This window comes from Vibrio sp. 10N.239.312.C11, from assembly GCF_041466065.1.
GTDB lineage: Bacteria > Pseudomonadota > Gammaproteobacteria > Enterobacterales > Vibrionaceae > Vibrio > Vibrio tasmaniensis_A.
The window spans coordinates 1-90,125 of the sequence record NZ_JBFSRZ010000015.1 but is presented as its reverse complement, the minus strand read 5'-3'; the positions used below and the strand labels follow the sequence as shown (position 1 = coordinate 90,125).

90 protein-coding genes, 1 pseudogene and 1 riboswitch are annotated in these 90,125 nt (G+C 45.1%); of the genes and pseudogenes, 44 read left to right on the top strand and 47 right to left on the bottom strand.

Annotation, left to right across the window (positions count from 1 at the left end; all coding sequences use genetic code 11):
• Positions 1-155: 155 nt before the first annotated feature.
• From hemG to AB6D07_RS09175, 3 genes are read right to left on the bottom strand one after another with little or no spacing between them, the layout of a single operon-like run.
• A complete protein-coding gene (gene hemG / locus AB6D07_RS09185; protein WP_017103118.1) occupies positions 156-683 on the bottom strand; it encodes a menaquinone-dependent protoporphyrinogen IX dehydrogenase in 528 nt (175 codons plus the stop codon).
• A gap of 9 nt (positions 684-692) precedes the next feature.
• On the bottom strand, positions 693-2,150 hold the full coding sequence (locus tag AB6D07_RS09180) for a TrkH family potassium uptake protein (protein ID WP_009848169.1): 1,458 nt from the start codon (positions 2,148-2,150) through the stop codon (positions 693-695).
• A 34-nt stretch (positions 2,151-2,184) separates the two neighbouring features.
• Positions 2,185-2,808 (bottom strand): YigZ family protein, encoded by a 624-nt coding sequence (locus tag AB6D07_RS09175; RefSeq protein ID WP_017103119.1) that lies wholly within the window; start codon positions 2,806-2,808, stop codon positions 2,185-2,187.
• 227 nt (positions 2,809-3,035) lie between these two features.
• Between AB6D07_RS09175 and fadB the strand changes: the two genes are divergently transcribed.
• The 3 genes from fadB to AB6D07_RS09160 all read left to right on the top strand — a co-directional run bounded on the left by fadB (position 3,036) and on the right by AB6D07_RS09160 (position 7,621).
• Positions 3,036-5,207, top strand: coding sequence for a fatty acid oxidation complex subunit alpha FadB (fadB, locus tag AB6D07_RS09170; RefSeq protein WP_009848167.1), 2,172 nt, complete (start codon positions 3,036-3,038; stop codon positions 5,205-5,207).
• Positions 5,208-5,233: 26 nt separating this feature from the next.
• Positions 5,234-6,397, top strand: coding sequence for an acetyl-CoA C-acyltransferase FadA (gene fadA / locus AB6D07_RS09165; RefSeq protein WP_017055496.1), 1,164 nt, complete (start codon positions 5,234-5,236; stop codon positions 6,395-6,397).
• Positions 6,398-6,640: 243 nt separating this feature from the next.
• On the top strand, positions 6,641-7,621 hold the full coding sequence (locus AB6D07_RS09160; RefSeq protein WP_017103120.1) for an MDR family oxidoreductase: 981 nt from the start codon (positions 6,641-6,643) through the stop codon (positions 7,619-7,621).
• 103 nt (positions 7,622-7,724) lie between these two features.
• On the opposite strand, the gene AB6D07_RS09155 is transcribed toward AB6D07_RS09160, so the two are convergent.
• A complete protein-coding gene (locus tag AB6D07_RS09155; RefSeq protein ID WP_017103121.1) occupies positions 7,725-8,666 on the bottom strand; it encodes a LysR family transcriptional regulator in 942 nt (313 codons plus the stop codon).
• Positions 8,667-8,822: 156 nt separating this feature from the next.
• Positions 8,823-9,008: a hypothetical protein gene (locus AB6D07_RS09150; protein ID WP_004736674.1), complete on the bottom strand. Its 186-nt coding sequence runs from the start codon at positions 9,006-9,008 to the stop codon at positions 8,823-8,825.
• Between the two features lie 149 nt (positions 9,009-9,157).
• Between AB6D07_RS09150 and tusA the strand changes: the two genes are divergently transcribed.
• Positions 9,158-9,409 (top strand): sulfurtransferase TusA, encoded by a 252-nt coding sequence (gene tusA / locus AB6D07_RS09145; protein ID WP_004736675.1) that lies wholly within the window; start codon positions 9,158-9,160, stop codon positions 9,407-9,409.
• An 83-nt stretch (positions 9,410-9,492) separates the two neighbouring features.
• Here tusA and AB6D07_RS09140 read toward each other — a convergent pair whose 3' ends face one another.
• Positions 9,493-9,747 (bottom strand): hypothetical protein, encoded by a 255-nt coding sequence (locus tag AB6D07_RS09140; RefSeq protein ID WP_004736676.1) that lies wholly within the window; start codon positions 9,745-9,747, stop codon positions 9,493-9,495.
• Positions 9,748-9,898: 151 nt separating this feature from the next.
• Positions 9,899-10,453, bottom strand: coding sequence for a TMEM165/GDT1 family protein (locus tag AB6D07_RS09135; RefSeq protein ID WP_009848160.1), 555 nt, complete (start codon positions 10,451-10,453; stop codon positions 9,899-9,901).
• A 34-nt stretch (positions 10,454-10,487) separates the two neighbouring features.
• Positions 10,488-10,663: riboswitch (yybP-ykoY riboswitch) on the bottom strand.
• A 210-nt stretch (positions 10,664-10,873) separates the two neighbouring features.
• Here AB6D07_RS09135 and glyQ point away from each other — a divergent pair.
• From glyQ to AB6D07_RS09115, 4 genes and pseudogenes are all read left to right on the top strand, one after another.
• Positions 10,874-11,788: a glycine--tRNA ligase subunit alpha gene (gene glyQ, locus AB6D07_RS09130; RefSeq protein ID WP_009848159.1), complete on the top strand. Its 915-nt coding sequence runs from the start codon at positions 10,874-10,876 to the stop codon at positions 11,786-11,788.
• Positions 11,789-11,790: 2 nt separating this feature from the next.
• Positions 11,791-13,857, top strand: a complete 2,067-nt coding sequence (gene glyS, locus AB6D07_RS09125) for a glycine--tRNA ligase subunit beta (protein ID WP_017103122.1) — start codon at positions 11,791-11,793, stop codon at positions 13,855-13,857.
• A gap of 110 nt (positions 13,858-13,967) precedes the next feature.
• Positions 13,968-14,614: pseudogene (locus AB6D07_RS09120) on the top strand (response regulator).
• A gap of 1 nt (position 14,615) precedes the next feature.
• A complete protein-coding gene (locus AB6D07_RS09115; protein ID WP_017103123.1) occupies positions 14,616-15,998 on the top strand; it encodes a sensor histidine kinase in 1,383 nt (460 codons plus the stop codon).
• Positions 15,999-16,013: 15 nt separating this feature from the next.
• Here AB6D07_RS09115 and AB6D07_RS09110 read toward each other — a convergent pair whose 3' ends face one another.
• From AB6D07_RS09110 to AB6D07_RS09045, 14 genes are read right to left on the bottom strand one after another with little or no spacing between them, the layout of a single operon-like run.
• Positions 16,014-16,673, bottom strand: a complete 660-nt coding sequence (locus tag AB6D07_RS09110) for an OmpA family protein (RefSeq protein ID WP_372091954.1) — start codon at positions 16,671-16,673, stop codon at positions 16,014-16,016.
• Positions 16,674-16,722: 49 nt separating this feature from the next.
• Positions 16,723-18,030 carry a TadE/TadG family type IV pilus assembly protein gene (locus AB6D07_RS09105; RefSeq protein WP_017096594.1) on the bottom strand — a complete coding sequence of 436 codons (1,308 nt, stop codon included), beginning with the start codon at positions 18,028-18,030 and terminating at the stop codon, positions 16,723-16,725.
• Positions 18,011-18,625, bottom strand: a complete 615-nt coding sequence (tadF, locus tag AB6D07_RS09100) for a tight adherence pilus pseudopilin TadF (RefSeq protein WP_372140713.1) — start codon at positions 18,623-18,625, stop codon at positions 18,011-18,013. The genes AB6D07_RS09105 and tadF overlap by 20 nt, the downstream gene beginning before the upstream one ends.
• Positions 18,600-19,085, bottom strand: a complete 486-nt coding sequence (locus tag AB6D07_RS09095) for a TadE/TadG family type IV pilus assembly protein (protein WP_009848152.1) — start codon at positions 19,083-19,085, stop codon at positions 18,600-18,602. Before AB6D07_RS09095 ends, tadF begins: the two co-directional genes overlap by 26 nt.
• Positions 19,075-19,857, bottom strand: a complete 783-nt coding sequence (locus AB6D07_RS09090) for a lipopolysaccharide assembly protein LapB (protein ID WP_009848151.1) — start codon at positions 19,855-19,857, stop codon at positions 19,075-19,077. Before AB6D07_RS09090 ends, AB6D07_RS09095 begins: the two co-directional genes overlap by 11 nt.
• A complete protein-coding gene (locus tag AB6D07_RS09085; RefSeq protein ID WP_012602950.1) occupies positions 19,850-20,755 on the bottom strand; it encodes a type II secretion system F family protein in 906 nt (301 codons plus the stop codon). Before AB6D07_RS09085 ends, AB6D07_RS09090 begins: the two co-directional genes overlap by 8 nt.
• The gene (locus AB6D07_RS09080; RefSeq protein WP_009848149.1) at positions 20,755-21,675 is read right to left on the bottom strand and encodes a type II secretion system F family protein; all 921 of its coding nucleotides are present in this window, start codon (positions 21,673-21,675) and stop codon (positions 20,755-20,757) included. The genes AB6D07_RS09085 and AB6D07_RS09080 overlap by 1 nt, the downstream gene beginning before the upstream one ends.
• A gap of 9 nt (positions 21,676-21,684) precedes the next feature.
• On the bottom strand, positions 21,685-22,968 hold the full coding sequence (locus AB6D07_RS09075) for a CpaF family protein (RefSeq protein WP_372091955.1): 1,284 nt from the start codon (positions 22,966-22,968) through the stop codon (positions 21,685-21,687).
• Between the two features lie 9 nt (positions 22,969-22,977).
• The gene (locus AB6D07_RS09070) at positions 22,978-24,201 is read right to left on the bottom strand and encodes a P-loop NTPase (protein ID WP_009848147.1); all 1,224 of its coding nucleotides are present in this window, start codon (positions 24,199-24,201) and stop codon (positions 22,978-22,980) included.
• A 24-nt stretch (positions 24,202-24,225) separates the two neighbouring features.
• Positions 24,226-24,744 (bottom strand): hypothetical protein, encoded by a 519-nt coding sequence (locus AB6D07_RS09065; protein ID WP_009848146.1) that lies wholly within the window; start codon positions 24,742-24,744, stop codon positions 24,226-24,228.
• Positions 24,741-26,060 carry a type II and III secretion system protein family protein gene (locus AB6D07_RS09060; protein ID WP_009848145.1) on the bottom strand — a complete coding sequence of 440 codons (1,320 nt, stop codon included), beginning with the start codon at positions 26,058-26,060 and terminating at the stop codon, positions 24,741-24,743. Before AB6D07_RS09060 ends, AB6D07_RS09065 begins: the two co-directional genes overlap by 4 nt.
• 10 nt (positions 26,061-26,070) lie before the next feature.
• Entirely contained in the window at positions 26,071-26,859 is a 789-nt protein-coding gene (locus AB6D07_RS09055; RefSeq protein WP_017103126.1) for an RcpC/CpaB family pilus assembly protein, read from the bottom strand.
• 7 nt (positions 26,860-26,866) lie between these two features.
• Entirely contained in the window at positions 26,867-27,304 is a 438-nt protein-coding gene (locus AB6D07_RS09050; RefSeq protein ID WP_017103127.1) for a prepilin peptidase, read from the bottom strand.
• 3 nt (positions 27,305-27,307) lie between these two features.
• Positions 27,308-27,526, bottom strand: a complete 219-nt coding sequence (locus AB6D07_RS09045; RefSeq protein ID WP_009848142.1) for a Flp family type IVb pilin — start codon at positions 27,524-27,526, stop codon at positions 27,308-27,310.
• Between the two features lie 331 nt (positions 27,527-27,857).
• Between AB6D07_RS09045 and AB6D07_RS09040 the strand changes: the two genes are divergently transcribed.
• A complete protein-coding gene (locus tag AB6D07_RS09040) occupies positions 27,858-29,108 on the top strand; it encodes a valine--pyruvate transaminase (RefSeq protein WP_017103128.1) in 1,251 nt (416 codons plus the stop codon).
• A 119-nt stretch (positions 29,109-29,227) separates the two neighbouring features.
• On the opposite strand, the gene AB6D07_RS09035 is transcribed toward AB6D07_RS09040, so the two are convergent.
• From AB6D07_RS09035 to dnaA, 5 genes are all read right to left on the bottom strand, one after another.
• Positions 29,228-29,662, bottom strand: coding sequence for an Hsp20 family protein (locus AB6D07_RS09035; RefSeq protein ID WP_009848140.1), 435 nt, complete (start codon positions 29,660-29,662; stop codon positions 29,228-29,230).
• Between the two features lie 504 nt (positions 29,663-30,166).
• On the bottom strand, positions 30,167-32,584 hold the full coding sequence (gene gyrB, locus AB6D07_RS09030) for a DNA topoisomerase (ATP-hydrolyzing) subunit B (RefSeq protein ID WP_009848139.1): 2,418 nt from the start codon (positions 32,582-32,584) through the stop codon (positions 30,167-30,169).
• Between the two features lie 17 nt (positions 32,585-32,601).
• A complete protein-coding gene (gene recF, locus AB6D07_RS09025) occupies positions 32,602-33,681 on the bottom strand; it encodes a DNA replication/repair protein RecF (protein ID WP_017103129.1) in 1,080 nt (359 codons plus the stop codon).
• Between the two features lie 74 nt (positions 33,682-33,755).
• Positions 33,756-34,856 carry a DNA polymerase III subunit beta gene (gene dnaN, locus AB6D07_RS09020; protein WP_009848137.1) on the bottom strand — a complete coding sequence of 367 codons (1,101 nt, stop codon included), beginning with the start codon at positions 34,854-34,856 and terminating at the stop codon, positions 33,756-33,758.
• A gap of 81 nt (positions 34,857-34,937) precedes the next feature.
• A complete protein-coding gene (dnaA, locus tag AB6D07_RS09015; RefSeq protein WP_009848136.1) occupies positions 34,938-36,359 on the bottom strand; it encodes a chromosomal replication initiator protein DnaA in 1,422 nt (473 codons plus the stop codon).
• A gap of 309 nt (positions 36,360-36,668) precedes the next feature.
• Between dnaA and AB6D07_RS09010 the strand changes: the two genes are divergently transcribed.
• The 23 genes from AB6D07_RS09010 to glmU all read left to right on the top strand — a co-directional run bounded on the left by AB6D07_RS09010 (position 36,669) and on the right by glmU (position 56,858).
• Positions 36,669-37,418 carry an amino acid ABC transporter substrate-binding protein gene (locus tag AB6D07_RS09010; protein ID WP_026012349.1) on the top strand — a complete coding sequence of 250 codons (750 nt, stop codon included), beginning with the start codon at positions 36,669-36,671 and terminating at the stop codon, positions 37,416-37,418.
• Positions 37,419-37,547: 129 nt separating this feature from the next.
• A complete protein-coding gene (locus tag AB6D07_RS09005) occupies positions 37,548-38,219 on the top strand; it encodes an amino acid ABC transporter permease (RefSeq protein ID WP_004735796.1) in 672 nt (223 codons plus the stop codon).
• The gene (locus AB6D07_RS09000) at positions 38,216-38,953 is read left to right on the top strand and encodes an amino acid ABC transporter ATP-binding protein (RefSeq protein WP_004735798.1); all 738 of its coding nucleotides are present in this window, start codon (positions 38,216-38,218) and stop codon (positions 38,951-38,953) included. Before AB6D07_RS09005 ends, AB6D07_RS09000 begins: the two co-directional genes overlap by 4 nt.
• Positions 38,954-39,159: 206 nt before the next feature.
• Complete coding sequence (gene rpmH, locus AB6D07_RS08995; RefSeq protein WP_004735800.1) at positions 39,160-39,294, top strand: 50S ribosomal protein L34; 135 nt, start codon at positions 39,160-39,162, stop codon at positions 39,292-39,294.
• Between the two features lie 45 nt (positions 39,295-39,339).
• On the top strand, positions 39,340-39,663 hold the full coding sequence (gene rnpA / locus AB6D07_RS08990; protein WP_017055478.1) for a ribonuclease P protein component: 324 nt from the start codon (positions 39,340-39,342) through the stop codon (positions 39,661-39,663).
• Entirely contained in the window at positions 39,630-39,887 is a 258-nt protein-coding gene (gene yidD, locus AB6D07_RS08985; RefSeq protein ID WP_004735802.1) for a membrane protein insertion efficiency factor YidD, read from the top strand. Before rnpA ends, yidD begins: the two co-directional genes overlap by 34 nt.
• 2 nt (positions 39,888-39,889) lie before the next feature.
• On the top strand, positions 39,890-41,512 hold the full coding sequence (yidC, locus tag AB6D07_RS08980; protein WP_004735803.1) for a membrane protein insertase YidC: 1,623 nt from the start codon (positions 39,890-39,892) through the stop codon (positions 41,510-41,512).
• Between the two features lie 130 nt (positions 41,513-41,642).
• On the top strand, positions 41,643-43,004 hold the full coding sequence (gene mnmE, locus AB6D07_RS08975) for a tRNA uridine-5-carboxymethylaminomethyl(34) synthesis GTPase MnmE (protein ID WP_029222947.1): 1,362 nt from the start codon (positions 41,643-41,645) through the stop codon (positions 43,002-43,004).
• A gap of 50 nt (positions 43,005-43,054) precedes the next feature.
• Positions 43,055-43,489, top strand: a complete 435-nt coding sequence (mioC, locus tag AB6D07_RS08970) for an FMN-binding protein MioC (protein ID WP_009848129.1) — start codon at positions 43,055-43,057, stop codon at positions 43,487-43,489.
• A gap of 480 nt (positions 43,490-43,969) precedes the next feature.
• The gene (gene mnmG, locus AB6D07_RS08965; RefSeq protein ID WP_017103131.1) at positions 43,970-45,865 is read left to right on the top strand and encodes a tRNA uridine-5-carboxymethylaminomethyl(34) synthesis enzyme MnmG; all 1,896 of its coding nucleotides are present in this window, start codon (positions 43,970-43,972) and stop codon (positions 45,863-45,865) included.
• The gene (gene rsmG, locus AB6D07_RS08960; RefSeq protein ID WP_009848127.1) at positions 45,865-46,497 is read left to right on the top strand and encodes a 16S rRNA (guanine(527)-N(7))-methyltransferase RsmG; all 633 of its coding nucleotides are present in this window, start codon (positions 45,865-45,867) and stop codon (positions 46,495-46,497) included. The genes mnmG and rsmG overlap by 1 nt, the downstream gene beginning before the upstream one ends.
• 14 nt (positions 46,498-46,511) lie before the next feature.
• Positions 46,512-47,285: a ParA family protein gene (locus tag AB6D07_RS08955; RefSeq protein WP_009848126.1), complete on the top strand. Its 774-nt coding sequence runs from the start codon at positions 46,512-46,514 to the stop codon at positions 47,283-47,285.
• A 23-nt stretch (positions 47,286-47,308) separates the two neighbouring features.
• A complete protein-coding gene (locus tag AB6D07_RS08950; protein ID WP_017103132.1) occupies positions 47,309-48,190 on the top strand; it encodes a ParB/RepB/Spo0J family partition protein in 882 nt (293 codons plus the stop codon).
• A gap of 192 nt (positions 48,191-48,382) precedes the next feature.
• Positions 48,383-48,772, top strand: coding sequence for a F0F1 ATP synthase subunit I (locus AB6D07_RS08945; protein WP_008221392.1), 390 nt, complete (start codon positions 48,383-48,385; stop codon positions 48,770-48,772).
• Between the two features lie 8 nt (positions 48,773-48,780).
• Entirely contained in the window at positions 48,781-49,578 is a 798-nt protein-coding gene (gene atpB, locus AB6D07_RS08940; RefSeq protein ID WP_009848124.1) for a F0F1 ATP synthase subunit A, read from the top strand.
• Positions 49,579-49,627: 49 nt separating this feature from the next.
• The gene (gene atpE / locus AB6D07_RS08935; RefSeq protein WP_004411110.1) at positions 49,628-49,885 is read left to right on the top strand and encodes a F0F1 ATP synthase subunit C; all 258 of its coding nucleotides are present in this window, start codon (positions 49,628-49,630) and stop codon (positions 49,883-49,885) included.
• A gap of 59 nt (positions 49,886-49,944) precedes the next feature.
• Complete coding sequence (gene atpF, locus AB6D07_RS08930; protein ID WP_010433231.1) at positions 49,945-50,415, top strand: F0F1 ATP synthase subunit B; 471 nt, start codon at positions 49,945-49,947, stop codon at positions 50,413-50,415.
• Positions 50,416-50,430: 15 nt separating this feature from the next.
• Positions 50,431-50,964, top strand: a complete 534-nt coding sequence (gene atpH / locus AB6D07_RS08925; protein ID WP_009848122.1) for a F0F1 ATP synthase subunit delta — start codon at positions 50,431-50,433, stop codon at positions 50,962-50,964.
• Between the two features lie 13 nt (positions 50,965-50,977).
• Positions 50,978-52,519, top strand: coding sequence for a F0F1 ATP synthase subunit alpha (gene atpA / locus AB6D07_RS08920; protein ID WP_009848121.1), 1,542 nt, complete (start codon positions 50,978-50,980; stop codon positions 52,517-52,519).
• A gap of 48 nt (positions 52,520-52,567) precedes the next feature.
• Complete coding sequence (atpG, locus tag AB6D07_RS08915; RefSeq protein WP_009848120.1) at positions 52,568-53,434, top strand: F0F1 ATP synthase subunit gamma; 867 nt, start codon at positions 52,568-52,570, stop codon at positions 53,432-53,434.
• A gap of 34 nt (positions 53,435-53,468) precedes the next feature.
• On the top strand, positions 53,469-54,872 hold the full coding sequence (gene atpD, locus AB6D07_RS08910; protein WP_009848119.1) for a F0F1 ATP synthase subunit beta: 1,404 nt from the start codon (positions 53,469-53,471) through the stop codon (positions 54,870-54,872).
• 18 nt (positions 54,873-54,890) lie between these two features.
• Positions 54,891-55,313: a F0F1 ATP synthase subunit epsilon gene (locus AB6D07_RS08905; RefSeq protein ID WP_004735742.1), complete on the top strand. Its 423-nt coding sequence runs from the start codon at positions 54,891-54,893 to the stop codon at positions 55,311-55,313.
• Between the two features lie 183 nt (positions 55,314-55,496).
• Positions 55,497-56,858 (top strand): bifunctional UDP-N-acetylglucosamine diphosphorylase/glucosamine-1-phosphate N-acetyltransferase GlmU, encoded by a 1,362-nt coding sequence (glmU, locus tag AB6D07_RS08900; protein ID WP_029222948.1) that lies wholly within the window; start codon positions 55,497-55,499, stop codon positions 56,856-56,858.
• 123 nt (positions 56,859-56,981) lie between these two features.
• Here the strand turns inward: glmU and punC are convergent, their stop codons facing one another.
• Positions 56,982-58,193, bottom strand: coding sequence for a purine nucleoside transporter PunC (gene punC, locus AB6D07_RS08895; RefSeq protein WP_017099678.1), 1,212 nt, complete (start codon positions 58,191-58,193; stop codon positions 56,982-56,984).
• A gap of 163 nt (positions 58,194-58,356) precedes the next feature.
• Here punC and punR point away from each other — a divergent pair, with 163 nt between their 5' ends.
• Positions 58,357-59,271 carry a DNA-binding transcriptional activator PunR gene (gene punR, locus AB6D07_RS08890; protein ID WP_012605101.1) on the top strand — a complete coding sequence of 305 codons (915 nt, stop codon included), beginning with the start codon at positions 58,357-58,359 and terminating at the stop codon, positions 59,269-59,271.
• Positions 59,272-59,367: 96 nt separating this feature from the next.
• Here the strand turns inward: punR and ilvA are convergent, their stop codons facing one another.
• From ilvA to ilvG, 5 genes are read right to left on the bottom strand one after another with little or no spacing between them, the layout of a single operon-like run.
• Positions 59,368-60,912: a threonine ammonia-lyase, biosynthetic gene (ilvA, locus tag AB6D07_RS08885; RefSeq protein ID WP_017099679.1), complete on the bottom strand. Its 1,545-nt coding sequence runs from the start codon at positions 60,910-60,912 to the stop codon at positions 59,368-59,370.
• A 2-nt stretch (positions 60,913-60,914) separates the two neighbouring features.
• Complete coding sequence (ilvD, locus tag AB6D07_RS08880) at positions 60,915-62,756, bottom strand: dihydroxy-acid dehydratase (protein ID WP_009848114.1); 1,842 nt, start codon at positions 62,754-62,756, stop codon at positions 60,915-60,917.
• Between the two features lie 33 nt (positions 62,757-62,789).
• Positions 62,790-63,758: a branched-chain amino acid transaminase gene (locus AB6D07_RS08875; RefSeq protein ID WP_017103133.1), complete on the bottom strand. Its 969-nt coding sequence runs from the start codon at positions 63,756-63,758 to the stop codon at positions 62,790-62,792.
• Positions 63,759-63,770: 12 nt separating this feature from the next.
• Complete coding sequence (gene ilvM / locus AB6D07_RS08870; protein ID WP_009848112.1) at positions 63,771-64,055, bottom strand: acetolactate synthase 2 small subunit; 285 nt, start codon at positions 64,053-64,055, stop codon at positions 63,771-63,773.
• 1 nt (position 64,056) lies between these two features.
• A complete protein-coding gene (gene ilvG, locus AB6D07_RS08865) occupies positions 64,057-65,703 on the bottom strand; it encodes an acetolactate synthase 2 catalytic subunit (RefSeq protein ID WP_372140712.1) in 1,647 nt (548 codons plus the stop codon).
• A gap of 471 nt (positions 65,704-66,174) precedes the next feature.
• Here ilvG and AB6D07_RS08860 point away from each other — a divergent pair, with 471 nt between their 5' ends.
• Positions 66,175-67,698 carry a YifB family Mg chelatase-like AAA ATPase gene (locus AB6D07_RS08860; protein ID WP_017103135.1) on the top strand — a complete coding sequence of 508 codons (1,524 nt, stop codon included), beginning with the start codon at positions 66,175-66,177 and terminating at the stop codon, positions 67,696-67,698.
• 140 nt (positions 67,699-67,838) lie between these two features.
• Here the strand turns inward: AB6D07_RS08860 and AB6D07_RS08855 are convergent, their stop codons facing one another.
• The 6 genes from AB6D07_RS08855 to AB6D07_RS08830 form a co-directional block, all read right to left on the bottom strand.
• Positions 67,839-68,792 carry a DUF2860 domain-containing protein gene (locus AB6D07_RS08855; RefSeq protein ID WP_017103136.1) on the bottom strand — a complete coding sequence of 318 codons (954 nt, stop codon included), beginning with the start codon at positions 68,790-68,792 and terminating at the stop codon, positions 67,839-67,841.
• Between the two features lie 139 nt (positions 68,793-68,931).
• Complete coding sequence (locus AB6D07_RS08850; protein WP_009848108.1) at positions 68,932-69,531, bottom strand: thiol:disulfide interchange protein DsbA/DsbL; 600 nt, start codon at positions 69,529-69,531, stop codon at positions 68,932-68,934.
• Between the two features lie 53 nt (positions 69,532-69,584).
• Positions 69,585-70,571, bottom strand: a complete 987-nt coding sequence (locus tag AB6D07_RS08845; protein ID WP_009848107.1) for a serine/threonine protein kinase — start codon at positions 70,569-70,571, stop codon at positions 69,585-69,587.
• Between the two features lie 74 nt (positions 70,572-70,645).
• The gene (ccoG, locus tag AB6D07_RS08840; protein ID WP_017103138.1) at positions 70,646-72,064 is read right to left on the bottom strand and encodes a cytochrome c oxidase accessory protein CcoG; all 1,419 of its coding nucleotides are present in this window, start codon (positions 72,062-72,064) and stop codon (positions 70,646-70,648) included.
• 326 nt (positions 72,065-72,390) lie between these two features.
• Positions 72,391-72,654, bottom strand: coding sequence for a YihD family protein (locus AB6D07_RS08835; protein WP_009848104.1), 264 nt, complete (start codon positions 72,652-72,654; stop codon positions 72,391-72,393).
• Between the two features lie 131 nt (positions 72,655-72,785).
• Positions 72,786-72,953, bottom strand: coding sequence for a hypothetical protein (locus AB6D07_RS08830; protein WP_012605092.1), 168 nt, complete (start codon positions 72,951-72,953; stop codon positions 72,786-72,788).
• A gap of 283 nt (positions 72,954-73,236) precedes the next feature.
• Between AB6D07_RS08830 and AB6D07_RS08825 the strand changes: the two genes are divergently transcribed.
• Both AB6D07_RS08825 and AB6D07_RS08820 read left to right on the top strand, forming a co-directional pair.
• Entirely contained in the window at positions 73,237-74,028 is a 792-nt protein-coding gene (locus tag AB6D07_RS08825) for a sporulation protein (protein WP_029222949.1), read from the top strand.
• A gap of 173 nt (positions 74,029-74,201) precedes the next feature.
• Positions 74,202-74,855 carry a hemolysin III family protein gene (locus AB6D07_RS08820; protein WP_017103140.1) on the top strand — a complete coding sequence of 218 codons (654 nt, stop codon included), beginning with the start codon at positions 74,202-74,204 and terminating at the stop codon, positions 74,853-74,855.
• 22 nt (positions 74,856-74,877) lie between these two features.
• Here AB6D07_RS08820 and AB6D07_RS08815 read toward each other — a convergent pair whose 3' ends face one another.
• From AB6D07_RS08815 to def, 6 genes are all read right to left on the bottom strand, one after another.
• Complete coding sequence (locus AB6D07_RS08815) at positions 74,878-75,432, bottom strand: DUF3157 family protein (protein WP_017103141.1); 555 nt, start codon at positions 75,430-75,432, stop codon at positions 74,878-74,880.
• Between the two features lie 26 nt (positions 75,433-75,458).
• Positions 75,459-76,904 carry a TrkH family potassium uptake protein gene (locus tag AB6D07_RS08810; RefSeq protein ID WP_009848099.1) on the bottom strand — a complete coding sequence of 482 codons (1,446 nt, stop codon included), beginning with the start codon at positions 76,902-76,904 and terminating at the stop codon, positions 75,459-75,461.
• Positions 76,905-77,001: 97 nt separating this feature from the next.
• Positions 77,002-78,378, bottom strand: coding sequence for a Trk system potassium transporter TrkA (gene trkA / locus AB6D07_RS08805; protein ID WP_004735766.1), 1,377 nt, complete (start codon positions 78,376-78,378; stop codon positions 77,002-77,004).
• A gap of 110 nt (positions 78,379-78,488) precedes the next feature.
• Positions 78,489-79,769, bottom strand: coding sequence for a 16S rRNA (cytosine(967)-C(5))-methyltransferase RsmB (rsmB, locus tag AB6D07_RS08800; RefSeq protein ID WP_017099685.1), 1,281 nt, complete (start codon positions 79,767-79,769; stop codon positions 78,489-78,491).
• Between the two features lie 119 nt (positions 79,770-79,888).
• The gene (gene fmt, locus AB6D07_RS08795) at positions 79,889-80,854 is read right to left on the bottom strand and encodes a methionyl-tRNA formyltransferase (protein WP_017103142.1); all 966 of its coding nucleotides are present in this window, start codon (positions 80,852-80,854) and stop codon (positions 79,889-79,891) included.
• A gap of 38 nt (positions 80,855-80,892) precedes the next feature.
• Positions 80,893-81,405 carry a peptide deformylase gene (gene def, locus AB6D07_RS08790; protein WP_004735769.1) on the bottom strand — a complete coding sequence of 171 codons (513 nt, stop codon included), beginning with the start codon at positions 81,403-81,405 and terminating at the stop codon, positions 80,893-80,895.
• A gap of 140 nt (positions 81,406-81,545) precedes the next feature.
• On the opposite strand from def, the gene AB6D07_RS08785 reads away from it, so the two are divergent.
• From AB6D07_RS08785 to AB6D07_RS08770, 4 genes are read left to right on the top strand one after another with little or no spacing between them, the layout of a single operon-like run.
• The gene (locus AB6D07_RS08785; RefSeq protein ID WP_372092285.1) at positions 81,546-82,637 is read left to right on the top strand and encodes a LysM peptidoglycan-binding domain-containing protein; all 1,092 of its coding nucleotides are present in this window, start codon (positions 81,546-81,548) and stop codon (positions 82,635-82,637) included.
• A complete protein-coding gene (gene dprA, locus AB6D07_RS08780) occupies positions 82,634-83,746 on the top strand; it encodes a DNA-processing protein DprA (RefSeq protein WP_017103144.1) in 1,113 nt (370 codons plus the stop codon). Before AB6D07_RS08785 ends, dprA begins: the two co-directional genes overlap by 4 nt.
• A 3-nt stretch (positions 83,747-83,749) precedes the next feature.
• Positions 83,750-84,226 carry a DUF494 family protein gene (locus tag AB6D07_RS08775; RefSeq protein WP_009848094.1) on the top strand — a complete coding sequence of 159 codons (477 nt, stop codon included), beginning with the start codon at positions 83,750-83,752 and terminating at the stop codon, positions 84,224-84,226.
• A 12-nt stretch (positions 84,227-84,238) separates the two neighbouring features.
• On the top strand, positions 84,239-84,808 hold the full coding sequence (locus AB6D07_RS08770; RefSeq protein WP_017099689.1) for a type I DNA topoisomerase: 570 nt from the start codon (positions 84,239-84,241) through the stop codon (positions 84,806-84,808).
• Positions 84,809-84,894: 86 nt separating this feature from the next.
• Here AB6D07_RS08770 and AB6D07_RS08765 read toward each other — a convergent pair whose 3' ends face one another.
• Together AB6D07_RS08765 and purE are read right to left on the bottom strand one after the other, a co-directional pair.
• Positions 84,895-86,025 carry a 5-(carboxyamino)imidazole ribonucleotide synthase gene (locus tag AB6D07_RS08765; RefSeq protein WP_017103145.1) on the bottom strand — a complete coding sequence of 377 codons (1,131 nt, stop codon included), beginning with the start codon at positions 86,023-86,025 and terminating at the stop codon, positions 84,895-84,897.
• Positions 86,026-86,030: 5 nt separating this feature from the next.
• The gene (gene purE, locus AB6D07_RS08760; RefSeq protein ID WP_004735777.1) at positions 86,031-86,516 is read right to left on the bottom strand and encodes a 5-(carboxyamino)imidazole ribonucleotide mutase; all 486 of its coding nucleotides are present in this window, start codon (positions 86,514-86,516) and stop codon (positions 86,031-86,033) included.
• A 195-nt stretch (positions 86,517-86,711) separates the two neighbouring features.
• Between purE and AB6D07_RS08755 the strand changes: the two genes are divergently transcribed.
• The 4 genes from AB6D07_RS08755 (at position 86,712) to AB6D07_RS08740 (ending at position 89,398) form a co-directional block, all read left to right on the top strand.
• The gene (locus AB6D07_RS08755) at positions 86,712-87,269 is read left to right on the top strand and encodes an L-threonylcarbamoyladenylate synthase (RefSeq protein ID WP_029222950.1); all 558 of its coding nucleotides are present in this window, start codon (positions 86,712-86,714) and stop codon (positions 87,267-87,269) included.
• A gap of 19 nt (positions 87,270-87,288) precedes the next feature.
• Positions 87,289-88,206, top strand: coding sequence for an oxygen-dependent coproporphyrinogen oxidase (gene hemF / locus AB6D07_RS08750; protein WP_017099691.1), 918 nt, complete (start codon positions 87,289-87,291; stop codon positions 88,204-88,206).
• A gap of 74 nt (positions 88,207-88,280) precedes the next feature.
• Positions 88,281-89,111: a shikimate dehydrogenase gene (gene aroE / locus AB6D07_RS08745; RefSeq protein WP_017099692.1), complete on the top strand. Its 831-nt coding sequence runs from the start codon at positions 88,281-88,283 to the stop codon at positions 89,109-89,111.
• A 17-nt stretch (positions 89,112-89,128) separates the two neighbouring features.
• Positions 89,129-89,398, top strand: a complete 270-nt coding sequence (locus tag AB6D07_RS08740; protein WP_017099693.1) for a DUF1488 domain-containing protein — start codon at positions 89,129-89,131, stop codon at positions 89,396-89,398.
• Here AB6D07_RS08740 and AB6D07_RS08735 read toward each other — a convergent pair.
• Complete coding sequence (locus tag AB6D07_RS08735; protein ID WP_017099694.1) at positions 89,395-89,940, bottom strand: gamma carbonic anhydrase family protein; 546 nt, start codon at positions 89,938-89,940, stop codon at positions 89,395-89,397. The genes AB6D07_RS08740 and AB6D07_RS08735 overlap by 4 nt on opposite strands.
• Positions 89,941-90,125 lie beyond the last annotated feature (185 nt).

Sequence of the window (90,125 nt, the reverse complement as noted above, 5' to 3'; positions counted from 1 at the left end):
CGCTTTTGAAACCTAAGCTTCGAAGCCATCCCGTGTCAGCGAGGTGGCATTATAGAGATTTCGATCACACTGGCAAGCCCTTTTTGAAGTTTTTCTCATTTTTTTATTCGTTCGATTAAAAAGAGCACAAAACGCCTCAAAAGTAGGCTTTTCTCTTACATCTCTTGCAGTTTCTTAGAGAATAAAGAGACTTTTTTCCAGTTCGTGTACTCAACTTCCTTGGTTGTATCCGTTTCTCCACCTGTCATATTCATAATGAAGCGAATCATGGTTTTATCGAACCAGTTATAACGAGGATAATAGAGGGCTCCAGCAAACACACCGATCAAAGTGGGTTGCCACGGGGACTTAAGAAGGAACTTCTTAATATAGGCGCTACCTTCAGGAGTATCTTTGCCTTGGTCTTCTTTACGAGCCGTTAAGTTAACGCAAAAGAAAGCAACCTTATTTGATCGCAGCTGAGCAAGGTTGGCATCAATGAACTGATATAGCTTCTTATTGAGGTGCCCATAGCGAATAGATGCGCCAATCAAAACTCGGTCGTATTGAGCAAAGTCGACATTACCAATGGTGTGCAGATCTTGAAGCTCACATTCGAACTCATTCATTTCTTCTTTTATATAGTTCAAGATTTTCTTGGTCTGCCCTTCACGGCTTGAATACAAAAATAGAGCTTTTGCCACAATATGTCCTTAGCTACGCCAAAACGTAGGGGTCAATAAAATTAATAAGGTGAATATCTCTAAACGGCCAAACAGCATGGATACGATCAACACCCATTTAGCCTTGTCATTCACATCGCCGAAGTGCATTGCCACTTCACCTAAGCCTGGACCAAGGTTATTCAATGTTGCCGCTACAGCAGAGAAAGCACTCAGCTCATCCATCCCCGTAGCAATAAGAGCCAACATACAAACCACAAAAACCAATGCGTATGCAGAGAAGAAGCCCCAAACCGCATCAACGACACGTTGTGGTAGAGCCGAACCACCAACCTTGATGGTATAGACAGCACGCGGGTGGACAAGACGCTTCATTTCACGAGCACCCTGTAAAGTAAGCAGTAATATTCGAATGACTTTCATACCGCCACCCGTTGAACCTGCACACCCACCTATAAAAGAAGAGAACAGAAGCAGTACAGGTAAGAATAACGGCCATTCAGAAAAACCGGTGGTGGTGAAGCCTGCGGTTGTTGAAATTGATACTGTCTGGAACAACGCCTGATCGAAAGCATCATAATACGAATCGTAAGAGTGATGATTCAGTAGTAACAAGAAACAAACTAAGAACAGGACGACTTGAATAAAGATAAAAGCGCGGAACTCAGGATCTTTCCAGTAATACTTAGGATGCACACCACCTGAAGCAAATGCTGCAAAGTGCAGAGAATAGTTACACGCAGATATAAGAAGGAACACGACCGTAATCATATTGATAGCAGGGCTATTGAAATAACCCATACTCGCATCGTGAGTCGAGAAGCCACCAATAGCAATGGTTGAGAAACTATGGCTGATTGCATCAAAGAAACTCATGCCAGCAAGCCAAAACGCCACCGCACAAGCAATCGTTAGACTCAGATAGATGTACCAAAGCGCTTTTGCCGTTTCTGCAATACGCGGAGTCATCTTGCTATCTTTTACTGGACCCGGGATTTCAGCACGATATAGCTGCATACCACCGATACCCAGAACAGGAAGGATGGCTACCGCCAATACGATGATACCCATACCACCAAACCATTGTAGGAATTGGCGGTAAAATAGAATTGCTTTAGGTAAGTCATCGAGGCCAACAATTACGGTTGCACCTGTCGTTGTTAATGCAGAAAACGATTCGAAAAAGGCATCAGTAACGGAAACGCTCGGATTATCCGCGATCAAAAACGGCAGCGCACCAGCACTGCCGATTACCGTCCAGAACAACACCACAATGAGAAAGCCATCTCGCGCCTTCAATTCATGTTTATAGCGTCGGTTTGGAAACCAGCAAGTTGCTCCAAAAAATAATAGAACAAAGAAAGTCGTCACAAATGGCACACCCGCACCATCTCGATAGATCAGTGCGACGAGCGCAGGTGCGAGCATTGATACACTAAAAAGTGCTAATAATAATCCGACGATTCGAATAATTGAGCGAAATTGCATGAGCTATTGAACGAAGCGAAATGCTTCACACTTCCTAGTTGTCTTTGACTTTCGTTACCAGTGCCTTAGCACCGCTTTTATTGATCATGGTTTGGGTAAACGAATCTACCTGAAGGAGCTCTATTTCAATAATAAGCTCAACTTGCACACCATAATCCGCTTGGACTTCAACAGCCTGATGCTGAGCCATAATGGATTGCGCAATTGGCACAAAGCCATAGTCTAACTCTAGCCGTAATTTTGTGGTTATTTTTTTCTCGATAGTTTGAAGCAGCTTGAGAGCTTGTTGCACTCCACCACCGTAAGCCTTTACTAGGCCACCCGTTCCAAGCTTGATTCCGCCAGAATAACGAGTAACAACAGCTGTCAGTTCACCAACACCAGAACCAGACAGTTGCGCCAAGATAGGCTTACCCGCAGTACCAGATGGCTCTCCATCGTCACTAAAGCCCCATTGCATTGAGTCTTCAGGTCGCCCTGCAGCAAAGCCCCAACAATTATGTCGCGCTGATGAATGCTCTTTTTTTACCTGTTCTACGAACTGTTTAGCAGCTTCTACACTTGGAGTATGAGCAAGATGAGTAATGAAGACGCTCTTCTTGATCTCTTCTTCAAACAGAGCCGACGCTGACGGTATTAAATAGGGCAGTTCATTCATATCGTTAACTTAATTAATAAGAGCGGCGAAGTGTATCACGCGTGAATAATAAGGGTTAGAGGATCTGTGCTATCGCACAATGTTAAACAATTGTTTAAAAAATGTATTGAAATTCACCAAGCAGAGGTACAGACTAGAATAACTGGTCTTACCAGGTATTCTACAATAATAGAAAGATAACAAGATTCTCTCAAACAATCGTGGATTGTATGTCATGGAGATAGACAATGATTTACCAAGCTAACACCTTACAGGTAAAGGAATTACAAGATGGTATTGCAGAACTTAGCTTCTGTGCTCCGGCCTCTGTAAACAAACTCGACCTTGCTACTTTAGAATCACTAGATAAAGCGTTAGATGCTCTTAATGCTCACGCTGGATTACGTGGTTTAATCTTAACTTCAAACAAAGACGCGTTCATCGTAGGCGCAGACATCACTGAATTTCTTGGCCTATTTGCTAAGCCAGAAGCAGAACTTGATGAATGGTTAAGATTCGCTAATTCAATTTTCAGCAAGCTCGAAGACCTTCCTGTCCCAACTCTTTCAATGATGCGTGGCCATGCCCTTGGCGGCGGCTGTGAATGTGTACTCGCTACCGATTTCCGTATCGGTGACAAGACCACCAGCATAGGCCTACCAGAAACCAAACTTGGCATCATGCCTGGCTTTGGTGGTTGTGTGCGTCTGCCACGTGTTATCGGTGCTGACAGTGCAATGGAAATTATCACGCAAGGCAAAGCATGCCGTGCAGATGAAGCACTTAAAGTTGGCTTGTTAGATGCGATTGTTGAAACAGACCAACTATTAGAATCAGCGATTAACACTGTTTCTCTAGCAGCCAATGAAAAACTCGATTGGCAACTACGTCGTAAACAAAAAACATCAGCGCTTTCATTAAGCAAACTAGAAGCGATGATGAGCTTTACCATGGCGAAAGGCTTAGTTGCTCAAAAAGCAGGGCCTCATTACCCAGCACCTATCACCTCGGTTATCGCTATCGAAGAAGCAGCACGTAGCGATCGCGATGCAGCACTAGACATCGAGCGTAAACACTTCGTTAAGCTAGCGAAATCTGAAGAAGCGAAAGCATTGGTCGGCTTATTCCTTAATGACCAATACATCAAAGGCCTAGCGAAACAAGCTGGTAAGTCTGCAAACAAAGCGACTGAACGAGCAGCGGTACTTGGTGCTGGCATCATGGGTGGCGGTATTGCTTACCAGTCAGCGTTAAAGGGCGTGCCAGTGATGATGAAAGACATCGCACAGGCGTCTCTAGATCTTGGTATGAACGAAGCATCTAAGCTGTTGAATAAACGCTTATCACGCGGTCGCCTAGATGGATTCAAGATGGCAGGCATTCTGTCTTCTATTACCCCAAGCTTACATTACGCAGGTGTTGAACAGTCAGATGTGATTGTGGAAGCCGTTGTAGAAAACCCTAAAGTAAAAGCAGCAGTACTGAGTGAAGTGGAAGGTCTGGTGGGTGAAGACACAGTTCTTACATCAAACACCTCAACGATTCCGATCAACCTGCTAGCAAAATCTCTAAAACGCCCAGAAAACTTCTGTGGTATGCACTTCTTTAACCCAGTACACCGCATGCCTTTGGTTGAGATCATCCGTGGCGAGCATACTTCAGAAGAAACCATTAATCGCGTGGTTGCTTACGCAGCGAAGATGGGTAAATCCCCTATCGTTGTTAATGATTGCCCAGGCTTCTTCGTTAACCGTGTACTTTTCCCTTACTTTGGCGGTTTCAGCATGTTGCTACGTGACGGTGCTGACTTCACTAAGATCGATAAAGTCATGGAGCGTAAGTTCGGTTGGCCAATGGGCCCTGCTTACTTGCTAGACGTTGTAGGTTTAGACACAGCACATCATGCACAAGCAGTAATGGCGCAAGGTTTCCCAGAGCGTATGGGTAAAGAAGGTCGTGATGCAATTGACGCACTTTACGTCGCTGAAAAATACGGCCAGAAGAACGGCAGCGGTTTCTACACGTACAGCGTAGACAAACGCGGTCGTCCTAAGAAGACATTCTCTGAAGACATTCTTCCTATCCTGGCTGACGTATGCCAACAACCACAAGACTTTGATGACCAGACAATTATCCAACGTGTGATGATTCCTATGATCAACGAAGTGGTGCTTTGTTTAGAAGAAGGCATCATCGCGACACCGCAAGAAGCGGATATGGCACTGGTTTACGGTTTAGGCTTCCCTCCATTCAGAGGCGGCGTATTCCGCTACTTAGACAGTGTGGGTATTGGTAACTTCGTTGAAATGGCGAAGAGCTACCAAGACTTAGGTGCAATGTACCAAGTTCCTCAACTATTGCTTGATATGGCAGCTAAAGGCGAAAGCTTTTACGACGGCCAACAAGCAAGTTCTCTGTAACCCACATTTGGAAAAGGAATAGCAAAATGAATAATGTAGTTGTTGTTGATTGCCTTCGTACCCCAATGGGACGTTCCAAAGGTGGAGCTTTCCGTCACACTCGTGCTGAAGATCTGTCGGCACATTTGATGAAAGGCATTTTAGAGCGCAACCCAGAAGTAAACCCTGTCGAAATTGAAGACATTTACTGGGGTTGTGTACAACAAACGCTAGAGCAAGGCTTCAACGTTGCACGTAACGCTGCTTTACTTGCTGGTCTACCGATTGAGATTGGTGCGGTAACGGTGAACCGTTTATGTGGCTCATCTATGCAAGCTCTGCATGATGCAACCCGCTCTATCATGGTTGGTGATGCTGAAATCTGCCTGATCGGTGGTGTCGAACATATGGGTCACGTACCAATGAACCATGGTGTTGATTTTCACCCTGGCATGTCTAAACACGTAGCAAAAGCGGCAGGTATGATGGGCCTAACCGCTGAGATGCTAGGCAAAATGCACGGTATTAGCCGTGAAGACCAAGACGCCTTCGCAGCACGCTCACATGCTCGAGCACAAGCTGCAACAGTAGAAGGTCGTTTCAAGAACGAAATCCTACCAACCGAAGCTCACGCAGCAGACGGTTCACTGTTCACTCTGGATTACGATGAAGTTATTCGCCCAGAAACAACAGTTGAAGGTCTATCTCAGCTGCGTCCTGTATTCGATCCAGCAAACGGAACGGTAACAGCCGGTACTTCATCAGCACTGTCTGATGGTGCCTCTGCAATGCTGATCATGAGTGAAGATAAAGCCAACGCGCTTGGCCTGAAGATTCGCGCTCGCGTGAAGTCGATGGCTATCGCTGGCTGCGATCCTTCAATCATGGGTTACGGCCCGGTACCAGCAACTCAAAAAGCACTGAAACGTGCAGGCCTAACCATCGAAGATATGGGTGTGATCGAGCTAAACGAAGCGTTTGCTGCTCAATCTCTTCCATGTGCTAAAGATCTCGGTCTATTGGATGTAGTTGACGAGAAAGTTAACCTTAACGGCGGTGCGATTGCTCTTGGTCACCCACTAGGCTGTTCTGGTTCTCGTATCTCGACGACGCTAATCAACCTGATGGAAGCGCAAGACGTGAAATACGGCTTGGCGACCATGTGTATTGGTTTAGGCCAAGGTATTGCAACGGTATTTGAACGCCCATAGCGATCACTGGTTGTAATACTTGTAGGGTAATCTTTTGTGCAGCTATATTTATATAGCTGCACTTTTTATTACTTGGCATCCAACAATGCATCGATTGCGTTCAGCGAACTCAGCGAGAGAAAAACCAACACTGATATCTATGCACAAAACGCATAGATTCAATGTTGATGTTTCATTATTTTTTCTCGGATGATTCAACTAAAGTTACTTCAGTTTCCTAATATTCCTCCTACGGAGCAGATCATGTTTAAAGCACTTGTACTAAACCAAGAAGACAAAAAAACTATCGCATCAGTTTCTCAAATTGATGAGTCTCAATTACCAGAAGGTAACGTGAAAGTTGATGTGAGCTACTCTTCTTTGAACTACAAAGATGGTTTGGCGATAACAGGTAAAGGGCGCATTGTTCGCAACTTCCCTATGGTTCCTGGCATTGACCTTTCTGGCGTGGTTTCACAATCTGATGACCCGCGCTACAAAGCAGGCGACGAAGTTGTTCTAACGGGTTGGGGTGTTGGTGAAGGCCACTGGGGCGGTATGGCTGAGAAAGCGAGCCTAAATGGTGACTGGTTAGTACCAATGCCTGCAGGTCTTGACGCCAAGAAAGTCATGGCGATTGGTACAGCTGGCTTCACCGCTATGCTTTGTGTGCAAGCTATCGTAGATGCAGGCATCAAACCAGAAGACGGTGAAATCCTAGTAACGGGTGCTAGTGGCGGCGTAGGCAGCGTGTCTATTACGCTACTAAACCAACTAGGTTACAAAGTAGCAGCGGTTACTGGCCGAGCTTCAGAAAATGGCGAGCTTCTAAAATCACTAGGTGCAACACGCATTGTAGAGCGTGCTGAATTAGAAGAACCAGCGAAACCACTTGAGAAACAACTGTGGGCTGGTGCTATCGATACAGTAGGTAGCAAGGTACTTGCTAAAGTATTGGCGCAAATTGATTACAACGGCGCGGTTGCAATGTGTGGCCTAGCCGGCGGCTTTGACTTACCAACTACGGTAATGCCATTCATTCTACGTAACGTTCGTCTACAAGGTGTGGATTCAGTAATGTGCCCTCGTGAAAAACGTATTAAAGCGTGGGAACAACTGGCTGAATTACTACCTGAGTCTTTCTACGGCCAAGCGACTAAAGAAGTGTCTTTAGATGGCGCAATTCAAGCTGCGGAAGACATCACTAACGGTCAAATCACTGGTCGCGTAGTTATTAAACTGTAATTGAAAATTAAACTTCCGTAACCCAGAATAACAAAGGGCTGATAGTAATCAGCCCTTTTGCGTTTTTGTCATTTGGATCGAGTAAACTAAAGCGAGATCTCAGTTAACCCAAACCTACATCCGCAATACGCTTCTGAATCAGCTCACCACATTCTTCTTTTACTACTCTTCTTAACCATTGTTGCGAGGCAGAAGAATCGCAACGCGAGTGCCAGATCAGTGAGTAATCAAACGGCATAAATTCAAATGGTAATGGCTTAACAACCAAGTCATAACGCTCCGCCACCAAATAAGCCAAATCAGCAGGCACAGTAATCACCAACGGCATTCTATCGACAATCGCCAATGCCGCTTCAAGGTGATAAGCACGCAACACCATTTTACGAGGCTGTTGATTGACTAACGCGTTGTCTAATAAAGCCTTAACACCATCACTGATCGCAATCATCGCGTGCGGGAGTGATACATAGTCTTCAAGGCTTAAAGGCTTATCGGCTAATGGGTGATTCTTAGATAACAGGCACGACACACCGACCGGCCCCAATACCTCTTGATGAAGTGGTGCAATGCTGCCACTCGGGCGACAAATCGCCATATCGACACGTTCGGTGCTGAGCTGTTTAAACAAATGCTCATGCTGCAATGGTGCAAACTCCAAAGAGATGTTCGGCGCTTGCTCATAAATCTTCGGCAGAGCATAAGGCAAGATAGTTTGCATCGCGTAGTCAGTGGTCGCAATTAAAAAACGCTCACTGCAATAGTAAGGATCGAAATCACTCGGACTAAGCAACTGACGGAATGATTCTAAAGGCTGATCAATGCGCTGGCTGATCTCGAGAGCTTTCTTAGTGGGAATAAGGTGCTGACCTTGGCGTGTAAACAGGGGATCATTGAGTAGTTCTCTTAAGCGGCCTAATACTCGGCTGGTTGCCGACTGGCTTAGGTTAAGACGAAGCGCAGCTTGACTAACACTGCCCTCTTCAATCAATACCTTTAAGGCGACCAGTAAATTCAGGTCTCTACGATAGATGTCTTCTAATTCCACGCCACTTACCTAGCTGTATACAATTATCATTGGTCACTAAGTTGTTTATAGCATGCTTTAGATAAAAAAAATCCCGCAATTACGCGGGGAAGCCCAAGAAAATCTGGGGATAGTGTCGGAATGTTGTCGTATTGGAATTTGCTTGCTGTATTCAGGTTAGTGCTCTTGCTCCTCGGCTATGCCTTGCCAACGGCGCATCTCTACCCAAATACCAATAATCGTTGCTACTATGCCAAAAATTGGCATTAGAGAGGTCTCTGTCGATGAGCGTAGTACTAACGCACAAAAAGAAATAAAACAGAGAACTGAATAAATTGTTAATCTATCTAATCCTGTCAACATCGCCACTCCTTAGCTAGTTGCCTTTGATTTGAGTTGTTATCAACTTGTTAATTAAGTTATAGGAAATGGTTCCGTTTGCCAAGCACTTATTGCATATTTTTTCTGCAGACGTATTATTCACTCGTTAGATAGATATAGAGATACAAACCATGACATTCAAACCTGAACTGGCAACCCACACTTTAGAAGCTGAAGGCCTGCGTTGCCCAGAGCCAGTAATGATGGTCAGGAAGACAATTAGAAACATGCAGGATGGCGATGTGTTACTGGTAAAAGCTGACGATCCTTCGACAACTCGTGATATTCCGAGCTTTTGTCGATTCATGGATCACCAGTTGGTAGGCCAAGCGACAGAAACGTTGCCTTACCAGTATTTGATCAGAAAGGGATTGGAGGCGTAACGCCCCACCGACTATCAAGTATCAAAAAAGCCGCTCGTACCTTATGTTCTTCAACAGAACTCAGAGTACGAGCGGCTTTTTGTTTATTCGTTTCTAGATTTATTTTGCAGATGCTCAAGCTGATGCTGAATTTCTCGGATATCTTTTCGCATAGGAATAATATGCGCGACCCGAATCCAAGCTTCTACCGCAAGCCCGGTCATGATCATCGAACCAGCCACCATTGGTAGCCACATGTCCGTCAACACCATGCCTAGTAGTGTAAGTGCAAGACCAAAGGTAAATAGATAACTTTGGCTTTGTGGAGTAATACCCATATAACGCGTCAACATAATCATGCCCTCGTGTTCTTAACTCACAAGATTAAAATATCATGACAAGTATGACAGTTATATGTCCATTCGCTCGATAAACCCCACAATACTGTAAGAGTATGACCTACAACACATTACTCTACTGATTGAGTATAATAGGACTCAATACTACCGCTTAATAGAACGCTGCTGCGATAGCCAAACCCACGAACAACAAGGCTGTGATCTTGCGAATCAGGTCAAGTGGCATCTTATCTGCCGATAGCTTACCAATGATCACCACAGGCACATTCGCCAGCAACATACCAATGGTAGTACCGAGAATGACCCACGTTAATGCATCCGAATATTGAGCCCCTAGAATCGATGTCGCAATCTGAGTCTTATCACCGATCTCAGCAATGAAGAAAGCGATAAAACTGGCGACAAACGGCCCTCGGTTCGAGATCTGTTCATCGTCATCTAATTTATCCGGAATCAGAATCCAGCCTGCCATCGCAATGAAACTGACCACCAGCACCCACTTAAGTACCTCAGGAGATAAATAATCAGCGACCACAACACCTAGCCACGCAGCAAGGGCATGGTTGGCAATGGTGGCAAAGAAAATAGCCGCAATAATAGGTAGCGGTTTTCGATATCGGCTGGCTAATAAAAGGGATAACAACTGAGTCTTATCACCGATCTCGGCTAAGGCGACAGTTGTAATTGAAATTGCTAAAACGCTCACGACATGCTCATTTGGGATGAGGATTATTATATTTAACCAAAGACAAACCTCGCGCCCCATCCCGGTTCACGATGCTTGTCTAAGGTCTTGCTAAGCGCCACCAAGGTGGTGGTTGCCTCGAACGCCATGATGATTTTGCATCAATTATGTTGACGAACGAACTCATTCAATAGGATATGAATAAGTAAGCTACTCCCCAAAGACCGCGAGATTTTAATCACCCACGCTTTCAAACACAAGAGTCAAAGTTATCAAAATATCCACTTGTGCCGAAAAACAAACATTAAAGGCAAAAAAATCCACTAAACGACATTTTAGACCACTAATTAAACAAGATTACCCCTACTCGCTTTACCAATATCTCGGTATACTCAGAGGTTATTTTTATCATTCATTTAAAAGAATCGCGCGAACCTGACTATGCAAAAATACGATATCAAAACCTTCCAGGGAATGATCCTCGCGCTGCAGGATTACTGGGCACAAAACGGTTGTACCATTGTTCAACCACTAGATATGGAAGTAGGTGCTGGCACCTCTCACCCAATGACATGTCTACGTGCACTTGGCCCAGAGCCAATGTCTACGGCATACGTTCAACCTTCTCGTCGTCCGACTGATGGTCGTTACGGTGAAAACCCGAACCGCCTGCAGCACTACTATCAATTCCAAGTAGCTCTAAAACCTTCTCCAGATAACATCCAGGAGTTGTACTTAGGCTCGCTTGAAGTTCTTGGTGTCGACCCACTTGTTCACGATATTCGCTTCGTAGAAGACAACTGGGAAAACCCAACTTTAGGCGCATGGGGTCTTGGTTGGGAAGTATGGCTAAACGGTATGGAAGTGACTCAATTCACTTACTTCCAACAAGTTGGCGGTCTTGAGTGTAAGCCTGTAACGGGCGAGATCACTTACGGTATCGAGCGTCTAGCAATGTACATCCAAGAAGTAGACTCTGTTTACGACCTTGTATGGAACGTAGCACCAGACGGTTCTAACGTGACTTACGGTGATATCTTCCACCAAAATGAAGTTGAGCAATCAACATACAACTTCGAGCACGCAGACGTAGATTTCCTATTCACTTTCTTCGACCAGTGCGAAAAAGAGTGTAAAGAGCTACTTGAGCTTGAGAAGCCACTGCCGCTTCCAGCTTACGAGCGCATTCTGAAAGCAGGTCACGCATTCAACATCCTTGATGCGCGTAAAGCTATCTCTGTAACAGAGCGTCAACGTTACATCCTTCGTATCCGCAACCTGACTAAAGCTGTTGCAGAGGCGTACTACGCGTCACGTGAAGCGCTTGGCTTCCCAATGTGTAAGAAGGATAAATAATCATGGCGAAGAATTTTCTAATTGAACTAGGTACGGAAGAGCTTCCACCAACAGCACTTCGTTCTCTAGCAGAAGCCTTTGCTTCTAACTTTGAAGCGGGTCTTAAAACGGCTGAGCTTTCTCACGAAGGCATCAAGTGGTACGCAGCACCTCGTCGTCTAGCACTTAAAGTGACTGCACTGGCTGAAGGCCAAGCAGACAAAGTCGTTGAGAAGCGCGGTCCTGCAATTTCTGTCGCATTCGATGCGGAAGGCAACGCGACTAAAGCTGCACAAGGTTGGGCTCGTGGTAACGGTATTACTGTTGAGCAAGCTGACCGCCTGAAAACAGACAAAGGCGAGTGGCTTCTTTTCAAACAAGAAGTGGCTGGCAAACCTGTTCAAGAATTGGTGATGGACATCGCTGCGAAAGCTCTCGCTGGCCTACCAATTCCTAAAGCAATGCGCTGGGGTAACTCAGACATTCAATTTATCCGTCCAGTGAAAACACTGGCAGTACTACTAGGTGATGAGCTTGTTGAAGGCAAAATCCTAGGCGTAGCTTCTGCTCGTACTATCCGTGGCCACCGTTTCATGGGCGAACAAGAGTTCACAATCGACTCTGCTGACCAATACCCTGCGATCTTAGAAGAGCGCGGTAAAGTAATGGCAGATTACGATGCGCGTAAAGCGATCATTCTTGCTGATGCTAAAAAAGCAGCAGACGCGGTTGGCGGTATTGCAGACCTAGAAGATGACCTTGTTGAAGAAGTTACCTCTTTGGTTGAATGGCCAGTGGTGCTTACTGCTAAGTTTGAGCAAGAGTTCCTAAAAGTGCCTTCTGAAGCTTTGGTTTACACCATGAAAGGCGACCAGAAGTACTTCCCAGTGTATGACGCTGATAAAAATCTTCTGCCAAACTTCATCTTCGTTTCGAACATCGAGTCTAAAGAGCCTCGTCACGTAATCGAAGGTAACGAGAAGGTTGTACGTCCACGTCTTGCTGATGCTGAGTTCTTCTTCAACACAGACCGTAAGCGCCCGCTGATCGACCGTCTTGCTGAACTAGACCAAGCTATCTTCCAGAAGCAACTGGGCACTATCAAAGACAAAACCGATCGCATCACAGAGCTTGCTGGCTACATTGCTGAGCAAATCGATGCTGACGTTGAAAAGTCTAAGCGTGCTGGCCTACTGGCTAAGTGTGACCTAATGACATCTATGGTATTCGAGTTTACGGATACTCAAGGTGTGATGGGCATGCACTACGCGACTCACGATGGTGAAGACGAGCAAGTAGCACTAGCACTTTACGAGCAGTACATGCCTCGTTTCGCGGGTGACACACTACCAAGCACTGGTATTTCATCAGCAGTAGCAATGGCAGACAAGCTAGACACTATTGTAGGTATCTTCGGTATTGGCCAAGCACCAAAAGGTTCTGACCCATTCGCTCTACGTCGTGCATCACTAGGTGTGCTACGTATCATCGTTGAAAACGGCTACAACCTAGACCTAACCGATCTAATCGGTAAAGCGAAAGAGCTACTAGGCGACAAGCTAACTAACGACAATGTTGAAGCTGACGTTATCGACTTCATGCTAGGTCGTTTCCGCGCATGGTACCAAGATGCTGGTTTCAGCGTTGATATCATCCAAGCGGTACTAGCACGTCGTCCAACTAAGCCAGCTGACTTTGACCAACGTGTTAAAGCGGTTTCTCACTTCCGTGAACTGGAAGCAGCAGAAGCTCTAGCAGCAGCGAACAAACGTGTAGGTAACATCCTTGCGAAATTCGATGGCGAACTACCAACAGAAATCGACCTAACTCTTCTTCAAGAAGACGCAGAGAAAGCTCTGGCTGAAAACGTTGAAGTAATGACAGAAGCACTAGAACCAGCATTCGCAACAGGCAACTACCAAGAAGCCCTAAGCAAGCTTGCTGATCTACGTGAACCCGTTGATGCATTCTTCGATAACGTAATGGTTATGGCTGATGATGAAGCGCTTAAGAAGAACCGTCTAACGCTACTGAACAACCTACGTAACCTGTTCCTACAGATTGCTGATATTTCTTTACTGCAGAAGTAAAACCAATTTGGAATAAATATTAAGGGGGAAGCTTTGGCTTCTCCCTTTTTTTTATCCAAAGCTAGTGTAAGCTCTATCTGGTTGAATATTATTGTAGATAGGGATATTACATGCTGGTTGTTTTGGTTGAAGATAATGAAATATTGAATCACCACCTATCTTCTCAGCTCAGTGAGCAAGGACATACTGTCCATGCAGATAGAACAGCTTCTGCGTGTTTACAAACGATTCAAAAACAGTCCAATACAGATGTGATGATCATTGACCTTGGCCTCCCTGACTTTGATGGCATTACGCTGATCAAGCAAATACGTCGTAAAGAAATTGCAGTCCCAATATTAATCTTAACCGCACGTGGCAACTGGCAAGATAAAGTAGAAGGGCTTAACTCCGGGGCTGATGATTACCTTACCAAGCCCTTCCAATTTGAAGAGCTACACGCTCGCCTTGAGGCGCTTGTTCGTCGCAATCGCTCACCTTAGACACTCAAGCCAAACGTATCAGTTACGATGATGCTCTGATTGAACTTACAGCCTTAGAATTTCAAATATTCGAGTACTTAATTCGCCATTGCTTACAAATCGTATCTAAGCAACAAATCGCAGATTCCCTTTATGCGCAGGGTGAAAATGTTCAGCTAAACAATATTGAGGTTATCGTTTCACGCTTACGTAAAAAGTTAACGCAATACACTCAAGCTAAGCTGATCAGCACCATTCGCGGGCAAGGTTATCGCTTTGAACTAGAAGCTAAGTAGTATGAAAAGACTGTACAAAACCCAATTTAGGCGTCGAACGTTCGCCGTTGCTGCTTCCATTATGATTTCAATGGTACTCACTAGCGCCTGGTTCTACTACAACAGTCAAAAACACCAACTTTTTGAGTACTACTCGAAAAATACCCTTCGAGAATTGCCTGCTGTAATCAATGAACTGCTGTCTTCTGGGGAAATACCGCCATTGACGGAGTGGGATAGGTTCTATGCGAAAGAGTCTCCCAACACTAGCGTCACTCTATGTGATCACAACAATCAACAAGTATGGACATCAGTAAATATTGAAAGACGAGCTAAGCTGCTATCAGAGATAGGCGTCAGCCAACCTCAAGTTAGCGAGCTCTGTCGTGATCTAAATTTCCCCATAGATACTATTCGTTTGGTTGAAAGACCGAATGGCGCCGCTTTTATTGTCCACACAATTCTCTGGAAAGGTTTCCAGGAAAAGAAAGATGGCAGAGTTATCTTTACCCAAAGGGTCGAAGAGAAAATAGAACCCATACATCAGTTAAAATACACCGCGGTTGGAGTGTTAGTGGTTGCGCTTGCTTTGATCAGTGCTCTACTTTTGGTTTTTTATCGTATTAGTTTTGCGCCGTTTACTCGACTAGAGAATGAACTGAATGACATAAAGCAGGGTAAACAAAACCAATTAGCCCAGTCATACCCTGAAGATTTACATAGCGTCACCAGTGCATTGAACGAATTGCTATACCAACAAAAAGAAAATCAGGAGCGTTATAAGCGTTCTCTCAATGATCTCGCCCATAGTTTGAAGACTCGCGTGACAGTTTCTCAAGCATTGCTTGATGAAGACTCATCCAAAACAAAGAATGACCAAATCAACCAACAACTGTTAGAAATGGATAGCTTAATTCAGGCACAACTCAAAAGGGCTTCGCTAGGCGTTAAAGGTATAACGACTTCATCGACACAGATAAAACCAATCCTCGACAGCCTAGTAGGCATGTTTACGAAAATCCATGCCGACAAAAAGATCCAATTCATCACTCAGTTTGACGAGCAACTGACCGTGCCTCTTAATAAAGATGATCTTATGGAAGTGCTCGGTAACCTATTAGAAAATACTTATCGGTTCGCACAAACCTCTATCGAATTCAAAGCCACTCAAAGCGAACAGCAGATCCTGATTGAGATCTATAATGATGGGCCAGTAATAGATAGCTCGATCAGCCAAACCTTATTTCAACGCGGCGTAAGAGCCGATCAGAAGACCCATGGTACGGGGTTAGGTTTGGCGCTATGTGATGAGATACTCCATAGCTACAAAGGGACAATCTGGTTTGAGCAATCAGATAACCCATCCGTGGGTGTCGTTTTAAAAATACTACTCCCAACAAGTTAAATTTGTAAGGCAGGGTTAAGAGCGAATATCAACCCTGCGATTGTTATGGCGACCGGATTCAATCTCGTTACTCTGCACTGGGTTCGCCTCACCTTGTGAACTCACTGTCAGGTCTTCAATATTTACGCCTTGCTCTTTCAAATACCCAACAACAGCATTCGAGCGCTGCAAGCCTAAGCTTAAGTTGTAACTATCACTACCTTTTGAGTCGGTATTCCCCGTGACGATAAATTCGGGAGTTTGATGTTCAAGTTTAGCTATAAGTTTTAACAATAAATAACGAGACTTTTGATTCAGTTCATCGTCATCGAAATCAAAAGTCACGCGAGCCAACACCTCACGAGCCAACTTACCTTCTACAAATTTAGTTCGACTCAGTAAGTATTGTGCGCAATCAGCACTTTCTGATACTTGAGTTAACTTATCTTGAATCAAACTTTTAATCGCTTGATTAGCTGTGCTTGCGTTCACTTGCATGAACGGGCCTTGGTGATACATCACTTTCTTCCCCTGACCGATCGTTACCGTCTTCTCAAGTTCAGAGTCGCCCATATGGCAGTAATGATAAAGTAGTTCGTTGGTATCTGGTTTTAAAGGGGCTGCCAGTATAGAAAACGACAGAGTAAATAAATACATAATAGATATAATAGATATAATAGATATAAGCGTTTTCATTTTTGCTCTCTTAATAATATTCAGTTAATAAAAAGGATGTCACATACCTCTATTGCGCCAAGTGACCCACTTCTTCCGTAATTAATCCCAAAATTTTATTGAGAATGTCTTCCTTGTTTTCAGCCTTATAAACATTATCTCGGCCAACGCAATTACGCAGACCCACGTTTTTATTAAGTTCATAATCGAAACCAATCACAGCCATGCGCGCGTTCATTCTTTCACCATCAGGTGTCATCATTCCTTGGCTTACCCCGCCAATTACCTCTATGTCATCATGCGTATTATCTGCCGAAACTTTGCCGCCGTTGACCATATTGAGAATGTTGCTACACATACCTTTCGACACAAGCTTATTGGTTTGCCCTGCGTAGTGATTCCAATCTTCCCCATCAGACAGAATAATGATCAGCTGCTTTTGGTTCTTCGACATTGAAGTCACAATTTGCCCTGCACGAATAATGCCTTGCAGTGAAGCAGTGCCTCCCCCAGCTTTGAATTTCTTGACCTTTTTAGTGAAGGATGAAAAATCGGTGGTAAAATAGAGGTCGTAGAACCGTGCATCATCATCGCCATTAGGCACACGCGAGGCTTCTCCTTTAACGATAAATTGTTGAGCTATCGTTTTGTTAAAATTCACCGTATCGTCTTTATCGTATTCACCTTCTCTTGAAACTACCCGCTGATCGCGAACTACTAAGTTATCATTCTTATCTTTATTGATGGTTCGGCGATTAAAACCGGTAAGTGCAACCCGATGAGGGTGCTCTGGATATAGATCGTTATACGCGCCGAGTTCATCAGCCACATCTTCAATAATGTCTTTCAGATCATTTAGCTTAGAATGTCGACCACCACTCCACGAGTCATTCATAGATTCTGAAAAATCGACGATAAAAGTAATGTCTATCGGCTGGCTTTGATAGCGTCGTGCTTTCGATGATCCCGTCACATTGAAGCTATCACCAAAGCCAGAAATCACATCGTTGCCAGGAAACCAGGACTTGTGCAGTGTTTGACCCGCAACACGATATTCAAAGTAGCGTGCTTCGCCTCTTTCCGTAGCAGCAATACATTCAGGTATTTCATCACACCCTAGCTTCTTAACTTCAATATCTAGGATCGAGTCCATGTCATATAGATAATGCTGAATATAGCGCTCCGCCAATTGGTGGTCTTGCTCATCTTTTGCTGATACCGCTAGAACAGCCGCTTCTGAAGCTTCCTCTAATCGAGCTTTGGTTTGTAATGCGCGGGCACCATCAGAACCAAGCATAAACACTCCAAACAAAGCTGGGATCATAATGGCAAACAGCATAGCTGCATGGCCAGACTGCTTACGCATAGCGTGTTTCATAACCTTTCTCTTCGCTCTCCCTGCCGATCACGACAGAATCAGACATCACGTGAGTAAACTCACGCCCCAAAATACCACCAATCCAATTATCCGATTCATAACAAACCGTCACTCGGTACAGGGGCATTTCTCGACCTCGGTTAGTCACTACCGTCATGGACTCTAATGAATCAATGGTTTGCTTTATTCTGCAGGCAACAACACCGCGTTTTTCACTGATCGCGGGGTTGGGTGTACCCACTTGTTTGAAGCTCAACTCTTCCACCAACAACCCATAGTGTTCCCGTTCAAAATGACCAAAGGTACGCAGTAAGGAATGCTGAGCAATGATATCGATATCATCGACTTCTTTAGTTGTAAGCTGATAATCAGTATCATAAAGTTGGGTTCTCTCTTTAAGTACATTGACCAGTGAATAAGAGAGTCGATCGAGTTTTCCTTTCAATGAAAGCTTGATGATCACGTCACCACTGAAAGCAATCAATAAGCTGAAAAATACAGCGACCATGGCAAACTCAATACTAAAAACCCCCTGCTGCTTACTCTTCAAATTCCCATGCTTTAGGGTTCTAAATTTCAAATTTTGACCTTTCATATTCCTGCACAACAATCATCTCTCTGCTCATTAAATTCTGAGTCGTGAAGAAGTAGCTAAAGATAGGTGAAAAACGGTAGTTAATTCGATAAATGGCAAGCGCTGCGTTATCAGCATCACCACACTCTTTAAATTTTTGACTACCAGAAATACTGCATTGGTCTGTAATACTAGCTAACTCACTCAGGTTTTTAGAGTAGTGAATCGTGACTTGAAAATTGTCGCCATTAACAACCTGATTCCAGATACTGCCTTCTCGGTGCAAAACCTTATCTACCGTATCGAGATAATTTCCTGAGCCCTTTTTAGCTGTGCGAGCCACCTCTGAAACCGCCAAGTCGTTGATCGCCGAAATGTACGAGATATAGCTCATCTCAACCCACGCCATACACATCAACCAAAAAGCAAAAAAGCCCACCGCAAACTCTATGCTCGCGACACCCTTTTGCTTATATCGCATTACCCGCCTCCTCCGATAACGAAAGACCACTGACTGCCAGCGTTTGGCTCTCTAATGAATAAGGAGTGTGGTGGCGCAACGCCTGATAAATTTTTTGGATTTGGTGCTTGCTGTATCTTTCACTCAACACACTTTCGACAAACGGGTAGTGGCCCAACTTAGCCATACTCAACGTCAAGTTTGCCATCATCTGTTCGTTCATCTGACCGCGCTTATACAATGGCAATAAACGCTCCATAGCTGCTTGATAATGCTCTTGCGTAATATCGAGCACAGCCAAATTATTATTCACTGATACCGAGTCATAAAAATGCTCGCGCGCGCGTTCAAAATACCGACGAGATAGATCAAACTGATAGCTGTAACCATAAAACGTTCCCAGTAAATTCTCGGCTGCCGCATGTGTAGCATTTTCCACTAATACTTGTTTAGCACTACTGATCGCTGCTGGGTACTGACCTAATTCACCGTATGCTTTCGCTTGCATCAATAAACTGTTCACACTGGGTTGTGGTTTTTGAGTAACAGGGGCAATGTAAAACAGAGCCGACTCAGCATCGCCCATAGCTAAATATGTATTCGAGAGTTTTTCTCTCACTTCATCAGCGTCGTATTGCTGCAGCTGATTTTTATACAAACGGGTTAACTGAACGTAATTATGTGTTTTTTGATAGATAGCCTCTTTTGACTCATCTTTCTGCCAACTCGCTTGAGTTGAACTGCATGCCGCCAACATTAAAACTAACGTTAGCGCGATTATTTTCTTAAACATTAAGCATCATCCTCATTACCCCCGGAGCGGCAATTACGAATACAATTGGGATCAAGATAAACACGATCAGTGGAATCGACATCTTGGCAGCTAACTTCCCTATTTCTTCTTCCAGCTCTAGCATTTGCACTTCTCGAATATCGCCTGCCAACGTCGTTAACACGTTATAAATCGAGGATCCATGTTGAATGCTCTGCGTCAGCGTCATCACAAAACTACGAACTTCTGGTGATGGAACCTTGCGATACAACTCCTCTAAGGCATTTTCCATTCCGACCAAACGAGCCCGTTGGTTTGTCACCTCCAACAAGCTAGAAAGCTCTTTATCAAAGCTTTTCATTTCAATGGAGAGGTATTTCATTGATGCTTCGATTGTCATGCCGGTTTGGACGCAAATCGCCATTAGGTCAATCAGATACGGCATTTGTCGAGAGATTCGACGTTGACGGTTTTTAGCCATCGAGCTCAAGACTAGGTCAGGCATCACAATAACCACCATAGCCCACCCCGCAGCTATCGCGATCCATGATTCAGACGAAACCTCAAAAAACCAACACACGCCTGCAACAACCACTTGCCCGATAAACAACGCACTGTACTTCAGTGGCATAAACCATTGAGCCCACCGGATGTCACTCACGCCTGCATTAGCAAAGCGCACTGCAATATCACTTTCGGAGGTGACGAAAATAGTCGACATGGGCGTCAACCAACGATTCAGTTTTATTTCTGCCTCTTTTGACTGATCGGCCAATCGATGATGTTTCGCTAAGGCTGCGATACGGTGTTTTTTCTGAGTACACACGACTAACCAATAAAATATGAGCAACAAGCCAAATGCTACGCCGGCCCAGGCGAAAAATAGCCCAACGTTCGAGAAGTTTATTGAAGAAGCCATTACTTCACCTTTTTCATTAACGCCCAGATGATCAGCATGCCGATACTTTCACTTGTGATGAGGTAGTAAAGAATCGGTCTCCCTTCTGGGTGGTGCATTACGAACTCAAAATTTTCAGGACTAAGAAACTGCAAAATAAACAGAAAGAAGAATGGTGTTGCTCCTACAATTTTTGCGGAGATACGAGCCTCTGAAGTAAGAGCAAACTTTTTTCTTTCTACAGCTCTCGCTTCGAACATTTGTCGATTCAGACGTGACATCACCTCTTTTAATTGCCCCCCTCTTTGCATGTTAGCTCGCAAGGTAATGACAAAAAAATGAAACGACGGATACGGAAAGCGACGACAAGATTTACGAAACACATCATCAATCGGCTCTCCTAAATTGAGGCGCTCGCTCATCAGCTTAAACTCTTTACCTACCTCACCTTCAAGTTTCTTCCCTACATACCCAATGCCTCGCCCTATGCTTTCACCCGCACTAAGGGAACTTGCCAGCATGTTCAACGCATCAGGGAAGGTTTCTTCAAAGCGTTTTTTCTCTCGTTTCTGTAAATGGAGATAACCAAAAAACCAAGCGATAATGAGAGTCAAAGGCAAAATTTCAAACCAAGGTAAGCGCAGTGACATTTGATTAAGAATGCCGATCGCAAGCAGTGCTACAACAGAAAAAATGACGACCTTACCTAATGCCATTTTTCCAAGTTGGCGCTGTAAGTTATCCCAACGCACACGAAGTTTCTGTTTGAAGTTACGATCAGAAAGACTGGCAAAATTAACCGCTTGTTGCGTAAAACTCAGATCGCTTTTCAGATTACCTTTCGCTTGCTGTGATAAATACTCATCAACAGAAGGAGCTCTATTCGGCTTAAGAGCTACAATCATGAGTATTGCCCCACCCAAAATAATCAACCAATACATGTCTCACTCCTATTGATTGAGTGTCATAGACTCAATCACTTGAGTTAACTTCTGCTCTACACCAAAGAAACGGGCTTTTTCATAAAGCGCAGAACGAGCCATAACACCAGATGTCACATAACTACCTCGAATGCGACCATCAGGGCTGTGAGGTGAAGTTTGGAAAGAGAACAACTCTTCTAACACCACGTTGCTTCCCTCAATACCGACCACTTCAGTGATATTCATGATCTTTCGAGAACCATCATGCAATCGGCTGACCTGAACGACTAAATCGACCGCGCTTACAATTGAGCGGCGGATCGCTTCTAAGGGCAAATTATTGGTCGCCATCATCACCATTGATTCGACACGAGCCAAAGCATCTCGTGGTGTATTGGCGTGCAACGTAGACATTGAACCATCGTGCCCAGTATTCATGGCTTGCAGCATTTCAAATGCTTCACCACCACGGCATTCACCCACAATAATTCGGTCTGGGCGCATTCGCAGTGAATTAATCACTAAATCTCGAGCGGTAATAGCCCCCGTCCCTTCAATGCTCTCATGACGAGTTTCCATTCGAACAACATGTGACTGCTGAAGCCTTAACTCAGCGGTATCTTCAATAGTGACGGTTCGTTCACCCTCTGATATATGCTGTGATAAAGCATTAAGTAACGTTGTTTTTCCCGATCCCGTACCACCAGATACAATAATATTGAGTCGGCAACGTGCAGCTAATTGAAGTAAACCTGCCATCTCGGGAGTAAGAGACCCAAATTCAACTAATTCTTCAAAACCAATACTTTGCTTTTGAAACTTACGAATCGAGATTGACGTCCCTTCCAATGTGATAGGAGGAATGACAATATTCACACGGCTACCATCATCTAACCGGGCATCACAAGTAGGAGAAGACTCATCGACCCTGCGCCCAACACGACTAGCGATGCGCTTAGCAATATCAAGCAACTGCTTCTCATCGATAAATCGAACAGGTGCTTTCTCGACTAAGCCATGACGCTCAATATAAACCTGTTGTGGGCCATTGATCATGATGTCGGTGATCGAGTCATCATCCATCAACACCTGCAAAGGCCCGAGGCCAACTAACTCATGTACCATGCTGGTGACATATTCTGATTTTGCCAGTGATGAAATAGATAACTGATCTCGACTCACTAGCATATCAACTGCGCTAGCTAACTGAGCTTCTAACTCTAGACGCGGTAAGCTTTCAATAACACTGGCATCAAGTGCATCAAATATCTGCTTACGCAGTTGTAAATAAATGCGCTGTGCATGTTCCATATCGTCCCCTTACCGTTTTAACCACTGGAAGAATGAAAATGCTGTTTTTTCCGCAACTTTCTCTCCCATCAATAAGGCAACTAACGTTTGCAGTCCGTATTTCATTTCAGAACGTGATTCACTAAGCAGCTCACCTTGAAGTAGGTATTGATTAGCTTTGAAATCAAACACTAAATTCGCGTCTGCCTCTCGACCAAAATACTTAACTACATCCGCCTCACTAATTGACGCTGCGTTATGTGGTCGAGAGCGGTTCATTACCGTCAGTACGACAAGGTTGGGATAATGCACATCGATTTCAGAACGAATTCGATTCAGCTCTCTTAATGACGATACTGTTGCATCAAATACCAAGACTAAAGCATCTAGTTTCCCCACCGCTTGTCTAAACTCTTCATTGGTTGTCGCAGTGTGAGAATAGTCTTCCACGACAAAAGCATGACTTGAAATCATCTGCTTCTTTAAAGACTGGGTGTATTGGAATAACTCATCACGGCCAAACTCATCTGATTCCACCGCAAGAAGTGACAAATTTTTTTCAATATTTTGTACCAAGCTTGTCGCGATATCATTATCCACTCCTGTAGTAAGGGTGCCTTTTTGAACACTGCGCTTAGTAAACTTCTTAAGCCCTAACATCACGTCAATATTGCTGCCAGTGTAGGTATAGTCGACTAGCAAAGTACTCGCATTTTGATGCTTGGCCAAACGGCGAGATATCTCACACGCGACTAGTGAAGTACCGACCCCACCTTTCACGCCCATGACTGCTATTTGCTTGGCTTTACGATTTGTACTCACGCCTTGTTGTGCTGCGTGGTTACGGGAAACGTTGTGATAAAAATCGATCGTTTCCGCTTCACCCGCTGGCCAAAACAAGTAATAGAAACCCAACTGTCTTAAGGCTCGAATGATGGATATGGTATCTTCACTGCCAATAATGATCACTGACACATGAGGAGGTAAGGTATGAGTCAATAACTGAGCATCAGCGACAATATCTTGGCTTTGATTTAATTCAACAAATACCACTTCAACATCTGGGTATTGCTCTAATCTAGTCACATTTGTGTCTTGGCTGGCGAACGAGCTAGGCTCATTCAACCCTTCAAATCTGAACGATTTTTGGATGAAGTCGCGGCATATCTCGGTTTGGAAAAGCATCGCACAACGATTCTGTTTCTCCGATTTTTTAGGTTCCGCACTGTTTAGTTTATTCACTAAATCAAACATCTGAAATTCTCTAACAGTTAGTAATTAGATTGCTTTGTGCGGGTTGACCATTGACTGCCAACGGCTCGTGTCCACATTGCACCCTAAGCTTCCATTCCCATACTCGCCGACCCGTTCCTGGTGGCAAATTTCTAGTTTGGTCTTATATGTTGTGACTGAAAGACTTAAGTCAAAGCGACTCTCTAGTGGTAACGGATCTGATGCGTTTGAGTTATGCTCATTTGGGCTATAACCTATTTGACTGTATTCAATCTGACTCGACATCACACCAGCTTGGATTAACTGGCTCACAACCTCTTTATAAAGCGCCTGATTCCCGCTCCCTTTGGTGCGTATTTTCCATTGCGCCACCTTTACATTTTTAGGGTAACCCAAGATAAACTCACTCACTTTTCTGGTCACCAACTGGGGTTGGTCAGAGCGAAGTTTAAGCTGATAAGTCACAGGAAAAACTTCAACTTCCGTTCCGCGAGGCTCCGATATACGGTCAACACACCCTGTAATAATGACGGCGGTAAACAAAGTAACCATCATTGATTTCATTGGCTAAACCCTCCAGCAGACAAAACTTCATCAGCCCACTTTTGTTGTGATTGTTCATAGCCACTGCCTAGTCCAAAAAAGCGCTTGAGCGTGCTAGTCTTTTTCATCGTCGGTAATTGGATCTGCTCCGCTTTGACTGGTTGAACTAAATTAACGGTCGCTACAATGACTAACTCAGTTTTACTACGTTCGGTTCCTGTATGGCGAAACAAAGCACCGATAATAGGTATATCACCAATGTAGGGAATTCGAGTCAGTGACTCTTTCTCTTCACTGTTAAGCAACCCACCAAGAACGAAGCTTTGTCCATCCCCCAGTTCCACGGTTGTCTGGGCGCGTCGTGTTCTTAATGCTGGTAAATCAAAGTTGTCACTGCTGTAACTACCATCTAGGGAGCTAACCTCTGGTGTCAGTGCTAGCTTAATTTTGTCATCTCGAAGCACCTTAGCCAGTAATTCCAGTCGCACACCGAATTCCTTATATTCAACGTTGGTTGCACCATCTATAACCGTCACAACGGGCAGTTCTCCACCCACTAAGAAACTCGCTTTCTCACCTGAAATCACCGACAAATTAGGTTCTGCTAGAACTTGACCAACGCTATCGGTACCTAAAGCTGAAATAACAGAGACAATATCGCTAGCACTAAAATGAGTAAGTTGATCCACAAATATGCCGGGCGTACCATTGCTGCCCATCTTGATGCCGAAGTCTTGCATAAAAGAGTGCGATACCTCTGCAATGGTCAACTTAACGTTCACCTGCTTAGTCGCTGATATTTCGATATTATTCACGACGCCTGCGTAATTAAGTTGAGTCATAAAACCCACATCAATGTCGTCACTCTCTTCATCACTCATTTGAAAAGAGGTTGAGTTCGCTGTTTTCCCCAAAAGCTCACCCACCAACTGGTGAATGTTATCCTTTTCCTGTTCATTAGCGACGACACCACTCAGAACAACGTTCTCACCGATGCCTGCTACAAACACTTCCGCATCGGGAAATAACACATCAATTTGTTGCTCTATTTCGCGATAACTTTTATTCACCAACAATAAGCGGTTAAATAATTCACGTCCTTTCGCATCAAATGCGATAAACGAGGCAGATCCTATATTCTTCCCAAACACCACGACCTTATTACTATCAATCACTTGGTAATCTGCAATATTCTTCCCTGAGATAAAAACAGAAGCGATTTCCCCTCGAATCGAAAAGGTTTTAGCTTCTCCCTGAGCTAAATTAGTCGAGCCTTGAGCCAAAACCTCGAATGGAAGCAGAAGAACCAATACTAAAGTCAACATTGTTGTTTTCATGGTTAACGCCCTACTCAAAACGGTATTCACGAATTCCACCAGTGCCGCCACTGCTTGGAATGATGTCTGAAGAATCAGCTTCTAGATCATCAGAAAATTCCTTACCCAATGACTTGTGCACGGCCACTTCTGCAATCCGCTGTGCCACCGTGAGTTGTGCCAGTTGTTGATTCGTCACTTGTAAGATCAATGTCACCTGAGTCTCTTTTTCCAACGTTAACGTGCTCACTGCTTTTTCTGACGTCACCATGTCCAAAACCGGTATTTGGGCCAGTAATGGCACCATAGTGAGATGTTGAATATCTGACACCGTATCCTCACTTGATAAGTTCTGATCCGGCGTTGAAAGAACAGATATATCGACTAAATCTCCGACTGCGATGGTGCCACCTAGTACATCTCTTCCTGGTACCGTAACGTTATAAGGCACAAATCCAGGGCGGATCACCGCCTGTAAGTACTGACTGTCTCCGGGAGATGTCAACATATTCAAGTCCACCAGCTCATATGCGGCAATGTCATGCACTGCGAATTGAGGAGCATTCCAATCTAACTCAATGTTTCTATCGATTCCCAATAGCGCTGCACGAGCTTCAGGCAAGTACTCTATAACGAAGTCGCTACGCTTCAGCTGCTGACCTTTCACTGCCGGGTGAGTTAATTTCCATACCTTAAAAGTCACTTCTATAATGGGTTCTTCAGGCTGAACGGGGAAAGTATCCATCGGTACATTCACCACACCATAGAGGCCTATAGATATAGCGAGAAACGCTAAGCCAAGAATGATTTTGGAGTTCATGATTCACCTATAACGATGCAGCTATACCTAGTAGGCTTCCTAGACAAATAGGTACCCCATAAGGAACGCCTCTATTTATCCACTCAGAATTACCAGTTGTTTTTCCTAATACCCACTGAGTAATCGCTAGGGTTCCACCTGCAAATAAAATCACATTAACCGCCAACAACATCATATTGGGCGATACCATTAAACTGAATACAGCCAATAATTTACTGTCTCCAGCAGCTATAACATTGAAATAAAATAAAACTGCGCCGACGGCTAACACTATGAAAAAATTATAAAACTGCTCAAACTTTTCGGTTTGACAGATATAAAAAACACCCAAGAGAGCAACAGCTACCACCACTCCATTAGGTATTATTCGGTATCGGATATCTTGATAACTGACGATTGCAGCCATGGTGGCTAAGGGAATTAACCACCACAGTTTATGAGGCATTAATTAACCTACACTTGGCGACGAATTAGCGGCTTCAATATTATTAGTGATGGTTGTGATAGCACCTTCTAAAGCTTCACGAAGAGAGTCGTTAAATACAGCCAATACGATTGCTGACATACACACACCTAGGATTGCGTATTCAATCGCTGTAACACCACGTTGATCATTATTAAAAGATTGAATAAATAGCTGAGTTCTAACAAATAAATTAGTTAACATTCGTTTCTCCAAAAGATAGATAGGTTGTTTTTTCTTCGGAGGAAATAATATTCAGTGCGCTATTTTTGAGCAATCCAAGAGTGACGTTCCTCACATTGCTCTGACATTTGCCGTCGTTCTATTCAGTTTGAGTTCAGTTTAAAGTGAAAAAAGTGATTAAACGGGAGCGGTGAGAAGAGAAGTTTTTTTCGTGTGAGGGCAATTCGTGCTTTGCGCCGCAAAAACATTGCGGTATGTTCAAAGATTACCCACTGTAACCCGCCACGCTCGGGTTCATAAGATTGATCATAATCTACGAATAATAATCACAATGAATTAGGTATACGAAGCAATGCAATTCTCAAAGTTTGGTGAAAAGTTTAATCGATACTCTGGAATCACTCGTTTAATGGATGATTTGAATGATGGCCTGCGCACTCCTGGCGCAATCATGCTCGGTGGTGGCAACCCAGCCGCTATCCCAGCCATGCTCGATTACTTTAACCAAGCCAGTGCCGACATGCTCGCCAGTGGAGAACTCATTGCCGCCCTCGCCAACTACGATGGTCCGCAGGGCAAAGACAGCTTCATCAAATCGTTAGCGGCAATGCTGAAAGAGACCTATGGTTGGGACATCAGCGAGAAGAACATCAGCCTGACTAATGGCAGTCAGAGTGGCTTCTTTTACCTATTCAACCTATTAGCGGGTCAACAGCCAGACGGTTCTCACAAGAAAATCTTGTTGCCGATCGCACCGGAATACATCGGCTACGGCGATGCGGGCATTGATGACGATATTTTTATCTCTTACCACCCAGAGATCGAACTGCTTGAAAACAGGCAGTTCAAATACCACGTTGATTTTGAACAGCTAAAGGTTGATGACTCGGTTGCCGCTATCTGTGCTTCTCGCCCAACCAACCCAACCGGTAACGTACTGACCGACGAAGAAGTGCGTAAACTGGATAAACTGGCGCGCGAAAACAACATCCCACTACTGATCGATAATGCTTACGGCCTGCCGTTTCCAAACATCATCTTTGAAGATGTGGAACCGTTCTGGAATGAAAATACGATTCTGTGCATGAGCTTATCTAAGCTTGGTTTACCGGGTGTACGTTGCGGTATCGTGATTGCGAGCGAAGAAGTAACACAAGCTCTGACTAACATGAATGGCATTATCAGCTTAGCGCCGAGCAGTGTTGGGCCGGCAATTGCCAATCATATGATTGAAAAAGGCGATTTATTGCGTTTGAGCAGTGAAGTAATCAAACCTTTCTATAAAGAGAAATCTCTACGTGCGGTTGAGCTTTTACAAGAAGCGATCGATGACCCTCGCTTCCGTATCCACAAGCCTGAAGGCGCTATTTTCTTATGGCTATGGTTTGATGAGCTGCCGATTACCACCATGGAGCTGTACGACCGCCTGAAAGCTCGTGGCGTATTGATTGTTCCGGGTGAATACTTCTTTATCGGCCAAGAAGACGAGTGGGATCATGCTCACCAGTGCTTACGCATGAACTACGTACAAGATGATGAGGCGATGCAAAAAGGTATTGCTATCATTGCTGAAGAAGTGAAAAAAGCTTACTCAGAGCAGTAATCAGAGCTTTTAGCTTACCGTAGACCAAATGCAAAAAAGAGCACCGACCTTCTTCAAGGTACTGGTGCTCTTTCACTTCTACTTCCCGAGATTTATTAGCTTAAATGAGCTAATAACGCTTAACCTTCTAGAAGACTATTACCATTAATAGCAATCTTACGTGGTTGCATCGCTTCTGGGATTTCGCGTTCTAGGTCGATGTGAAGAAGACCATTTTCCATGCTTGCGCCCACCACTTTTACGTAGTCTGCCAGTTGGAATTTACGCTCGAAATCACGCTCTGCGATACCTTGGTATACGAAGGTTTTCTCTGCTTCTGCTTTACGCTCACCTTTAACAATTAGCATGTTCTCTTTCTGAGTAAGATCTAATTGGTCATCAGCAAAACCAGCAACGGCCATAGTAATACGGTAGTTGTTCTCGTCTTTTTGCTCGATGTTGTATGGAGGGTAACCGCCAGAAGAGTTCTTCGATGTGTTCGCTTCCATCATGTTGAATAGACGATCGAAGCCGATTGCGTTGCGGTAAAGTGGAGTGAAATCTACAGTTCTCATAATGCTATCCTTTTAGTAAGCAATAGTCTTAGCCGTGAATTTTACTGAGATCGAACCTGTGAGAGATCCAGTAAACAGCTAAGGGATTCAGTTCGCATTCCACGGGTTTCACCTCGTTTGGCGACAACACTGGGACATGGCAATGAATCAATTTTTAAATTGTGTGCTGCCAAAGTTATCCTCTATTGAGCGATACTCTAGCAACGATTATGAAGGTTCTGTTTCTTCTCTTGTAGAGCAAGACAGTCATCCTCTTCACAACTAGATATGTGGATTGAGCAAATCAGTTTCAAGCGCTTATTTTCAATTATTTTTCCAATCCAATATTTTTCAATCACTTAAAAACAAAAAAGACCGTCATTTCTGACAGTCTTTTCAATAAGATATTGAGTTTTTTGAGACGAAGCTATTTCGTTTTAGTTCAAGGAAGAGGCGCGGAGCATACGAATGTATGTGAGCACCTCTAACACAGAAATTAAGCGAAAGAGCGAAGTATCAAAGATACTAAACGTCTAGGTTAGCTACTTTAAGTGCGTTTTCTTCGATGAAATTACGACGCGGTTCTACTTGGTCGCCCATCAACGTTGTAAACAACAGGTCAGCACCAACAGCATCTTCAATCGTTACTTGCATCATACGACGAGTTTCAGGATCCATTGTCGTTTCCCAAAGTTGATCAGGGTTCATCTCACCTAGACCTTTGTATCGTTGTAGGCTCAGGCCACGACGAGACTCTTTCACTAACCAGTTCAGAGCTTCAACGAAGCTAGAAACTTCTTGAGTACGCTCGCCACGCTTAATGTAAGCACCTTCTTCAATCAGGCCATCAAGTGCTTCAGAAAGATCCGCTAGCTTGCCAAACTCTTTCGAGTTAATCAGATCAATGCTCAGTACGTGTTCATGAGTTACACCATGAGTACGAACCACAATCTTAGGCACGCTTAAACCTAGTTCTTCGTGTTTTTCAACTTCAAGGCTGTATTGGCTTGCACCCGCTTCTTTACCATTTAGCTGCTCTACTAGTTGCTTACCCCAAGCTTCAACCACCGCGTCATCGTGACACTGCTCAGCGGTTAGGCGAGGAACGTAAATCAGTTCGTGAACCAATGCGCGTGGGTAGCGGCGGCTCATACGATCAACCAGCTTGATGCCTGCATTGTATTGCTGAACAAGCTTCTCTAAGCCTTCACCAGCAAACGCAGGTGCTTCAGGATTTACGTGCAGTTCTGCATTGTCTAAAGCCAAAGATACTTGATACTGGTTCATCGCATCTTCATCTTTGATGTACTGTTCTTGCTTACCCTTCTTCACTTTGTAAAGTGGCGGTTGAGCAATGTAGATGTAACCACGTTCAATCAGCTCAGGCATTTGACGGTAGAAGAACGTCAGTAGCAGTGTACGGATGTGAGAACCATCGACATCGGCATCGGTCATGATGATGATGTTGTGGTAACGCAGTTTATCTGGGTTGTATTCATCACGACCAATACCACAACCAAGGGCTGTGATTAGCGTTGCAACTTCTTGAGAAGACAGCATTTTATCGAAACGCGCTTTCTCTACGTTAAGAATTTTACCTTTAAGCGGTAGGATTGCTTGGTTCTTACGGTTACGCCCCTGCTTAGCTGATCCGCCAGCAGAGTCTCCTTCCACAATATATAGTTCAGACTGTGCAGGATCTTTTTCCTGACAGTCAGCTAGTTTACCTGGAAGACCCGCTAAATCTAATGCGCCTTTACGACGAGTCATCTCACGAGCTTTACGCGCTGCATCACGAGCACGTGCTGCATCGATAATTTTAGAACAAACGATTTTCGCTTCACCTGGGTTCTCAATTAGGAACTCAGATAACTTCTCACCCATCGTAGACTCAACGGCAGACTTCACTTCTGAAGAAACCAGCTTGTCTTTCGTTTGGCTTGAGAACTTAGGATCTGGCACTTTCACCGAAACAATCGCAGTCAAACCTTCACGAGCATCATCACCTGATGTTGAAGTCTTCGCTTTCTTCGAGAAGCCTTCTTTATCCATGAAGCTGTTCAAGGTACGCGTTAGTGCAGCACGGAAACCCGCTAAGTGAGCACCACCATCGCGTTGAGGGATGTTGTTGGTGAAACAGTAGATGTTCTCTTGGTAACCATCGTTCCACTGCATTGCAACTTCAACGGTAATGCCGTCATCACGCTCTGAATCAAAGTGGAAAATCTTTTGGATGATTGGTGTTTTGTTGGTATTAAGGTGTTCAACAAACGCTTGGATACCGCCTTCGTATTCGAAGTGATCCATTTTGTCTTCTTCACGCTTATCAATTAGCTTAATTGATACACCTGAGTTCAAGAATGATAGCTCACGTAGACGCTTAGCTAAAATGTCGTAATGGAACTCGATGTTAGTGAAGGTTTCTTCACTCGGCCAGAAACGAATCTCTGTACCTGTTTTATCCGTGTCACCGATAACCGCTAGTGGCGCTTGAGGCTCACCGTGGCTGTAGGTTTGAGTGTGGATTTTGCCACCGCGGTGGATAGTAAGAGTAACTTGCTTAGAAAGTGCGTTAACTACTGAAACACCAACACCGTGCAGACCACCAGATACCTTGTACGAGTTATCATCGAACTTACCACCAGCGTGAAGAACCGTCATGATTACTTCTGCTGCTGATACTTTTTCTTCTGGGTGCAATTCTGTTGGAATACCACGGCCGTCATCGCTTACAGACACTGAGCTATCTTCATGGATAGTTACAATGATGTCATTACAGTGACCAGCTAGCGCTTCATCAATAGAGTTATCTACCACCTCAAAAACCATGTGGTGCAGACCGGTACCATCATCCGTGTCGCCAATGTACATTCCAGGACGCTTACGTACCGCATCCAGACCCTTCAGTACTTTAATACTCGATGAATCGTAATTATCTGACATAGTTACTCTCTGACTAATTATCCTTGCTCTATTTTGCCATGTTCCACATGAAACATCCTGCTATTTTCGTCATGCATATCTGCAATCTGATCAGCGGTAATAGAGCTTACAAAAACTTGAGCCTGGGTCGCCTTTAAACACTCAGCAAGACGTGCTCGGCGTTGGCTATCTAATTCGGAAGCGAAGTCATCTATCAAATAGATGCACTGCTTACCTGTCATTTGAGTGAGGTGTTGCCCTTGTGCTACTCGCAGCGCGCACACCATCAACTTCAATTGACCTCGTGACAAGACATCTTCCACTGGAGTGCCGTTCACTTTTATCTTCAGATCCGCTTTGTTTGGCCCACTAAAGGTGTAACCAAGCTGCTGATCCCTTTCAAAATTCTTTTCTAAAATCTCGGCGTATGGGGTGTCTTTGTCCCAACCACGATAATAGTTAATCTTTATCTCAAACTCAGGAAGGAAGGTCGCACAGATTTCTTCGGCGACTTCTTTAAGCTGTTCAACGTAAGTGGCACGCCACTGGCTGATACTTTCCGCTAAACGGGCCAATTCTTGGTCCCAATAGCTCAGTTCTCGATAGTGTGTTGCCGTTTTCAATAAGGCGTTTCGCTGCTTATTGAGGCGCTTTACCCTGCCCCATGCATCATAAAAGCCGGACTCACTGTGGAAGACTCCCCAATCAATAAATGCGCGGCGATGCTTAGGTCCATCGGTTAGTAAATCAAACCCTTCCGGGTGAATCAACTGCAAAGGTAAAACCTGAGCCAACTGAGCCAATTTTTGCCCAGTTTGACCGCTTATTTTAACCTCTGTTGTGCCATCGCGCTGCTTATTAATGCCAATTGGCAGCTCAAATTGATCCGAGGTCATAAAACGGCCATGTACAAACAGCTCACTGCACTCGTTTTGTATGATACGGCCGGTGAGTGAACTCTTAAATGAGCGACCATGTCCGAGCAGATATACCGCTTCAAGGACACTGGTTTTTCCGCTCCCGTTAGCCCCTATAAGAAAGTTAAAGCCTGATGACGGTTGAATGTCACAGGCTTCTATATTTCTAAACTGCTTAACGATTAAGCGCGATAAAGGCATAACGTCTTCATATTAATCTTCAATCACGACTCGATAGGTAAACGTTGTTGATCAGTAAACATCACAAACAACGCTTATAAGCGAATAGGCATAACAACGTACATCGCGCTGTCGTCTTGTGCGTTCTCGATAAGAGCACTCGCATTGGCGTCTGACATTGAGATGCGAACTTGCTCACAACGTAGTGTGTTCAGAACATCCAACACGTAGCTTACGTTGAAACCAATCTCTAGTGCATCACCATCAAAGGTTACGTCTAGCACTTCTTCCGCTTCTTCTTGCTCTGGGTTGTTCGCGGTAATACGCATCTCGCTATCTACAAGATTAACGCGAACACCACGGAATTTTTCATTCGACAGAATCGCAGCACGAGAAAATGCTGAACGTAATTCATCACAACCAGCTTCAAGTGTCTTGGTAGTATTTTGCGGCATTACGCGGCGATAATCAGGGAAACGACCATCAACCAGCTTAGAAGTGAAGACATAGTTGTTCACTTCAGCACGCACATTAGAGTTACCAATCTGCAGCGTTACCGGTTGCTCTGGTGCATCCAGTAGCTTCACTAACTCTTGCACACCTTTACGAGGAACAATGATCTGCTTCTGAGCAAAATCGGCACCCAATTGTGCTTGAGATACCGCCATACGGTGACCATCAGTTGCGACACTTCGTAGGATTGAACCTTCAATCTCAAACAACATACCGTTGAGGTAATAACGAACATCTTGGTTCGCCATTGAGAATTGGGTTTTCTCGATAAGACCGCGTAGCTCAGCTTGTGTCACTGACACTTCAACTTCACTGCTCCAGTCTTCAATGTTTGGAAAATCTGCCGCAGGTAATGTTGCTAATGAGAAGCGGCTACGACCAGAACGAACCTGAATACGGTCGCCATCCAATACCACGGTGATCACTGAGCTGTCTGGCAAGCCACGACAGATATCTAGGAATTTACGTGAAGGTACAGTAATGCTGCCCGCTTCGAAATCACCTTCAAGCGTTACACGGCTGATCAGTTCAACTTCTAGATCCGTTGCTGTCATCGACAACACGTTATCTTCTACTTTAATCAGTAGATTTCCTAGAATTGGAAGCGTTGGCCTGCCACCGAGTGCGCCAGATACTTGTTGTAATGGCTTAATCAGGTGACTACGTTCAATGGTAAATTTCATATCTTGCTCTTACGGTCTAAATGGCACTGCGTAATAGTACGTGGCCAAGATTCTGCTTATTAAGGTTAAGAATACTGTGTATTAAGAAGAAAGGGTACGAATCAAGTTCGAATAATCTTCTTTAATGTCGTGGCTCTCTTCACGCAACTGAGCAATCTTACGACAAGCATGCAGTACGGTCGTGTGGTCACGGCCACCGAATGCATCGCCAATCTCAGGCAAGCTGTGGTTAGTTAACTCTTTAGCCAGTGCCATCGCCAGTTGGCGTGGACGAGCAACAGAACGAGAACGGCGTTTAGATAATAGATCAGCAACTTTGATTTTGTAGTATTCAGCGACTGTCTTTTGAATGTTATCAATGGTGACGAGTTTTTCTTGCAGAGCAAGTAAGTCACGCAGTGCTTCACGCACGAAATCGATCGTGATCGGACGGCCAGTGAAGTTTGCATTCGCAATAACACGGTTCAATGCGCCTTCTAGCTCACGAACGTTAGAGCGTAAACGCTTAGCAATAAAGAATGCCACTTCATCCGCAAGGTGAATTTGGTGGTCTTCGGCTTTCTTCATTAAGATCGCAACACGAGTCTCAAGCTCTGGTGGCTCAATCGCTACCGTCAAACCCCAGCCGAAGCGAGATTTAAGACGATCCTCTACCCCGTTGATCTCTTTTGGATAACGGTCAGAGGTTAGGATGATCTGTTGGTTGCCTTCAAGCAGCGCATTAAAGGTATGGAAGAACTCTTCTTGAGAGCGCTCTTTATTCGCGAAAAATTGGATATCATCGATAAGCAAAGCATCAACACTACGGTAGTAGCGCTTAAATTCTTCAATCGCGTTATTTTGTAGCGCCTTCACCATATCCTGAACAAAGCGCTCAGAATGCATGTAAACCACTTTCGCATTCGGTTTGTTGTCAACAATGGCATTACCCACCGCATGCAACAAGTGCGTCTTACCTAAACCAGTGCCACCGTATAAAAACAACGGGTTATAAGCTGTTCCTGGATTATCAGAAACCTGACGTGCCGCCGCCAAACCCAATTGGTTTGATTTACCCTCAACAAAGTTATTGAACTTATGTTTTGGGTTTACGTTTGAACGGTGGTTAAGATCAACCGCTACAGGCTCTTCATCACGCCAGATATTGTGAACAGGCTTACGAGCTTGTAACTGCGCAGGTGCTGACGATTCAGCAGCCACATCAGCGGCTGTACGGGTACGAGCTGGGGCGATAGTCTCAGATTTTGGAGCAGTAACTCGTTTGTTCCCAATTTCAAAATGAAGATGCGGGATATCATTACCACAATATTCTTGTAGCAAACGGTTAATGCTATTTAGGTACTTATCGCGCACCCAATCGAGTACAAATCGGTTTGGTGCAAATAGAGTTAGAGTATTACCATTGAGCTCCGCTTGTAACGGACGTACCCACATACTGAATTCTGTAGCTGGTAACTCTTCTTGAAGCTGTTGCAAGCATTGCAACCAAAGCGAAGATGACACGGTGCCCCACTCTATTTAAGTTATATGAAATGACCGCTAATTTTACCTGTTGATAAGTCAGATCACCAGCAATTGATCACAGATCCAGTGAATAAGATCCAAGTTATTCACAATAAATAGTGCAAAACTGGATGGATCCACACATCTTGCCCCTACTTTACTCACACAACGATCCACTTATGCCCGGATCCTTACTAGTTATCCCCAAATCGAGAATACGATCTGGTTATGGTTAATAACATCTGGTTATTTATTCTATTGAGCATTTTCCCAGTAACATCCAACCCTATAAATATAAGGAGTTACCAAATGAATAACTGGATTAAGGCTGCAATTGCGGCTATCGCACTCTCTGCTGCTACTGTTCAAGCCGCGACTGAAGTTAAAGTCGGCATGTCTGGTCGCTACTTCCCATTTACGTTCGTTAAACAAGACCAACTACAAGGTTTTGAAGTGGATTTATGGGATGAGATCGGTAAACGTAACGATTACAAGGTTGAATACGTAACGGCAAACTTCTCTGGTCTGTTTGGTCTTCTTGAAACGGGTCGAATCGATACCATTTCAAACCAAATTACAATAACGGATGCACGCAAAGCGAAATACCTATTCGCAGACCCTTACGTAGTAGACGGCGCACAAATTACCGTTCGTAAAGGTAATGACAGCATTAAAGGTATCGAAGACCTAGATGGTAAGACGGTTGCGGTAAACCTCGGCTCAAACTTTGAGCAACTGCTGCGCAGCTACGACAAAGATGGCAAAATCAATGTCAAAACCTACGATACCGGTATTGAGCATGATGTCGCTCTTGGTCGTGCCGACGCATTCGTAATGGATCGCCTATCAGCACTAGAGCTTATCAAGAAGACGGGTCTACCATTACAGCTAGCAGGACAACCATTCGAGACAATCGAAAATGCTTGGCCTTTCGTTAACAACGACAACGGTCAAAAACTGCAAGCAGAAGTCAACGAAGCATTAGCAGCAATGCGCGCAGATGGTACGCTAGAAAGTATCTCTCAGAAATGGTTTGGTGCGGACATTACTCAGAAGTAACGACTCACTTTCCCATTTGAGGCCCACTGCTTTACACAGCGGTGGGCTTTTTGCTTTTGTGCACTGATTAAAAAGCCTGATATAACAGTATTTCCAAACAATACTTCCAATAAAAATATGAGATAGATTATGGGATTTGACTTTAATTACATGCTAGGTCTGTTGCCAATACTGCTGAAGTATTTAGGCACCACTATGGAGATGGCAATCTGGGGCTTATTTTTCGCCCTAATTCTATCTTTGATACTGGCGAATATTCGTGTATTCAAAATCCCAGTACTCGACCAGCTTAGCCAGCTGTATATTAGCTTCTTCCGAGGCACGCCACTGCTGGTGCAACTGTTCCTTCTATACTATGGCCTACCACAAGTGTTTCCGTGGATGGTTGGACTTGATGCGTTTGGCGCCGCGGTTATCGGCTTAACCTTACACTTTGCTGCTTACATGGCTGAAAGTATTCGTGCCGCTATTATCGGTATCGATCGTAGTCAAATGGAAGCAAGCCTGTCAGTCGGTATGACAACCAGCCAAGCCATGCGTCGAGTGATCTTGCCGCAAGCGACACGTGTAGCACTGCCTTCTTTGATGAACTATTTCATCGACATGATTAAGTCGACTTCACTTGCATTCACCCTAGGTGTAGCCGAAATCATGGCTAAAGCTCAGATGGAAGCTTCTTCAAGTTTCCGCTTCTTCGAAGCTTTTTTAGCAGTCGCGCTGATTTACTGGGGCGTGGTGGTTATCCTCACTCGTATTCAAATTTGGGCCGAAGTGAAACTGAATAAGGCGTATGTACGATGATCAAATTACAAAATATCCACAAGCAGTTTGGTGACACCGAAGTATTGAAAGGGATCGACCTCGAAATCAAGCAAGGTGAGATAATTGTCATCATAGGTTCAAGTGGTACGGGTAAGTCTACCCTGCTGCGTTGTGTGAATTTTCTAGAGCAAGCCGATCAAGGTACGATTTCGATTGATGATATCAAGGTTGATACTCAGAAACACACTAAAGCAGAGGTGCTTGCACTGCGCCGTAAGACCGGTTTTGTGTTCCAAAACTATGCACTGTTCGCTCACCAAACGGCAAGGCAGAATATTGCGGAAGGTTTGATTACCGTTCGTGGTTGGAAAAAGCAGCAAGCTCATGAAAAAGCACAACAAATACTCGATGATATTGGCCTAGGAGAGAAAACAGATAGCTATCCAGCAGCGCTCTCTGGTGGCCAGCAGCAACGTGTTGGTATTGGCCGTGCGATGGCTCTACAACCAGAGCTTTTATTGTTTGATGAGCCTACTTCAGCGCTCGATCCTGAGTGGGTTGGCGAAGTGCTTAACTTAATGAAAAAACTGGCAAATCAGCATCAAACCATGCTGGTGGTTACCCATGAAATGCAGTTCGCTAGAGAGGTCGCAGACCGAGTGATCTTCATGGCTGATGGTCACATTGTCGAACAGGGATCTCCACAGGATATTTTTGGTAATCCACAGGATCCTAAATTAAAGAAATTCTTAAATAAGGTCGGGATCGAATAAGGATCCTTGTGATTTTAGTTATTCTACGTATAATCCCCCGACCGGAATTTTAGTTAACCCAATCATTGACACTTTTTGTGACAGTGATTACAATTCCGCCTCTTTGTTGAGAGGCGTCGGTTTTCCTTTCTTATATAAAGAAGAGAAAAAATGCCCACGCCGGGTTTAACAAAAACCTAAAACTACTGATCAGTAAGGTAATTACAATGAAACGCACTTTTCAACCTACAGTTCTAAAGCGTAAGCGTACTCACGGTTTCCGTGCTCGCATGGCTACTAAGAACGGTCGCGCAACAATCAATGCACGTCGTGCAAAAGGCCGTAAGCGTCTTTCTAAGTAATCTTTGATTATTTTGAATAAGCTAGCCTTCGGTCGGGAGTTACGCTTGTTAACTCCCGAACATTATCAGAATGTCTTCAAGCAAGCTCATCGAGCAGGCTCCCCTCATTTCACCATCATTGCCCGAAATAACTCTCTTTCAAATCCTCGCCTTGGATTAGCTGTTCCGAAAAAGCAGATTAAAACCGCCGTGGGTCGTAACCGATTCAAGCGTCTTACTCGTGAAAGCTTTCGTAACACTCAACACAAACTTCCTAACAAAGATTTTGTTGTAATCGCTAAGAAGAGCGCGCAAGATTTAAGCAATGAAGAAATGTTCAAGCTACTCGACAAATTATGGCTTCGCCTGTCTCGCCCTTCGCGTGGATAGCGCTAATACCCATCTATTTTTATAGATGGTTTATTAGTCCACTCATCGGCCCACGCTGCCGATTTACTCCAACCTGCTCTTTATATGCGATAGAAGCGTTGAAAGCTCACGGTTTTGTAAAAGGGTGTTGGTTATCAGGCAAACGTCTATTAAAATGCCATCCTTTGAACGAAGGGGGCTTTGACCCCGTTCCACCAGTCCAAAAACAAGACAGAGATAAATAACGATGGATTCTCAACGTAATATCCTGTTAATCGCATTGGCTTTGGTTTCTTTCCTACTGTTCCAACAATGGAACGTAGCTCAGAACCCAGCTCCACAAGCGATTGAGCAGGCACAATCTGGCAGCACCCTACCAGCGCCATCTTATGCAGATGACTTAGACCCAGCTCCGGGCCAACAAGTCGCTTCTGCAAAAACTATCACAGTAACAACTGATGTACTGACTCTGTCAATTGATACGGTTGGTGGTGATGTCGTTCAAGCAAACCTAAATGATTACTCTGCTGAGTTTGATTCTGAAGATACATTTGTTCTTCTTAAGAACGAACCTGGTCACCAATTTATCGCACAAAGCGGTCTAGTTGGCCCTCAAGGTATCGATTTAAGCAGCACTAACCGCCCTAGCTACACAGTTTCAGCAGACAGCTTCACGCTTGCTGATGGTCAGGATGAACTACGCATCCCGATGACTTACCAAGCGAACGGCCTTGATTACACGAAAACATTCGTCCTTAAGCGTGGCAGCTACGCAATGGATGTTGAATACGATGTAGTCAACAACTCTGGTACTAACGCGACATTCGGCATGTACGCTCACCTACGTCAAAACGTTATGGATGACGGCGGTAGCTTAACAATGCCAACTTACCGTGGTGGTGCTTACTCTACGGAAGATACGCGTTACAAAAAATACAGCTTCGACGACATGCAAGATCGCAACCTGTCTCTTAACCTAGCCAATGGTCAAGGTTGGGCAGCGATGATTCAGCACTACTTTGCAAGTGCTTGGATCCCACGCGACGAAGCAGGCAGCAACCTTTACACTCGTGTCATTGGTAACCTTGGCGACATTGGTGTTCGCATGCCGAACAAGACCATCGCTACTGGCGACGAAGCAAGCTTCAAAGCAACGCTTTGGGTTGGTCCTAAACTTCAAGACCAAATGGCTGCTGTAGCACCAAACCTAGACCTAGTAGTTGACTACGGTTGGTTATGGTTCATTGCTAAACCACTTCATACTCTGCTTTCGTTCATTCAAGGCATCGTTGTGAACTGGGGTCTGGCAATCATCTGTCTAACGTTTATCGTTCGTGGTGCTATGTACCCACTAACGAAAGCTCAGTACACGTCTATGGCGAAAATGCGTATGCTTCAGCCTAAGCTGACTGCAATGCGTGAGCGTATTGGCGACGACCGTCAACGCATGAGCCAAGAAATGATGGAGCTGTACAAGAAAGAGAAAGTAAACCCACTTGGTGGCTGTTTACCTATCATCTTGCAAATGCCTATCTTCATTTCGCTATACTGGGCACTAATGGAGTCTGTTGAACTGCGTCACTCACCGTTCTTCGGTTGGATTACTGACCTTTCAGCACAAGACCCATACTACATCTTGCCACTTCTGATGGGTGCTTCAATGTTCCTAATCCAGAAGATGAGCCCGACAACTGTAACGGATCCAATGCAGCAGAAGATCATGACCTTTATGCCGGTTATGTTTACATTCTTCTTCCTGTTCTTCCCTTCAGGTCTGGTTCTTTACTGGCTAGTATCGAACATCGTAACTCTGATTCAGCAAACGCTTATCTACCGCGCGCTGGAAAAGAAAGGCTTACATTCTAAGTAAGTTCGATAATAGAAAGAGATAAAGAAAGGCGACCAAAAGGTCGCCTTTTTGTTTTTAGCTGATTACAATTCAGCTAATTGATTAATCGTGAACGCCCCTTTTTGGCTCTCACATGCTAGCAGGCACAACTATGACTACAGATACGATTGTTGCTCAAGCGACCGCGCCCGGCCGTGGTGGCGTCGGTATTATCCGCGTTTCCGGCCCATTGGCGACTCAGGTTGCCCTAGAAGTAACAGGAAAAACACTTAAGCCTCGCTACGCTGAGTACCTGCCGTTTAAATCTCACGATGGCATCGAACTCGACCAAGGTATCGCGCTTTTCTTCCCTAACCCACATTCGTTTACTGGCGAAGACGTGTTAGAGCTGCAAGGCCACGGCGGTCCGGTGGTGATGGATATGCTAATCAAACGAATCCTCGCGATCTCAGGCGTGCGTGCTGCGCGTCCAGGTGAGTTTTCAGAGCGTGCCTTCTTAAACGACAAGATGGATTTAACTCAAGCCGAAGCGATTGCTGACCTGATTGACGCAAGCTCAGAAGAAGCGGCGAAATCTGCACTACAATCCCTGCAAGGTGAATTCTCAAAGCGTATTAATACACTGGTAGATTCCCTGATTTACCTAAGAATCTACGTTGAAGCGGCTATCGACTTCCCTGAAGAAGAAATTGATTTCCTTGCTGACGGTAAAGTAAGTGCTGACTTACAGGCTATCATCGACAATCTCGAAGCTGTGCGCCAAGAAGCCAATCAAGGTGCCATCATGCGTGAAGGTATGAAAGTCGTGATTGCAGGTCGCCCAAATGCGGGTAAATCGAGCCTATTAAATGCATTGTCAGGCAAAGAATCTGCCATTGTGACTGATATTGCCGGCACTACGCGTGATGTACTGCGTGAACATATCCATATTGATGGCATGCCACTGCATATTATTGATACCGCAGGCCTACGTGAGGCCTCTGATGAAGTAGAAAAGATAGGTATTGAACGTGCTTGGGAAGAAATAGCTCAGGCAGACCGAGTTTTATTTATGGTTGATGGCACAACAACAGACGCAACCGACCCGAAAGATATCTGGCCAGATTTCGTTGATCGTCTACCAGACAACATCGGAATGACGGTAATTCGTAATAAAGCGGATCAAACCAGTGAAGAGTTAGGCATTTGTCATGTTAACGATCCAACCCTGATTCGCTTATCAGCCAAAACAGGCCAAGGTGTCGACGCTCTGCGTAGTCATCTAAAGGATTGTATGGGCTTTGCTGGTGGTCATGAAGGTGGCTTTATGGCACGTCGTCGTCACTTAGATGCCCTAGAACGAGCATCAGAACACCTAGATATCGGCCAACAGCAGCTTGAAGGCTACATGGCGGGTGAGATTTTAGCGGAAGAGCTTCGAATTACTCAGCAGCACCTCAATGAGATCACGGGTGAGTTCAGTTCAGACGATCTTTTAGGTCGCATCTTCTCTTCATTCTGTATTGGTAAATAACCTTAAAAGGCCAGCTCATACTGGCCTTCTTCTTTAGTAAGGACAGCTTAATGATCCACATTATTACAGGTAGCACCTTAGGTGGTGCAGAGTACGTTGGCGATCACCTTAATGATCTTCTTGAAGAGCAAGGTCATGAAATAACCCTTCATAATCAGCCTGAATACGATGATATCCCCCAACAAGGCTTTTGGTTGTTGGTCACTTCAACTCATGGTGCCGGTGAATTTCCAGATAATATTAAGCCGTTTATCGACGCATTGACCCAGCAATCTCCAGATTTAAGCCAGGTTCGCTTTGCTGTAGTGGCGCTTGGAGATTCGAGCTACGATACCTTCTGTTTGGCAGGTAAATCAGTCCACAGCCAACTAAAAGAGCTCGGTGCTCAAGCGATTTCTGGCTGTTTTACCATCGATGTTCTTGAAACACCGGTCCCAGAAGATGCTGCAGAGGAATGGTTTAACGATCATAGTGACCAGTTTTAACACCCCAATCTTCTAAAAAGCGGCTTATGCCGTTTTTTTTGTCTCTGAAAATCGTGATTGTGAATAACTTTTTTGAAAATAAATCGAAATACATGTCCTTTTTTTCAATTTTCTCTGTGGATAAGATCATACATATACGGTGATCAACCTATAGTTATCCAAATAACAACTTTCTAGGTAATTCCCCCTTGTGCATAAGTAGCCATTTTGATCCCAGCTAATCCTCATTATGATCAAAGTTAGATCACACCCTTTGATCCAAAAAAGATCCATGATCTTGTTGATCATTTTCTACTTATCCACAGATACCCTCGATCCTAATAATAGATCTAATAAAAGATCTCTCTAAAGATCTTATCTATATTAATTAAAAACAGCTTTTTCGAAAAATTCCAAAAACGTTTTCTCAAGCTATGAAAACAGGTAGAATATCGCTCCTTTTTATCAATCTAGAAACGTTTGAGTACCTGAGGTCGGTTCATGCTTTATCACGAAAAATTTGACGTCATCGTTGTTGGTGGTGGCCATGCAGGAACGGAAGCCGCACTCGCATCTGCACGTACTGGTCAAAGTACGTTATTACTAACTCATAATATCGATACGTTGGGACAGATGTCTTGTAACCCAGCCATTGGCGGGATCGGTAAGGGCCACTTGGTAAAAGAGGTCGATGCTATGGGTGGATTAATGGCGCAAGCTATTGATCATGCAGGTATTCAGTTCAGAACATTAAACGCATCAAAAGGCCCTGCGGTACGTGCAACTCGTGCACAAGCTGACCGCGCACTTTACAAAGCCTTTGTCCGTAATGTTCTTGAAAACACACCAAACCTAACTCTGTTCCAACAGTCGGTTGATGACTTGATCGTTGAACAAGATCAAGTGGTGGGTGTGGTTACGCAAATGGGCCTCAAATTCCGCGCTAATGCTGTGGTCTTAACGGTAGGCACATTCCTAGGCGGTAAGATTCATATTGGTATGGAAAGTTCATCGGGTGGACGTGCGGGTGATCCACCATCGATCGCGCTCGCTGACCGTCTTCGTGATCTTCCATTTCGTGTTGATCGCCTGAAAACGGGTACACCTCCTCGCATCGATGCACGCAGCGTTGATTTTTCTGAGCTTGAGGTTCAGCACGGCGATAATCCGACTCCGGTTTTCTCATTCATGGGTAACCGAGCTCAGCAGCCGCGTCAGATTCCATGTTACATCACGCACACTAACGAAAATACGCATGACGTTATTTGTGCCAACCTCGATCGCAGCCCGATGTACGCTGGTGTGATTGAAGGTATTGGCCCTCGTTACTGTCCGTCGATTGAAGACAAAGTGATGCGCTTTGCTGATAAAAACAGTCACCAAATTTTCATTGAGCCTGAAGGCCTAACGACGCACGAGTTATACCCGAATGGTATTTCAACCAGTTTGCCGTTTGATGTTCAGGTAAAAATCGTTCACTCAATGAAAGGTTTTGAGAACGCACACATCGTTCGTCCTGGCTACGCGATTGAGTACGATTTCTTTGACCCTCGCGATCTTAAACTGACTTACGAGACCAAGTTTATTAAGGGGTTGTTCTTTGCGGGGCAAATCAATGGCACCACTGGCTACGAAGAAGCTGCAGCACAAGGCTTAATGGCCGGTTTGAATGCGAGTTTGTTTACGCAAGGCAAAGAGGGCTGGAGCCCACGCCGTGATCAAGCTTACATGGGTGTACTTATCGATGACTTGTCGACAATGGGTACCAAAGAACCGTACCGCATGTTTACATCTCGCGCGGAATACCGCTTGTTGCTTCGTGAAGACAACGCTGATATCCGTTTGACTGAAAAGTCACGTGAACTTGGCTTGGTCGACGATGCTCGTTGGACGCGATTCAACGAGAAGATGGAAAACATGGAGAAAGAGCGTCAACGTCTTAAAGAAACATGGATTAATCCAAAATCTGAAGATATTGATCAATTGAACCAGATCCTGAAAACACCAATGTCTCGTGAAGCGAGTGGTGAAGATCTTCTTCGTCGTCCTGAAATGACTTATTCACAGCTAACGTCGTTGGATCGTTTTGGTCCTGCACTGGAAGATCAACAAGCCTCAGAGCAAGTTGAGATCCAAGTGAAGTACGATGGCTATATCCAACGTCAACAAGATGAAATTGAAAAATCACTGCGTCATGAAAACACCAAACTGCCGGCTGACATCGATTACAGTAAGGTAAAAGGGCTTTCTAACGAAGTGGTTCTAAAACTAACTACCGCTAAACCAGACTCAATTGGTATTGCATCGCGAATCTCAGGTATCACACCTGCTGCAATTTCAATTCTGTTGGTTTACTTGAAAAAACACGGCCTGTTGAAAAAAGGTGAGGAAGCATAATGAGCGCATTACGCGAAAAACTGGATCACCTGATTGGCCAGACTGAACTTGAAGTATCTGAAAAGCAACGCAGCCAATTGGTTGGCTACGTTGAGTTACTAAACAAGTGGAACAAAGCATACAATCTGACGTCAGTTCGTGATCCGCAAGAAATGATGGTGAAACATATCTTGGATAGCATCATTGTTAGCACTCACTTACAAGGCAAGCGCTTTATTGACGTTGGCACAGGCCCTGGCCTTCCTGGGATTCCGCTCTCAATCATGAATCCTGACTGCGAGTTTTACTTGCTAGACAGCTTGGGTAAGCGTATTCGTTTTATCAAGCAAGTGATTCATGAGCTGGGTATCGACAACGTGGTGCCGATTCAAAGTCGCGTTGAAGAATTTCAACCAGAAGAAAAGTTTGATGCCGTGCTCAGTCGCGCATTTGCATCAATGACAGACATGGTAGAGTGGTGTCATCATTTACCTAAAGAGCAATCCGGTGTATTTTTGGCTCTTAAGGGACAACATCCTAGAGACGAAATCGACCTGTTACCTGAATGGTGTTCAGTGACAGACATTAAAGCTTTGCAAGTGCCAGAGCTTGATGGAGAGCGTCATCTAGTTACTTTATCGCGTCAGGGATAATCAGCGAGGCCATAGTGGGTAAAATCGTAGCAATTGCCAACCAGAAGGGTGGCGTAGGAAAAACAACAACTTGCATTAACTTAGCAGCATCAATGGCGGCAACAAAGCGCAAGATATTGGTTGTTGACCTCGATCCTCAAGGTAATGCCACGATGGCGAGCGGTGTTGACAAGTATCAGGTTGAAGCAACTGCTTACGATTTGCTAGTTGAAGACACCCCATTTGATGAGGTAGTTTGCCGAAGTACATCTGGCAATTATGACCTTATCGCCGCAAATGGTGATGTTACAGCGGCAGAAATCAAATTGATGGAAGTGTTTGCTCGTGAAGTTCGCCTAAAGAACGCGTTGGCATCCATTCGTAATAACTATGATTTCATCTTTATCGATTGCCCACCGTCATTAAATCTTCTTACAATTAATGCGATGGCTGCAGCCGATTCCGTATTGGTTCCTATGCAATGTGAATACTTTGCTCTGGAAGGTTTGACTGCGTTGATGGATACCATTAGCAAGCTCGCTGCGGTGGTCAATGAGAATCTGAAGATTGAAGGTCTTCTGCGTACTATGTACGACCCTCGTAACCGCTTATCGAACGAAGTATCTGATCAACTCAAAAAGCACTTCGGTAGCAAAGTCTATCGAACTGTGATCCCTAGAAATGTGCGTCTGGCAGAAGCGCCGAGTCATGGCAAGCCAGCAATGTACTACGACAAATATTCTGCAGGAGCTAAGGCATATCTTGCTCTTGCTGGCGAAATGTTACGTCGTGAAGAAGTCCCAGTATAGGTCCAACCAAAGGAATTCGCTCAATGTCTAAGCGTGGTTTAGGAAAGGGGCTAGATGCATTGCTTGCAACTAGCTCATTAGCTCGTGAAAAGCAGCAAGTTGCTTCTTATAGTCAGGCGTTGTCGGCTGATGGTGAGCTTATCGAATTGGCTGTTGGTTGCTTAACGCCAGGTGTATATCAACCGCGTAAGGATATTGCGCCGGAAGCGCTAGAAGAGCTGGCAGCATCAATCCAATCTCAAGGTATTATTCAGCCAATCGTTGTACGCCCTTTGGCACACGACCAGTTTGAGATTATTGCTGGCGAACGTCGTTGGAGAGCTGCTCGTCAAGCTGGCCTTAGGCAAGTGCCATGTCTAATTAAGAGAGTCGAAGACAAGGCCGCGATTGCGATGGCATTGATCGAGAACATTCAGCGTGAAGACTTGAATGCTATCGAAGAAGCACAAGCGTTAGAGCGCTTGCAGAACGAATTTGAGCTGACACATCAACAAGTTGCTGAAGTGATCGGTAAATCGAGAGCAACGGTTAGTAACTTATTACGTCTAAATCAGCTCGAAAATGAAGTAAAAGGTTTAGTTTCCAACAAACACCTGGAAATGGGGCATGCTAGAGCATTGCTTGCGCTCGAAGGCGATACCCAGGTTGAGGCAGCAAACACTGCAGCAACCAAAAAAATGACCGTGCGTCAAACTGAGCAGCTTGTTAAAAAGTGCTTAAAGCCAGACGTTGAATCAGAATCGAAGCAAGAAGACACTGAAGCTATCGAACTTTCACGAAGACTCACGGAAAAATTGCAAGCAAACGTTTCAGTTACTCGTTCTGTTAGTGGGAAGTCAAAAGTGACAATTACTCTTGATGAGCCTCACAAATTAGATCAACTTATTGCTAAATTAGAGTACTAAGTGAGATAATTGATTTAGGTCAATTATGTAATGAACAAGTGATTTCGTACAAAAGTTGTCGGTTTGTATACAAAAATGTAAATGATTGCTGCATTCTTATTGCAATCAATTTGGCTGAACGTATAATTTTCGCCAATTTATCAGCACGCTTTTAAGCGAGTATCAAAGTAGGCTTAAAAGAGGAACGAATACATGGTAGCGGCGTTAGCAAGACCAGGACGAGTGCTTGCAAAGCAAATGTTATTGATCGAGCTTAGCGCGGTTATATTAGTGGCGATAGGGTTAGGTTTAGCTGTTAATCCTGATTGGGGTTTTGCTGCATTAATCGGTGGCGGTATTTTTGTCATCGCGAATGTAGTTTTTTGTGTGTGTGCTTTTCTATTTTGTGGAGCTCGCGCAACTAAGTTAGTTGCGGCGTCGTTCTATGCAGGTGAAGCGCTCAAAATCTTAATCACAGTTCTACTATTCTCTATCGTCTACATGTATATGCAGGTGGAATTAATTCCCCTCAAACTGACCTATTTACTGGTTCTAGGTATTAATATCTTTGCGCCAGTGCTTTTCATTAACAATAAAAAATAGGATGAGTTATGGCTGCGCCAACAGCATCCGGATACATTGAACACCATTTACAAAACCTTTCTTTAGCTAAGTTTGGTCTTGTAGAGGAGACAAGTTTCTGGAACGTACATATAGACAGTCTGTTTTTTTCGGTGTTGACAGGGATGTTATTCCTTTGGGTTTTTCGCTCAGTCGCTAAGAAAGCAACAGTAGGTGTACCTGGTAAGCTTCAGTGTTTTGTTGAAATGGTAGTGGAATTCGTTGGTGACAACGTTAAAGAAACTTTCCATGGCCGCAACCCTCTGATTGCCCCACTAGCACTGACTATATTCTGCTGGATTATCATTATGAACTTGATGGACTTAGTGCCTATCGATTTCTTACCATATCCTGCAGAGCATTGGCTAGGTATCCCTTACTTGAAAGTGGTTCCTACAGCTGATGTTAATATAACAATGGCAATGGCTTTAGGTGTTTTTGCTCTGATGATCTACTACAGCATCAAAGTGAAAGGTCTAGGCGGATTTGCTAAAGAATTGGCACTGCATCCATTTAATCACCCAATCATGATTCCATTTAACTTGGTACTTGAGGTAATTTCGTTATTAGCGAAGCCACTATCTCTAGGTATGCGTTTATTTGGTAATATGTTTGCGGGTGAGGTGGTGTTTATTCTTATCGCGGCAATGCTACCGTGGTACTTACAATGGGTAGGTGCACTACCTTGGGCTATCTTCCATATCTTGGTTATTTTGATTCAAGCGTTTGTTTTCATGATGTTGACAATCGTTTACTTATCAATGGCTCATGAAGATAGTGATCACTAAAAAATTTTTAAGCTTTATTCTAACTATTAATGTTAATCGGAGAACGTAAATGGAAACTGTACTAAGTTTTTCAGCAATCGCTGTTGCTATCATTGTTGGTCTTTGTGCCGTAGGTACTGCAATTGGTTTTGCTATTCTTGGTGGTAAATTCCTAGAAGGCGCTGCGCGTCAACCTGAAATGGCTCCAATGCTACAAGTTAAGATGTTCATCATCGCTGGTCTATTGGATGCTGTTCCAATGATCGGTATCGTAATCGCACTACTATTCACGTTTGCTAACCCATTTGTTGGTCAACTAGCAGGCTAATTAACTTCTAAATAGTTAATTAAATTTTTGTAGTTGATTCTTAACGAGGGGTAGCTGTTGTGAATATGAACGCAACTCTGCTAGGTCAAGCAATTGCTTTTTCACTGTTTGTTTGGTTCTGCATGAAATATGTATGGCCACCAATCATGCAAGCAATTGAAGAACGTCAGAAAAAAATTGCTGACGGTCTGGTAGCCGCTGAACGCGCTGCTAAAGACTTGAACCTGGCACAAGCCAACGCTTCTGAGCAAATGAAAGAAGCAAAGCGCACTGCAACTGAGGTTATTGATCAGGCAAACAAACGTAAAGCTCAAATTATTGATGAAGCACGCGAAGAGGCTCAGGCAGAACGCCAGAAGATCTTAGCGCAAGCTGAAGCAGAAATTGAAGCAGAGCGTACACGTGCCCGTGATGACCTGCGCAAACAAGTCGCAACTCTGGCTATAGCTGGTGCTGAGAAAATCCTTGAACGTACAATCGATAAAGATGTACACGATGATCTTCTTAACAACATTACTGCAAAACTTTAAAGCAAGGGGCTGTATATGTCTGATTTGACTACAATCGCACGCCCCTATGCTAAAGCAGCGTTTGACTTTGCGGTAGATAAAGGTGAGCTAGACCAATGGGGTCAAATGCTTACTTTTGCTGCCGAAGTGGCACAAAATGATGATGTTCACAATTTATTAAGCGGTTCTATGACTGCTGAAAAATTAGCTGAAGTATTCATTGTAATTTGTGGCGAACAATTTGATGAATTCGGTCAGAACTTAATTAAAGTGATGGCAGAGAATGGCCGCTTAATGGCTTTTCCTGATGTTTGTAAAGAGTTCTTTATACTCAAAAAAGAGTATGAGAAAGAGATCGACGTTGAAGTAACTTCAGCGGTAGAACTTTCTGAAGAGCAACGTGCAGAGATTAGCAGCAAATTGGAACAGCGCTTAGCGCGCAAAGTTCAGCTGAATTGCAGTATAGATGAGACTCTACTTAGTGGAGTTATTATTCGAGCCGGAGACCTAGTCATCGATAACTCAGCGCGCAGTCGTTTAGACCGCCTGAGCGATGCATTGCAGTCTTAATGGGGATTGGAGCATGCAACTTAATTCCACTGAAATTAGCGATCTAATTAAACAACGTATTGAATCTTTCGACGTTGTTAGTGAAGCTCGCAATGAAGGTACTATCGTTTCTGTAAGCGATGGCATCCTTAGCATCCACGGCCTAGCGGACGTGATGCAAGGTGAAATGATCGAACTACCGGGTGGCCGTTACGCGCTAGCACTAAACTTGAACCGTGATTCGGTTGGTGCTGTTGTAATGGGCCCGTATGCTGACCTACAGGAAGGCATGAAAGTTACAGGTACTGGTCGTATTCTAGAAGTACCAGTAGGTCCTGAAATGCTTGGTCGTGTTGTAAACACACTAGGTGAGCCAATTGATGGTAAAGGTCCAATCGAAGCTAAATTGACTTCGCCTGTAGAAATTATCGCACCAGGTGTAATCGACCGTAAATCGGTAGATCAACCTGTTCAAACTGGTTACAAGTCTGTTGACTCAATGATCCCTATCGGTCGTGGTCAACGTGAACTAGTAATCGGTGACCGTCAGACTGGTAAAACAGCAATGGCGATCGATGCGATTATTAACCAAAAAGATTCTGGTATTTTCTCTATCTATGTAGCTATCGGCCAAAAAGCGTCGACTATTGCTAACGTAGTTCGCAAACTAGAAGAGCACGGCGCACTAGCAAACACTGTTGTTGTTGTTGCATCGGCTTCTGAATCTGCAGCGCTGCAATACCTTGCACCGTATGCTGGTTGTGCGATGGGCGAATACTTCCGTGATCGCGGTGAAGATGCACTGATTGTTTATGATGATCTATCTAAGCAAGCTGTCGCTTACCGTCAAATCTCGCTACTACTTAAGCGTCCACCAGGTCGTGAAGCGTTCCCAGGTGATGTTTTCTACCTTCACTCTCGTCTACTAGAGCGTGCAGCTCGTGTAAGCGAAGCATACGTAGAAAAATTCACTAACGGCGAAGTGACAGGCAAGACTGGTTCTTTAACAGCTCTTCCTATCATCGAAACGCAAGCTGGTGACGTATCTGCATTCGTACCAACGAACGTAATCTCGATTACTGATGGTCAGATCTTCCTACAAACTGAGCTATTCAACGCGGGCGTACGTCCAGCTGTTGACCCAGGTATCTCAGTTTCTCGTGTAGGTGGTTCGGCGCAGACTAAAATCATCAAGAAGCTATCTGGCGGTATCCGTACTGCTCTAGCTCAATACCGTGAACTTGCAGCATTTGCTCAGTTCTCTTCGGATCTTGATGAAGCGACTAAGAAGCAGCTAGACCACGGTCAAAAAGTTACAGAACTGATGAAGCAGAAGCAATACGCTCCTATGTCTGTATTTGACCAAGCTCTAGTAATCTTCGCTGCAGAGCGTGGATACCTTCAAGACGTTGAACTTTCTAAAGTTCTAGACTTTGAAGCTGCTTTACTGTCGTTTGCTCGTGGTCAATACGCTGATCTAGTAACACAGATCGACGCAACGGGTGCTTTCAACAAAGAAATCGAAGCTGAGCTGAAGAAGCTTGTTGACGATTTCAAGGCAACCCAGACCTGGTAATTGGTAGGTGGTCTTAGGGCCACCTCATACCATTAACGGAGAGTAACGATGGCCGGCGCAAAAGAGATACGTAATAAAATCGGTAGTGTTAAAAGCACACAGAAGATTACGAAAGCAATGGAAATGGTAGCAGCTTCAAAAATGCGTCGTTCTCAAGACGCAATGGAAGCTACTCGTCCATATGCAGAAACAATGCGTAAAGTGATCGGTCATTTGGCTAATGGTAGCCTCGAGTATAAGCATCCTTATCTTGAGGAACGTGAAGCCAAACGTGTTGGTTACATCATCGTTTCTACAGACCGTGGTCTTTGTGGTGGTTTGAACATTAACTTGTTCAAGAAAGCCATGAACGACATGAAAGATTGGTCTGAGAAAGGTGCTGATGTTGAGCTTGCAATTGTAGGCTCTAAAGCAACAGCATTTTTCAACAACAGCGGCGCGAAAGTAGCAGCTCAAGTTTCTGGTCTGGGCGATCGTCCAAGCCTTGAAGACTTGATTGGCTCTGTGAGCGTTATGCTGAAGAAATATGATGAAGGCGAACTAGATCGCCTGTTCGTAGTGTTCAACAAGTTTGAAAACACTATGGTTCAAGAACCAACGATCGATCAATTACTTCCTTTGCCTAAATCAGACAGCGAAGAAATGAAACGCAGTCATTCTTGGGACTACATTTATGAGCCCGAGCCAAAGCCACTACTAGATGCACTATTGGTTCGCTATGTCGAATCTCAAGTGTACCAAGGTGTGGTCGAGAACCTTGCTTGTGAGCAAGCGGCTCGAATGATTGCAATGAAATCAGCAACAGATAATGCTGGTGACATTATTGATGACTTAGAACTTGTGTATAACAAAGCCCGTCAATCGGCGATTACACAAGAACTTTCTGAGATCGTTTCAGGCGCAGCTGCGGTTTAAGCTTAGGTAAAACTAAATAGTTAGAGGATTAACGATGGCTACAGGTAAGATCGTACAGATCATCGGTGCGGTAGTCGACGTAGAGTTCCCACAGGGCGAAGTACCTCGTGTATACGATGCTCTGAATGTTAATGAAGTGAAAGAGCGTCTAGTTCTTGAAGTTCAGCAACAACTTGGCGGTGGCGTAGTTCGCGCAATCGTAATGGGTAGCTCTGATGGTTTACGTCGTGGTTTGACAGTTGAAAATACTGGCGCTCCAATCTCAGTACCAGTAGGTACTAAGACATTGGGTCGTATCATGAATGTCCTAGGTGACGCGATTGATGAGTGTGGCGAGATTGGTGCTGAAGAGCATTACGCCATTCACCGTGAAGCTCCAAGCTACGAAGAGCAGTCTAACGAGACAGCTCTTCTAGAAACTGGTGTTAAAGTAATCGACTTGATTTGTCCATTCGCTAAGGGTGGTAAAATCGGTCTATTCGGTGGTGCTGGTGTAGGTAAGACCGTTAACATGATGGAACTTATCAACAACATCGCACTTCAACACTCAGGCCTATCTGTATTTGCAGGTGTAGGTGAGCGTACTCGTGAAGGTAACGATTTCTACTTTGAGATGCAGGAAGCAGGTGTTGTAAACATCGAAAAACCTGAAGAATCAAAAGTAGCGATGGTTTACGGCCAGATGAACGAGCCACCAGGTAACCGTCTACGTGTTGCACTGACTGGTCTAACAATGGCAGAGCGTTTCCGTGACGAAGGTCGTGACGTTCTACTGTTCGTTGATAACATCTACCGTTACACACTAGCAGGTACTGAAGTATCAGCACTTCTAGGTCGTATGCCTTCTGCGGTAGGTTACCAACCTACACTAGCTGAAGAAATGGGTGTTCTACAAGAGCGTATCACGTCAACTAAAGCTGGTTCTATCACGTCTGTACAGGCGGTATACGTACCTGCGGATGACTTGACTGACCCGTCTCCAGCAACAACGTTCGCTCACTTGGATGCAACGGTTGTACTTAACCGTAACATCGCATCTATGGGTCTATACCCAGCGATCGACCCGCTAGATTCTACTTCACGTCAACTGGATCCATTGGTAGTTGGACAAGAACACTACGACATCGCTCGTGGCGTTCAGTCTACTCTTCAGCGCTATAAAGAGCTGAAAGATATCATTGCTATCCTAGGTATGGACGAGCTATCTGAAGAAGATAAGCAAGTTGTATCTCGTGCTCGTAAGATTGAGAAGTTCCTAACTCAGCCTTACCACGTAGCGGAAGTATTTACAGGTGACCCAGGCGTTTACGTACCTCTTAAAGAGACTCTACGTGGCTTCCAAGGTCTTCTATCTGGTGAATACGATGACATTCCAGAGCAAGCGTTCATGTACTGTGGTGCAATTGACGAAGCTATCGAGAATGCTAAGAAGCTATAAGGCTAACTAGGAGGCGATATGGCAGCAATAACCTTTCACCTAGACGTTGTAAGTGCCGAGAAACAAATTTTCTCTGGTCTTGTTGAGACGTTTCAGGTGACCGGTAGTGAGGGTGAGCTTGGTATTTTCCATGGTCACACTCCACTGCTGACCGCTATCAAGCCTGGTATGGTGCGTATTGTTAAGCAGCACGGCCACGAAGAAATTATTTATGTTTCTGGTGGTATGGTAGAAGTTCAGCCTGGTACAGCGACTGTACTGGCTGATACAGCTATCCGTGGTGAAGAGCTAGACGCAGCAAAGGCGGAAGAAGCTAAACGCAAGGCTGTGGAGAATATCCAAAATCAGCATGGCGACATAGACTTCGCACAAGCGGCCGGTGAACTGGCTAAAGCCATTGCTCAGTTACGAGTTATCGAACTGACAAAACAGCGTCGTTAATCTTTTTTAAGATTATAGACTCTGAGATAAAGGCGACCTAAGGGTCGCCTTTTTGCATTTTTAGGTTCTGAAAAATGCATCTTTTAAGCATCACTACTGGTTAAATGGTTATTGTGATTTAATTTTTCGGCCAAAAACGGTTACAATATCGGCTTAATAAAAATACTGTTGGATAGGTTTACAATGAAGTTTAGCGCAGTGATTCTCGCGGCGGGCAAAGGCACTCGCATGTATTCAAACACACCAAAGGTTCTGCACACGCTTGCGGGTAAGCCAATGGTGAAGCATGTTATCGATACATGTAATGGTTTAGGCGCTCAAAATATCAACCTGGTTTACGGCCACGGTGGTGATCAGATGAAGGCTACTCTAGCTGAAGAGTCTGTAAATTGGGCACTGCAAGCTGAGCAGTTGGGTACTGGCCACGCTGTGGATCAGGCATCTGCACATTTCGCTGATGATGAAAAAGTACTAGTGCTATACGGTGATGTTCCGCTTATCTCGCCAGAAACCATTGAAAACCTATTAGACGCTCAACCAAACGGTGGTATCGCATTACTAACGGTCGTGTTAGACAACCCGATGGGCTACGGTCGTATCATTCGTCGCAATGGCCCGGTTGTCGCTATCGTTGAGCAAAAAGATGCAACCGATGAGCAGAAGCTTATCAAAGAGATTAACACTGGTGTTATGGTGGCTACTGGTGGCGATCTGAAGCGTTGGTTGTCTGGCCTAAGCAACGATAACGCACAGGGTGAATACTACCTGACTGACGTTATTGCAGCGGCTCACGATGAAGGTCGTGCGGTTGAGGCTGTACATCCAGTAAGCCCCATTGAAGTTGAAGGCGTGAACGACCGCTCACAACTGGCTCGTCTAGAGCGCGCTTACCAAGCTGAACAAGCAGACAAGCTATTGAAGCAAGGCGTAATGTTACGTGACCCAAGCCGCTTTGACCTACGTGGTGAGCTTCAATGTGGTATGGATGTTGAGATTGATACCAACGTAATCATTGAAGGCAGCGTAAGCATTGGTGATAACGTGGTTATCGGCACTGGTTGTGTACTTAAAGACTGTGAGATTGATGACAACACTATCGTTCGCCCATACAGCGTAATCGAAGGTGCGACAATTGGTGAAGACTGTACGGTTGGTCCTTTCACTCGCTTACGTCCAGGAGCTGACATGCGTAACAATTCGCATGTAGGTAACTTTGTTGAAGTGAAGAACACTCGTCTTGGTGAGGGTTCTAAAGCGAATCACCTTACTTACCTAGGTGATGCTGAGATCGGTCAACGTGTAAATGTGGGTGCGGGTGCTATCACTTGTAACTACGATGGCGCGAACAAGTTTAAGACCATCATTGGCGATGACGTATTTGTTGGCTCAGACAGCCAATTAATCGCACCTGTTACTATTGGCAACGGCGCAACTGTCGGTGCGGGCTCTACAGTAACGCGCGATGTTTCTGAAAATGAGCTAGTTATCAGCCGTGCGAAAGAGCGCAAGATTGCCAACTGGCAGCGTCCGACTAAGAAAAAGTAGTCTCAACTATAAATCAGATGACTGCGATAGAGCTAATAGCACTGCTATTGGTTTTTCTTAGATATCTAGATATAAAAAAAGAGCGATTAATCTCGCTCTTTTTTGTTTTCTTTAACCTAGAAACTAGTCTTGTTTCTCGTCAGCGACCACTCGAGAGTTGTCTGGTGTCGCGAAGTGTTCAGAAAGCTCTTTGTTCGAAACAATATAGCCAACCCACAATGCACCCAAACAAATCACAACCGCGATACCCGTTGCGCTTAGTGCTTGGCTAGCCATTGCCGCGACCAATGCACTTGATAGGCCACTGATACTGATTTGCAGGCTGTTTTGTAGGCCAGCAGCTGTTGCTGGGCTTTGCTTAGCACTTGATAGAGCACGGTTTACTACTATTGGGTAAAGTGCACCGTTTGCTACAGCAATCAAACAGAAAGGCGCAAGCAGAGGCCAGATTGACGTCAGCTCCCACTGTGACGCAATGAAGATAAGCATCGCTGCAACGCTGAACAAACCGATAAGATTTCTTAGTACAACGCCATCGCCATATTTCTTCACCGCTTGCTTACCGAAATAACCACCCGCCATGAACGCGATTGTCTGTGGGATAAAGCTCAAACCGATGTCTTTTGCTTCATAACCTAGCTGAGCCATTATCTCTGGCATACCCGTTAGGTAAGCGAAGAACGCTGCAGATGCCGAAGCAAACATTAAAACATTACCCATGTAAGGTTTTGATTTTATCAACATCTTGATGTCTGTCTTAATCGATGTCTGTTTTACTTCAGGCGCTTCTTTTGGTTGAGCCATTGTTGTTGCAATTAGTAGTGCGCCCATCAAAGTCAATGTAATGAAGATACTGTGCCAGCCAAAGCTGTCTGCTAGCAACACACCCAGTTGAGGTGCTAATGCTGGAGATAGCGCTACTAGAGGCATGATAGTAGCAAAAATTTGCTGGCTACTGCTCTGAGAGTAACGCTTGATAACCATGGCTTGCCAAATTACCGCAGGCGCACATACACCGATCGCTTGAATGAAGCGCAGTGTCAGTAGATGCCATACTTCGGTACTGAATGCTAAGCCAAATGAAGCTGCGGTGAATATTACTAGACCGACTGCCAGCGTGTTGCGGTGACCATACTTGTCACTTGCGAGACCCCAAAGAAGCTGACCTAGTGCCATACCACCAAGGAATACAGTTAGAGACAGAGCAATTTGCTCTGGGCCAGTTGCGAAATCAACTTCCATTGCCTTAAATGCAGGAAGGTACATATCAGTCGCAATAAAGCCAAGCATTGAAAGAACTGCAAGGTAGACTAATTGAAATTTAGAAATATTCATAAGATGCCATTAAACTAAAGGTAATGATGTTTTTATCATCAAAAAAATTGTTTGATATACAGAAGTGAAAGCCCCTGTTTATTTATGCTGACATTCTATTTTTCAGACCTGATAAAATAAAACGCTAAAATATGTGGTTATCAATCAAAAAATTTGAAGGCTTATGTTCTCTAAATCCTCGTTAGAAATGCTCGACACTGTGGCGCGCTTGGGTAGTTTTACCGCAGCTGCTGAACAGTTGCACAAAGTGCCCTCAGCGATCAGCTATGGGGTTAGGCAGGTAGAGCAAGAGCTTGATGTTCTACTTTTCAGACGCTTACCAAGAAAAGTAGAGCTGACACCTGCAGGAGAGTTGTTTATTGAAGAGGCTCGTCAACTGCTGAGACAGATGGAAGAACTCAGTGCCCAGACTCGCCGAGCAGCGCGTGGTTGGAAGAAAACCTTGCGCCTAACGCTTGATAACGTGGTTAAGCTCGACAAGATGAAGCCTATGATTGAAGAGTTTTATCAAACCTTTGAGTTCGCTGAGCTGCAGATTAACATGGAAGTGTTTAACGGCTCTTGGGAAGCCATTGCACAGGGCAGGGCGGATGTCGTGATTGGTGCAACCTCGGCGATTCCGGTTGGTGGTGACTTTGAAGTTAAGGATATGGGGCGGTTAGATTGGGCATTTGTGATGTCACCCAGTCACCCGTGTGTGCGAGAGCAAAACCTTAATGAAGCCTTTGTCAGTCAATACCCAGCAATATGTTTGGATGATACCTCCAGCGTGCTGCCTAAGCGTCACACTGGCCATTATGCAAGTCAGAGACGTCTACTATTGCCTAATTGGTACAGCGCAATAGAATGCCTTAAAAATGGTGTAGGGGTGGGTTACATGCCAAGGCATATCGCCGCACCTATTATTGAGCAAGGTTTGCTGGTAGAAAAAATATTACCTGAGCCAAGCCCGCAGAGTCATTGCTGCTTAGTGTGGCGTAAAGACGACAACCATAAGTTGATCGAGTGGATGGTTAAGTATTTAGGATCGAGTGAACAGCTTCACCAAGATTGGTTGGATCATCGCAAAGCGATCTAATGATGTGATCCGTTGAAGATCATTCGGGTTAGGTTTTAGTCTCGCCCATAAAAAGAGCGAGTAAATACTCGCTCTTTTTGATTCGGTCGTTAACTCTTATGACAAGAAGAACTTGTAGGAAGGGTTATCGGTTTCATCTTTGCATTGGTAGCCGAGTTCTTCTAAGTGCGTAGAGAACTGAGCCAAATCGTCATCACCAAGCTCAAAACCACACAGCACGCGACCGTAATCAGCACCATGGTTACGATAGTTGAACAAGCTGATATTCCAGTGAGTCCCTAAGGTATCAAGGAATTTAATCAATGCCCCTGGGTATTCAGGGAACTCAAAGCTGTAAAGACGTTCTTTCAATGGCTTCGATGGTTTACCGCCAATCATGTAACGAATGTGCAGCTTTGCCATCTCGTCATCAGACAAGTCGACAACTGGGTAGCCGCCCTCACGTAGGTCATTGATGATGTGTTCGAGTTCTTCTTGTCCACCTTGTAGACGTACACCAACGAAGATATTCGCGAGGCTTTCGTCGTTGTGGCGGTAGTTAAACTCAGTCACCGCTCGACCACCAATAATGTTACAGAACTCTAGGAACGCACCTTGTCGTTCTGGAATAGTCACCGCAAGTAGACCTTCTCGCTTCTCACCCAATTCACAACGCTCAGAGACATAACGCAGACCGTGGAAGTTGGTGTTCGCACCAGAAAGTACCGTTGCTAGTTGCTTATTTTGCAGTTGGTTTTGTTCTGCAAACTTCTTAAGGCCTGCCAGAGCAAGCGCTCCTGAAGGCTCAGCAATTGCACGGGTGTCTTCAAATATGTCCTTTACCGCAGAGCAGATTTCATCGCTAGAGACTGTAATATGACCATCAATGTACTGTTGGCAAAGACGGAAGGTTTCTTCACCAATGCGTTTAACCGCAACACCATCAGCAAACATGCTGACCTGATCCAGTACCACTGGTTCACCCGCATCCAGTGCTGCTTTCAAGCAAGCTGAGTCTTCAGGCTCTACCGCAATCACTTTAATCTCTGGCATCAGTTGTTTGATAAGCACTGCAACACCAGCGGCTAAGCCACCACCACCAACCGGCACAAAGATATAATCCATGTGACCGTTTTGCTGCAGCATCTCCATGCCCATAGTACCTTGCCCTGCAATCACCAGTGGGTGATCGAAAGGAGGTACAAAGGTGAAGCCATGTTCAGCCGATAGGCGTTCCGCTTCCGCTTTTGCTTCATCGAAATTACTGCCGTGCAGAACCACGTTACCACCAAATCCGCGTACCGCATCAACCTTGATATCCGGCGTCGTTTTTGGCATCACAATCGTGGTCTGAATACCAAGCTTAGAACCGGACAGCGCCATACCTTGAGCATGGTTACCTGCCGATGCAGCAATCACACCTGCGGCTTTCTGTTGTTCAGAAAGGCTTGATACCATGTTGTAGGCACCACGTAGCTTGAACGAGTGCACCGGCTGACGGTCTTCTCGTTTAAGCTGAACCTGATTACCAATGCGCGCGCTTAAACGTGGCATATCCTGCAGAGGTGTCACGATTGCCGCTTCGTAAACCGGCGCTCTCAGGATCTGACGCAGATAATCTGCGCCAGTTTGTTTTTGGGGGCTGGAGGTGTCATCACTCATAGTTAGCCCTCAAGTTTAGACTTATCACGTACAGCGCCTTTGTCGGCACTGGTCGCCATGCTTGCATAAGCTTTCAGTGCGAAAGACACTTCACGCTGACGGTTTTCTGGTTTCCAGCCTAGTGCATCTTGTTTAACGCGACGTGCTTCAAGCTCTGCTTCTGGCACATCAAGTGTGATTGAGCGGCTAGGGATGTCGATAGTGATGATATCGCCAGTGTTTACTAGACCTATCACACCGCCACTTGCAGCTTCTGGAGATGCGTGACCGATAGACAGGCCTGATGTACCACCAGAGAAACGTCCGTCAGTTAGAAGCGCACACGACTTTCCTAGCCCCATAGATTTTAGGTAAGTCGTTGGGTAGAGCATCTCTTGCATACCCGGACCACCTTTAGGACCTTCGTAACGAATAACAACCACTTCGCCGGCTTTTACTTTACCCGCTAAGATGCCGTCTACTGCCGTATCTTGGCTTTCGAATACGATAGCAGGGCCTTGGAATTTAAGGTTTTCTTCATCAACACCCGCGGTCTTAACGATACAACCATCAACCGCGATGTTACCTGAAAGTACCGCTAGGCCGCCTTCTTGGCTGAATGCGTTTTCTTTAGTGCGAATACAACCTTCTTTGCGATCGTCATCAAGGCGATCCCAACGGCAATCTTGTGAGAAAGCTTTAGTTGTACGGATGCCCGCAGGGCCAGCACGGAAGAACTTAAGCACGGCTTCGTCTTCTGTCTGCATGATGTCGTACTGAGCAAGTTGCTCTTGCATGCTTAGACCAAGCACAGTGCGAGTTTGGTTGTTCAATAGACCTGCACGGTCAAGTTCACCAAGGATAGCCATTACGCCACCAGCACGGTGAACGTCTTCCATGTGGTACTTCGGTGTTGAAGGTGCCACTTTACATAGGTGTGGTACACGGCGAGACATCGCATCGATATCATCCATATCGAAATCAATGTCGCCTTCTTGAGCGGCTGCTAAAAGGTGAAGAACGGTGTTACTAGAACCACCCATTGCGATATCAAGCGCCATCGCATTATCGAAAGCAGCGCGGTTTGCGATGTTGCGTGGCAGTGCTGACTCGTCGTCTTGCTCGTAGTAACGCTTGGTTAGATCAACGATGCGCTTACCGGCATTGATGAACAGTTCTTCGCGGTCTGCGTGCGTCGCCAGCATTGAACCGTTACCCGGCTGAGATAGGCCAAGTGCTTCTGTTAGACAGTTCATTGAGTTTGCTGTGAACATACCTGAACATGAACCACAGGTTGGACATGCAGAACGTTCTACTTGCTCACTTTGCTCGTCTGAAATCGTTGGATCGGCGCCTTGAATCATCGCATCAACAAGGTCGAGCTTGATGATTTGATCTGAAAGCTTGGTTTTACCTGCTTCCATTGGACCGCCTGATACAAAGATCACTGGGATGTTAAGGCGCATTGCTGCCATCATCATTCCCGGAGTGATTTTGTCACAGTTAGAGATACACACCATCGCATCTGCACAGTGTGCATTGACCATGTACTCTACCGAGTCTGCGATAAGCTCACGTGATGGCAGTGAGTACAGCATACCGCCGTGGCCCATTGCGATACCATCATCGACTGCGATGGTGTTGAATTCTTTAGCGATACCGCCGGCTTTCTCGATTTCACCCGCAACCAGTTGACCCATGTCTTTAAGGTGAACGTGGCCTGGTACAAATTGAGTGAACGAGTTTACAACCGCGATGATCGGCTTACCGAAGTCATCATCTTTAACGCCAGTTGCACGCCATAAAGCGCGCGCACCAGCCATGTTGCGTCCGTGGGTAGTCGTTGCTGAACGATAGATTGGCATTGCTTAAATCCTTATAAAATATTTGGCTGTTGCTTACTTAGTTGTTTGCGTTTGGTTTGCTGAAGTTTGGTCTGCTGGGTAAACATAATCTAACCAGCCCCACTTATCTTCAGTCGTGCCATTGAATAAACCAAAGTAAGCCGCTTGAACTTTTTCAGTGATAGGACCGCGTTTGCCTTCACCTACTGTAATTTTGTCTACGCTGCGAACCGGAACGATTTCGGCAGCTGTGCCTGTCATGAATACTTCATCGGCAAGGTATAGTGCTTCACGAGCAATGTTCTCTTCACGGATCTCATAACCCATGTCTTTTGCTAGTGTCATGATCGAATCACGAGTGATACCCGGCAGAATTGCGCTGGTCGCTGGTGGCGTTGATAGTACGCCGTTACGTACCACAAAGATGTTCTCACCTGCACCCTCTGAAAGGTAACCATCAACACTCAGTGCGATGCCTTCATCGTAACCATGACGGCGAGCTTCACCACCAACCAGTAGTGAAGATAGGTAGTTACCACCGGCTTTTGCTGCGGTTGGGATAGTGTTTGGAGCGGCACGGTTCCAGCTAGAAATCATCGCATCAACGCCGTTTTCTAGCGCTTCTTCGCCTAGGTAAGAACCCCAAGGGAAAGCAGCGATGATCAGATCCATCTCTGTGTTTTCAGGCGGGCAAACACCTAAGCCAACGTTACCGACAAAGCCGAGAGGGCGGATGTACGCTGACTCTAGCTTATTTTGGCGTAGCGTTTCGCGAGTCGCATCCATAATTTCTTCCTCAGTGTAAGGAATAGGGAAGCGGTAGATTTTTGCTGAGTCTTTTAGGCGCTTAGCATGCTCTGGGTGACGGAAGATAACCGGACCCTTTGGTGTGTTGTAGCAACGAACACCTTCAAACACAGAAGTACCGTAGTGCATTGCGTGAGTCAGGACGTGAACGTTCGCCTCTGCCCAAGGAACCATCTCACCATTAAACCAAATATAGTCTGCTGTTTTAGCTGTCATGTTAGCGGTTCCTTATGCGTTTATCTTTTGTTGTAAGTTGTTGTTTGGCAATTCATTACGGCTGATCGAGATAACGTCAACGGTACGCACATCCCACAGTTTTTCGATTTGGTTTACCAAGAAAGAGATCGGACGCTCACTGTCGACAATGATCTCAACACTCGCCACTTTGCTTTCGTGGTTTTGAGTGCCAGCTACTTGCTTAACAATAAAGCCACGGTGGCGGATAACACGAAGAACACGCTCTAGTAGTACAGGCTTATCATCGGCTTTGATGTCTAATAGGTATCTTTTCATGTTATGTGTTCTCCAACATCTCACTGTTTGAAGCACCTGGCGGTACTAGTGGCCATACGTTCTCTTCTTCATCGATAAGAACATGAAGTAGGTAAGCGGTTTTGCTCTCTAGCATCTCTTTCAGTGCTGGTTCTACTTCTTCTTTACGCGTGATGGTTTTGCCCGGGATATCAAATGCTTTCGCTAGCATGACGAAATCCGGGTTGTCATCCAAGATGGTTTCACTGTGTCGGCCATCAAAGAACAGCGATTGCCATTGGCGAACCATGCCTAAGCGCGAGTTGTTAAGCAGCACCATTTTTACTGGGATTTGGCGACGCTTCAGCGTACCAAGCTCTTGAATGTTCATCATGAACGAGCCGTCACCTGAGATAAGTATAGATTGGTCATTAGGACGACCAACCGATGCACCCATGGCTGCAGGTAGGCCAAAGCCCATAGTGCCTAAGCCCGCTGAAGTGATGAAGTTTTGTGGATCGCGTGGCTGAATGTGTTGAGCTGCCCACATCTGATGTTGGCCAACATCGGTCGAAACCATAGAACTCGCAGGCATCATGTCTGACAGTTGTTTCAACAACAGAGGTGCGAAGATAAGGTCGCCAGGGTGGTCGTAACGCCATTTGAATGAGCTACGAAGGCCTTCGGAGTGATGAACCCAAGAAGAGATGTCTTGGCTTAGCTCCAGTTGAGGCATGATCTTGTTGATGTCACCACGAATTGGTGCATCGGCAAGACGTAGTTTGCTGAACTCAGCAGCATCGATATCAATATGGATAACTTTAGCGTGCGGTGCAAAGGTGTCGAGCTTACCAGTAACTCGGTCATCAAAACGAGCGCCAACAACAATTAACAGGTCACTTTCTTGAACCACTAGGTTAGCGGCTTTGGTGCCGTGCATACCCAGCATACCCAGGTAGTGTGGGTCGTCACGTTCAATGGTGCCTAAGCCTTTTAGTGTGCTTACTGCAGGCATTGGATTTAGACGTAAAAACTCACGAACTGCATCGGTTGCTTTCGCCAGTTGAACGCCACCACCTACGTATAAAACAGGACGAGTCGCTTGAGACAAGAAGTACTGAGCTTGCTCAATGGCATCCGTTGTCACTACGGGAATGGCTGGTGGTGTAAATTCAGGAAGAACTTTCACAGGGGACTCTGCTAATTGAACGTCTTTAGCTATATCGACAATAACCGGACCGGGACGTCCTGCTTTTGCAACGATAAATGCTTCAGCCAATGTCGGCGCAAGATCTTCAATATCGGTAACAAGGTAGCTGTGTTTAGTACATGACAGAGACATACCAATCACATCCATTTCTTGGAATGCATCGGTACCAATGTGGGAACTAGCAACTTGACCAGTGATAGCTACGAGTGGGATGGAATCCATAAAAGCATCAGCAAGACCTGTGACTAGGTTAGTTGCCCCCGGGCCTGAGGTTGCCATACAAACAGCGACGTCTTGCGTTGCTCGAGCCATACCGATAGCGGCCATTGCAGCGCCTTGCTCATGACGACATAGGATATGTTCACCCCCGCCGTCATAGAGTGCATCGTAGATTGGCATGATGGCACCGCCAGGGTAACCAAATACGGTCTCAATGCCTTGTTGCTTGAGTGCGGATACGACCAGTTCTGCGCCTTTCATCGTAATTCCTCCGTATTACCTTTGTTTTGGTAATTGTTTCCATTGTCTCTGCACATCTTGTGCTCCCATTCTTCCTGTAAATCGGCAAAGCCGAAAATGTTTCAAAATATAAAATCGAATGTCTAAATTAGAAAAAACCCCCGGACTTTTCAGTGCGGGGGTTTTTTCTAATTCGTGGTTACTTTTTTCCCACTCGCCCCCGCGCAGTCTCAATAATGACTACGATAATCAGGTTAATCAGTGCGTAAATGCGAGCGTTAAATGTCATAAAGTTCGAGTTTTCTCGTTTATTGTCTTAAGTAAATGTCTACATCTCTAGTGTTATCACACAAATCTGCTGCATGACAAGGAAAATGTCATTCTTTTTTCACATTAAAACACCATTCCACCACGCTATATAACAACCTTATCGCTTTGGTGAGCAATGAATATCCAGAGTGAATACTTTTAAATCAAAGACAAAGGAAAGTTATGGGACTCGCAATAATTCATAGCCGAGCTAGTGTGGGTGTAGAGGCACCAGAAGTGACTGTGGAAGTGCATATTAGCAACGGAATGCCCGGTTTTACGCTGGTGGGTCTACCTGAAACGACGGTTAAGGAATCTAAAGATCGAGTCAGGAGTGCCATCATCAATTCTCGCTTTGAATTTCCATCGAAAAGAATCACGGTCAACCTTGCACCTGCAGATTTACCCAAAGAGGGAGGACGTTTCGATCTGCCAATTGCGCTTGGGATTTTGGTGGCGTCAGATCAGCTTCCTACATCAAAAATAGTTCAACATGAATTTATCGGTGAGTTGGCGTTATCGGGAGAGCTGCGTTCAGTCAAAGGAGTGCTACCAGCAACATTAGCGGCGGATAGTGTTGAGCGATGCTTGGTGGTTCCGCACCATAACGGTGATCAGGCGGCCTTAGTTGGCAAGGGAGCGCATAAATCTGCACAAACCTTGTTGGAGGTTTGCGCTGATATGTGTGGCCAGGCTCAGCTTGGTTTATATCGAACCGAGCATCATCATGTCGATGTGTCTGATAATCGTGACCTACAAGATATTATTGGCCAGCAACAAGGTAAGCGAGCACTGGAGATCGCCGCAGCGGGCAACCATAACCTTCTTTTTCTCGGCCCGCCCGGAACTGGAAAAACCATGTTGGCGTCTCGATTGCGCGATTTGTTACCTGAGATGAGTGACGACGAGGCGATGGAAACCGCTTCGGTGGCTTCTTTAACACAACAAGAAACCAATCAATACAACTGGAAACAACGACCTTTCCGTTCTCCACACCATTCGAGTTCGATGGCAGCATTGGTCGGTGGTGGCTCGATACCTCGCCCCGGTGAGATCTCTTTAGCACATAATGGCTTATTGTTTCTTGATGAGATGCCAGAGTTTGAGCGTAAGGTACTTGATTCACTACGAGAGCCACTAGAGTCAGGTGAGATCATTATTTCACGCGTGGCAGGCAAGACACGTTTCCCAGCTCGCTTTCAATTAGTTGGTGCACTTAACCCAAGCCCAACAGGTTATTATGAGGGCAATCAAGCTCGAGCGAACCCGCAAATTATCCTGCGTTACCTCAATCGACTATCAGGGCCGTTATTGGATCGATTTGATATGTCGTTAGAGATCCCTCTATTGCCCAAAGGGATGTTAGCCGAAGGAGGTGACCGTGGTGAAACCACTCAAGTCGTGAAGCAACGAGTTAAACAAGCGCGTCAGTTGATGTTATCTCGAAACCATAAGTCGAACGCACTGTTAGGTAGCCGAGAAATTGAAAAGTACTGCCCATTGAGGCGTGAGGATGCAGAATTTCTGGAAACGGCTCTGCATCGATTAGGTTTATCAATTCGTGCTTATCATCGCATTATTAAGGTAGCGCGAACCATTGCAGACCTAGACGGTAACGAACAGATTGAAAAGAAGCATTTATCGGAAGCGCTTGGTTACCGAGCAATGGATCGATTGTTGAAGCAACTTACGGCTCAAGCGGTGTAGTCATACCAATCGTAGTAAACAACGGGTCATTTATTTACTGTGATTGGTATAGAAACAAGAAAGCCTGCTTTTACGCAGGCTTTCGTTGTTATGAACCAATTGTTATGAACTAATGGTTATTAGCGATCAGTGATGCCTAACTAGAACTTGTAGTTCAGGCCGACTGAGACGATGTATTGCGACTCATCGTAGAAAGTAATGTTCGAATCGCTGACACCATAACCGGCTAGAGAAATAAACGACCAGTTTTCCCAATCCATGAATTGCTCATACTCATAGGCGGCAAACAGGTTGATATTATCGTCGCTGCGTTTTTTATTATAGATTGGGTTGCTGGCGTCGTAAGAACGTTGATTATAACCCGCTGTCAGAGCGTACTGGTGGCGGCCTATGCCACTAAATAGACTCACTTCACCACCAAACTGTTCGTAAGACTCAGCGTTACCGTCGGCATCCCTTGATTGGTAAATCAATGATGGTACTAACATCATGGTGCGGTTGATTGGTTGACGGTACTGACCTTTCAGGTAGAAAGTATTGGCATCACGCTGTAATTCTTCTCTAACCCGATCATCTTCCACATCTTTGGTGGCGTAGGCCATGTCTAACGAGAAAGCAGACCCCGCAATGCTACTTAGTTTCACACGAAAGGCATTGCCTGTTTCATCCGTTTTGGTGCGACCTGAAGTGGTGTTGTACGGATCGGCCCAAGTCTCACCAGACATGACAGTCGGCAGAAGTGAAGCGTCGATGGTCATGCCTGACTCTAGTTGGTATTTATAACCCAATTCAAGCACCACAGTACCTGTTGCTACGTCATCACGAGTTGTACCTGTGTATACCTGGTGATTTAATTTTTCGCCAAAGGTGTAAGCAATACTACCCAAAGGAGCGATAAGAAATGAGCTCTCAGATGAGGCTTTCTGGTTAATGGACGAAATGGTGCTATCTGCATCGGTATTAAAGTTTGAGGTGGAAGAGGTAACCCCTGTATTAATCGATATTTCACCACTGAAACCTTGTTCGTCTGCAAGCTTGGCAAAAGCAGGAGAGGCTGCAATGCTCAGTGCCAAAAGCGTTATTTTTATTTTCATTCAAAGGCTCCTTGCCTACCAGTTCTTAGGACTGGATATTAATATCAGTAAAGCACAACGTTTTCAGGATGATTGTTTATCTATGAATATTTTTGAACTAGTGCAAAAAAGGAAGCCGAAGCTTCCTTTAATCAATACGTTACTTCTTAAGTAGGAAGTTAACGAGCTCGAAGTATTCATCGAGAGAGCTGATACCTTGAGCGTCGACTAGGTAGCGGTTGTTAACGACGACCGCAGGAACACCAGAAAGACCGCTGTCTTTGAATGCTTTGTCGAAGCGGCGAACCATAGAGTCGACTGCAAAGCCGTTGTATGCCGCATCGAATTTCTTAGCATCAACGCCTTCGTCTAGGAAGATTTGACGCAATTCTTCTTCATCGCGTGGTGGCTTGTTCATGGTGTGGATGCGGTTAAACATCACTGGCACCATTTTATCTTCAACTTTCAGGGCAATCATGGTTGCGTAAGCTTTGCTCATTGGCAGACCCATGTTGCCACCCATGAATGAAACATGGTTCTTCTGTAGCTTAGCGTCTTTTGGTAGCTGTTGTTTTAGCTGCTGGATGATTGGTTCAAAGCTATTACAGTGTGGGCAGTAGAAAGAGAAGAACTCTGTCACCATTGGTTTTTTTGATGCTTCTAGATCGAGAACTTTGTAGTGTTCACCTTCGTTAAATTTCGCAGCGTGAGCTGAAAGGCTCAACATGATCAATGAGAAAAATGCGAATAGCTTTTTCATTTATCCAATCTCCATTATGTTTGAATTTTTATCTAGTTGTGTTGCGATTGCTGTTACCACTGAGGCATTAACGAAAGTGGTGGCTCTTGCAGGGTAGCAATTTGCTCTTTACAAGCAAGTACTTGTTGCTCCCAATATTTTGGATCATTAAACCATGGGAAGGCTAGAGGAAATGCAGGATCGTTCCATCGTTTCGCCAACCATGCCATGTAATGCACCATACGTAGACCGCGTAGTGGTTCGATTAGTTTCAGTTGCGCGGTATTAAAATCGCAAAATTCTTGATAGCTCTCTAGCAGAATATCCAGTTGCATTAGCTTATCTTGACGCTCGCCGTTAAGCAGCATCCACAAATCTTGTATCGCAGGGCCGTTACGTGCGTCATCAAGATCGACGAACATTGGCCCGTCACGCCATAAGATATTGCCAGGGTGGCAGTCACCATGCAGGCGGATATTTTCAATATTGCTTGGCCACTGGCTCTCTAGCTCTTTGATCAGAAGGTCAACGTCATTGAAGAACGCGTTTTCTAGGTGCGTTGGGATGAACTGAGAGTTCTCTAGAATCTTACGTGGCTGATAAAGGTATTCATCTAAGCTGATGGTCGGGCGATGTTGGAATGTTCTTCCCGCGCTGGCTTTATGAATACGACCAAGAAAACGCCCTACGCCTTCCAGTTGGTCTAGGTTATCCACTTCATACTGTCTGCCACCGACACTTTCAAACAAGGCAAATAGGTAGCCTTGATATTCATGTAAGGTTGCACCGTTGATTCGCATTGGAGGTGCAACTGGCATCTCTTGTTCGATAAGCTCGAGTGCGAAGTCATGCTCTTCTTGGATCTGTGCTTTGTTCCAGCGCTGCGGACGATAAAATTTAACGACGTAGCGTTTACGGTCTTCATCGGTGAATTGATACACTCGATTTTCGTAACTGTTGAGAGCGAGAAGCCCGGATTCAGCACGGACTCCAATACTCTCCAGTGCGTACCACATGAAGTCAGGAGTCAGGTTATCAAAGTTAAAGGCTTGCATCGTCATAGAATAAAAAAGGCTCATTACTGAGCCTTTTTCCATTTATTGGGTTGTTATACCTAGCACTAAGGTGACTGGTATCAGAGCTTCTTGATAAAGCGGCTTTCGACTTTCATCGTAAACTCTTCATTATCCGAGAGTATAAACTGAATTGTCGAAACTGGTGAGCTCAGTTTTTCTGGATCGACGCCCAAACTGATAGGAAGGTTTAAAACCTCACCTGGGTCTACGGTAATCGTTTGTTTACCGTACCAGATAGAATCCGGCAGCCCGCTGACATCAAGTTTGTACTCTTGCTCTTGCTGAGTCTTGTTGATGACTTTTAAGTTGTAAGTATTTTCGACAAGCCCTTGGCTATTGATTCTAAATAGTTGGTTTCTATCGCGCAGAACGCTTAAGCCTGCAGGATCAACACTCGCGATTTGTGCGAAAAACAGCCCCAACATAACGATCAGTATTACGCCATAGCCCAAGAGCTTAGGACGCATCACCTTGGTTGAGTGCCCCTCAAGCCTATGTTCGGTGGTGTAGTTGATCAGACCTTTCTCATAACCCATACGTTCCATGGTGTTGTCACAAGCATCAATACACGCGCCACAGTTAATACACTCGTATTGCAGACCGTCACGAATATCGATACCCGTCGGGCACACTTGAACGCATAAATTACAGTCAATACAGTCGCCTAGCCCAAGTTCTTTTGGATCGGCTTTACGAGAGCGAGGGCCGCGGCTTTCACCTCGTTCAGTGTCGTAACCCACGATGAAGGTATCTTTATCGAACATTGCCGATTGGAAACGCGCGTAAGGACACATGTGCAGACAAACAATAGAACGCATCCATCCCGCATTCGCATAAGTACACCCAGCAAAGAACAATACCCAAAACACCGGCCAGAAAGTCGAGTTAAAGGTAAAGAAGCCAACCACCAGTTCTTTGATTGGGATGAAGTAACCGACAAAGGTTAAGCCCGTCGCAATCGCAATCACCCACCACGCGATGTGCTTGATAGTTTTTCTGAGAATTAAATTGCTCGTCAGTTTGCCTGAGTCTTGTTTTCTTCGCTTATTGGCAGCACCTTCCAGTTTCTCTTCGAACCAGATGTACATGAAGGTCCAGACGGTTTGCGGGCATAAATAACCACACCAGACTCGCCCTAAGAAGGTGGTTATGAAGAACAAGCCAAACGCCGCAATCATGAAGAGGATAGCGAGTAGCGTTAGATCTTGTGGGTATAGGGTTGTACCAAAGAAGTTGAACTGTTGACTGCCGATATCGAGCAAGATCGCTTGTCGTTCACCGAATGGAATCCATGGGATAAGCGCAAAAAGTAAAAGTAAGAACCAACCGCCGTAACGACGAAGTTGTTGGAATTTACCTTTGCTTTCTCGAACATAGATTCGGTTACTTGGGTTAAATCGATCTCCATTACCTTTATGTGTTTTTGGGTTAAAGGTTTTAGGAGTCACATCTTTGATATCGATTTTATCCTGACTCATGGACTATCCTTTTTGTGGCTTGTTTGCCCGGTTAACTCGGGCATGACGACATTACTTGAAAGTATGGTTTAGAGAACCTGTAGAAATTGAGCTTGGTGCATTTGTTGGTATCGCACTCACTCTTATTATTTTAGAAGATTCTTATGGATGGCGATTATAGCGACAATCTTGTTCTCATTTCTTTAACGCTATCAACCTTTAACAACAAAAGTCATAACAGTTGTGACGAAAAAATAGCGAACAGAAACAAAAAAGCGACCGAGTGGTCGCTTTTAAACATTGAGTTTTTTATCTATACGGCAATTGAGCTCTAAATAAATAGGCGACTAAAGAAGGCCACGCGCTTTTAGAATTGCGGTTTTGAAATCATCTTCTTGGTCTTTTTTAAGACCTGGGATCATTTCATCTTTTTCGCTATTACGCATTTTTAGATGGTAGATAAGAACATCGTCAGTTAGCTCTTCAAGCTTACCTTGGTAGCCCGCTTCTTTTGATAGCTTAATGATGAACTCTAACAGGTTAAGCTCTTGATCTTTCTGCCACTCAGGCTCCATCAGTTCAAGCAGTTCTTCAATGCGGTGACACTTCATACTTTATTTCTCCACAAATTTTATAATGATTTGTGGCTAAGGTATCAAATCGGGTAGGGAATACCAATGTGTAAACACATTTCAAGATGGGAGCAGGCAAGAAAAAAGCGCAGTAAAAACTGCGCTTTTTGTTAAGCGGCTTTAATCACTTTTGTTGTAGCCGGTGCTAATAAAGCAGCCTTCTCAACGAGAGTCATTGTAGGAGCCAATTTCTTAGCCGTTGGAGCAGCAACAAAGCCACTACGACGACGCATCGCACTACGGTTGGTGTGCGAGAACCTGACAGCTGTTGGGCGCATTAATTTACCTAACGGTCAGGCATATCCATTGCCAATCTAATGGCCTGATTTATCATGAGATCCGCCTCAATTGCTTGAAGAGTCACTCGTCTGGCTTTCGCCAATCCGAAAAATAAATCAGGATAATGATATGCATGCATATCAAGGGTTAGATTATCACTATCTAAGTTATCGATCGACGCCTGAGTGATAATTAAACGATATTAGAGCTAAAATAGTGTGAGCAGTATATTTGAGTTTGAACCTCTTTCAGGCTTAAGATGATGTTTTAAAGGAGGTGCATATGTCGTTCTTAAAGAAAACGTTAGCAAGTTTTGGAATTGGATCTGCCAAGGTGGATTCTGTATTGCAACAGGAAGTGCTTTATCCAGGTAAGAAGGCGAGCATTATTGTACATGTCTACGGAGGCGCTCAGCCGCAGGAGATCGATAACATTGATCTCAACTTATGCTGTCGCTACGTCAAAGAAGTTACCGCGAACTCGCAAGGGCAAGAGGGCGGTCATAAACGCCGAATGCACCAGACATACTCGCTGGCAAAATGGAGCTTGCCGTATGCCTTTGTGATTCAACCGGGTGAAACCCGTGACTTTGAATGTGAGTTTGATGTGCCACTGAACACACCGGTTACGATTGGTGATTCAAAGGTATGGCTGGAAACCGGGTTGGATATTGCGATGGCGATTGACCCATCGGATAAAGACGCCTTAACGGTTCGTCCCGACCCACTGCTCGATGGTATTTTTAACGAGCTTGAAGCTCAAGGCCTGCGTATTCGTCAAGTGGAATGTGAAGCGGTCAAAGGCTTTGAACTGCCGTTTGTACAAGAGTTTGAGTTTGTGCCGACGACGGGTCCTTATCATGGCCGTTGGCGTGAATTGGAAGTGGTGGCTCATCGTGATGAAACAGAGCTGAAGTTGTGGTTCGAGATTGATAGAAATCGCGATGGTGCAAAAGGCATGTTAGCTAGCTTGCTAGGCGTTGGTAAGCTACAGCGTCAATTGAGTGTGCCACTGGATACCTCACCACAAGATGCTGGCAAGATGGTACTTGAATATCTAGATAACGCCTCTTAGTTCCTATAACCCTTTAATTAACTCTTTGGTTATTTAGTTTTGGATCTTTTAGCCTCATTACATATTTCAGGCGTCATTAATGTCATAAAAGGTGTTATAAAAATTTAAGCTTACACGTGTAAGCTTAATGTGCAATACTGGGTCAATCGAACATTTACTCTAGTAGGATATTCATGTCTGCATCATCAGCCAGCGAATACAGTGACATCGAAGAACGCGCTAATGCAATAACCCATGGCTTGGGCGTTGTGCTCGGCGTGGTTGGTCTGATCTTGCTGCTTATTCGTGCGTTTGATTACCAAGCCGACATGCTAACTGTTGCTAGTATGGCGGTGTATGGCAGCAGTATTATTTTGCTCTTTCTCGCCTCCACGTTGTACCACTCTATCACCACTGAGAAAACCAAGCGCTTACTCAAAACCCTTGACCACTGTGCGATTTATTTGTTGATTGCGGGCAGTTACACGCCGTTTCTCTTAGTGGGCTTAAGAACCCCATTAGCTATGGGTTTGATGGCGGTGATCTGGGGGATTGCGCTGGTGGGCATCATCATGAAGATAGCCTTCGTTTATCGATTCAAGCGTTTATCGCTGTTCATTTACCTAGCGATGGGTTGGCTATCTTTGATAGTTGTTTATCAATTAGCGATGAATATCGATATAGGTGGTTTGGTGTTACTGGCAGTTGGCGGAGTGATTTACTCGCTGGGTGTGGTTTTCTATGTGGCAAAACGCATCCCTTATAACCATGCCATCTGGCACTTGTTTGTATTGGCGGGCTGCGCTTGCCATTTCTTCGCTATCTATCTGTTTGTGACACCGGTTTAGTTTTGATTGACCCGGTATGCCCCTAACGGGTAGAAACGTCAGTGATCTCCACGTCTATTTTATATTCAGGATACTTATCAACATCGATCGCTAAGTATTTACCTTCTGCCGAAGTTTGTGGTCGAAGGTAGGTATCAGCAAGGCGCTTAATGGATTGCCAAGTGTTGATACTGCCTTGATGCAGCAGCTCACCCGTTGGTGAGTAGACAGTGATATTTAGCGTAACTAGCACGACGGCTTCTGTGCTTTGGTTAGTGACTGATATAGGTAAGATTAGCTGTTTATTCTCGTAGAGTCCTGCCCCAATCAAAACGTCCACACCTGATTTGGAAAGCTGCAAGCTTGGCTTGGTGTCTCCAATCTTGATTGTGGTACCGCGTGTGTTTTTGGCTACAGGAATACTCGTCAATGCTGACTCTGCATTCGATGATGCGTTACTCACATACTGCCAAGTAAAATCGTCTTTTAGTAACACTTGCTTACCATCAGACAATGTGACCATTTGATCAGCAAAGGCAGAACTTGCGAATACTGAGTTTGCGAGCAATGCGCTAGCGAGAAGTACGTATGATTTCATCTGTGTTTCCTTAAATATTCGCGGAATTAGCGTCGCCAAAAGGCTGGGAAAAATAGAACAATGAGCGTCAGTATTTCGAGTCGTCCCATTAGCATGCCTAAACTTAGCAACCATTTAGCGGCGTCTGGCAGTGGAGCAAAGTTCCCGGTTGGACCGATCACGCTACCCATTCCCGGACCCACGTTGGCAACGGCTGTGATAGCGCCTGAGATGCTTGTTATTGGGTCTAACCCCATCGCACTCAAACCACCAGCAATTAAGATAATCGTGATAAAGAACATCAAACCAAATGCCACGAGTGAACGCACAATGTCGTCATTCACAGGTCGCTGATTGTAGCGTTGAACAAACACGCCCGATGGGTGAATTAGCTTCATCATTTGTTTGTGGAGCATGGTCATCGCGATCTGGAAGCGGAAGATTTTTATACCGCCAGAGGTTGAACCCGAGCAAGCTCCCGCCATCATTAGGAATGCAAACAAGGTCGTTGGCAGTGCACCCCACGCGGTGAAGTCTTCTAAGCCAAAACCGGTTGTGGTGACGACTGATACGATGTTGAACATCGAAACACGCATCGCATCCATAACAGTGTAGCCATCTCTAACCACCAACCATGTTGATATTACGGCGCTGGTGACCAAGAACAGGTATGTAAAACCTCTCACTTGCGCGTCTTTGTAGAGGATTGAGAGTTTTCTTCCACGCAGTGCGCTAACGAACAGTAAGAACGGCAGGCCGCCAAGGAACATGAACAGTGTTCCTACCCAGTGAGCACTGTTGGAGAAGTGGTTCATTGATCCATCTGATGTTGAGTACCCCCCCGTCGACAGTGTTGTGAACGCGTGATTGATCGCATCAAAGATGCCCATGCCTGCAAACAGATAGCTAATGATGCATAAGCCAGTCAGAACCAGATAAACCGCCACGATGTTTTTCGCGACTGTTTTCGCTCGTGGGCTACTTTTATCTGACCAATCGGATGATTCAGTTTGGAACAGGCGCATACCACCAACGTTGAGCATTGGTAGAACCGCTACCGCCATCACGATAAAGCCGATACCACCTAACCATTGCAGTATTGAACGCCACAACAGAATGCTTGGTGCCATGCTGTCTAAGCCGCTTAATACTGTTGAGCCTGTTGTGGTGATACCAGACATGGTTTCAAAATAGGCGTCAGTGAAGCTGATGTGGTTGATGAAGACAAACGGCAGTGCAGCAAAGGCACTGGCAATAGTCCAGACCAGAGAGGTGATAAGGAACATGTCCCGCACCCCCAATCGAAACTTAGCGGAGCGGCCTAAACTCAAGCAGATGAACGCCACAATGTGCGTGATCACGACCGATTGACCAAACTCGAGAAAACCACCGGTGCCAGTAAAGAAGGCAACCAATGTGGGGATGTACATGAAAAGGGCGAGTTTTGATAACACTAACCCTATTACTAATAATATCGGACGAAAGTTGACCATAGCTTAATAGACCATAGCTTTAATTGATTACAGCTTTGTGTCGGAGCGTCGTTCCCACAAAAAGAAAGTTGCGAGAACGATGCTTACGAGAACAAGGCTATAAGAAGAACGGGCTCGGTTGGAATAGAGACTCAACATCAGGTACGTATTTCTTGTCCACTAGGAACATCACTACGTGGTCATCTTGTTCGATTACGGTTCTATCGTGCGCGATAAGTACTTCTTCTCCGCGAACAATCGCACCAATAGTGGTACCCGGTGGTAGTTTGATGTCGCCAATCGCTCGACCAACAACCTTAGAGGTGGTTTCGTCACCGTGAGCAATCGCTTCGATAGCCTCAGCAGCACCACGGCGTAGAGATGATACATTTACAATATCAGCACGACGAACGTGGGTAAGCAGCGCAGAAATGGTCGCTTGCTGTGGCGAGATAGCAATATCAATCACACCACCCTGAACAAGGTCGACATAAGCGCCACGCTGAATCAGCACCATTACTTTCTTGGCACCCATTCGCTTCGCCAGCATCGCTGACATGATGTTGGTTTCATCTTCATTGGTTAGGGCAATGAACACGTCCACCTGATCGATGTTCTCTTCGGTTAGCAGTTCTTGGTCGGCTGCATCACCACAGAATACGATGGTGTTTTCTAATTCTTCAGATAACTTCTCGGCGCGAGTGTAGCTGCGTTCGATAAGCTTGATGCTGTAGCTCTGCTCAAGGCGTTTAGCTAAGCTTGCACCAATGTTACCGCCACCAACAATCATGATGCGGCGGTACGGCTTCTCTAGGCGTTGAAGCTCACTCATTACAGAGCGGATATGGTTACTTGCTGCGACGAAGAAAACCTCATCATCGGCTTCAATGATGGTAGTGCCTTGTGGGCGAATAGGGCGACCTTGACGGAAGATAGCGGCTACACGAGTATCAATGTGCGGCATGTGTTCACGCAAAGCAGACAGTGCGTTACCAACCAATGGTCCACCGTAGTAAGCTTTTACTGCTACTAGGCTAACCTTCTGTTCAGCAAAGCTCACAACCTGCAATGCACCTGGATATTGAATCAGGCGCTCGATGTAGCTGGTGACGAGTTCTTCTGGGGCAATCAAATGATCGACCGGAATCGCCCCTGATTTGAAGAGTGCTTCTTTCTCTTCTAAATACTGTGGAGAGCGGATACGGGCAATACGGTTTGGTGTGTTAAACAGAGAAAAGGCAACCTGACATGCGGCCATGTTGGTTTCATCCATGTTGGTTACGGCAACCAACATGTCGGCATCTTGCGCGCCCGCTTCACGTAGTGTGTTCGGGTGGCTGGCATAACCGTTTACAACTCTAAGGTCGTATTTGTCCTGAAGTTCACGAAGTCGGTCGGCATTACGGTCGACAATCGTGATGTCATTGTTTTCACCCACTAGGTTTTCAGCAAGGGTACCGCCAACTTGTCCAGCACCTAGAATAATGATCTTCATAGCCTTTCTCTTATTTTTTGCCGTTGTAATTCTAGTGATCTCTTTTCGCTTTGATAATGCACTAGAAAGAAACAGCGGCTAAGAAATAAATTCTTAGCCGCTGTTAGTTGTTATGCCTGTTTTACTAGAACTGCGTAGTAGAAGCCATCCATATCTTCTTCACCAGGTAGTATTTGACGACCCGGTTTTTCGATATCAGACCCAACTAGCGTTGCGTTCTCGGTGCGCTCTAAGAATGCTTTCACTTGCAGCACGTTTTCTTGCGGCGTGATAGAACATGTCGCATAAACCATGGTGCCGCCTTCTTTTAGCTGGCGCCACATTGCATCCAAAATCTCACTTTGCAGCTCTGCTAGTGCATCAATATCAGATGCACGGCGTAGCCACTTAATGTCAGGGTGACGGCGGATTACACCCGTCGCTGAACACGGAGCATCAAGTAGGATGCGGTCAAACTGACTGCCTGTCCACCACTCTTCAGGGTAGCGAGCATCACCACAGATCACGTCGGCACGCAGTTGTAGGCGTTCAAGGTTATCGTAAACGCGGTCTAGGCGTTTAATATCACTGTCGATTGCAACCACTTCAGTGTCTTGAGTATGTTCAAGAATGTGTGCAGTTTTACCGCCAGGTGCTGCGCAGCAGTCTAGGATTAGTTCACCATCTTTTGGTGTTAGGTAATCAACAGAAAGCTGAGCTGCAGCGTCTTGTACTGATACCCAGCCTCGGTCGAAACCAGGAAGCAAAGTAACATCACAAGGTGACGCTAATTTTATGGCATCAGCCGCTTCAGGGTGCAGCGTGTATTCAATGTTTTCGTTTTTAAGCAGTTCAACATACTCGTCACGAGTGTGGTGTTGGCGGTTTACACGCAGCCACATTGGTGCCTTGCTGTTGTTTGCTTCAACTAATTGCTCCCACTGATCTGGGTAGCTCTCTTGAAGCATTTTTAGAATCCAGCTTGGATGGCTGTATTTGCCCGCATTGTGGCTAACGGCTTTCTCATCTAGCTCTTCTTGATCGCGCAGGTAGCTGCGAAGCACTGCGTTGATCAAACCACTCAGGCTTGGGCCGCGCAGTGTTTTGGTTGCTTCAACTGTTTCAGCAACGGCAGCATGCGAAGGAATGCGCATAAAGCTCAACTGGTAAATGCCTACTAAGATCAGGTGGTGGAATACGCGCTTTTTACCTTTAAGCGAGTTTTCCATCAGTTCGTTAGCGATTGACTCTAAGCGAGGCAGGTAACGAAGTGCGCCGTAGCAAATCTCTTGCAGTAGAGCATGGTCTCGCGGACGGATCGTTTTTTGAGCCGCAGGGAGAGCGTGTGAAAGAGAGTGGCCTTTATCGACAACTTGGAATAGGACATTTGCAGCAGCAGCGCGAACATTCATGAGGGGTACCGAATATTTATTTGAATACATGAGGGCATCTCTGCCCTCGTAAAGGTTTTCTAAATAGTGTTTTTACAAGCTACACGTTTTTAAGTACATATTGAGTAGCTTTAAAGCGGTTAAGAAAGTTGAGTACCAACTTCAAACCAGCTTGCACGTGAGTTCAAGATGTCTTGAACTGACATGGCTTTTTTGCCTGGAACTTGTAGCTGTTCCAGTACTAGTACTTTGTCGCCAGTCGCAACATAAATACCAGTCTTATCTGCTTTGATGATTGAGCCAGCTGGCGCAGATGTCGATTCTTCATCAACACGCGTCTGCCAAACTTTAATGCTTTTTTCATCATTAGAGCTGCTATCAACAATCGCAAAGTGACTCATTGGCCACGGGTTGAAAGCGCGCACACAACGTTCGATGTGTTCTGCACTGTCATTCCAATCAATTTTAGCTTCTTCTTTGCTCAGCTTCTTCGCGTAGTTAGCAAGTTCGTCGTCTTGCTTCTCAGCAACAGCCTTACCAGAAGCGATGTCAGCTAAACACTCAACAAGCGCATCAGGACCAAGACCAGCTAACTTTTCGTACATTGACGCACTGGTATCTGTAGATTCGATTGGTAGCGTTGCGATGCTTAGCATATCCCCGGTATCTAGGCCGATATCCATCTGCATGATCGTTACGCCAGTCTCTTTATCGCCCGCCCAGATAGAGCGTTGGATCGGAGCAGCACCACGCCAGCGCGGTAGGATAGAACCATGCACGTTAATACAACCCAAGCGAGGCGTATCTAGTACAGCTTGTGGAAGAAGCAAGCCGTAAGCGACAACAACCATGATGTCAGCATTCAAATCTGCTAGCTCTTGCTTAGCTTCATCTGACTTGAAATTTTCTGGTTGGTAAACCGGAATATTGTTTTCAAGTGCGATGTTTTTTACTGGGCTCGCAGTCAGTTTTTTACCGCGGCCTGCTGGACGATCTGGCTGTGTGTAAACAGCAATAACTTCATGCTCCGAAGACAACAACGCCGCCAAATGACGGGCGGCGAAATCCGGAGTACCTGCGAAGACAATTCTTAAAGATTGACCCAAGGTAGACTTCCTTCTTAATTTAGTAATAGCAGCGGTTATTAACCTTGTTTCTCGTTGAAACGTTTAATCTTCGCTAGCTTATCTTGAATACGTTTGCGCTTTAGTGGCGATAGGTAATCAACAAACAACTTGCCTTCTAGGTGGTCAAGTTCGTGCTGAACACAGATAGCCAGAAGGTCGTCAGCGTCGAATGTGAATTCGTTGCCTTCACGGTCTAATGCTTTAACCGTTACTTCTGCAGCTCGAGGTACTAGAGCTCGAGCGCCTGGTACAGATAGACAGCCTTCTTCGATACCATCTTCGCCACGTTTGTCAGTAATTTCAGGGTTGATCAGAACCATAGGTTCGTCACGTGTTTCTGAAATATCGATAACAACGATGCGCTGGTGGAAATCTACTTGCGTTGCAGCAAGGCCGATACCTTCTTCGTCGTACATGGTTTCAATCATGTCATCAACGAACTTTTGAATCTCTGGGGTAACTTCTTTTACCGGTTTCGCCACGGTACGTAGACGATCATCTGGTAATGTTAATACTTGTAATACAGACATATACACTCGAAATATTGAACTGTGCCGAAACAGCTTAAACCTTGTTGGCTCAATTCTAGACATTTTAGAGGTCAAATGACAGCATCCTGAAGTTAATTCTCTAATCAGATGTCATATATTCAGACCAAGGAACCTAGGTCATGCGTCATTTTTCTCCCACTTTTTCTCTTATTTGTGCCTCGCTTTCGTTCGCCGTTATGGCTGAAAATAGTGAGCAACCTTTAACCATTAAACAAGGCGCACCCGAGGCATATGTGGTGGTGAAGGGCGATACTTTGTGGGATATCTCCGCGATGTATCTTGATAGTCCATGGATGTGGCCGAGGTTGTGGCAGGTAAATCCTGAGATAGAAAACCCTCACCTTATTTACCCCGGAGATAAATTGTCTCTGGTTTGGGTTAATGGTGAGCCTGTATTGAGCCTCAAACCCGTCATCAAGCTAAGCCCTAAGATTCGTGTATCAGAGAAGAAAGCAGTACCTACCGTGAATGAGGCGCTTGTTCTACCGTATCTACAATCTGATCGTTTGGTTGAGCAACAAGATATCCAATCTGCTCAACGAGTGTTGGGGACAAGTGATGGAAAGAGATTCTTATCGGGTGAAGACCGGTTGTTTATTTCGGGTAACCAACAACATCAAAAGTGGGGTATCTACCGCGCCGTTGAAACCTACCAGCGACAGCAACCTCAAGCGAGTATGACCTCGTTGCGTTTGGTCGCCACGGCACGCTTAAAAGAAGTGGACGCTGAGTTCAGTAGCTTACAGATAGAGACTCAACTGCAAGAGGTGCTGCTTAACGACCTCGTGTTACCAGAGCTTGGCGTTGATCTGGTGAAGCTCTCAACCACGTTTTATCCTGCGCCTAGTGCTGCGGGTCAGTTTGCTAATATCTTGGGTTCGTTAGATGGCAGCCAATACAGTGCAAAGAATCAGGTCGTGGTTATTAACAAAGGCTCGCAGGACAATCTTCGCCAAGGCTCTATGTTTACGCTCAGCGAAAGCGGCGCGGTGGTGTTTGGTAAGCAAGGTGAATACAGCTACAAAGAATCAGCGGCGAGCGATAAGGTGCAATTGCCAAGTACTTCGCTGGGCAGCTTAATGGTCATCCGCCCTTACGAGTATTTTAGCCTCGCCCTGATTACTCAGAGCTCTAAGCCGGTTAGCAATGACATTCTGGCGGTATCGCCTTTGGATCTTGCGTTGACGGAAGAGGTTAAGGGCACCGAGTGAATGAGCAACAACTGATCGCTTGGCTCTCGCTGAGCTTTGTTCCACAACTGGGTGGTAAGCGTCTTTCTCGTCTGTTGAGTGTTGATTCCCCATCGAATATTGTTGGTTACTCCAGCCAACAGCTGCAAGCGATTGGTTTGTCAGCCAAGCAAATCTCCTACTTAAGACAGCAAGCCCCTAGAGAAGTGGAGGCATGCCTGGCGTGGCAAGCAAGGCAGCCCAATCATCACATCATTACCCCTAATTGCTCGCATTATCCCAAACTGCTGAATGAGACCGGCTCCGCGCCAAGCGTGCTTTTCGTTAAAGGTCACGTTGAAAAACTGATTGAGCCTCAAATCGCTATGGTCGGCAGTCGCAATGCCAGTCTCGAAGGGTTGCAAACCGCGAAGTCCTTCGCCAAAGAGTTCGTCCAAAACGGTTTGATTGTCACTAGTGGCTTAGCGTTGGGTATTGATGGTTATGCTCATGATGGTGCTCTAGATAAAGGAGGAGAGACTTTCGCGGTTTTAGGTTCAGGTTTGGATTCCATTTACCCAGCGCGGCACAGAAACTTAGCCGATAGGATCTGTGAAAATGGTGCATTGGTTTCAGAGTTTCGCCCAAGTGCCAAACCACGACCTGAACATTTCCCTCGCCGTAACCGTATTATAAGTGGATTATCGCTCGGAACCTTGGTAGTTGAAGCGGCTGAGAAGAGCGGCTCTTTGATTACAGCTCGCTATGCCATGGAGCAAGGCCGAGAAGTGTTTGCGCTGCCCGGTTCAATTCATAGCCCTACCAGCCGTGGCGGCAATAGCTTAATTAAAGCCGGTGCATGTTTGGTGCAAAATGCTCAAGATGTTCTGATCGAAATAAAGAGTCTGTTAGACTGGTCTATAGATCAGCAGCCCAGTTTGTTCGAGCCTACGCCGAATGAGAGTGAAAATGAACAATTGCCATTTCCACAGCTGTTAGCTAACGTAGGATTAGAGGCGACACCCGTTGATATTTTGGCACAGAGAACCCATATACCTGTGCATGAGGTCATGATGCAGCTTTTAGAGCTTGAGCTCTCAGGGCATGTTGTTGCAGTTTCCGGTGGCTATATTCGAAAGGGGAGAGGCTAAGCTATGATGATGGACATACTGATGTACTTGTTTGAAACCTACATCCATAGCGATTCTGAATTGCAGGTGGATCAAGATGAGCTGGAAGATGAGCTTCTTCGAGCAGGGTTTCACCAAGATGATATTTATAAGGCCCTCCATTGGTTAGAAGATCTTGCTGCATTGCAAGATACCGAGAACCAAGCGGCGATTAGTGTGTGTTCCAATACCTCGATGCGTATTTATACCAGTCGAGAGATTTCACGTATTAATATGGAGTGTCGAGGCTTCTTATTGTTCCTTGAGCAGATCAACGTGCTTACGACAGAGATTCGTGAAATGGTGATTGATCGTGTGATGGGGCTTGAGACCAACGAATTTGAATTGGATGATCTGAAATGGATTATCTTAATGGTGCTATTTAATGTACCGGGTAATGAAAGTGCTTACACGCAAATGGAAGAGCTGTTGTACACCAAAGAGCAAGGTATCTTGCATTAATACAGGCTTGTCATGAGTAGTAAGATTGATAATCAGCTTTTTTCAGCACATGAACATGCATTAGAGCATGAACCATGTCCACAGTGTGGTGGAGAGCTTCAGCTTCGCCATGGTAAGCACGGCCCATTTTTAGGCTGTAAGCAGTATCCGAGCTGTGATTACATCAAGCCGTTGCATCAAAATGATGGCCACGTGGTGAAAGAGTTGGGTGTACCGTGCCCTAAATGCCAAAACGAATTGGTATTAAGGCAAGGCCGCTTTGGGATGTTCATTGGCTGTAGCAGTTACCCAACGTGTAATCACATCGAATCTTTGGACCAACCAAAAGAACAACTTGAAGAGCAGCCACTTGTTGCTTGCCCTGAGTGTGGCAGAGGCCATTTGGTTGAGCGTAAATCTCGCTATGGCAAAACCTTCTATGCTTGTGATAACTACCCAAAGTGTAAGTTCGCAGTAAACCAACCACCTATTATCGGTCGTTGTGAACAGTGTCAGTTCCCGTTGTTACTTGAGAAGAAAACAGCCAATGGAATCAAGAAAGAATGTGCTGATCGCAAGTGTCACCACATTCAATCTCAATAACCTGATGTTATAGACAAAAAAACGGCGCTCACTGAGCGCCGTTTCTATATCCAATAAACGTTCTATATTCATCAAGCAATGTAGACTTACTTCATCTGCTCAGCAAATTCATGCACAGCAGGGTAGGCTTGCTTATCGAGAATGTCTGCCAGTGAGCATAACGCTCTTTGCAGCTCTGCGTTGTAGTCAGCGCTCACGTTAATGTGGCCCATCTTACGACCTGCACGCTTCTCTTTACCATACCAATGAACATGACAGCCACCTTGAGCAAGAATTGCTTCAGGTAGGGTATCTTCGCCAAGGATGTTGATCATTGCGGTTGGGCGAATCAGTTTGGTGCTGCCTAGTGGCATCCCACATACGGCACGTAGGTGGTTCTCAAACTGACAAGTTTCAGCGCCTTGCTGCGTCCAGTGGCCAGAGTTATGAACACGTGGTGCAATCTCGTTAACCAGCAGTGAACCTTGAACATCAAAGAACTCTAGCGCGAGCACACCAACGTAATCTAAGCGTTCAGCAATGGCAGTGAACATGGTTTTCGCTTGCTCTTGCAGTTCAATGTCATCAATCGCTGTCGATAAGCTCAACACGCCATCGGTGTGAACATTTTCAGCCAGTGGGTACACTTGAATCTCACCATTGGCGCCACGAGCACCCACCAGTGATACTTCGCGGTCAAACTGGACAAACTCTTCAGCAACAATGGCTTGGTTGTCTGTTGCTGCGATGCACTCAGCCATTTCTGTCCAAGTCGCGTCAACGTTATCTAATGTCTTTAAGCGCCATTGACCTTTGCCATCGTAGCCGCCAAGTGTGCTCTTCAATACCATTGGTAAGCCAACGTGAGCGATCGCAGCGTCAAAGTCTTCGCGAGAGTTAATCACGTAGTACTTAGCATTTTTCACGCTTGCTTCGTCTAACAGGATTTTTTCAAGGCGACGGTCACCGCCAGCTTTGATTGCTTCTGTTGTCGGTAAGAACTTACCGCTGCGTTCACATACCTCAAGCACGTCGTGAGGAATATGTTCGAACTCTGCAGTAATGACGTCCGCACGCTCAATCGCATTGTCTAAGCCGTTGCCTAGAATCGCTTGCGTTAATGGGTGAACAATATTTTTGCTGCCAACATCAAAAGCAGAAATTTCAATATTCAGCGGTGCCCCAGCTAGGGACATCATGCGAGCAAGTTGGCCCGCGCCTAACACAAGAACATGCATGGGAATTAGTCCTCTGCAGGGTTTGGATTAGCAAGAACCGTTTCTGTTTGCTCAGAGCGGAACGCTTCTACTTTCGCCATCACTTCTTCATTGTGTGTACCAATGATTTGAGCGGCTAGGATGCCTGCATTGGCTGCGCCAGCTTCACCGATAGCCAGAGTACCTACCGCGATACCTTTTGGCATTTGTACGATAGAAAGCAGTGAGTCCATGCCTTTCAGTGCTTTAGACTGAACAGGAACACCTAAAACAGGTACGCTTGTGAAAGCTGCAGCCATGCCCGGAAGATGCGCAGCACCGCCAGCACCAGCAATAATCACTTTAATACCGCGCTCTTTCGCACTGGTTGCGTAGTCAGCAAGCAACTGAGGTGTGCGGTGAGCAGAAACCACTTTTGTTTCGTACGCCACGCCAAACTGATCCAACATTTCTGCAGCTAGCTTCATTGTTGGCCAATCAGATTTAGAACCCATGATAATACCGACAGTCATCTCAAACTCCTTCAGGTACGATTTAATTAGTGATTAGATATTTTGCGCGCATTATACGGGTAAAATTGCTTAAGGAAAACGTTTGCGTCAGTCTAAGTTGTTAATTGATACATTTTATAAACAAATAGCTTTAGTCACAGTGAATGATAATTTGTACACTTAGCGAGTTCGATAACAGAATTAATGAGGCAACCCTTGGATAACTTTCAACATACTTTGCAGGCATTACAACAAGGTGAAGTCATTGCTTACCCGACAGAAGGCGTTTTTGGGGTCGGTTGTGATCCCGATAATCCACAAGCCATTAAGAAACTGCTCGACTTAAAACAACGACCGATGGAAAAAGGGTTGATCCTAATTGCTGCAAGTTACGAGCAGTTGTTGCCTTATATTGACGAAAGCCAACTAACCGATGACCAATTAGCGACGGTTAAAGCGACATGGCCAGGTCCGGTCACTTGGATTATGCCAACCAGCAGTAAAGTTACTGACTGGGTAAGCGGTCAATTTGATTCGATCGCGGTACGCGTGACTGATCACCCTTTGGTTCAAAGAATGTGTAATGAATTCGGTAAGCCGTTAACCTCGACCAGTGCTAACCTGACAGGTGAACCACCTTGTATGACGACTGAAGAAGTTCAACAGCAACTGGGTCAACATTTGGTGGCTATTCTCGAAGGTCAAACGGGTGGTCGTGAGAAGCCAAGCGAAATTAGAGATGCAAAAACCTCGAAAATATTAAGACAGGGTTAAACCCTGCAAAGGAAGAAAGATGTCAGCAATTGATAAAGAAGCAGTAAAACAGTTTTTACTGAGCCTACAAGATTCGATTTGCCAACAGCTTGAGCAAGCTGATGGCACAGCACTGTTTGAAGAAGATGCATGGGAGCGTGAACCTGGCGAACGCCTTGGTGGCGGTGGTCGAACTCGCGTGATGACCAACGGTGCGGTCTTTGAGCAAGGTGGTGTTAACTTTTCTCACGTTGCAGGTAAGGCAATGCCAGCTTCAGCAACCGCTCACCGCCCTGAATTAGCCGGACGTAAGTTTGAAGCTATGGGGGTGTCGTTAGTTATCCATCCTAAAAACCCATACATCCCAACCTCACACGCGAACGTTCGATTCTTTATTGCGGAAAAAGAAGGTGAAGACCCAATTTGGTGGTTTGGTGGTGGTTTTGATTTAACACCATTCTATCCTTTTGATGAAGATTGCCAGTCTTGGCATCAAACCGCTAAAGATCTGTGCGCACCATTTGGTGAGGACGTTTACCAAGAACATAAAGAGTGGTGTGATAAATACTTCTATCTGCCTCACCGAGACGAAACACGCGGTGTTGGTGGTCTGTTCTTTGATGATCTGAATGAGTGGGGTTTCGATAAGAGCTTTGCTTATATGCAGGCTGTCGGTGAAGGCTTTGCAGCCGCCTATCTACCAATTGTAGAACGACGAAAAGAGACGTCTTACGGTGAGCGCGAGCGTGACTTCCAACTTTATCGTCGTGGTCGCTATGTTGAATTTAACCTAGTTTATGACCGTGGCACCTTATTTGGTCTGCAAAGTGGTGGTCGCACAGAGTCTATATTGATGTCTATGCCGCCGTTGGCTCGTTGGGAATACCGCTACGAACCACAAGCGGGTTCACCAGAAGCTCTTCTTTATAGTGACTACCTCAAACCTCGAGTTTGGTAGTTCTTCCTTCCTTATAGGGATAGTGATAGGGTCATCTATATAGATGACCCTTTTTATTTCTGTTAGGTAAGGATATGACACAGCAAGTAGATCGTTATGCCGTTTTCGGTAACCCTATTGGGCAAAGCAAATCGCCATTCATTCACACATTATTTGCTCGCCAAACCAGCCAACAACTTACCTATACAGCACTCCAGCCAGAACAAGGTGAATTCATCATTGCTGCTCAAGCTTTTTTTAGTGAGGGTGGTAGAGGGTGTAATGTCACAGCACCTTTTAAAGAAGATGCGTATCAGTTCGCTAATCGCCTGACTGAAAGAGCTGAACTAGCAGGTGCCGTAAACACACTTAAGAAGCTCGATGATGGAGAGATCATTGGTGATAACACCGATGGTGAAGGCTTAGTTCAAGACCTTCTTCAACATCAAGTTGCGTTAAAAGGAGCTCGCGTTCTTCTACTTGGTGCTGGTGGTGCTGCTCGAGGAGTGATTCAACCTCTACTCGACCAAAAGCCACAACAGTTGGTAGTCGCTAATCGAACCCGTTCAAAGGCTGAACTTCTGGCTGAGATGTTTTCTTCACATGGAAACATCAAAGGAATGGGGTTAAGTGATGTTAATGAAGGGTTTGATGTCATCATTAACTCGACCTCGTCTGGTCTAAGTGGTCAACTTCCTGAAGTTTCTGAGATTATCTTCAATTCGAATAGCGCCGTTTATGACATGGTTTACGGATCGGGCACCACGGTATTCAATCATTGGGCATTAGATAATGGTGTTCATGCTGCTTATGATGGCTTGGGTATGTTAGTGGGGCAGGCAGCAGAGAGCTTTATGCTTTGGCGTGGCCTTCGTCCGGGAACAAAACAGATTTTAAGAGAACTACGTAAAAACCTAGAGATGTAATGAGGTATTTATAAAAAATGAATCAATCAATTCTATTTCCTGATATCCAAGATTGGGATGAAGAAAATCAATCAATCATCTTTCCAGCACAGCAGTCTGGCGCACTGATTGAGTGTGTTATGTCTATTGAAGAGCTGTCTCGATTGGCAGGTAAAGATATAGAAGAAGGCGATCAAGCTTTAGTTATCTTTTCAGAGTTACGTTTCGATATTGAAGAGCTAGCGGAAGAGTTAATAGAAGAAGAGGAGTATGACTCCTCTCATCGGATTCAGATCAAAGCGTTTTAGACTGGTAACACAGAGTCTAGATAGTCGTTTTTATTCTGAACATAGTTGTCAGCTGACTTCTGTAAAAAGGCACGCTCTTTATCATTTAATGGGCGTGCTTGTTTTACTGGACTTCCGACATATAGATAACCGCTTTCAAGTACCTTATTAGGCGGAACCAAGCTACCAGCACCAATCATCACATCTTCTTTAATAACCACGCCATCGAGCACGATAGCTCCCATACCAACAAGTACACGATCTTCAATGGTGCAGCCATGCAGCATTACTTTATGCCCGACAGTGACATCATTACCTATTAGTAGAGGATAACCCTCTGGGTTTTCTGCATTCTTATGGGTGACGTGCAAAACGCTACCGTCTTGGATATTCGTTCTATCTCCAATATGAATGTGGTTTACATCCCCTCGAGCTGCAACCAAAGGCCACACACTAGAGTCGTCACCGATTTTTATATCACCAACCAGTACAGAGCTTGTATCTATATAGACACCTTGTCCAATCTGAGGGGATACTCCTTTATAACTGCGTATTGAACTCATAAATCCTCCTTTATATAGGTACCTTAAGCCCTTAATTAAGGGGAATACTAGTGAAAATGGGGTGTTTTGAACAAAAAACGCTCGAACAATCAAAAAAGTAAGAAAAACTTCAAAAAGGGCTTGCCAGTGTGATCGAAATCTCTATAATGCGACCTCGTTGAAACGGGAAGGCTTCGTAAGAAACC

What these genes read in the sequence shown, in the direction of transcription:
- AB6D07_RS09180 (WP_009848169.1), bottom strand. Translation starts at nt 2,150, where the DNA reads ATGCAATTTCGCTCAATTATTCGAATCGTCGGATTATTATTAGCACTT.
- AB6D07_RS09175 (WP_017103119.1), bottom strand. Translation starts at nt 2,808, where the DNA reads ATGAATGAACTGCCCTATTTAATACCGTCAGCGTCGGCTCTGTTTGAA.
- fadB (WP_009848167.1), top strand. Translation starts at nt 3,036, where the DNA reads ATGATTTACCAAGCTAACACCTTACAGGTAAAGGAATTACAAGATGGT.
- fadA (WP_017055496.1), top strand. Translation starts at nt 5,234, where the DNA reads ATGAATAATGTAGTTGTTGTTGATTGCCTTCGTACCCCAATGGGACGT.
- AB6D07_RS09160 (WP_017103120.1), top strand. Translation starts at nt 6,641, where the DNA reads ATGTTTAAAGCACTTGTACTAAACCAAGAAGACAAAAAAACTATCGCA.
- AB6D07_RS09150 (WP_004736674.1), bottom strand. Translation starts at nt 9,008, where the DNA reads ATGTTGACAGGATTAGATAGATTAACAATTTATTCAGTTCTCTGTTTT.
- tusA (WP_004736675.1), top strand. Translation starts at nt 9,158, where the DNA reads ATGACATTCAAACCTGAACTGGCAACCCACACTTTAGAAGCTGAAGGC.
- AB6D07_RS09140 (WP_004736676.1), bottom strand. Translation starts at nt 9,747, where the DNA reads ATGATTATGTTGACGCGTTATATGGGTATTACTCCACAAAGCCAAAGT.
- glyQ (WP_009848159.1), top strand. Translation starts at nt 10,874, where the DNA reads ATGCAAAAATACGATATCAAAACCTTCCAGGGAATGATCCTCGCGCTG.
- glyS (WP_017103122.1), top strand. Translation starts at nt 11,791, where the DNA reads ATGGCGAAGAATTTTCTAATTGAACTAGGTACGGAAGAGCTTCCACCA.
- AB6D07_RS09115 (WP_017103123.1), top strand. Translation starts at nt 14,616, where the DNA reads ATGAAAAGACTGTACAAAACCCAATTTAGGCGTCGAACGTTCGCCGTT.
- AB6D07_RS09110 (WP_372091954.1), bottom strand. Translation starts at nt 16,673, where the DNA reads ATGAAAACGCTTATATCTATTATATCTATTATATCTATTATGTATTTA.
- AB6D07_RS09105 (WP_017096594.1), bottom strand. Translation starts at nt 18,030, where the DNA reads ATGAAACACGCTATGCGTAAGCAGTCTGGCCATGCAGCTATGCTGTTT.
- tadF (WP_372140713.1), bottom strand. Translation starts at nt 18,625, where the DNA reads ATGAAAGGTCAAAATTTGAAATTTAGAACCCTAAAGCATGGGAATTTG.
- AB6D07_RS09095 (WP_009848152.1), bottom strand. Translation starts at nt 19,085, where the DNA reads ATGCGATATAAGCAAAAGGGTGTCGCGAGCATAGAGTTTGCGGTGGGC.
- AB6D07_RS09090 (WP_009848151.1), bottom strand. Translation starts at nt 19,857, where the DNA reads ATGTTTAAGAAAATAATCGCGCTAACGTTAGTTTTAATGTTGGCGGCA.
- AB6D07_RS09085 (WP_012602950.1), bottom strand. Translation starts at nt 20,755, where the DNA reads ATGGCTTCTTCAATAAACTTCTCGAACGTTGGGCTATTTTTCGCCTGG.
- AB6D07_RS09080 (WP_009848149.1), bottom strand. Translation starts at nt 21,675, where the DNA reads ATGTATTGGTTGATTATTTTGGGTGGGGCAATACTCATGATTGTAGCT.
- AB6D07_RS09075 (WP_372091955.1), bottom strand. Translation starts at nt 22,968, where the DNA reads ATGGAACATGCACAGCGCATTTATTTACAACTGCGTAAGCAGATATTT.
- AB6D07_RS09070 (WP_009848147.1), bottom strand. Translation starts at nt 24,201, where the DNA reads ATGTTTGATTTAGTGAATAAACTAAACAGTGCGGAACCTAAAAAATCG.
- AB6D07_RS09065 (WP_009848146.1), bottom strand. Translation starts at nt 24,744, where the DNA reads ATGAAATCAATGATGGTTACTTTGTTTACCGCCGTCATTATTACAGGG.
- AB6D07_RS09060 (WP_009848145.1), bottom strand. Translation starts at nt 26,060, where the DNA reads ATGAAAACAACAATGTTGACTTTAGTATTGGTTCTTCTGCTTCCATTC.
- AB6D07_RS09055 (WP_017103126.1), bottom strand. Translation starts at nt 26,859, where the DNA reads ATGAACTCCAAAATCATTCTTGGCTTAGCGTTTCTCGCTATATCTATA.
- AB6D07_RS09050 (WP_017103127.1), bottom strand. Translation starts at nt 27,304, where the DNA reads ATGCCTCATAAACTGTGGTGGTTAATTCCCTTAGCCACCATGGCTGCA.
- AB6D07_RS09045 (WP_009848142.1), bottom strand. Translation starts at nt 27,526, where the DNA reads ATGTTAACTAATTTATTTGTTAGAACTCAGCTATTTATTCAATCTTTT.
- AB6D07_RS09040 (WP_017103128.1), top strand. Translation starts at nt 27,858, where the DNA reads ATGCAATTCTCAAAGTTTGGTGAAAAGTTTAATCGATACTCTGGAATC.
- AB6D07_RS09035 (WP_009848140.1), bottom strand. Translation starts at nt 29,662, where the DNA reads ATGAGAACTGTAGATTTCACTCCACTTTACCGCAACGCAATCGGCTTC.
- gyrB (WP_009848139.1), bottom strand. Translation starts at nt 32,584, where the DNA reads ATGTCAGATAATTACGATTCATCGAGTATTAAAGTACTGAAGGGTCTG.
- recF (WP_017103129.1), bottom strand. Translation starts at nt 33,681, where the DNA reads ATGCCTTTATCGCGCTTAATCGTTAAGCAGTTTAGAAATATAGAAGCC.
- dnaN (WP_009848137.1), bottom strand. Translation starts at nt 34,856, where the DNA reads ATGAAATTTACCATTGAACGTAGTCACCTGATTAAGCCATTACAACAA.
- AB6D07_RS09010 (WP_026012349.1), top strand. Translation starts at nt 36,669, where the DNA reads ATGAATAACTGGATTAAGGCTGCAATTGCGGCTATCGCACTCTCTGCT.
- AB6D07_RS09005 (WP_004735796.1), top strand. Translation starts at nt 37,548, where the DNA reads ATGGGATTTGACTTTAATTACATGCTAGGTCTGTTGCCAATACTGCTG.
- AB6D07_RS09000 (WP_004735798.1), top strand. Translation starts at nt 38,216, where the DNA reads ATGATCAAATTACAAAATATCCACAAGCAGTTTGGTGACACCGAAGTA.
- rpmH (WP_004735800.1), top strand. Translation starts at nt 39,160, where the DNA reads ATGAAACGCACTTTTCAACCTACAGTTCTAAAGCGTAAGCGTACTCAC.
- yidD (WP_004735802.1), top strand. Translation starts at nt 39,630, where the DNA reads ATGGCTTCGCCTGTCTCGCCCTTCGCGTGGATAGCGCTAATACCCATC.
- yidC (WP_004735803.1), top strand. Translation starts at nt 39,890, where the DNA reads ATGGATTCTCAACGTAATATCCTGTTAATCGCATTGGCTTTGGTTTCT.
- mnmE (WP_029222947.1), top strand. Translation starts at nt 41,643, where the DNA reads ATGACTACAGATACGATTGTTGCTCAAGCGACCGCGCCCGGCCGTGGT.
- mioC (WP_009848129.1), top strand. Translation starts at nt 43,055, where the DNA reads ATGATCCACATTATTACAGGTAGCACCTTAGGTGGTGCAGAGTACGTT.
- mnmG (WP_017103131.1), top strand. Translation starts at nt 43,970, where the DNA reads ATGCTTTATCACGAAAAATTTGACGTCATCGTTGTTGGTGGTGGCCAT.
- rsmG (WP_009848127.1), top strand. Translation starts at nt 45,865, where the DNA reads ATGAGCGCATTACGCGAAAAACTGGATCACCTGATTGGCCAGACTGAA.
- AB6D07_RS08950 (WP_017103132.1), top strand. Translation starts at nt 47,309, where the DNA reads ATGTCTAAGCGTGGTTTAGGAAAGGGGCTAGATGCATTGCTTGCAACT.
- AB6D07_RS08945 (WP_008221392.1), top strand. Translation starts at nt 48,383, where the DNA reads ATGGTAGCGGCGTTAGCAAGACCAGGACGAGTGCTTGCAAAGCAAATG.
- atpB (WP_009848124.1), top strand. Translation starts at nt 48,781, where the DNA reads ATGGCTGCGCCAACAGCATCCGGATACATTGAACACCATTTACAAAAC.
- atpE (WP_004411110.1), top strand. Translation starts at nt 49,628, where the DNA reads ATGGAAACTGTACTAAGTTTTTCAGCAATCGCTGTTGCTATCATTGTT.
- atpH (WP_009848122.1), top strand. Translation starts at nt 50,431, where the DNA reads ATGTCTGATTTGACTACAATCGCACGCCCCTATGCTAAAGCAGCGTTT.
- atpA (WP_009848121.1), top strand. Translation starts at nt 50,978, where the DNA reads ATGCAACTTAATTCCACTGAAATTAGCGATCTAATTAAACAACGTATT.
- atpG (WP_009848120.1), top strand. Translation starts at nt 52,568, where the DNA reads ATGGCCGGCGCAAAAGAGATACGTAATAAAATCGGTAGTGTTAAAAGC.
- atpD (WP_009848119.1), top strand. Translation starts at nt 53,469, where the DNA reads ATGGCTACAGGTAAGATCGTACAGATCATCGGTGCGGTAGTCGACGTA.
- AB6D07_RS08905 (WP_004735742.1), top strand. Translation starts at nt 54,891, where the DNA reads ATGGCAGCAATAACCTTTCACCTAGACGTTGTAAGTGCCGAGAAACAA.
- glmU (WP_029222948.1), top strand. Translation starts at nt 55,497, where the DNA reads ATGAAGTTTAGCGCAGTGATTCTCGCGGCGGGCAAAGGCACTCGCATG.
- punC (WP_017099678.1), bottom strand. Translation starts at nt 58,193, where the DNA reads ATGAATATTTCTAAATTTCAATTAGTCTACCTTGCAGTTCTTTCAATG.
- punR (WP_012605101.1), top strand. Translation starts at nt 58,357, where the DNA reads ATGTTCTCTAAATCCTCGTTAGAAATGCTCGACACTGTGGCGCGCTTG.
- ilvA (WP_017099679.1), bottom strand. Translation starts at nt 60,912, where the DNA reads ATGAGTGATGACACCTCCAGCCCCCAAAAACAAACTGGCGCAGATTAT.
- ilvD (WP_009848114.1), bottom strand. Translation starts at nt 62,756, where the DNA reads ATGCCAATCTATCGTTCAGCAACGACTACCCACGGACGCAACATGGCT.
- AB6D07_RS08875 (WP_017103133.1), bottom strand. Translation starts at nt 63,758, where the DNA reads ATGACAGCTAAAACAGCAGACTATATTTGGTTTAATGGTGAGATGGTT.
- ilvM (WP_009848112.1), bottom strand. Translation starts at nt 64,055, where the DNA reads ATGAAAAGATACCTATTAGACATCAAAGCCGATGATAAGCCTGTACTA.
- ilvG (WP_372140712.1), bottom strand. Translation starts at nt 65,703, where the DNA reads ATGAAAGGCGCAGAACTGGTCGTATCCGCACTCAAGCAACAAGGCATT.
- AB6D07_RS08860 (WP_017103135.1), top strand. Translation starts at nt 66,175, where the DNA reads ATGGGACTCGCAATAATTCATAGCCGAGCTAGTGTGGGTGTAGAGGCA.
- AB6D07_RS08855 (WP_017103136.1), bottom strand. Translation starts at nt 68,792, where the DNA reads ATGAAAATAAAAATAACGCTTTTGGCACTGAGCATTGCAGCCTCTCCT.
- AB6D07_RS08850 (WP_009848108.1), bottom strand. Translation starts at nt 69,531, where the DNA reads ATGAAAAAGCTATTCGCATTTTTCTCATTGATCATGTTGAGCCTTTCA.
- AB6D07_RS08845 (WP_009848107.1), bottom strand. Translation starts at nt 70,571, where the DNA reads ATGACGATGCAAGCCTTTAACTTTGATAACCTGACTCCTGACTTCATG.
- ccoG (WP_017103138.1), bottom strand. Translation starts at nt 72,064, where the DNA reads ATGAGTCAGGATAAAATCGATATCAAAGATGTGACTCCTAAAACCTTT.
- AB6D07_RS08835 (WP_009848104.1), bottom strand. Translation starts at nt 72,654, where the DNA reads ATGAAGTGTCACCGCATTGAAGAACTGCTTGAACTGATGGAGCCTGAG.
- AB6D07_RS08830 (WP_012605092.1), bottom strand. Translation starts at nt 72,953, where the DNA reads ATGCGCCCAACAGCTGTCAGGTTCTCGCACACCAACCGTAGTGCGATG.
- AB6D07_RS08825 (WP_029222949.1), top strand. Translation starts at nt 73,237, where the DNA reads ATGTCGTTCTTAAAGAAAACGTTAGCAAGTTTTGGAATTGGATCTGCC.
- AB6D07_RS08820 (WP_017103140.1), top strand. Translation starts at nt 74,202, where the DNA reads ATGTCTGCATCATCAGCCAGCGAATACAGTGACATCGAAGAACGCGCT.
- AB6D07_RS08815 (WP_017103141.1), bottom strand. Translation starts at nt 75,432, where the DNA reads ATGAAATCATACGTACTTCTCGCTAGCGCATTGCTCGCAAACTCAGTA.
- AB6D07_RS08810 (WP_009848099.1), bottom strand. Translation starts at nt 76,904, where the DNA reads ATGGTCAACTTTCGTCCGATATTATTAGTAATAGGGTTAGTGTTATCA.
- trkA (WP_004735766.1), bottom strand. Translation starts at nt 78,378, where the DNA reads ATGAAGATCATTATTCTAGGTGCTGGACAAGTTGGCGGTACCCTTGCT.
- rsmB (WP_017099685.1), bottom strand. Translation starts at nt 79,769, where the DNA reads ATGAATGTTCGCGCTGCTGCTGCAAATGTCCTATTCCAAGTTGTCGAT.
- def (WP_004735769.1), bottom strand. Translation starts at nt 81,405, where the DNA reads ATGTCTGTATTACAAGTATTAACATTACCAGATGATCGTCTACGTACC.
- AB6D07_RS08785 (WP_372092285.1), top strand. Translation starts at nt 81,546, where the DNA reads ATGCGTCATTTTTCTCCCACTTTTTCTCTTATTTGTGCCTCGCTTTCG.
- AB6D07_RS08775 (WP_009848094.1), top strand. Translation starts at nt 83,750, where the DNA reads ATGATGATGGACATACTGATGTACTTGTTTGAAACCTACATCCATAGC.
- AB6D07_RS08770 (WP_017099689.1), top strand. Translation starts at nt 84,239, where the DNA reads ATGAGTAGTAAGATTGATAATCAGCTTTTTTCAGCACATGAACATGCA.
- AB6D07_RS08765 (WP_017103145.1), bottom strand. Translation starts at nt 86,025, where the DNA reads ATGCATGTTCTTGTGTTAGGCGCGGGCCAACTTGCTCGCATGATGTCC.
- purE (WP_004735777.1), bottom strand. Translation starts at nt 86,516, where the DNA reads ATGACTGTCGGTATTATCATGGGTTCTAAATCTGATTGGCCAACAATG.
- hemF (WP_017099691.1), top strand. Translation starts at nt 87,289, where the DNA reads ATGTCAGCAATTGATAAAGAAGCAGTAAAACAGTTTTTACTGAGCCTA.
- aroE (WP_017099692.1), top strand. Translation starts at nt 88,281, where the DNA reads ATGACACAGCAAGTAGATCGTTATGCCGTTTTCGGTAACCCTATTGGG.
- AB6D07_RS08740 (WP_017099693.1), top strand. Translation starts at nt 89,129, where the DNA reads ATGAATCAATCAATTCTATTTCCTGATATCCAAGATTGGGATGAAGAA.
- AB6D07_RS08735 (WP_017099694.1), bottom strand. Translation starts at nt 89,940, where the DNA reads ATGAGTTCAATACGCAGTTATAAAGGAGTATCCCCTCAGATTGGACAA.